111 protein-coding genes and 1 riboswitch (1 of these 112 cut by a window edge) are annotated in these 109,096 nt (G+C 71.4%); of the genes, 51 read left to right on the top strand and 60 right to left on the bottom strand.

From position 1 onward, the window contains the following. The 3 genes from ACIBQ1_RS00555 to ACIBQ1_RS00545 form a co-directional block, all read right to left on the bottom strand. Positions 1–675, bottom strand: the 5' portion of a protein-coding gene (locus ACIBQ1_RS00555; RefSeq protein WP_397273794.1) for a LytR/AlgR family response regulator transcription factor. 66 nt of this gene lie to the left of the window's left edge; only the first 675 of its 741 coding nucleotides appear in the window; the start codon lies at positions 673–675; its stop codon lies off the left edge, out of view. Between the two features lie 66 nt (positions 676–741). Continuing rightward, entirely contained in the window at positions 742–1,899 is a 1,158-nt protein-coding gene (locus ACIBQ1_RS00550; RefSeq protein ID WP_397273793.1) for a sensor histidine kinase, read from the bottom strand. Positions 1,900–1,953: 54 nt separating this feature from the next. Next, on the bottom strand, positions 1,954–2,550 hold the full coding sequence (locus ACIBQ1_RS00545; RefSeq protein WP_397273792.1) for a molybdopterin-dependent oxidoreductase: 597 nt from the start codon (positions 2,548–2,550) through the stop codon (positions 1,954–1,956). 252 nt (positions 2,551–2,802) lie between these two features. Here ACIBQ1_RS00545 and aroF point away from each other — a divergent pair, with 252 nt between their 5' ends. Together aroF and ACIBQ1_RS00535 are read left to right on the top strand one after the other, a co-directional pair. Beyond that, on the top strand, positions 2,803–3,834 hold the full coding sequence (gene aroF / locus ACIBQ1_RS00540; RefSeq protein WP_397273791.1) for a 3-deoxy-7-phosphoheptulonate synthase: 1,032 nt from the start codon (positions 2,803–2,805) through the stop codon (positions 3,832–3,834). A gap of 152 nt (positions 3,835–3,986) precedes the next feature. After that, complete coding sequence (locus ACIBQ1_RS00535) at positions 3,987–4,274, top strand: YiaA/YiaB family inner membrane protein (protein WP_397273790.1); 288 nt, start codon at positions 3,987–3,989, stop codon at positions 4,272–4,274. A gap of 33 nt (positions 4,275–4,307) precedes the next feature. Here the strand turns inward: ACIBQ1_RS00535 and thiI are convergent, their stop codons facing one another. From thiI to macS, 3 genes are all read right to left on the bottom strand, one after another. Further along, on the bottom strand, positions 4,308–5,507 hold the full coding sequence (thiI, locus tag ACIBQ1_RS00530) for a tRNA uracil 4-sulfurtransferase ThiI (RefSeq protein WP_397273789.1): 1,200 nt from the start codon (positions 5,505–5,507) through the stop codon (positions 4,308–4,310). A 63-nt stretch (positions 5,508–5,570) separates the two neighbouring features. After that, positions 5,571–6,212: a response regulator gene (locus ACIBQ1_RS00525; protein WP_397273788.1), complete on the bottom strand. Its 642-nt coding sequence runs from the start codon at positions 6,210–6,212 to the stop codon at positions 5,571–5,573. Positions 6,213–6,221: 9 nt separating this feature from the next. Further along, on the bottom strand, positions 6,222–7,403 hold the full coding sequence (gene macS, locus ACIBQ1_RS00520; protein ID WP_397273787.1) for a MacS family sensor histidine kinase: 1,182 nt from the start codon (positions 7,401–7,403) through the stop codon (positions 6,222–6,224). Positions 7,404–7,515: 112 nt separating this feature from the next. Between macS and ACIBQ1_RS00515 the strand changes: the two genes are divergently transcribed. Next, a complete protein-coding gene (locus tag ACIBQ1_RS00515) occupies positions 7,516–8,382 on the top strand; it encodes an MHYT domain-containing protein (protein WP_397273786.1) in 867 nt (288 codons plus the stop codon). Positions 8,383–8,504: 122 nt separating this feature from the next. Next, positions 8,505–9,266 carry an MHYT domain-containing protein gene (locus ACIBQ1_RS00510; protein WP_397273785.1) on the top strand — a complete coding sequence of 254 codons (762 nt, stop codon included), beginning with the start codon at positions 8,505–8,507 and terminating at the stop codon, positions 9,264–9,266. Positions 9,267–9,399: 133 nt separating this feature from the next. On the opposite strand, the gene ACIBQ1_RS00505 is transcribed toward ACIBQ1_RS00510, so the two are convergent. After that, a complete protein-coding gene (locus tag ACIBQ1_RS00505; protein WP_397273784.1) occupies positions 9,400–10,425 on the bottom strand; it encodes a 6-phosphofructokinase in 1,026 nt (341 codons plus the stop codon). 111 nt (positions 10,426–10,536) lie between these two features. Here ACIBQ1_RS00505 and ACIBQ1_RS00500 point away from each other — a divergent pair, with 111 nt between their 5' ends. Next, complete coding sequence (locus ACIBQ1_RS00500) at positions 10,537–12,021, top strand: FGGY family carbohydrate kinase (protein ID WP_397273783.1); 1,485 nt, start codon at positions 10,537–10,539, stop codon at positions 12,019–12,021. Positions 12,022–12,098: 77 nt separating this feature from the next. Here ACIBQ1_RS00500 and ACIBQ1_RS00495 read toward each other — a convergent pair whose 3' ends face one another. Both ACIBQ1_RS00495 and ACIBQ1_RS00490 read right to left on the bottom strand, forming a co-directional pair. Next, positions 12,099–13,448, bottom strand: coding sequence for a N,N-dimethylformamidase beta subunit family domain-containing protein (locus ACIBQ1_RS00495; protein ID WP_397273782.1), 1,350 nt, complete (start codon positions 13,446–13,448; stop codon positions 12,099–12,101). A gap of 52 nt (positions 13,449–13,500) precedes the next feature. Beyond that, a complete protein-coding gene (locus tag ACIBQ1_RS00490; protein ID WP_397273781.1) occupies positions 13,501–14,403 on the bottom strand; it encodes a lactonase family protein in 903 nt (300 codons plus the stop codon). Between the two features lie 94 nt (positions 14,404–14,497). On the opposite strand from ACIBQ1_RS00490, the gene ACIBQ1_RS00485 reads away from it, so the two are divergent. Next, entirely contained in the window at positions 14,498–15,358 is an 861-nt protein-coding gene (locus ACIBQ1_RS00485; protein WP_397273780.1) for a GNAT family N-acetyltransferase, read from the top strand. Here the strand turns inward: ACIBQ1_RS00485 and ACIBQ1_RS00480 are convergent. Continuing rightward, complete coding sequence (locus tag ACIBQ1_RS00480) at positions 15,315–17,516, bottom strand: MMPL family transporter (protein ID WP_397273779.1); 2,202 nt, start codon at positions 17,514–17,516, stop codon at positions 15,315–15,317. The two genes, ACIBQ1_RS00485 and ACIBQ1_RS00480, sit on opposite strands and share 44 nt — an antisense overlap. A 97-nt stretch (positions 17,517–17,613) precedes the next feature. Between ACIBQ1_RS00480 and ACIBQ1_RS00475 the strand changes: the two genes are divergently transcribed. After that, positions 17,614–18,207: a TetR/AcrR family transcriptional regulator gene (locus ACIBQ1_RS00475; protein WP_397273778.1), complete on the top strand. Its 594-nt coding sequence runs from the start codon at positions 17,614–17,616 to the stop codon at positions 18,205–18,207. A gap of 13 nt (positions 18,208–18,220) precedes the next feature. Here ACIBQ1_RS00475 and ACIBQ1_RS00470 read toward each other — a convergent pair whose 3' ends face one another. Then, the gene (locus ACIBQ1_RS00470) at positions 18,221–19,243 is read right to left on the bottom strand and encodes an alkaline phosphatase PhoX (RefSeq protein ID WP_397273777.1); all 1,023 of its coding nucleotides are present in this window, start codon (positions 19,241–19,243) and stop codon (positions 18,221–18,223) included. 240 nt (positions 19,244–19,483) lie between these two features. Then, positions 19,484–19,945 carry a Dps family protein gene (locus ACIBQ1_RS00465; protein ID WP_397273776.1) on the bottom strand — a complete coding sequence of 154 codons (462 nt, stop codon included), beginning with the start codon at positions 19,943–19,945 and terminating at the stop codon, positions 19,484–19,486. Between the two features lie 114 nt (positions 19,946–20,059). Here ACIBQ1_RS00465 and ACIBQ1_RS00460 point away from each other — a divergent pair, with 114 nt between their 5' ends. Further along, positions 20,060–20,779 carry a MerR family transcriptional regulator gene (locus tag ACIBQ1_RS00460; RefSeq protein ID WP_397273775.1) on the top strand — a complete coding sequence of 240 codons (720 nt, stop codon included), beginning with the start codon at positions 20,060–20,062 and terminating at the stop codon, positions 20,777–20,779. Next, positions 20,776–23,157, top strand: coding sequence for a VIT domain-containing protein (locus tag ACIBQ1_RS00455; protein ID WP_397273774.1), 2,382 nt, complete (start codon positions 20,776–20,778; stop codon positions 23,155–23,157). Before ACIBQ1_RS00460 ends, ACIBQ1_RS00455 begins: the two co-directional genes overlap by 4 nt. 44 nt (positions 23,158–23,201) lie before the next feature. On the opposite strand, the gene ACIBQ1_RS00450 is transcribed toward ACIBQ1_RS00455, so the two are convergent. After that, positions 23,202–23,465, bottom strand: coding sequence for a YciI family protein (locus ACIBQ1_RS00450; RefSeq protein WP_355365252.1), 264 nt, complete (start codon positions 23,463–23,465; stop codon positions 23,202–23,204). A 72-nt stretch (positions 23,466–23,537) separates the two neighbouring features. Between ACIBQ1_RS00450 and ACIBQ1_RS00445 the strand changes: the two genes are divergently transcribed. The 3 genes from ACIBQ1_RS00445 to mmuM all read left to right on the top strand — a co-directional run bounded on the left by ACIBQ1_RS00445 (position 23,538) and on the right by mmuM (position 26,083). After that, complete coding sequence (locus ACIBQ1_RS00445) at positions 23,538–24,212, top strand: Crp/Fnr family transcriptional regulator (RefSeq protein ID WP_397273773.1); 675 nt, start codon at positions 23,538–23,540, stop codon at positions 24,210–24,212. An 88-nt stretch (positions 24,213–24,300) separates the two neighbouring features. Continuing rightward, positions 24,301–25,140: a trehalose-phosphatase gene (gene otsB, locus ACIBQ1_RS00440; RefSeq protein WP_397273772.1), complete on the top strand. Its 840-nt coding sequence runs from the start codon at positions 24,301–24,303 to the stop codon at positions 25,138–25,140. Between the two features lie 76 nt (positions 25,141–25,216). Beyond that, positions 25,217–26,083, top strand: a complete 867-nt coding sequence (gene mmuM / locus ACIBQ1_RS00435) for a homocysteine S-methyltransferase (protein ID WP_397273771.1) — start codon at positions 25,217–25,219, stop codon at positions 26,081–26,083. 45 nt (positions 26,084–26,128) lie between these two features. Here mmuM and ACIBQ1_RS00430 read toward each other — a convergent pair whose 3' ends face one another. Beyond that, a complete protein-coding gene (locus tag ACIBQ1_RS00430) occupies positions 26,129–26,554 on the bottom strand; it encodes a DoxX family protein (protein ID WP_397273770.1) in 426 nt (141 codons plus the stop codon). Between the two features lie 82 nt (positions 26,555–26,636). Between ACIBQ1_RS00430 and ACIBQ1_RS00425 the strand changes: the two genes are divergently transcribed. Further along, positions 26,637–27,098 (top strand): MarR family winged helix-turn-helix transcriptional regulator, encoded by a 462-nt coding sequence (locus ACIBQ1_RS00425; RefSeq protein ID WP_397273769.1) that lies wholly within the window; start codon positions 26,637–26,639, stop codon positions 27,096–27,098. A 2-nt stretch (positions 27,099–27,100) separates the two neighbouring features. Here the strand turns inward: ACIBQ1_RS00425 and ACIBQ1_RS00420 are convergent, their stop codons facing one another. Next, complete coding sequence (locus ACIBQ1_RS00420; protein WP_397274536.1) at positions 27,101–27,808, bottom strand: lysophospholipid acyltransferase family protein; 708 nt, start codon at positions 27,806–27,808, stop codon at positions 27,101–27,103. A 173-nt stretch (positions 27,809–27,981) separates the two neighbouring features. On the opposite strand from ACIBQ1_RS00420, the gene ACIBQ1_RS00415 reads away from it, so the two are divergent. Together ACIBQ1_RS00415 and ACIBQ1_RS00410 are read left to right on the top strand one after the other, a co-directional pair. Continuing rightward, positions 27,982–28,740: an alpha/beta hydrolase gene (locus tag ACIBQ1_RS00415; RefSeq protein WP_397273768.1), complete on the top strand. Its 759-nt coding sequence runs from the start codon at positions 27,982–27,984 to the stop codon at positions 28,738–28,740. A gap of 46 nt (positions 28,741–28,786) precedes the next feature. After that, a complete protein-coding gene (locus ACIBQ1_RS00410) occupies positions 28,787–29,260 on the top strand; it encodes a hypothetical protein (protein WP_397273767.1) in 474 nt (157 codons plus the stop codon). Between the two features lie 10 nt (positions 29,261–29,270). Here ACIBQ1_RS00410 and ACIBQ1_RS00405 read toward each other — a convergent pair whose 3' ends face one another. The 7 genes from ACIBQ1_RS00405 to ACIBQ1_RS00375 all read right to left on the bottom strand — a co-directional run bounded on the left by ACIBQ1_RS00405 (position 29,271) and on the right by ACIBQ1_RS00375 (position 34,993). Further along, positions 29,271–30,416, bottom strand: a complete 1,146-nt coding sequence (locus ACIBQ1_RS00405) for a hypothetical protein (protein WP_397273766.1) — start codon at positions 30,414–30,416, stop codon at positions 29,271–29,273. 37 nt (positions 30,417–30,453) lie between these two features. Continuing rightward, complete coding sequence (locus ACIBQ1_RS00400; RefSeq protein ID WP_397273765.1) at positions 30,454–31,113, bottom strand: endonuclease/exonuclease/phosphatase family protein; 660 nt, start codon at positions 31,111–31,113, stop codon at positions 30,454–30,456. Positions 31,114–31,145: 32 nt separating this feature from the next. Beyond that, positions 31,146–32,078, bottom strand: a complete 933-nt coding sequence (locus ACIBQ1_RS00395; protein ID WP_397273764.1) for an ROK family glucokinase — start codon at positions 32,076–32,078, stop codon at positions 31,146–31,148. A gap of 15 nt (positions 32,079–32,093) precedes the next feature. Then, on the bottom strand, positions 32,094–32,519 hold the full coding sequence (locus ACIBQ1_RS00390; protein WP_397273763.1) for a DUF5304 family protein: 426 nt from the start codon (positions 32,517–32,519) through the stop codon (positions 32,094–32,096). A 42-nt stretch (positions 32,520–32,561) separates the two neighbouring features. Further along, entirely contained in the window at positions 32,562–33,722 is a 1,161-nt protein-coding gene (locus ACIBQ1_RS00385) for an ArsA family ATPase (protein ID WP_397273762.1), read from the bottom strand. 1 nt (position 33,723) lies between these two features. Beyond that, on the bottom strand, positions 33,724–34,158 hold the full coding sequence (locus ACIBQ1_RS00380; protein ID WP_397273761.1) for an SRPBCC family protein: 435 nt from the start codon (positions 34,156–34,158) through the stop codon (positions 33,724–33,726). 67 nt (positions 34,159–34,225) lie between these two features. Continuing rightward, positions 34,226–34,993: a metallophosphoesterase gene (locus ACIBQ1_RS00375; RefSeq protein ID WP_397273759.1), complete on the bottom strand. Its 768-nt coding sequence runs from the start codon at positions 34,991–34,993 to the stop codon at positions 34,226–34,228. Positions 34,994–35,147: 154 nt separating this feature from the next. On the opposite strand from ACIBQ1_RS00375, the gene ACIBQ1_RS00370 reads away from it, so the two are divergent. After that, on the top strand, positions 35,148–36,896 hold the full coding sequence (locus ACIBQ1_RS00370; RefSeq protein ID WP_397273758.1) for an AMP-dependent synthetase/ligase: 1,749 nt from the start codon (positions 35,148–35,150) through the stop codon (positions 36,894–36,896). A 44-nt stretch (positions 36,897–36,940) separates the two neighbouring features. Here the strand turns inward: ACIBQ1_RS00370 and ACIBQ1_RS00365 are convergent, their stop codons facing one another. After that, positions 36,941–37,729, bottom strand: coding sequence for a DeoR/GlpR family DNA-binding transcription regulator (locus ACIBQ1_RS00365; RefSeq protein WP_397273757.1), 789 nt, complete (start codon positions 37,727–37,729; stop codon positions 36,941–36,943). Between the two features lie 214 nt (positions 37,730–37,943). On the opposite strand from ACIBQ1_RS00365, the gene ACIBQ1_RS00360 reads away from it, so the two are divergent. The 3 genes from ACIBQ1_RS00360 to ACIBQ1_RS00350 are packed head-to-tail and all read left to right on the top strand — an operon-like array spanning position 37,944 to position 41,028. Beyond that, entirely contained in the window at positions 37,944–39,242 is a 1,299-nt protein-coding gene (locus ACIBQ1_RS00360) for an ABC transporter substrate-binding protein (protein WP_397273756.1), read from the top strand. Next, positions 39,242–40,114, top strand: coding sequence for a carbohydrate ABC transporter permease (locus ACIBQ1_RS00355; protein WP_397273755.1), 873 nt, complete (start codon positions 39,242–39,244; stop codon positions 40,112–40,114). Before ACIBQ1_RS00360 ends, ACIBQ1_RS00355 begins: the two co-directional genes overlap by 1 nt. Further along, the gene (locus tag ACIBQ1_RS00350) at positions 40,111–41,028 is read left to right on the top strand and encodes a carbohydrate ABC transporter permease (protein WP_397273754.1); all 918 of its coding nucleotides are present in this window, start codon (positions 40,111–40,113) and stop codon (positions 41,026–41,028) included. The genes ACIBQ1_RS00355 and ACIBQ1_RS00350 overlap by 4 nt, the downstream gene beginning before the upstream one ends. Here ACIBQ1_RS00350 and ACIBQ1_RS00345 read toward each other — a convergent pair whose 3' ends face one another. The 6 genes from ACIBQ1_RS00345 to ACIBQ1_RS00320 all read right to left on the bottom strand — a co-directional run bounded on the left by ACIBQ1_RS00345 (position 41,029) and on the right by ACIBQ1_RS00320 (position 48,488). Then, positions 41,029–42,114, bottom strand: a complete 1,086-nt coding sequence (locus tag ACIBQ1_RS00345; protein ID WP_397274535.1) for a glycosyltransferase family 4 protein — start codon at positions 42,112–42,114, stop codon at positions 41,029–41,031. It abuts the gene before it with no gap. A 29-nt stretch (positions 42,115–42,143) separates the two neighbouring features. Next, entirely contained in the window at positions 42,144–43,598 is a 1,455-nt protein-coding gene (locus ACIBQ1_RS00340; protein WP_397273753.1) for a M48 family metallopeptidase, read from the bottom strand. 11 nt (positions 43,599–43,609) lie between these two features. After that, positions 43,610–44,395, bottom strand: coding sequence for a hypothetical protein (locus tag ACIBQ1_RS00335; RefSeq protein ID WP_397273752.1), 786 nt, complete (start codon positions 44,393–44,395; stop codon positions 43,610–43,612). Between the two features lie 452 nt (positions 44,396–44,847). Continuing rightward, on the bottom strand, positions 44,848–45,363 hold the full coding sequence (locus ACIBQ1_RS00330; RefSeq protein ID WP_397273751.1) for a C40 family peptidase: 516 nt from the start codon (positions 45,361–45,363) through the stop codon (positions 44,848–44,850). Positions 45,364–45,436: 73 nt separating this feature from the next. Further along, positions 45,437–45,601: riboswitch (cyclic di-AMP (ydaO/yuaA leader) on the bottom strand. 460 nt (positions 45,602–46,061) lie between these two features. Continuing rightward, positions 46,062–47,036: an NlpC/P60 family protein gene (locus tag ACIBQ1_RS00325; RefSeq protein ID WP_397273750.1), complete on the bottom strand. Its 975-nt coding sequence runs from the start codon at positions 47,034–47,036 to the stop codon at positions 46,062–46,064. Positions 47,037–47,165: 129 nt separating this feature from the next. After that, positions 47,166–48,488 carry an NYN domain-containing protein gene (locus ACIBQ1_RS00320; protein ID WP_397273749.1) on the bottom strand — a complete coding sequence of 441 codons (1,323 nt, stop codon included), beginning with the start codon at positions 48,486–48,488 and terminating at the stop codon, positions 47,166–47,168. A gap of 144 nt (positions 48,489–48,632) precedes the next feature. On the opposite strand from ACIBQ1_RS00320, the gene ACIBQ1_RS00315 reads away from it, so the two are divergent. Continuing rightward, the gene (locus tag ACIBQ1_RS00315) at positions 48,633–49,694 is read left to right on the top strand and encodes a phosphotransferase family protein (RefSeq protein ID WP_397273748.1); all 1,062 of its coding nucleotides are present in this window, start codon (positions 48,633–48,635) and stop codon (positions 49,692–49,694) included. Here ACIBQ1_RS00315 and ACIBQ1_RS00310 read toward each other — a convergent pair whose 3' ends face one another. Then, on the bottom strand, positions 49,695–50,342 hold the full coding sequence (locus tag ACIBQ1_RS00310) for a response regulator (protein WP_397273747.1): 648 nt from the start codon (positions 50,340–50,342) through the stop codon (positions 49,695–49,697). Further along, entirely contained in the window at positions 50,339–51,571 is a 1,233-nt protein-coding gene (locus tag ACIBQ1_RS00305; protein ID WP_397273746.1) for a sensor histidine kinase, read from the bottom strand. The genes ACIBQ1_RS00310 and ACIBQ1_RS00305 overlap by 4 nt, the downstream gene beginning before the upstream one ends. Positions 51,572–51,682: 111 nt before the next feature. On the opposite strand from ACIBQ1_RS00305, the gene ACIBQ1_RS00300 reads away from it, so the two are divergent. The 3 genes from ACIBQ1_RS00300 to ACIBQ1_RS00290 all read left to right on the top strand — a co-directional run bounded on the left by ACIBQ1_RS00300 (position 51,683) and on the right by ACIBQ1_RS00290 (position 54,026). Beyond that, positions 51,683–51,910, top strand: coding sequence for a hypothetical protein (locus tag ACIBQ1_RS00300; RefSeq protein WP_397273745.1), 228 nt, complete (start codon positions 51,683–51,685; stop codon positions 51,908–51,910). Further along, entirely contained in the window at positions 51,907–52,407 is a 501-nt protein-coding gene (locus ACIBQ1_RS00295; protein ID WP_397273744.1) for a PH domain-containing protein, read from the top strand. Before ACIBQ1_RS00300 ends, ACIBQ1_RS00295 begins: the two co-directional genes overlap by 4 nt. Before the next feature lie 68 nt (positions 52,408–52,475). Next, positions 52,476–54,026, top strand: a complete 1,551-nt coding sequence (locus ACIBQ1_RS00290) for a PH domain-containing protein (RefSeq protein WP_397273743.1) — start codon at positions 52,476–52,478, stop codon at positions 54,024–54,026. 282 nt (positions 54,027–54,308) lie between these two features. Here the strand turns inward: ACIBQ1_RS00290 and ACIBQ1_RS00285 are convergent, their stop codons facing one another. The 3 genes from ACIBQ1_RS00285 to ACIBQ1_RS00275 all read right to left on the bottom strand — a co-directional run bounded on the left by ACIBQ1_RS00285 (position 54,309) and on the right by ACIBQ1_RS00275 (position 58,957). Then, positions 54,309–55,871 (bottom strand): hypothetical protein, encoded by a 1,563-nt coding sequence (locus ACIBQ1_RS00285; protein ID WP_397273742.1) that lies wholly within the window; start codon positions 55,869–55,871, stop codon positions 54,309–54,311. Between the two features lie 151 nt (positions 55,872–56,022). Next, the gene (locus ACIBQ1_RS00280; RefSeq protein WP_397273741.1) at positions 56,023–57,462 is read right to left on the bottom strand and encodes a serine/threonine-protein kinase; all 1,440 of its coding nucleotides are present in this window, start codon (positions 57,460–57,462) and stop codon (positions 56,023–56,025) included. Further along, the gene (locus ACIBQ1_RS00275; RefSeq protein ID WP_397273740.1) at positions 57,452–58,957 is read right to left on the bottom strand and encodes a serine/threonine-protein kinase; all 1,506 of its coding nucleotides are present in this window, start codon (positions 58,955–58,957) and stop codon (positions 57,452–57,454) included. The genes ACIBQ1_RS00280 and ACIBQ1_RS00275 overlap by 11 nt, the downstream gene beginning before the upstream one ends. 75 nt (positions 58,958–59,032) lie before the next feature. Here ACIBQ1_RS00275 and ACIBQ1_RS00270 point away from each other — a divergent pair, with 75 nt between their 5' ends. Both ACIBQ1_RS00270 and ACIBQ1_RS00265 read left to right on the top strand, forming a co-directional pair. After that, positions 59,033–60,757 (top strand): DEDD exonuclease domain-containing protein, encoded by a 1,725-nt coding sequence (locus ACIBQ1_RS00270; protein WP_397273739.1) that lies wholly within the window; start codon positions 59,033–59,035, stop codon positions 60,755–60,757. 17 nt (positions 60,758–60,774) lie between these two features. Further along, complete coding sequence (locus tag ACIBQ1_RS00265) at positions 60,775–61,062, top strand: Lrp/AsnC ligand binding domain-containing protein (protein ID WP_355390153.1); 288 nt, start codon at positions 60,775–60,777, stop codon at positions 61,060–61,062. Positions 61,063–61,279: 217 nt separating this feature from the next. Here the strand turns inward: ACIBQ1_RS00265 and ACIBQ1_RS00260 are convergent, their stop codons facing one another. The 4 genes from ACIBQ1_RS00260 to ACIBQ1_RS00245 are packed head-to-tail and all read right to left on the bottom strand — an operon-like array spanning position 61,280 to position 65,521. After that, complete coding sequence (locus ACIBQ1_RS00260) at positions 61,280–62,938, bottom strand: cytochrome bc complex cytochrome b subunit (RefSeq protein ID WP_397273738.1); 1,659 nt, start codon at positions 62,936–62,938, stop codon at positions 61,280–61,282. Beyond that, positions 62,935–64,047, bottom strand: coding sequence for a Rieske 2Fe-2S domain-containing protein (locus ACIBQ1_RS00255; protein ID WP_397273737.1), 1,113 nt, complete (start codon positions 64,045–64,047; stop codon positions 62,935–62,937). The genes ACIBQ1_RS00260 and ACIBQ1_RS00255 overlap by 4 nt, the downstream gene beginning before the upstream one ends. Further along, entirely contained in the window at positions 64,044–64,853 is an 810-nt protein-coding gene (locus ACIBQ1_RS00250; RefSeq protein ID WP_397273736.1) for a c-type cytochrome, read from the bottom strand. Before ACIBQ1_RS00250 ends, ACIBQ1_RS00255 begins: the two co-directional genes overlap by 4 nt. A 14-nt stretch (positions 64,854–64,867) precedes the next feature. Then, positions 64,868–65,521: a heme-copper oxidase subunit III gene (locus ACIBQ1_RS00245; protein WP_355390165.1), complete on the bottom strand. Its 654-nt coding sequence runs from the start codon at positions 65,519–65,521 to the stop codon at positions 64,868–64,870. Between the two features lie 210 nt (positions 65,522–65,731). On the opposite strand from ACIBQ1_RS00245, the gene ACIBQ1_RS00240 reads away from it, so the two are divergent. Next, positions 65,732–66,130, top strand: coding sequence for a hypothetical protein (locus ACIBQ1_RS00240; RefSeq protein ID WP_397274534.1), 399 nt, complete (start codon positions 65,732–65,734; stop codon positions 66,128–66,130). Between the two features lie 6 nt (positions 66,131–66,136). Continuing rightward, the gene (trpD, locus tag ACIBQ1_RS00235) at positions 66,137–67,183 is read left to right on the top strand and encodes an anthranilate phosphoribosyltransferase (protein ID WP_397273735.1); all 1,047 of its coding nucleotides are present in this window, start codon (positions 66,137–66,139) and stop codon (positions 67,181–67,183) included. Positions 67,184–67,327: 144 nt separating this feature from the next. Here the strand turns inward: trpD and ACIBQ1_RS00230 are convergent, their stop codons facing one another. The 4 genes from ACIBQ1_RS00230 to ACIBQ1_RS00215 all read right to left on the bottom strand — a co-directional run bounded on the left by ACIBQ1_RS00230 (position 67,328) and on the right by ACIBQ1_RS00215 (position 71,485). Beyond that, positions 67,328–68,530 (bottom strand): Ig-like domain-containing protein, encoded by a 1,203-nt coding sequence (locus ACIBQ1_RS00230; protein WP_397273734.1) that lies wholly within the window; start codon positions 68,528–68,530, stop codon positions 67,328–67,330. A 218-nt stretch (positions 68,531–68,748) separates the two neighbouring features. After that, positions 68,749–69,162: a cytochrome c oxidase subunit 4 gene (locus ACIBQ1_RS00225; RefSeq protein ID WP_355390172.1), complete on the bottom strand. Its 414-nt coding sequence runs from the start codon at positions 69,160–69,162 to the stop codon at positions 68,749–68,751. Next, on the bottom strand, positions 69,162–70,826 hold the full coding sequence (gene ctaD, locus ACIBQ1_RS00220) for a cytochrome c oxidase subunit I (RefSeq protein ID WP_397273733.1): 1,665 nt from the start codon (positions 70,824–70,826) through the stop codon (positions 69,162–69,164). Before ctaD ends, ACIBQ1_RS00225 begins: the two co-directional genes overlap by 1 nt. Then, positions 70,823–71,485, bottom strand: coding sequence for a cytochrome c oxidase subunit II (locus tag ACIBQ1_RS00215; RefSeq protein ID WP_397273732.1), 663 nt, complete (start codon positions 71,483–71,485; stop codon positions 70,823–70,825). Before ACIBQ1_RS00215 ends, ctaD begins: the two co-directional genes overlap by 4 nt. A gap of 311 nt (positions 71,486–71,796) precedes the next feature. On the opposite strand from ACIBQ1_RS00215, the gene ACIBQ1_RS00210 reads away from it, so the two are divergent. The 3 genes from ACIBQ1_RS00210 (at position 71,797) to ACIBQ1_RS00200 (ending at position 73,680) form a co-directional block, all read left to right on the top strand. Beyond that, positions 71,797–72,939 (top strand): cysteine desulfurase family protein, encoded by a 1,143-nt coding sequence (locus tag ACIBQ1_RS00210; RefSeq protein WP_397273731.1) that lies wholly within the window; start codon positions 71,797–71,799, stop codon positions 72,937–72,939. Next, entirely contained in the window at positions 72,936–73,181 is a 246-nt protein-coding gene (locus tag ACIBQ1_RS00205; RefSeq protein ID WP_344985357.1) for a sulfurtransferase TusA family protein, read from the top strand. The genes ACIBQ1_RS00210 and ACIBQ1_RS00205 overlap by 4 nt, the downstream gene beginning before the upstream one ends. A gap of 64 nt (positions 73,182–73,245) precedes the next feature. Continuing rightward, the gene (locus ACIBQ1_RS00200; protein ID WP_397273730.1) at positions 73,246–73,680 is read left to right on the top strand and encodes a CBS domain-containing protein; all 435 of its coding nucleotides are present in this window, start codon (positions 73,246–73,248) and stop codon (positions 73,678–73,680) included. Positions 73,681–73,743: 63 nt separating this feature from the next. On the opposite strand, the gene ACIBQ1_RS00195 is transcribed toward ACIBQ1_RS00200, so the two are convergent. Together ACIBQ1_RS00195 and erpA are read right to left on the bottom strand one after the other, a co-directional pair. Then, positions 73,744–74,730 (bottom strand): carbohydrate kinase family protein, encoded by a 987-nt coding sequence (locus tag ACIBQ1_RS00195; RefSeq protein WP_397273729.1) that lies wholly within the window; start codon positions 74,728–74,730, stop codon positions 73,744–73,746. A gap of 98 nt (positions 74,731–74,828) precedes the next feature. Continuing rightward, positions 74,829–75,182 (bottom strand): iron-sulfur cluster insertion protein ErpA, encoded by a 354-nt coding sequence (gene erpA, locus ACIBQ1_RS00190; protein WP_090930529.1) that lies wholly within the window; start codon positions 75,180–75,182, stop codon positions 74,829–74,831. Positions 75,183–75,347: 165 nt separating this feature from the next. On the opposite strand from erpA, the gene nadA reads away from it, so the two are divergent. Further along, positions 75,348–76,499, top strand: coding sequence for a quinolinate synthase NadA (gene nadA, locus ACIBQ1_RS00185; RefSeq protein WP_397273728.1), 1,152 nt, complete (start codon positions 75,348–75,350; stop codon positions 76,497–76,499). Here nadA and ACIBQ1_RS00180 read toward each other — a convergent pair. Together ACIBQ1_RS00180 and ACIBQ1_RS00175 are read right to left on the bottom strand one after the other, a co-directional pair. Beyond that, on the bottom strand, positions 76,496–77,341 hold the full coding sequence (locus tag ACIBQ1_RS00180; RefSeq protein WP_397273727.1) for an alpha/beta fold hydrolase: 846 nt from the start codon (positions 77,339–77,341) through the stop codon (positions 76,496–76,498). The genes nadA and ACIBQ1_RS00180 overlap by 4 nt on opposite strands. A 27-nt stretch (positions 77,342–77,368) precedes the next feature. Continuing rightward, positions 77,369–78,205, bottom strand: a complete 837-nt coding sequence (locus ACIBQ1_RS00175) for an NAD(P)H-binding protein (protein ID WP_397273726.1) — start codon at positions 78,203–78,205, stop codon at positions 77,369–77,371. Positions 78,206–78,284: 79 nt separating this feature from the next. Between ACIBQ1_RS00175 and ACIBQ1_RS00170 the strand changes: the two genes are divergently transcribed. After that, positions 78,285–78,884, top strand: coding sequence for a TetR/AcrR family transcriptional regulator (locus tag ACIBQ1_RS00170; protein WP_397273725.1), 600 nt, complete (start codon positions 78,285–78,287; stop codon positions 78,882–78,884). Between the two features lie 30 nt (positions 78,885–78,914). Here ACIBQ1_RS00170 and ACIBQ1_RS00165 read toward each other — a convergent pair whose 3' ends face one another. Genes ACIBQ1_RS00165 through ACIBQ1_RS00140 form a run of 6 tightly spaced genes read right to left on the bottom strand, consistent with a single transcriptional unit; the run spans position 78,915 to position 83,581 of the window. Next, the gene (locus tag ACIBQ1_RS00165; RefSeq protein ID WP_397273724.1) at positions 78,915–79,517 is read right to left on the bottom strand and encodes an SIMPL domain-containing protein; all 603 of its coding nucleotides are present in this window, start codon (positions 79,515–79,517) and stop codon (positions 78,915–78,917) included. Between the two features lie 47 nt (positions 79,518–79,564). Beyond that, on the bottom strand, positions 79,565–80,980 hold the full coding sequence (locus ACIBQ1_RS00160) for an alpha/beta fold hydrolase (protein WP_397273723.1): 1,416 nt from the start codon (positions 80,978–80,980) through the stop codon (positions 79,565–79,567). 36 nt (positions 80,981–81,016) lie between these two features. Further along, positions 81,017–81,577, bottom strand: coding sequence for a hypothetical protein (locus tag ACIBQ1_RS00155; protein ID WP_397273722.1), 561 nt, complete (start codon positions 81,575–81,577; stop codon positions 81,017–81,019). A gap of 7 nt (positions 81,578–81,584) precedes the next feature. Further along, positions 81,585–82,484, bottom strand: a complete 900-nt coding sequence (gene htpX, locus ACIBQ1_RS00150) for a zinc metalloprotease HtpX (protein WP_397273721.1) — start codon at positions 82,482–82,484, stop codon at positions 81,585–81,587. 3 nt (positions 82,485–82,487) lie between these two features. After that, complete coding sequence (locus ACIBQ1_RS00145; protein ID WP_355390221.1) at positions 82,488–82,766, bottom strand: hypothetical protein; 279 nt, start codon at positions 82,764–82,766, stop codon at positions 82,488–82,490. Further along, entirely contained in the window at positions 82,763–83,581 is an 819-nt protein-coding gene (locus ACIBQ1_RS00140) for a PspA/IM30 family protein (protein WP_397273720.1), read from the bottom strand. The genes ACIBQ1_RS00145 and ACIBQ1_RS00140 overlap by 4 nt, the downstream gene beginning before the upstream one ends. Before the next feature lie 152 nt (positions 83,582–83,733). On the opposite strand from ACIBQ1_RS00140, the gene ACIBQ1_RS00135 reads away from it, so the two are divergent. After that, positions 83,734–84,315, top strand: a complete 582-nt coding sequence (locus tag ACIBQ1_RS00135) for a DUF3043 domain-containing protein (RefSeq protein WP_397273719.1) — start codon at positions 83,734–83,736, stop codon at positions 84,313–84,315. Positions 84,316–84,342: 27 nt separating this feature from the next. Here ACIBQ1_RS00135 and ACIBQ1_RS00130 read toward each other — a convergent pair whose 3' ends face one another. Next, the gene (locus ACIBQ1_RS00130; RefSeq protein WP_397273718.1) at positions 84,343–85,281 is read right to left on the bottom strand and encodes a hypothetical protein; all 939 of its coding nucleotides are present in this window, start codon (positions 85,279–85,281) and stop codon (positions 84,343–84,345) included. 57 nt (positions 85,282–85,338) lie between these two features. Here ACIBQ1_RS00130 and ACIBQ1_RS00125 point away from each other — a divergent pair, with 57 nt between their 5' ends. Continuing rightward, positions 85,339–86,337 (top strand): aldo/keto reductase family protein, encoded by a 999-nt coding sequence (locus tag ACIBQ1_RS00125; RefSeq protein ID WP_397273717.1) that lies wholly within the window; start codon positions 85,339–85,341, stop codon positions 86,335–86,337. Between the two features lie 74 nt (positions 86,338–86,411). Here the strand turns inward: ACIBQ1_RS00125 and ACIBQ1_RS00120 are convergent, their stop codons facing one another. Continuing rightward, positions 86,412–86,618: a hypothetical protein gene (locus ACIBQ1_RS00120; RefSeq protein ID WP_185072832.1), complete on the bottom strand. Its 207-nt coding sequence runs from the start codon at positions 86,616–86,618 to the stop codon at positions 86,412–86,414. An 82-nt stretch (positions 86,619–86,700) separates the two neighbouring features. Between ACIBQ1_RS00120 and ACIBQ1_RS00115 the strand changes: the two genes are divergently transcribed. Together ACIBQ1_RS00115 and ACIBQ1_RS00110 are read left to right on the top strand one after the other, a co-directional pair. Next, the gene (locus tag ACIBQ1_RS00115) at positions 86,701–87,354 is read left to right on the top strand and encodes an SCO2322 family protein (RefSeq protein ID WP_397273716.1); all 654 of its coding nucleotides are present in this window, start codon (positions 86,701–86,703) and stop codon (positions 87,352–87,354) included. A gap of 61 nt (positions 87,355–87,415) precedes the next feature. Further along, on the top strand, positions 87,416–88,429 hold the full coding sequence (locus ACIBQ1_RS00110) for a bifunctional adenosylcobinamide kinase/adenosylcobinamide-phosphate guanylyltransferase (protein ID WP_397273715.1): 1,014 nt from the start codon (positions 87,416–87,418) through the stop codon (positions 88,427–88,429). 4 nt (positions 88,430–88,433) lie between these two features. On the opposite strand, the gene ACIBQ1_RS00105 is transcribed toward ACIBQ1_RS00110, so the two are convergent. Continuing rightward, positions 88,434–89,234: an ABC transporter ATP-binding protein gene (locus ACIBQ1_RS00105; protein ID WP_397273714.1), complete on the bottom strand. Its 801-nt coding sequence runs from the start codon at positions 89,232–89,234 to the stop codon at positions 88,434–88,436. Between the two features lie 33 nt (positions 89,235–89,267). Here ACIBQ1_RS00105 and ACIBQ1_RS00100 point away from each other — a divergent pair, with 33 nt between their 5' ends. Next, on the top strand, positions 89,268–90,005 hold the full coding sequence (locus ACIBQ1_RS00100; protein ID WP_397273713.1) for an adenosylcobinamide-GDP ribazoletransferase: 738 nt from the start codon (positions 89,268–89,270) through the stop codon (positions 90,003–90,005). A gap of 19 nt (positions 90,006–90,024) precedes the next feature. Here ACIBQ1_RS00100 and ACIBQ1_RS00095 read toward each other — a convergent pair whose 3' ends face one another. Genes ACIBQ1_RS00095 through ACIBQ1_RS00085 form a run of 3 tightly spaced genes read right to left on the bottom strand, consistent with a single transcriptional unit; the run spans position 90,025 to position 92,218 of the window. Beyond that, the gene (locus tag ACIBQ1_RS00095) at positions 90,025–90,912 is read right to left on the bottom strand and encodes a CPBP family intramembrane glutamic endopeptidase (RefSeq protein WP_397273712.1); all 888 of its coding nucleotides are present in this window, start codon (positions 90,910–90,912) and stop codon (positions 90,025–90,027) included. Beyond that, positions 90,909–91,874 (bottom strand): hypothetical protein, encoded by a 966-nt coding sequence (locus ACIBQ1_RS00090; RefSeq protein ID WP_397273711.1) that lies wholly within the window; start codon positions 91,872–91,874, stop codon positions 90,909–90,911. Before ACIBQ1_RS00090 ends, ACIBQ1_RS00095 begins: the two co-directional genes overlap by 4 nt. Continuing rightward, the gene (locus ACIBQ1_RS00085) at positions 91,871–92,218 is read right to left on the bottom strand and encodes a GntR family transcriptional regulator (RefSeq protein ID WP_397273710.1); all 348 of its coding nucleotides are present in this window, start codon (positions 92,216–92,218) and stop codon (positions 91,871–91,873) included. The genes ACIBQ1_RS00090 and ACIBQ1_RS00085 overlap by 4 nt, the downstream gene beginning before the upstream one ends. Before the next feature lie 97 nt (positions 92,219–92,315). Here ACIBQ1_RS00085 and ACIBQ1_RS00080 point away from each other — a divergent pair, with 97 nt between their 5' ends. From ACIBQ1_RS00080 to ACIBQ1_RS00015, 14 genes are all read left to right on the top strand, one after another. Then, positions 92,316–93,785 (top strand): leucyl aminopeptidase, encoded by a 1,470-nt coding sequence (locus ACIBQ1_RS00080; protein WP_397273709.1) that lies wholly within the window; start codon positions 92,316–92,318, stop codon positions 93,783–93,785. Positions 93,786–93,836: 51 nt separating this feature from the next. Beyond that, positions 93,837–95,201: a dihydrolipoyl dehydrogenase gene (gene lpdA, locus ACIBQ1_RS00075; protein ID WP_397273708.1), complete on the top strand. Its 1,365-nt coding sequence runs from the start codon at positions 93,837–93,839 to the stop codon at positions 95,199–95,201. A 39-nt stretch (positions 95,202–95,240) separates the two neighbouring features. Then, entirely contained in the window at positions 95,241–96,692 is a 1,452-nt protein-coding gene (gene sucB, locus ACIBQ1_RS00070) for a 2-oxoglutarate dehydrogenase, E2 component, dihydrolipoamide succinyltransferase (RefSeq protein ID WP_397273707.1), read from the top strand. 146 nt (positions 96,693–96,838) lie between these two features. Further along, a complete protein-coding gene (locus ACIBQ1_RS00065; protein WP_397273706.1) occupies positions 96,839–97,732 on the top strand; it encodes a TIGR01777 family oxidoreductase in 894 nt (297 codons plus the stop codon). A gap of 37 nt (positions 97,733–97,769) precedes the next feature. Further along, positions 97,770–98,507, top strand: coding sequence for a Type 1 glutamine amidotransferase-like domain-containing protein (locus ACIBQ1_RS00060; RefSeq protein ID WP_397273705.1), 738 nt, complete (start codon positions 97,770–97,772; stop codon positions 98,505–98,507). A gap of 37 nt (positions 98,508–98,544) precedes the next feature. Next, entirely contained in the window at positions 98,545–99,237 is a 693-nt protein-coding gene (lipB, locus tag ACIBQ1_RS00055) for a lipoyl(octanoyl) transferase LipB (RefSeq protein WP_397273704.1), read from the top strand. Between the two features lie 22 nt (positions 99,238–99,259). After that, positions 99,260–100,240 carry a M48 family metallopeptidase gene (locus ACIBQ1_RS00050; RefSeq protein ID WP_397273703.1) on the top strand — a complete coding sequence of 327 codons (981 nt, stop codon included), beginning with the start codon at positions 99,260–99,262 and terminating at the stop codon, positions 100,238–100,240. Positions 100,241–100,282: 42 nt separating this feature from the next. Beyond that, a complete protein-coding gene (lipA, locus tag ACIBQ1_RS00045) occupies positions 100,283–101,212 on the top strand; it encodes a lipoyl synthase (RefSeq protein ID WP_350728831.1) in 930 nt (309 codons plus the stop codon). A gap of 126 nt (positions 101,213–101,338) precedes the next feature. Continuing rightward, positions 101,339–102,331 (top strand): helix-turn-helix domain-containing protein, encoded by a 993-nt coding sequence (locus tag ACIBQ1_RS00040; RefSeq protein WP_397273702.1) that lies wholly within the window; start codon positions 101,339–101,341, stop codon positions 102,329–102,331. Between the two features lie 78 nt (positions 102,332–102,409). After that, on the top strand, positions 102,410–102,805 hold the full coding sequence (locus ACIBQ1_RS00035) for a VOC family protein (RefSeq protein WP_397273701.1): 396 nt from the start codon (positions 102,410–102,412) through the stop codon (positions 102,803–102,805). Beyond that, positions 102,781–103,617 (top strand): alpha/beta fold hydrolase, encoded by an 837-nt coding sequence (locus tag ACIBQ1_RS00030; RefSeq protein ID WP_397273700.1) that lies wholly within the window; start codon positions 102,781–102,783, stop codon positions 103,615–103,617. Before ACIBQ1_RS00035 ends, ACIBQ1_RS00030 begins: the two co-directional genes overlap by 25 nt. A gap of 11 nt (positions 103,618–103,628) precedes the next feature. After that, positions 103,629–105,965, top strand: coding sequence for a glycoside hydrolase family 3 protein (locus ACIBQ1_RS00025; protein WP_397273699.1), 2,337 nt, complete (start codon positions 103,629–103,631; stop codon positions 105,963–105,965). A 63-nt stretch (positions 105,966–106,028) separates the two neighbouring features. Next, positions 106,029–106,709 (top strand): DUF4191 domain-containing protein, encoded by a 681-nt coding sequence (locus ACIBQ1_RS00020; protein ID WP_355390292.1) that lies wholly within the window; start codon positions 106,029–106,031, stop codon positions 106,707–106,709. Continuing rightward, entirely contained in the window at positions 106,709–107,473 is a 765-nt protein-coding gene (locus tag ACIBQ1_RS00015) for a class I SAM-dependent methyltransferase (protein WP_397273698.1), read from the top strand. The genes ACIBQ1_RS00020 and ACIBQ1_RS00015 overlap by 1 nt, the downstream gene beginning before the upstream one ends. Here the strand turns inward: ACIBQ1_RS00015 and ACIBQ1_RS00010 are convergent. After that, positions 107,454–108,392: a hypothetical protein gene (locus ACIBQ1_RS00010; RefSeq protein ID WP_397273697.1), complete on the bottom strand. Its 939-nt coding sequence runs from the start codon at positions 108,390–108,392 to the stop codon at positions 107,454–107,456. The genes ACIBQ1_RS00015 and ACIBQ1_RS00010 overlap by 20 nt on opposite strands. Continuing rightward, complete coding sequence (locus tag ACIBQ1_RS00005; protein ID WP_397273696.1) at positions 108,370–109,005, bottom strand: TetR/AcrR family transcriptional regulator; 636 nt, start codon at positions 109,003–109,005, stop codon at positions 108,370–108,372. The genes ACIBQ1_RS00010 and ACIBQ1_RS00005 overlap by 23 nt, the downstream gene beginning before the upstream one ends. Positions 109,006–109,096: the final 91 nt, after the last annotated feature.

Genomic DNA, 109,096 nt, shown 5'->3' with positions numbered 1-109,096 from the left:
GACCTGCAGCGTCTCGGTGCCGACGGTGAGCGTCACCCGCCCGCCCTCGAAGCGCAGCTCGCTGACGTGCCGCCCGGAGACCAGCGTGCTGCGGTGGATGCGGATGAACCCGGCATCCGCCCAGCGCCGCTCCAGCGCGGCCAGCGACATGCGCACGAGGTAGCTGCCGTCCACGGTGTGCAGCCGCACGTAGTCGCCCTTGGCCTCGGCGAACCAGACGGCCTGCTGCGGCACGAACCGGGTGCGCCCGCCCAGCTCGACCGGGATCACCTCGTCCTGCCCCGGCTCGGGCACGGGCAGGGAGGTGGCCTCCAGCCGGCGCACGGCCTCGGCCAGGCGCTCGGCCCTGACCGGCTTGAGCAGGTAGTCGACGGCCTCCAGCTCGAACGCCTGCACCGCGCACTCCTCGTGCGCCGTCACGAACACCAGCCGGGGCGGGCTGGGGAACCCGCCGACCAGCCGGGCCAGGTCGAGCCCGTCGAGCCCGGGCATCCGGATGTCGAGGAACACCCCGTCGAGCCGCTCGCCCCCGCCGATCATCTGGACCATGTCCTGCAGCGCCGTGACGCCGTCGGCGGCGGTCGCGACGTGTTCGATCCTGTCGTCCTGGCGCAGCAGGTAGGCGAGCTCCTCCAGAGCGGGCACCTCGTCGTCGACGGCCAGGACTCTCAGCATGTCCTCCACGCTTCCGTATGAAAGCAAAGGTCACAAGCGACACGCCAGCGTAGTGTAATGAATTGGCTACAATGAGCAAGCCGATCTCTTGGGCACCCGCAGCCGCACCTTGGTGCCGGCGCCCAGCGCGGTCTCCACGACGAGCCCGTAGCCGTCGCCGTAGATCTGGCGCATCCGCAGGTCGACGTTGGCCAGCCCGATGCCGCTGCCCTCGCGGGCCGGGTCCTCGTCGAGCATCCGCCGCGCGCACTCGGGGTCCATGCCCGCGCCGTCGTCCTCGACCGTGATGTGCGCCTCCGGGCCCGCGTCGCGCACCACGACCCGCACCTCGCCCATGCCGCCGCGACCGCGCATGCCGTGCTTGATGGCGTTCTCGACGAGCGGCTGCAGGCACAGGAACGGCACGGGCACGGGCAGCACCTCGGGCGCCACCTGCATGCTGAAGCGCAGCTTGTCGCCGAAGCGGGCGCGTTCGAGCAGCAGGTAGCGGTCGACGCAGGTCAGCTCGTCGGCCAGGGTCGTGAAGTCGTGCGCCCGGCGCAGCGCGTACCGGGAGAAGTCGGCGAAGTCGAGCAGCAGCTCGCGGGCGCGTTTGGGGTTCGTGCGGACGAACGAGGCGATCGTCGTGAGCGCGTTGTAGACGAAGTGCGGTGAGATCTGCGCCCGCAGCGCGCGCATCTCCGCCTCCAGCGCGCGGCGCCGCGAGGCGTCCAGGTCGGCGAGCTCCAACTGGCCGGACACCCAGCGGGCGACCTCCGTGACGGTGCGCACGAGCGCGGCGCTCACCTCGCCGTCGAAGGCCGCCAGCGTGCCCACGACCGTGCCGTCCACCGTCAGCGGCACCACGACCGCGCCGTGCGGCTCGCCCGCGAACACCTGGGCCCGGCCCGCGGCCAGGGCGGCGCGGGCGTGGGTGAGCACGTCGTCGGTGCACGGCCCCTCCCAGGCCAGCGCGGCCTCGGTGGAGGTGATGGCGACGGCCTGCGTGCCGAGCAGCGTGCGCAGGTGCCGTACGGCCTTGCGGGCCGAGTCGCGGTCGAGCCCGCTCCGCAGGGCGGGGGCGGCCATCGCGGCGATGTGCAGCGTGGTGAACGTCGCCTCGTCCGATCTATGACCCTCCGGCAGCGCCTGACGACGCCACCGGGCGCGGGCGAGCCCGTAGCCGGCGACGAAGGCCAAGGAGGCCAGGGAGGAGGACAGCGCCACGCACGCGGTGGTCAGCACGGGGAAAACCGTAGCCAAAACAGAGCGTGTCCGGGGGAAAACCAGGAGTGAAGTCTAGGGGGGTCCCTCGCCGGGTTCTTCCTGGTAGGAGTAGCGCTGCTCGTGCCAGGGGTCGGCGAGGTTGTGGTAGCCGCGCTCCTCCCAGAAGCCCCGGCGATCTTCGGCCAGGTATTCGATGCCGCGCACCCATTTGACGCTCTTCCACGCGTACAGGTGGGGAACGACGATCCGCAGCGGGAAGCCCCGGTCGGGGCTGAGCGGCTTCTCGTCGAGCTCCATGGCGAACAGCGTGTCGGGGGCCGTGAAGTCGGACATGCGCAGGTTGGCGCTGTAGCCGTACTCGGCCCAGATCATCACGTGGCGCACGCCGGGCCCGGGCGGGGCGGCCTCCAGGATCGTGGCCGGGGTGACGCCGGACCACTCGTTGGCCATGAGCGAGAACTTGGTGACGCAGTGGAAGTCCGCGATGCGGGTGGCCCGCGGCAGCTCCTCGAAGTCGCCCCAGGAGAACTGGTGCTGCTCCCCGGAGGCGGTGGCGCCGAAGACGCGGAAGTCCCAGCTCTCCGGTTTGAACGTGGGCACCCTGCCGTAGTGGATCACGGGTCGGCCGCGCGGCACGTACTGGCCTGGAGGCAGGCGCGACTCCTCCACGATCACTCTCCTCACCTGACTCGCCGTCTGGGGCCATCCTGCCATCGGATCGATGCGGCTTCGCGAGCGGGTTCGGTGCGCTATCCTTTGGGCCTATGCGCAACGCGTTCCTGTTTTGGTATGGCGACGGACCCGAGTCCGTTCGCCATCTGACGCTGCGCTAGCAGACAGGCGAACGAAGGCCCCGGGTCCACCAGGACCCGGGGCCTTCTGTCGTTTCGGGCATCTTTTTCGGACAGAGGAGAAGCACAGATGGTGATCGTGATGGGCCCCGAGGCCACCGCGGACGATCTCTCGGCGATCGTGTCGGTCGTCCAGTCGGCCGGGGTCGAGGCTTTCGTCAGCAAGGGCGTGAAACGGACGATCGTCGGCCTGGTCGGCGACGTGACCCAGCTCGACCCGGTCGCGCTGCGCGGCATGGGCGGGGTGCGCGACGTCATGCGCGTGTCGACCCCGTACAAGCTGGTCAGCAGGGAGAACCATCCGGAACGCTCCACGGTCCACGTGGGCGGCGTGCCGATCGGCCCCGACACCGTGACGCTGATCGCGGGGCCGTGCGCGGTGGAGACGCACCAGCAGACGCTGGACGCGGCCAGGATGGCGCAGACGGCCGGGGCGGTGCTGCTGCGGGGCGGGGCCTTCAAGCCGCGCACCTCGCCGTACGCCTTCCAGGGGCTGGGCGAGCAGGGCCTGCGCATCCTGGCCGACGTGCGCGAGGAGACCGGGCTGCCGATCGTGACCGAGGTCGTGAACGCCCAGGACGTGGAACTGGTGGCCTCGTACGCCGACATGCTGCAGGTCGGCACCCGCAACATGCAGAACTTCGCGCTGCTGCAGGCGGTCGGGGCGGCGGGCCGGCCGGTGATGCTCAAGCGCGGCATGAACGCCACGATCGAGGAGTGGCTCATGGCCGCCGAGTACATCGCCCAGCGCGGCAACCTGGACATCGTGCTGTGCGAGCGGGGCATCAGGACGTTCGAGACGGCGACCCGCAACACGCTCGACGTCTCGGCCGTGCCGGTGGCGCAGCGCCTGTCGCACCTGCCGGTGATCATCGACCCGTCCCACTCGGGCGGCCGGCGCGACCTGGTGCTGCCGCTGACCCGCGCGGCCGTCGCGGTGGGCGCGGACGGCGTGATCATCGACGTGCACCCGCAGCCCGAGCAGGCGCTCTGCGACGGCCCGCAGGCCCTCCTCGACACCGACCTGGGCGAGCTGGCCCAGGTCATGAACGACTTCCCGGCGCTGCTCGGCAAGTCCGCCGCGGTCGCGGCCACCGTCTGACCTGCTGATCCGATGCCGTATCACTACCTGCCACGAGCGATCCCGCGCGTACGGCCGGCCGCCGCCACGAGCCGGGCGGCCGGCCGTACTCAGGAGTAACTTGAGTACGTGCCCCCATGCGGCGGCCTGCCGCGCGGCGTGACGATGGCCGCATGACAAAGCCCATCCAGCCCACGCAGACCACCGCGTTCTACGCCCAGGCGATCCTGTCGTTCGCCGTCTCGCTGTCCTCCGTGGTGATCGCCCTGGTCTACCTGCCCGTCGAGGGGTGGGTCAGGGCGTTCCTCGGGCTCGGCCTGCTGTACGTCGTCACCTCGACGGTCACGCTGTGCAAGGTCGTACGGGACCGGCAGGAGCAGTCGGAGGTCACCAAGCGCGTCGACCAGGCGCGGCTGGACAAGCTGCTGACCGAGCACGACCCGTTCAAGGTCGCCACCTGAGCGACGATCCGGGTGCGCCCCCGCGCGGGAGCGCTAGTCGAGGGTGTACTCCTGGATCGAGTCGGCGAGCTGGACGCAGAGCTCCTCGGCGTCGAGCCGCTTCTCGATCTGCTTCAGGTCCTCGATCTTGGCCCGCGTCTCGGCCCGCTTGGGCGCCAGCAGCGAGCAGCAGTCTTCGTCGGGCAGCTCGGAGATCTCCAGCGTGCCGATGCGCCGCGCCTCGGCCATGATCTCGGTCTTGTCCCAGCCCACCAGCGGCCGCAGGATCGGCAGCTCCACCGCGTTGTCCTGGGCGGTGATGTTGGTCAGGGTCTGGGAGGAGACCTGGCCGAGCGCGTCGCCGGTGACCAGCGCGGCGGCGTGGATGCGGTGGGCGACCTCCTCGGCCGTCTTGAGCATGAGCCGCCGCTGCGCGATCACGGCCAGGCGGTCCTGGCCGGAGGTGCGGATCGACTGCTGCGCCTTGCCGAACGGCACCACCCACAGCCGCGACCTGCCCTGGAACCGGTCGAGCTTCTTGACCAGCGCGTACGCCTTGTAGATCGACTCGGAGGTGGTGAACGGGATGCCGGAGAAGTGCAGGAAGTCGACGTGCAGGCCGCGCCGCATCATCCGGTAGGCCGCCACCGGCGAGTCGATGCCGCCCGACATGAGCGCCAGAGCCCGGCCGCTGCTGCCGACCGGCAGGCCGCCCTGGCCCGGGATGCCGCCGGTGAAGACGAACACCTCGTCCCTGTCGACCTCGATGGACACCGTCAGCTCGGGGTTCTTCAGATCGACCGGCAGGCCGTACTCGTCGTTGATCGCGCCGCCCACGAGGCGGTCGAGCTCGTTGGAGCGCAGGGGGAAGCGCTTGTCGCGGCGGCGGGAGCGGACGGCGAAGCGGGCGCCCCGCTTGGCCTCCTCGGTCTCGCCGACCAGCTCGAGACCGGCCTTCAGCACGGCGTCGGGGTCCTTGGCGACCCGCCAGGCCCGGTGGATCCAGACCAGCCCGGGGACGTCGGCGACCCGCTGGGCCACCGCCTCCGCCTGCTCGGCCGTGGCGCCCTCGGGCAGGAAGATCGCGATCACGCCGTGCCGCTTGCGCACGTCGAGCTTGAGGTCGAGCGACTTGAGCGCCTCACGGATGTTGCTGATCAGGCGGCGTTCGAACAGCTCGCGGTTCTTGCCCTTGAGGACGATCTCGCCCAGCTTGAGCAGAACGCACGGCTCGCCCAGGGCGGACATCGTCATGGTGGAACCTCCGGGAAGACGGGGAACGGCACGCGTCGAAGGGAACTTCGCGCCCCATCGAGTTTAGTCCGCGTCCAGCCCGTGCTCGATCGCATATCGCACCAGCTCCACCCGGCTGTGGAGCTGGAGCTTGCGCAGCGCGTTCTGGACGTGGTTCTGCACCGTGCGGTGGGAGAGCACGAGCCGCTCGGCGATCTGCCTGTAGGACAGGCCCTTGGCGACCAGCCTGAGCACCTCGGTCTCGCGCTCGGTCAGCCGCGGCCCCTCGGCGGGCGCCGGCTGCGCGGCCAGCCGCCGGTATTCGCCCAGCACGAGCCCGGCCAGGCCCGGGGTGAACACGGCGTCGCCGTCGGCGGTACGGCGTACCGCGTCGAGGAACTCCTCCCGGCTGGCCGATTTCACCAAATATCCTGACGCGCCTGCCTTGACTGCTTCCAGCACGTCGTCCTGCTCGGCGCTGGCCGACAGCACCAGCACCCTGGGCGGCGGCTCCACCGCGGCCAGCCTGACGGCCACCTCCGCGCCCGACATATCCGGTAACCGCAGGTCGAGCACCACGACGTCCGGCCGCACCGCCCCGGCCACCCGCACCGCCTGCCGCCCCTCCCCCACGGTGGCGACGACCTCGTACCCGGCTTCGGCGAGATCCCTGGCGACGCCGTCACGCCACATCGGATGGTCGTCCACCACCATCACCCGCACCATGTCGCAACTCTAACCGCGCCGCCCGGCCCCGCCCTCCGCCTGCGGCGACGCCGGGGCGGGCCCGGAATCAGGCCCGGAAACAGGCCCGGAAACAGGCACCGCGATCTCGACCTCCGTGCCCTCCCCCGCGCCGGAGGTGAAGGCGACCGTGCCGCCCAGGTCGGCGATCCGGCCGCGGATGGACTGGGCGACCCCCAGGCGGCCGGCCGCGGCGGCCTGGGCCAGGCGGCCCTCGGCGATACCCGGGCCCTCGTCCCGCACCGTCACCGTGATGACGCCGTCCGACGACTCGGCGAAGACCCACGCGCGGGCGCCGGGCCCGCAGTGGTCCCGTACGTTGTCCAGCGCCGCGCGGACGGCGGCGGCCGTCCCCGCGGCCACCGGCGCGGGCAGGATCATCGGCGTGGCGGGCGTGGAGACCGTCACCCCGGGCGAGGAGAGCGGCAGGAGGAGCGCGCGCAGGTCGGCCGAGCCCACGGGGACGGGGGCGGAGCCGGGGGCGACGAGCTGGCGGAGCACGGCCTCCTGCTCGCCGGCCAGCCGTCCCAGCTCCGCCGCCTCGCCGCCGATCTGCCGGCCGCGCCGCTGGACCAGGGCCAGAACTTGGAGCACCGAGTCGTGGATGTCGCGGGCCAGCCGCTCGCGTTCGCGCTGGGCGGCCTCCATCTCGATGGCGCGCTGCATGCGCTCCTCGGCCTGCCTGGCCAGCTGGGCCACGTGGCCGACCACGACACCCGCCAGGAAGAGCAGGACCGCGCCGTTGATCAGGATGGGCGCGTCCTCGGTGCGGACGCGCAGCCACAGATCGCCCGCCGCGACGACGGCCGCCGCGACCGCGCCCAGCCGCCTGCCCCCATGCACGGCCCAGGCCAGCACGGGACCGGCCACCCACGTGGCGGGCACGGGCATGGTGCCCGCCGCGCCTTGACCGGCGCCCTCGACGTATGGAGAGGCCAGCAGGCAGGCCATCGTGACCAGCAGGTCGATCGCCAGCAGCGGCCACCGGCGCAGCGACCGGGCCGAGTAGGCGGACGTCGCCCCCGCCGTCCACAGCGCCATCACCCCGATCACCAGCCAGCCGAGCACCGGCTGCTCGTAGCCGCGGTGCTGGGCCATCAGCGCGGCCGCGTACACCAGCGACGCCACCCGGAAGACCGCGATCGCGCGCCAGAACGGCCCCTCGATACTCATGAGCCCTTCTCATGTTCCGACTGGGAGGTTGACAGATAGTGGTGATATCTATGCGAATGGGACATGCCGGATGGCACAATCCGGGAACCCCTAAATACCAAGGAACCGATAGATGACCTCCGCTGTGAATCATTTCACCTACGGCCTGCTGACCCCCCTGCTCGCCTACGTGATGTCCTGCATCGGGTCCATGCTCGGTCTGCGGCTCACCGCCCAGGCGCACGCCTCGCGTGGCGGTTCCCGGGTGCGCTGGCTGCTGGGCGCGGCCATCTCGATCGGCGGCACCGGCATCTGGGTCATGCACTTCATCGCCATGATGGGCTTCGAGGTCGAAGGCACCCAGATCAAGTACGACGTGTGGCTCACCGTCGCCTCCGCGGTGGTGGCCATCGTGGTGGTGGGCACCGGCCTGCTGCTGGTCTCGTACGGTGGCGGCCGGGTCCCGGCGCTCCTCGGCGGCGGCCTGCTCACGGGCCTCGGCGTGGCCTCCATGCACTACCTGGGCATGTACGCGATGAACATGTCCGCCCACGTCTCCTATGACCGCATCACCGTGGCCGTCTCCGTGGCCATCGCCGTCGTGGCCGCGACCGTGGCGCTGTGGTTCACGCTGCGGGTCAAGAAGCCCGTCTGGATCACCCTCGCCGCCCTGGTCATGGGCGTGGCGGTCTCGGGCATGCACTACACCGGCATGTACGCGATGCACGTCACGATCGACGCCGAGCCCGGCATGGTCGGGGGCGCCGACGCGCTCGACTTCCTCGTGCCCCTCATGACCGTGATCAGCCTGATCACGCTGACCATGCTCCTCATGGTGATCCTCTCGCCCTCGGAGGAGGAGCTGCACGAGGACGCCGAACTGGTCGCCAAGCTGGAGCTGCGCCGGCGTACCACCCAGCAGCAGCAGCTCGTCTACCCCGCTCCGGCGATGCCGGTGCCGCAGCCGCGCCGCCAGGCCATGCAGAGCAGAAGAAGATAGTTGCGCGATCGGCGACTGCCTGTTCATACTCCCTTATCGGTGCGTAAGGGGTTGGGGTGGGGGTTGTGTCGCCGATCGATCATTTTTCCTATGGGCTCTTAACGCCCGTACTTGCTTACGTCATGTCCAGCGTGGGCTCCATGCTGGGCCTGCTGCTGACCTCGAGAGCCCGCCTCGCCGGTCGGCGCGAGGGCAGGTTATGGCTGGTGGGGGCCGCCTTCGCGATCGGCGGCACCGGCATCTGGACGATGCACTTCATCGCCATGCTCGGCTTCTCCGTGACCGGCTCGCCGATCCGCTACGACGTGCCGCTCACCGCCCTGTCCGCGTTCATCGCGGTCGTCGTCGTGGGGATGGGCCTGTTCCTGGTCTCCTACGGCGGCGAGCGGCCGGCCTCCCTGCTCGGCGGCGGCGTCCTGACCGGCCTCGGTGTGGCCGCCATGCACTACCTGGGCATGTACGCGATGAACATGTCCGCCCTCGTCTCCTACGACCCCGCGGTCGTCTCCGTGTCCGTGCTGATCGCGGTGGCGGCGGCGACGGTGGCGCTCTGGTTCACGGTGCGGGTCCGCGGCGCCCTCAAGATCGGCGGCGCGGCCCTCGTCATGGGCGTGGCGGTCTCGGGCATGCACTACACGGGGATGTACTCGATGTCGGTGGCCGTGCACCCCGACATGGCGCCCGTGGCCGGCGTCAAGGCCGTCGACCTGCTGCTGCCGCTGATCGTCGGCATCAGCGTGATCACCGTCGGGCTGCTGCTCGCCGTCATCCTCTCCCCCTCGGAGAAGGAGCTGCGCAGCGAGGCGGAGTACCGCGCGCGGCTGCGCGGGGAACACGACGAGGGCGCGCCGGAAGTGGATCTCTTCGGCACGCCCCGCGGTTGAGCTATCTGACAGGTACGGCTTGCGACGCGTGGTGGGCCGCCGACTCGCCGCGGCGCAAGCCGTACCCTGAGGCGGAGCTCCAGGACCCCGCTGGTTCAGAAGGTACGGCCGCGCGCTTGCAGGCGGCTTTCACTCAGCCGAAGAACACCTCCGCCTCGGAGTAGCGCGAGACGGGCACGGTCTTCAGCTCGGCCGTGGCCTCGTCGAGCCCGACGCGGACGATGTCGGTGCCGCGCAGCGCGACCATCTTGCCGTAGTCGCCCTCGTGGGCGGCGTCGATGGCCTGCAGCCCGAACCTGGTGGCCAGCACCCGGTCGTAGGCCGTCGGGGTGCCGCCGCGCTGGATGTGGCCGAGCACCGTGGTGCGGGCCTCCTTGCCGGTGCGCTTCTCGATCTCCTTGGCCAGCCTCTCGCCGATGCCGCCCAGCCGTACGTGCCCGAACGCGTCGAGCTCGCCCGTCTGCAGCTCCATCTGGCCCTCGACCGGGTGGGCGCCCTCGGCGACCACGATGATCGGCGAGTAGCGGGTGCGGAAGCGGGACTCGACGTACTCGCAGACCCGGTCGATGTCGAACGGCCGCTCCGGGATGAGGATGACGTTCGCGCCGCCCGCCATGCCCGCGTGGAGCGCGATCCAGCCCGCGTGGCGGCCCATGACCTCGCAGATGAGCGCCCGGTGGTGGGACTCGGCGGTGGTGTGGAGGCGGTCGATGGCCTCGGTCGCGATGTTGACGGCGGTGTCGAAGCCGAAGGTGTAGTCGGTGCCCGACAGGTCGTTGTCAATGGTCTTGGGGACGCCCACCACGTTGACGTGGCGGTCGTAGAGCTGCTTGGCGACGCCGAGCGTGTCCTCGCCGCCGATGGCGATCAAGGCGTCGACGCCGGTGGCGGCGAGGTTCTCCTTGATCCGGTCCACGCCGCCCTGGATCTTGATGGGGTTGGTGCGGGAAGAGCCCAGTATGGTTCCGCCGCGCGGCAGGATGCCCCGCACGGCCTGGATGTCGAGCGGCATCGTGTCGCCTTCAAGGGGGCCGCGCCAGCCGTCACGGAATCCGACGAACTCGTGGCCGTAGACGCTCACCCCCTTTCGCACCACTGCCCTGATCACGGCGTTGAGACCGGGGCAGTCGCCGCCCCCGGTCAGCACTCCAATACGCATGGCGGGTTCCTCCCGATGGGGGTCACCTTGATGTCAGACTCGCATTGTGCCCGTCGTCACGGGCAGTGGTCTAGACCAAACGCCAGGCTGCCCAGATTGCGGGGATATTTCGTGAGTGTTTTGGCCATTGACGCCGGGACGACAGGCGTGACCGCCCTCGTAGTCACTGAAAACGGGCAAATCGAGTCCAAAGGCTACGAGGAGTTCGCACAGCACTTTCCTTCCCCCGGATGGGTGGAGCACAATCCCGAAGAAATCTGGCAAGCCACACTCGCCGCGTGCGGCACCGCGCTGAGCGGGGCCTCCGGCTCCCCGTCCTGCGTCGGCATCACGAACCAGCGCGAGACCGCCGTGCTCTGGGACCGGCACACGCTGGCCGCGCCGTGCCGGGCCATCGTGTGGCAGGACCGTCGCACGGCCGGGATCTGCGACCGGCTGCGCGACGCCGGACACGAGCCGCGCGTGTCGGAGCTGACCGGGCTGCGGCTCGACCCGTACTTCACCGCGACGAAGCTCACCTGGCTCGCCGAGCACGACGAGAGCACGTGGGCGGGCGTCCGGTCCGGAAACGTCGCCCTGGGGACGGTGGACTCCTACCTCATCGCCAGGCTCACGGCGGGCGCGCGGCACGTGACCGACCCGTCCAACGCCTCGCGCACCCTCCTGTACGGCCTCGCGTCCGGCGGCTGGGAGCCGGAGCTGTGCGAGCTGTTCGGGGTGCCCATGGAGGCCCTGCCCGAGATCGTGCCCAACTACGGGCCGCTGGGGCACACGGAGCCGTCCGCGTTCCTCGGGCTGGAGCTGCCGATCAGCGGGGTGGCCGGCGACCAGCAGGCGGCGCTGTTCGGGCAGACGTGCTTCGACGTGGGGGACGTCAAATGCACGTACGGCACGGGGTCGTTCGTGCTGGCCAACCTCGGCGGGGAGATCGTCCGTTCGGACACCGGGCTGCTGACCACGGTGGCCTGGCAGAGGCCGTCGGGCGAGCGCACGTTCGCGCTGGAGGGGTCGATCTTCGTGACCGGGGCCGCCGTGCAGTGGCTGCGCGACGGGCTGGGGCTGATCGGCACGGCGCCGGAGTCGGAGGCCGTGGCGCGCACGGTGCCCGACAGCGGGGGCGTGGTGTTCGTACCGGCCCTGACGGGGCTCGGGGCGCCGCACTGGGAGCCGGGCGCGCGCGGGCTGATCACCGGCATCACGCGCGGCACGACGCGGGCGCACCTGGTCAGGGCCACGCTGGAGGCGATCGCGTTCGAGGTGCGGGACGTGGTGGAGGTGATGACCGGGGGCACCGTCCCGGTGCTCAAGGCCGACGGCGGGGCCAGCTCCAACGACCTGCTCATGCAGCTCCAGGCCGACCAGCTCGGCGCGGCGGTGGAGCGCCCGGCGATCCAGGAGACCACGGCGCTCGGAGCGGCCTTCCTGGCCGGTCTGGGCGCGGGCGTGTGGGCCTCGCGGACCGAGCTGCGCCATACGTGGCACCTCGAACGCCGCTTCGAGCCCGGCGCCCGGGACGACGCCTCCTACGAACGCTGGCGCGCGGCCGTCGGCCTGGCCTCCCGAGGGGCGAGCGACCCCCGGCTGTCCCGGGCGTGACCAAGGAGCCCGCCGAGCGCGAGGTCGTCCGGACGCTCGACGAGGTCCTGCGGGAGACCATGGCCTGACCGGCCACGTCAGTGAGCGCCCGCCGGCCCCTGGGCGAAGCGGGTCAGGAGGTTGGTCGTCGCGCGGCGGGTGAAGGCGGCGGCGCGGTCGGTGACGCCGTGGCCGCACCGCCGTCCCCGCATCGCGCACACCCAGCGCATCGTCCCCGACGCGAACACCCCCGCCCCGCTGGGGGCCACGTAGTACGTGCTGTCGGAGTGGGTCGCCCGCCCGCCGCCGCAGGAGTACGGCGACTGCGCCAGCACCCGGACGTTCCCTGGCGATCCCCGCGACACCTTGTCGGACTCCACGCCGACCATCCCCGGGAACCGCCTCCCTTTGGTCCCGGCGAAGATCCAGTGGTGCGGCCGCGTCACCCGGTAGGCGCCCTCCGCGGGGAAGCAGTCGTACATCTGCCCCACCAGCGAGCTCTCCGGCCTGGAGTCGCGCCACAGCCGGCACAGCCGCTCCTTGTCGCAGGCGACCGTCCTGCCGTGCACCGCGATCCGCCAGTAGACGGCGTTGGCGCCGAGGAAGGCCAGGTTCGTGCCGGTGTCCCTGGCCGCGGTGACGACCGCGCGCATGCGGGGCGACCAGTACTCGTCGTGCCCGAGCGACACCACCGCCCGGGCGCGATCGAGCACGCCGGGCTTGAGGTCCAGGTTCGTCAGGTACGCCAGCGGCACGTGGCTCTGCTCGGCCACGGCCAGCGCCTCGTTCTCGAAGTCCAGGAAGAGCCGGGCGCCGAGGTCGTCGTACGGGCGGTCGAAGGTTACTGCGCGGGAGCGGCCGGCGAACCCGCCCGGACCCATGTAGAGGCTGCGGCCGCCCCACCGGTTGTACGCCTGCCAGGTGGTGACCGCGTTCACCATCACCACCCGGCCGGCGGTGGAGGCCGAGCGCACGGTGATCGGGACGTACCGCTGGGCGCCGGTCGAGGCGTCGAGCCTGATCAGGTACGCGCCCTCGGGCCAGCCCGCGGTGTCCACGCTGAGCGAGGGCCGCCAGTGGGCCGCGGTCACCGTGCCGTCCACGAGCCTCATCGGCTCCTGCCGCACGCCACGGACGGCGGGCGACTCCCACACCTTGACCGGGTTCGCGCCCATGCGGAAGGCACGCGCGGAGAAGCGCGGAGCGGTCGTCGAGACGCGCAGCCCGAAGCGCCCGCCCGGCAGGACGCTCACCTGATCCGCGTAGCCCTCGATCTCGTGCTCCGCGCCGCGCCGGGTCATGTGCCATGACTCCTGCACCTCCGCGTCGGGCGGCGGCGTCCTGACCGGCTCGGGGCGCTGGACGGGCTGGGGCGCCGGGGCCGGGGGCGAAGCGCCGCACCCGGCGACGACGACCAGCGACAGCAGCATGACGAGGATCTTTCGCACGCGTCCATGGTCATGACCGAACGACCCGATGAGCCGTGACTTGGCGAACTCCTTACATGATCAGCACACAGCCCGGGCTTTCGGCCTCGTACACCTCTCCCGTGGGCTCGGGCACGCCGTCCTTCAGCTGGAAGGCGGTGACGGTGTCCGAATGCTGGCCGGCCACGTACATCGTGGTCCCGTCGATGGCGAAGTGCCTGGGCCACTCGCCGCCCGCCGGCACCTCGGCCACGTACGACAGGTCGTCAGCGCGCAGCACGGTGATCGTGTCGGGGCCGCGGTTGGCGACGTACACGAGGTCGCCGTCGAGCTGGAGGTGGGACGGGAAGCCGGTGCCCGGCTCGCGCGAGGCGGGGACGACCGTGTGGCGCCCGTCCTCGATGAGGGTGACGGTGCCGGCGAGCTCGCCCGCCACGTAGAGGCGCGATCCGGAGAAGGCGAAGTGGCGCGGGCCCGTGCCGGGCTGGAGCTTGATCGACTCCAGGGCGGTGCCGTCGTAGCGGTAGCGGCGGATCTCGTCGGTGCCGAGGTCGGAGACGTGCAGGATCCCGTCGTGGAAGACGGCCTGGTGGGCGTGCGGGCCCTCCTGGCGCTCCGCGTTCGGGCCGGAGCCCTGGTGGCGCAGCACGATCGGCTCGCCGTCGAACGCGCCGCGGGCGTCGAGGCGGTAGATCACGGCGACGCCGTCGCCGTAGTTGGCCGCCGCGAGCACGCTGCCCGTCGGGTCCACGGCGACGTGGCAGGGCAGCGAGCCCTCGCTCGGCCTCTCGTCCAGCGGGGCGAGGGTCTCGCCGGCCTCCAACGCGGTGAGCCAGCCGCGTTCGAGCTCGCCCGCCGCGTACAGCACCGGCAGGGTGGGATGGGCGGCCAGGAACGACGGCGAGGCCAATCTGGTGAGCCCGCCACCGACCGTGACGATGCCGGGGCCGTATCCGCCTATGTAGACGCGCTTCACAACAGAGTTCCTCTCATGGTTGACTTAGGCAATGAGTTCGTTGACAGAGGCAAGGGTCTCTGAGGTCAGAGCCTTCAACCGGTTCTATACGAAAGTGATCGGCGCGCTGCAGGCGGGCCTGCTCGACTCGCCGTACTCGCTGACCGAGGCGAGGGTGCTGTTCGAGCTGGCGCACACCGCGCCGATGGAGACCGGGGCGCTGCGCACCCTGCTCGACCTGGACGCGGGCTACCTCAGCAGGATCCTGGCGCGCTTCGAGACCGACGGGCTGATCTCGCGCGAGCGCTCCTCCTCTGACGCCCGCAAGCAGCTCGTACGGCTCACCTCCGCCGGCACGGAGACGTTCGGGAGCCTCGACAGGCGTTCGGCCGAGGAGATCGAGCGGCTGCTGTCCGGGCTGCCGGACGAGAGCCAGGGGCGGCTGGTGGCCGCCATGGGCACGATCAGGGGGCTGCTGGGGGACGGGGGCGCCGGGCGGCCGTACGTGATCAGGCCCCCGCGCACCGGCGACCTGGGCTGGGTCGTCTACCGGCACGGCGACCTCTACAGCCGCGAGTACGGCTGGGGCGTCGAGTTCGAGCAGCTCGTCGCCAGGATCGTCGGCGATCTGGACTTCTCCCGGGACGCCGGGTGGATCGCCGAGGTGGGCGGCGAGCGGGCCGGGTGCGTGTTCTGCGTGCGGCAGGACGAGACGACGGCCAAGCTGCGGATGCTGCTGGTGGAGCCGTCCGCCAGAGGGCTGGGGCTCGGGCGGCGGCTCGTGGAGGAGTGTCTGCGGCACGCGCGGGCCGAGGGGTACAAGCGGATCACGCTGTGGACCCGCGACTGCCTGGGGAGCGCGCGGCGGATCTACCAGGGGGCCGGGTTCGAGCTGGACTCGGAGGAGACGGGCATGGAGAACGGGGTCGAGGTCACCGAGCAGATGTGGTCGCGCGACCTCCAGGCCACCAGTTGAGCGGGCCCGCCAGGCGCATCAGGCTCGGCACCAGCACCGCCCTGATCACGGTCGCGTCCACCAGCACGGCCACCGCCATGCCGACGCCCAGCATCTGCACGAACATCACCTGCGCCGTGGCGTAGGCGGCGAACGTGAGCGCCAGGATCCCGCCGGCGGCCGTGATCAGCGGGGCGCCGCGCTGCAGGCCGGTGGCCACGGCCCGCTCGGTGTCGCCGGTCCTGTCGTACTCCTCCTTGATGCGGGAGAGCAGGAACACCTCGTAGTCCATCGACAGGCCGTACGCGACGCACAGCATCAGGATCGGGATGCTGGGGTCGAGCGCGCCCGTCGGGGTGAAGCCGAGCAGGCCGGAGAGGTTGCCGTCCTGGAAGACCCAGACGATGGCGCCGAACATGACGCCCATGCTGAGCAGGTTCAGGAGGGACGCCTTGAGCGGGATGACCAGGCTCCCGGTCATCCCGAGGAGGACCAGGAACGTGACGCCGAGCATGAGGGCCAGCACCAGGGGGAGCCGGTCGACGACGGAGGCGCGGTAGTCGGCCAGCTCGGCCGGGTAGCCGCCGACGAGCACCTCGAAGGGGGGCTCCACGGCGCGTACGGACTCCACCAGCCGCACGGGGTCGCCGGCCAGCGCCTCGGCGGACGGGACCACGGACAGCCAGGTGTCCCGGATCGACCCCCGGCGGAACCTCTCGGGGGCGCCGTCACCCACCCGGCGGCCGTCCGCGAACGAGCCGGCGGCGGAGTCGACCTGGGCGACCCCGGGGAGCCGGGACAGCGCCACCACATACGGCGAAATATCGCCTGACGCCGGATTTTTGGGGATGATCTGGATGGCGTCGGTCTCCTCCGCCGGGAAGGACTGGCGGACGACCTCCTGCGTCTGCCGGGACGACGCCTCCGGGGGCAGGACCCGGTCGTCGGCCACGCCGAACCGCAGCCCCAGGAACGGCGAGGCGAGCAGCAGGAGCACCGCCGTGGCCAGCCCGCCGAAGACCAGCGGCCGCCGCATCACCCGGGTGGCCAGCGCGTGCCAGAACCCCGGGTCCCGCTCCGGCCGGACCCGCCGTGCCGGCCTCGTTCGGGGGAGCACCGTGCCCCCGAACGAGGCCAGCACGGCGGGCAGCACGATCACGGCCGCGAAGAGCCCGCCGGCGACGACGGCGATGCCCGCGTACGCGAAGGATCTCAGGAAGTCGAACGGCAGCGCGAACAGCACCGCGAGGGACGAGGCCACGGTGAGCCCGCTGAACAGCACCGTCCGCCCCGCGTGCTCCACGGCCCCGGCCACCGCGCCCGCCCGGTCCGCGCCCCGCCGCGTCTCCTCCCGGAAGCGCTGGATGACGAACAGGCAGTAGTCGATGCCGAGCCCGAGCCCCATCGCGAGGGTCAGGTTCAGGGCGAACGTGGAGATGCCGGTGAAGGCCAGCGGCACGCGCAGCAGCGCCAGCCCGATCACCATCGCGACCAGCCCGGCCAGGATCGGCACCAGGGCCGCCATCGCGCGCCGCTGGTAGAGCCAGAGCAGCGCGAACGCCAGCGGGAAGATGACCAGCTCGGCCCGGACGAAGTCCTGCCTGGACAGCGGCACGGTCTCCCTGAACACCTCCTCCCCTCCCCCGGCCCGCACCTGGAGCAGATCGGTGCCCTCGGTGATCTCGGGCACGAGCGTGGGCAGCACCTGCCCGCGCACGTGGTCGGCGTCCCCGGGGATGCGCACCACGACCAGCGCGTGCCTGCCGTCCTCGCTGCGCATGGTGACGGGCCTGCCACGGGTCCAGTACGACGCGGACTCGGCGACGCCCCCCTGCCCGCCGATCCGCGCGGTCAGCGCCCTGCCCTCGGCCTCGACCGCGGGGTCGTCCACCGTGCCGCTCTTCGCGGTCACCAGGAAGATCATGTCCGGGCTGCCCGTCCCGAACCGCTTCACCAGCTCGGCCTGCGCCCGGTCGGACTCCGACCCCGGCGCCTCGAACCTGGCCAGTGACAGCCGCGGCACCGCCCCCGCCGCCAGCGCCGCGGCGACGGCGAGCACGACCAGGGCCAGGGCGAGCACGGCCCAGCGGCGCCGGACGAGCAGGAAGCCCAGCCTGCGCAGCGGCGGCCCGCCCGTCTCCGCGTCGTCGATCGGTCGTTGCCGCGTGTTCAGCGCCATGTGGGTGCCCCCGGATCAAAACTCGGTAAACTACTCGTGTTTGCCCTTCCGGATCAGAAGTACAAGTAAATGCTCGCATTTGTCAATGAGGAGACCCATGCCTGAACGCACGGTTCGCCGGCAGGCGCGCGGCCTGAAGCGCATGGCGGAGATCCTCGACGCCGCCGAGTCGGTGATCGCCGAGGCCGGATACCCGGACATGACGACGAACCACGTCGCCGCGCGGGCGGGAATGTCGCCGGGGTCGCTCTACCAGTTCTTCCGCAACAAGGAGGAGATCCTGGACGGGCTGGTGGCCCGCTACACCGACGACCGGCAGGAGTTCTGGGCCGCCCGGCTGGCCGCCGTCACCCCCGAGGTGCCGCTGGAGGCGCTGGTGGAACAGGTCGTGGACGAGAGCGTCAGGTTCAAGGGCGCGTCACCGGCGTACTGGTCGCTCCTGTACGGGTCGGCGACGGGCGATCAGCTGGCCGCGGCCTCGCGGCGGCTGCACGCCGACATCGCCCGGCAGGTCGCGACCATGCTCCGCCGCCGCTCCCCCGACCTGGCGGAGGAGCGCGCCGAGCTCATGGGGACGATGGCGGTGGCCATGGTGAAGGCGGTGATGCCGCTGGCCACCACGGCGCCGCCGGAGCGCGGCGCGGAACTGGTGGCGGAGCTGAAGCTCGCCCTGGTCCGCTACCTGCGGTGACGGCGCTCCGCGGTCAGCTCCGGAAGGGGCCCGCCACCTCGAAGGTGTGGCCCTCGGTGCGACCGCGCCGGGCCGAGAAGTAGAGCCGCTCGCCCACCGGCGAGAACGCCAGCCCGGTCAGCTCCGCCCCGCCGTGCCCCTCCAGTCTGAGGAACGGCGTGACCGCGCGGTCGGGGGTGATGACGTCGATCTCCGTCGTCTCCCTGGCCACGTAGAGGTCGCCGGAGGGGGCGGCGGTGATGGCGCGCACGCCCGCGCACAGCCGGTCGAGCGTGGAGGTCTGCGCGTCGTAGGCCCACAGGGCCGTGTCGCCCTTGGTCGTGAAGTAGCACACCCCGCCCGCGTAGTGGCAGCCGTCGCCGCCGTCGAAGTGGCGGGCGTCCTCGACCTGGTGGCGGGCCTCCGTGAGCAGGGCCGCCGGCGAGGGCACCGCCCGCCAGTGACCCGAGGAGCACAGCACCTCCAGCGTGCCCTCCGTCAGATCGCCCCAGTCGCTCGGCCTGAACCGGTAGAAGCAGCCGTCGGGCTCGTCCTCGGTCATGTAGACGACGCGCCGCTCGGGGTCGCAGGCGGCGGCCTCGTGCTTGAAGCGGCCCATGGCCAGGCGGGGCCGGGCGGCACGGGCGCCGTACGGGTCGCACTCGAACACGCGGCCACGGTGGCCCAGCTCGCACGACAGCCAGGTGTGCCACGGCGTGGCGCCGCCCGCACAGTTGAGGTCGGTGCCGGACAGGATGCGGTACGCGTCACCGACCGAGCCGTCGGCGCGGAAGCGCAGCGCCGACGCGCCGCCGAGCAGGGGCAGCTCGGAGTTGGACACGTAGATCCAGCCGGCGCCGTCGGGGAAGCAGGCGCCGCCGTCGGGGGCCGCGTGCCAGGTCAGCCCGGCGACCTTGTGGCCCGAGCGGGCCACCACCCTGCCGGTGAAGCCCGAGGGCAGCGCGAGACCGTCGGCGCCCGGCAGGCCGAGCGGTCCGTACGGGCTGATGCCGCCCGGCACGAGCGGGCCCGTGCGGAGGAGAGTCTTGTGGGACATCGTGGGGCCTCCCTCTAGGTGCCACGCTAGTCGACCGCACCGACATGAATGACAGGGACTCGCGACATCAAACTCTGCGCAAACCCCGGGCTCCCACTGTGCGATCATCCGGCCAACTCACGCCCGCGAACCGCTGACCTGCGCTTCTCCGGCCCACTTATCCGGCCGGGCCCGGGTCTCCCTCGCGACATGCCGAAGCCCGGGCTCCCGTCCGTGCGGGCTCCCGGGCTCGCCGGCGGGTCAGGCCTGGGCCTGGAACATCCAGTGCTGCTTGTCGATGTCCTGCGCCACCGCGATGAGCAGGTCCTGGGTGACCGGATCGGGCTCGTCGGTCGTCCGGACGCGCTCGTGCATCCGCTTGCTGATGCCCTGCAGCACATCGGTGATCGTCGCCACGACCTTGCCGTCCTCGATCCAGCCGGACTCCGGCTGCTGAAGCTTCGTGGACCTGGCGACCGTGGCGGAACGTCCGTCGGGGTTGACCCCGAGGGCGACGGCGCGTTCGGCGATGGCGTCCATGTGGGTCCGGGCGAGATCGGTGAGTTCGTCGAGCTGGAGGTGGATCGGGCGGAAGTGCGGGCCGACCAGGTTCCAGTGCGCCTGCTTGGCGACCAGCGAGAGGTCGATGAGATCGACCAGGGCGCCCTGGAGGGCTTCCGCGACGATGTTCTTGGCATCACCCGAGAGTGGGCCAGTGATCATGGCCATGTCCTGTTCCTCCCCGTCGGTCGGACTTTTCCCTATTTAGAACGACATGGCGGCGGCCATTCTTCCGCATCATTGACAGTGTAATAATGACAGTGTCATTGTGGAGGTATGAGCGACACCTGGAGCATCGGCGAGCTGGCCGAGCGCGCGGCGCTGGCGCTGCGCGCGAGCCCGGACGGCGCGCCGCCCGTCAACGGCCGGGTCCGCGATGTGCCCGGCGAGCGGCTGATCAGGTGGTATACGACGATCGGGCTGGTGGACCCGCCGCTGACCAGGCGCGGCCGCATCGCCCGGTACGGTCGGCGGCACCTGCTGCAACTCGTGGCCGTGAAACGGCTGCAGGCGGCCGGGCGCTCGATCGCCGAGATCCAGGCGGCCCTGGCGGGCGCCACGGACCGCATGCTGGAGACCGCCGCGAGCCTGGAGCCGGCGGCCGCAGTGGCCGCGAACCCGGCCTCCGGGACGACCCCGCAGACGGCGGCCCGCCCCGAGGCCACGCCGCTCGAAGCGCCCGACGACGCGCACCCAGTGACCGACGCCGCCGGCGATCGGCAGGGTGGTGCGCGGGCCGACGGGGAGCCGGGGCGGGGGCGGTTCTGGGCTGAGCGGCCGGGCAAGGGCCTACCGAGAGGCGCGCACCGAGACACGCACGGAGACGCGCACGGAGACGCCGCGGACGGTGGGGCGGTCGTCGTGGGGGTCAGGTTGGGGGACGGGGTGCGGCTGGTGTTGGACGCGGGCCGGGTCCCGTCCGAGGAGGATGTTCAGGCGGTGCTGGCGGCCGCAGGGCCGTTGCTCGCGGTGCTCGAAGAGAGGGAACTGGTATGAAGATCACTTCGCTGGAGCCCGCACGGTGCCTGCCGGTGCCCGATGCCGGGTTCGGCGCGCTGCGGACCGAGCGCGGCAACCTGCCGCTCGAGAGCGTGGACGTGACCGCCGGCATCTCCGGGCTCGTCGCCGGGGTCGAGGTCACGCAGGGGTTCAGGAACCCGTTCGACGTCACCCTGGAGGCCACCTACGTCTTCCCGCTGCCCGACCGGGCGGCCGTCACCGGGTTCAGGATGGAGGCCGACGACCGGGTGATCGAGGGCGTGCTGAAGGAGCGCGCCCAGGCCAGGGCCGACTACGACCAGGCGCTGCGCGAGGGCAGGCGGGCGGCGATCGCCGAGGAGGACCGGCCCGACGTGTTCACGATCCGGGTGGGCAACATCCTGCCCGGCGAGCGCGTCTCGGTCCGGCTGACCATGAGCCAGCCCCTGCCGTACGAGGACGGCGCGGCCACGTTCCGCTTCCCGCTGGTCGTGGCCCCGCGCTACATCCCGGGCGGTCCCGTCGACGGCCCGCCCGCGGGCGACGGCGTCGCGCCCGACACCGACGCGGTGCCGGACGCGTCCCGGATCAGCCCGCCCGTCCTGCTGCCCGGCTTCCCCCACCCGGTGCGCCTCTCGCTGAGCGCGAGCGTGGACGCGGCCGGGCTGGAGCTGCGCGAGCTGGCCTCCAGCCTGCACGTGGTGGAGGAGCAGGGCCACACGGTACGCCTGCGCCCCGGCGAGCGGCTGGACCGCGACTTCATCCTGCGGCTGTCGTTCGACGCGTCCACGTCGCTGCAGCTCGACGGCCCGCCCGGGCAAGGGGGGACGTTCGCGCTCACCGTCGTGCCGCCGCCGCTCCCGTCCACGCGCACGCCGCGCGACCTGGTGCTGGTGCTCGACCGTTCCGGCAGCATGGGCGGCTGGAAGATGGTCGCCGCGAGGAGGGCCGCCGCCCGCATCGTCGACACGCTGACGGCCGCGGACAGGTTCGCGGTGCTGACGTTCGACTCGGTGGTGGAGGAGGCGTTCGAGGGCCTGGTGGAGGCGTCCGACCGCAACCGCTACCGCGCCGTCGAGCACCTCGCGCGGGTGGACGCCCGCGGCGGCACCGAGCTGCTGGAGCCGCTGCGCCGGGCCATCGCCCTGCTGGGCGGCCGCAACGAGCGGGAGCGGGTCGTGGTGCTGGTCACCGACGGCCAGGTCGGCAACGAGGATCAGATCCTGGAGCAGGTGGGCGGCGCCCTGTCGGCGATGCGCGTGCACACGGTCGGCATCGACCGCGCCGTGAACGCCGGCTTCCTCGGCCGCCTGGCCGGGCTCGGCGCGGGCCGGTGCGAGCTGGTCGAGTCGGAGGACCGGCTGGACGCGGCCATGGAGCAGATCCACCGCAGGATCGGCGCTCCCCTGGTGACCGACCTCTCGATCAAGGGGCTCGAGGTCGAGCCGGACACCGTCACCCATCTCGGGTCGATCTTCCCGGGCGTGCCGCTGCGCGTGTACGGGCGCCACCGCGCGGGCTCCTCGCTGACCGTGCGCGGGCTGGCGGCCGGCGGGCCGTGGGAGGAGCAGGTCACGGGCGTGGCGGTGGACAATCCGGCCATCCGGGCCGTGTGGGCGCGCGCGCACCTGCGGGAGCTGGAGGACCGGTACGCCATGGGCGAGCACGACCTGGAGCAGCGGATCGTGCGGACCTCGCTGGAATACGGCGTGCTGTGCCGCTTCACCGCGTACGTGGCGATCGACACCAGGCAGGTGGCCGAGGGCGGGCCGGAGCACCGGGTCATCCAGCCGGTCGAGCCGCCGAGCGGGTGGGAGCTGCCGCAGAACCCGCCCATGATGGGCTTCGCGGCGCACGCGGCGGTGATGGCCGCCCCACCGCCCGCGGTCCATCGGATGCGGCTGCCGGATCCCGGCCTCGGTCCCGCCGACGCGCAGCCGGACTTCCTGGCCGGCGGGCCTGCCGGAGGGTTCGGCGGGCCGCCGATGCCGGCTCCCGCCGCGCCGAGCGTCCCCGGCGGCAGTGGCAGGCCCGGCGATGGCAGGCCCGGCGGTGGCGGACGCGGGTGGGCGCCGAAGTTCGCGCCGGGACCCGCTCACCCGCTGGACTCGGTCAGGCCGCAGCTGGTGGCCGAGCTCGACCGGCTGAAGGCGCTGCCCATGGCCGATCTGCTCTACCTGGCGGACCTGGGCTCGCGGCTGGCGGCGCTGGCGGCGTGCCTCGGGGGGAGCGCGGAGCTGGAGTCGCTGGCCGGCGAGCTGGAGGCGGCCGAGCGGCCGGGCGCCGACGCCCAAGCCCTGCACGACCGGGCGGTGGAGGTCCTCACGGCCCTCGTGGGCGGCCCCGCGCCGGACCAGCACGGCTCTCGCCGCGGGCCCTTCTGGAAGCGCTCGTAGGCCACGGCGTTCTCCGGGGCCCGGCCGGGCCCCGGAGAACGCGGCTACAGGATCGGGGTCCACCGCTTCATGAGGACGATCTCGTAGCCGTTCACCGCCGTGTACGGGTCCTCGCGGAGGATGTCGCGCAGCTCGGCCTCGTCCGCCACCTCGTACACGTGCAGCGCCCCCGAGTCGTCCGCCCACGGCCCGGCGGTCACCAGCCGTCCCTGGTCCTTGAGCCGCCGCAGGTGTTCGCGGTGCGCGGGGCGCGCCGCGAGGCGGCCGGGGGTGCCGTCGAAGGCCAGTTGGAGTACGTATCTCGCCATGCCCGCACGCTAGGGGCCGCCGGTGCCGGCGCTCAGCATCACCGGGCACCGGGGTGGTGTATATCGGGATACATGACGTTCACGCTGGCCGACCTGCCGATGTTCGGCGGGCTCGGCGACGGGCGGCTGCGCAGGCTCGCGGCGCTGTCGCGGCGGCGGCGCTACCCGGCCGGGCAGGTGCTGTGCACCGAGGGCGACCCGGCCGAGCACCTGATCGTGCTGCTCGACGGGCGGGTCAAGGCCGGGCGGGTGAGCGCCGAGGGCAAGGAGGTGGTGCTCGCCGTGGAGGAGGCGCCCGTCGCGTTCGACAAGACGGCGCTGCTCGTGGACGGCCCGCACCGGGCGACCCGGACGGCGATGACGGCCGTGGAGGTGGCGTACGTGCCGCGCTCCGCGGTGCTGGAGCTGGTCGCCGCCGAGCCGTCCGTCGCGGCGCGGCTGCTGCGCACGCTGGCCGCCACCGTCAGGGACCTCGACGAGCGGCTCACCGACGCGGCGGTGCGCGACGTGCCGTCCCGCGTGGCCGGCTGGCTGGTACGGCGCTGCGCCGGCGGCCGGGTGCCGCTGCACGGGGGCCAGGCGGGTCTGGGGGCCGAGATCGGCGCGACCAGAGTGAGCGTCAACCGGGCCCTGCGCGGGTTCGAGCGGCGGGGGATGATCGAGATCCGGACCGGCGAGGTGGTCGTGCTCGACCCGCGCGCCCTCTCCCGCCTGGCGGCCCTTCCGGCCCCGGACAGGGCATCGTGATCATGAACGGCGGGTGGCGGGCAAGGGCCGGGAAATTCACGGGGAGGCGTCTATCGGAGCCGGTCACGCTGTTCTATCGTCACTGAGCATGGCGACCTCTCGCGCCCCGCTCCGCTTCGCCGAAGCAGTGTCCGCCACCGTCTCGGAGAGCGCCAGATCCGGCTTCTTCTTCGACTACGACGGGACTCTCGCCCCGATCATGCGCGACCCCGGCGCGGTGCTCCCCGTGGCCGGCGCGGTGGCGCGGCTGCACGTGCTGGCCAGGCTGGTGAGCAAGGTCGCGATCGTGTCCGCCCGCCCCGCCGCGTACCTGCGCGACCGCTTCTCGGGCGCTCCCCAGGTGCGGCTGTTCGGCCTGTACGGCATGCAGACCGTCGTCGACGGCCGGGTGCGCACCGACGCCGGGGCCGAGCCGTGGGCCCCGGTCATGCGGCGCGTGGCCGAGGAGGCCGCCCGCGACCTGCCGCGCGAGATCCTGGTCGAGGACAAGGCGCTGATCGTGGCGCTGCACTACCGGTCGGCCCCGGCGCTGCGTGGAGCGGTCGAGCGGTGGTCGTCCCGCAAGGCGGCCGAGCTGGGGCTGCGGGAGCAGTACGGGCGCATGGTCGTCGAGCTGAGGCCGCCCGTCGAACACGACAAGGGCACGGTCGTCGCCCGCGAGATCGAGACGCTGACCCGCGCCTGGTACTTCGGCGACGACCTGTCCGACGCCCGGGCCTTCGACGCGCTGCGCGGCGGGGAAGAGCGCGACCCGGCCTTCATGGGCGTCCGGGTCGCGGTGGCCAACGCCGAGACGGGCGACGAGCTGGCCCGCGGGGCGGACTTCACGGTGGACTCTCCCGAGGACACCCCGGCCCTGCTCGACCACGTGATCAGCGCCTTCCCGGGACGGCCGCCGGTGGTGGGGGCGGGCTCGCGCCCCAGGTAGGCGGCCCCAGTAGACGGCCCCGGTAGACGGCTCGGTAGATGGCTCGGCCCCGCCCGCGGGCTCGTACTCTGGTGGGGTGACTGCACTTGTCCTGGACGGCGGCCTGTCCACCCAGCTCGAACGGCTCGGCGCCGACCTCGGCGACGAGCTCTGGTCGGCGCGGCTGCTGCTGGAGCGGCCCGAGCTGATCCGGCGTGCCCACGCCGACTACTTCGCGGCGGGCGCCGACGTGGCCACGACCGCCAGCTATCAGGCCACGATCGCCGGGTTCGTCCGGCGCGGCCTGGACGTGGCGGCGGCCGAGCGGCTGATCAGGCTGTCGGTCGAGCTGGCCGAGCAGGCCCGCGACGAGGCCGGTCGCGGGCTGGTGGCGGCCTCGGTCGGCCCGTACGGCGCCTATCTGGCCAACGGCGCCGAATACACCGGCGACTACGACCTCGACGAGGACGGCCTGTTCGACTGGCATCTGCCGCGCTGGGAGATCCTCGCCTCGACCGGGGCCGACCTGCTGGCCTGCGAGACGATCCCGTCCTACCCCGAGGCCCGGGTGCTGGCCAGGCTGCTGGCCCGCACGCCCGGGGTAAAGGCGTGGGTGAGCTTCTCGTGCCGCGACGGCGAGCGGCTCAACGACGGCACGCCGATCACCGAGGCGGCCGCGCTGTTCAGCGGAAACCCGCAGGTGGTGGCCGTCGGGGCCAACTGCACCGCGCCGCGTCACATCCCCGGGCTGATCTCGTGCCTCGCGGGCGGGCTGCCCGTGGTGGTCTACCCGAACTCGGGCGAGACGTGGGACGCCGGGCACCGCCGCTGGCTGGGACTGGCCGACCCGGTGGAGTTCGGGCAGGCGGCCAAGGAGTGGCAGCAGGCGGGCGCGTCGCTGATCGGCGGGTGCTGCCGTACCACTCCTGAGCACATCGCGCAGATCCGCGCCCACCTGTCCTGAGACGGCGGGACCCCGCGCGGGCGCGGGGTCCCGGAGGAGCAGGCGTCAGGCGAGCGCCGACTCGGGGCGGCGGCGGCCCAGGACGTTGTCGAGCGCCAGCGCGCCCCCGCCCGTGAAGCCGATGGCCAGGCTGGCCGCGGCCAGCGCCAGGACGAACTCGTAGCCGCCCTCGCCGGCGCTGAACCCGCTCCCGCCGTGCACGAACACGATGGCGCCCACCATGTCGAGGGCCAGCAACGTGCCCACGATCGGCAGGGCGGCGCCCAGGATCAGCGCCAGGCCGCCGGCCACCTCCAGCGCCGCGACGGCGGGAGCGGCCACCGAGGCCAGCGGGATGCCCACGGACTCGAAGAACTTGGTCGTGCCCGCGATCCCCATGGTCGCGAACTTCTGGTAGCCGTGCACGAGGAAGATCACGCCGATGGCGATCCTCGCGAGCAGCAGGACGATGGGGCGCGCCTGGCCGATCATGCGATCTCCTTAAGGTCGTTCAGATTTGAACAACAACCCTAGCATCGAAAGTTAAAATCTGAACGACAAGTACACTGGGTCGGTGACGAACCCCCGATGGCTGGACACGACGGAGATGGCGGCGTGGCGCGCCTTCCTGTCCACTTCCCACCTGCTCGAACGGCGCATCGAGGAGCAGCTCAAGGCCGCGGCCGGGTTGACCCATCCCCAGTACGAGATCCTGGTGCGGCTGTCGGACGCCCCCGGGCGTCAGATGCGCATGACCGAGCTGGCCAAGGGCGTCGTGGTGTCGAAGAGCGCGCTGACGTACCAGATCACCCAGCTCGAGAAGGCGGGCCTGGTGGAACGCGCCACCTGCCCCGGCGACGAGCGCGGGGTGCTGGCGGTGCTCACGGAAGCGGGCGCGCGCTGCCTGGAACGGGTGGCGCCGGGCCACCTGGAGGTCGTGCGGGCCTATCTGATCGACCGGCTCAGCCGCGAGGAGCTGCACACGATGACCACGGCCATGAAGAAGACCGAGGAGGTCTTACGCTCCGCCGGGTGAACTCACCCCTTGGCGGCGGCGGCGCGGGCGGCGCGCTCCAGCTCGACCTTGGCGCTGGCGGCGTACTTGTCGACGTATTCCTGCCCGGACAGCTCCATCAGGGCGTACATGATCTCGTCGGTCACCGCGCGCAGCACCAGCCGGTCGTCCTCCATCCCGTAGTAGCGGGAGAAGTCGAGCGGCTTGCCGAACTTGACGCCCGGCCGGATCCCCATCTTCGGCAGCGGCCGCCCGGGCGGCATCATCTCGTAGGTGTTGATCACGGCCCACGGGATCACCGGCACCCGCGACTCCAGGGCGAGCCGCGCCACACCGGTCTTGCCCTTGTAGAGGCGGCCGTCGGGTGAGCGGGTGCCCTCGGGGTAGATGCCGAGGATGTGACCCTCGCGCAGGATGCGCAGGCCGGTGCGCAGCGCCGCCTCGCTCGCCTTGCCCCCGGAGCGGTCGATCGGCACGGTGCCGACGCCGCTGAAGAACAGCCGGGTGAAGAAGCCCTTGACGCCGCGCCCGGTGAAGTAGTCGGCCTTGCCGAGCGAGATGACCTTCCGGCGGATCTGCAGCGGGCCGAAGAAGTGGTCGGCGAACGACAGGTGGTTGCCGGCCAGGATCGCGGGCCCCTGTTTGGGCACGTTGTCCGCGCCCTCCGTCCACGGCCGGAAGACGGTGAGGAGGATCGGACCCAAGATGGCCTTGACCACCCAGTAGAACACCCCGGCACCTCTTCTCCAGCGCGTACGTGTGACCAGAGTCATCTTCCCACCTTGAACACGATGCTCCTACACCAGCTCTCGCACAAACACCCCGGAACGTGCGACGATCGGGCCGTTCCCGGAGGATTTCCCGGGAGGGATATCCCGGAATGAAACTGCATGGAGGAGCTGTTATGCCGCTCATGCCAGGCGCGGAGCCCTACCACCATCAAGCAGGCCAGGTCGGCGTGCTGCTCTGTCACGGGTTCACCGGCACGCCGCAGTCGTTGCGGCCGTGGGCGGAGTACCTGTCCGGGCACGGGGTGAGCGTCTCGCTGCCCCGCCAGCCGGGGCACGGGACCACGTGGCAGGAGATGAACAGGACGCGCTGGGAGGACTGGTACGCCGAGGTGGAGAAGGCGTTCGCGGACCTCCAGGGGCGCTGCCCGGACGTGTTCGTGGCGGGGCTGTCGCTGGGCGGCTGCCTGGCGCTGCGGCTCGCCGAGGTGCACGGCTCGGCCATCGCCGGCGTGATCGCGGTCAACCCGTCGATCGCGAACGACGTGCCGCTCCTCAAGCTCGCTCCGCTGCTCAAATGGTTCGTGCCGTCGGTGCCCGGCGTCGCCAACGACGTCAAGAAACCCGGCGTGACCGAGCTGGCCTACGCCCGCACCCCGGTGAAGGCGGCCGCCTCGCTGCCCGCGTTGTGGTCGCTTGTGCAGGCCGACCTGGCTAAGGTGACGCAACCACTGCTGGTCTTCCACAGCACGGAGGACCACGTGGTGAAGCCGACGAGTGTGGCGATCATCCGTGAGAGGGTCCCACAGGCCACGATCGAGGAGCTAAGCGATAGCTACCATGTTGCGACGCTTGACAACGATGCCGACAGGATCTTTGCCGGGAGCCTCGACTTCATCCGGACACATGCCTCGGTACCCTTGCAGAGGGACTGATCGCACCCAGGGGGAAGTCGCGATCGCTGTGGAGAGGTCCATCTAGGTGACGCCCCAGAGTGACGAGGACGAGGTCTGGCGGCAGATCGTCGCGTCCTTCAACGACACCGTCGAGCATGACCCGGCCGACCAGCCATGGCCGGACAGCGAGAACGTCCCCGCCGAGCCCACCCGCCGAGTGGTGAAACCCTCGGAGGAGCCCGAGCCCGGCGAGGACCCCTACAAGGACCCGTACCAGGATTCAGCGGACGACGAGAACGAGGAGGAGGAGGAGGGCCACTTCGAGCCGCCCCCTCCGCCTCCGCTGCCCAAGCTCGACCTGCCCACCAAGCTGGCGTGGGTGGCGCTGTTCGGCGGCCCCGCCTATCTCCTGGTGGCCGCGATGGCGAGCTGGCACATGGAGGGCTGGGCGCTGTTCACGGCGGTGGCGGCGTTCATCGGCGGGTTCGTGGCGCTGGTGGTGCGCATGGGCGACGGCCCGCCCAACGACTCGGGCTGGGACGACGGGGCCGTGCTGTAGGGGCCGGCCGCTAGGACTTCGCGGTGGTGGTCTTGGGCGCGAACGACTCGACCACGTCGGTGTAGCGGTCGCGGGTGTCGACCGCGTGCCCGACCGCCCACACCGTGCCCTTGCCGGGCAGGTAGGCCACGGCCTGGAGGCGTACGCTGCTCCTGCCCTGCTTGGCCCCGCCGCGGATGGTCGCGCACTCGCCCTTCTCGCAGCGCAGCATGAACGGCTCGGCGGCCCGCGCCGGGTCGTAGCCGGTGATCCAGTAGCGGCCCTTGCCGTCGCCGGTGACGCCGTACAGCCGGGCGTCGGAGATCGGCACCGGCTGCTCGCTCCAGCGCTTGCCGTTCCAGGTGAGCACGAGCGGCGAGACGTCGCCGGGCCCGCGGTAGACGCCGCCGACGGCCACCGCCCGCTTGGCGTTGTCGACCTGCAGGTCGCGCAGGTAGCCGCCGGGGATCGAGGGCACCGGCATGGACTTCCACGAGCCGCCCGAGTTGTGCACGATCAGCGGTGCGGAGCCGGTGTCGCCGACGGCGAACCCGCCGGCCACGGCGTAGAGCGCGCCCTTCTCCTCGGTCTGCTGCACGGTCCAGGAGTTGCCCTGGCCGGTGAGGATGAGGCCCTGCTGGTCGCGGCTGCCGACCGCCACGACCCGCCCCGGCTTGGCGTCCACGCCGCCCAGCCAGTCTCCCGCCCGCAGGATCGGGGTGTAGGGGCGGTCGTCGTCGGGGGTGCCCTGCGGCCTGACCCGGTCGAACCCGCTGACGTCGCCGTGGGCCAGATAGGGCAGCCCGTCGTGCCCGTCGCCCACCGCCCACACGTCGGACGGCCCGGCCACGGCCAGCGAGCGCAGGCTTCCCGCGGCCGTGGCGTCGCGGATGGAGATCTCGGACCAGCCGCTGCCGTTCCAGTGGCGGATGGTGCCCCGGTTTTTCCAGACGTCCCAGATCTCCTGCTGGCCGACCGCCCACACGTCGTTGGAGGTGACGGCCAGCACGTCGGACAGTGAACCGTCGGCCTGCAGGCGCACGCTTGTCGACTGCTGCCACGCCTCCATGGTGGAGGGGCGGCGGGGTTCGGCATGCGCGGCGGGCGTGACCTGCGTCAAGGCCACGGACGTCGCCAAGATGAAGGAGAGCGCACGCCGCTGATCGCGACGGGTCATGAGCAAATGCTACGGGCTGGGGGGCCGGTCTTGCCCGTTAGTGCCCAACTCTCAACTCTGCGACAACAGGCAAATGGTCGCTGGCCCCGGCGAGATCGGCGATCGGCGCGTCCACTCCCCCGCACGACACGACACGCGCGTCGCGGGCGGCGAACACGCCGTCGATGCGTACGGACGGCCGGGCGGCGGTGAACGTCAGGCCGTCGCCCTTGGGCGCCACGGCGTGGCAGTCGGCCAGCCGTCCGGCGAGGTAGCGCCAGGCCGGCTGGTGCGCCTGCTCGTTGATGTCGCCGCCGAGCACGATCGTCGCCCCGAACCGGGCGGCCGCGCGCTCCATCAGCGCCACGGCCTCGGCGGCGTGGTGCACCCTGGCCGGGCCGTTGAGGTCGAGATGCAGCGAGCCGACGGCCAGGCGGGCCCCGTCGACCTCCACGACGGCGAGCGCGAGCGCGCGCCGTTCCAGCCCGAGGAAGGCTCGCAGCCGGTGGCTCTCGGTGTGCAGCACGGCGGCGCGCGGGCCGGTGAGCACGGCCACGCCGCCGATCCGGCCGGGGGTGGCCACGCGCAGGCCCGCCGCGGCGGCCAGGGCCCCGCGCCTGGCCCGCCACCGGACGAGCCTGGGCGCCTCCTGGACGCACAGCACGTCGGCGCGCATGGCGGCGACGACCCTGGCCAACGCGGGCACGCTGTCACGCATCCCGCGTACGTTGTACGTGCCGATCCTGACCGTCAGCGCAGCCTGGCCAGATCGGCGGCGCCCACCACCCCGGCGGAGGCACCCAGCTCGGCCAGCCTGATCTCGGCGAGCGGCCGGTGGCCGCGACCGGTGAGCTTGTCGGCGAAGACCTGGCGGGCCCGGTCGATGAACAGGTCCGCGGCCCGGGAGACGCCGCCGCCCACGATGAAGCAGCCGGGGTCGAGGACGGAGGCCAGGTCGGCCATGCCCTGGCCCAGCCAGTCGGCCAGGCTGGCGAACGCGGCCAGCGAGGCCTCGTCGCCCAGCCGGGCCGCGTCGGTGATCTCCTCGCCCTCGATCTTGCCGCCGGCCAGGCCGAGAAGGATCTTCGCCTGCTCCGGATGGGCCTCGGCGATCTCCCTGGCGTCCTTGACGAGGGCCTGGCCGCTGGCGTACTGCTCCCAGCAGCCGATGTTGCCGCAGCCGCACTGGCGCCCGCCGGGGAGCACCTGCATGTGGCCGAACTCGGCGCCCATGCCCCAGCGGCCGCGGTAGAGGGAGCCGTCGACGACCAGGCCGCCGCCGATGCCGGTGCCGAGCGTGATGCAGACCACGAAGGACTGGCCCCGCCCGGCGCCGAACCTGCTCTCGCCCCACGCCATGGCGTTGGCGTCGTTCTCGATCACGACCGGCAGGCCGACGAGGCCGCTGATCTTCTTCTGCAGCGGCTCCTCGCGCCAGGCGAGGTTCGGGGCGAAGCGCACCATCGAACGGGTCTCGTCGACGAACCCCGCCGCGCCGACCCCGACGGCCTCGATCCGCCTGCCCGCGCTCAGCTCGCGGACGACGTCGGCCACCGTCTCGGCCACCAGGTCGGGGCGGTCGGCGGCGGTGGGCCTGAGTGTGTGTTCGACGATCACGCCTTTGTCGTCGACCACACCGGCGGCCACCTTGGTCCCGCCGATATCGACACCGATCGTGAGCATTGGCCCCTTATCTCCCTATCCCAGATCTATGTGTTCCACGTTGCCACCGCGGTCCGGCTGGGTGCCACGGCGCTCCGACGAGTCCTCGCGCGACCCGCGGGAGGCGGGCCTGCTCAGCGTGTCGAGCGCGCCGCGGAACGCGGCGAACAACTCGCCGCCCGCGGCCATCAGGTGCCCCGTGACGTCGGCGCCCGACTCGCGCTGCGCCGCGATGGCCCGGCACCACGGGCAGGCCCGGCAGATGTACTCGTCGTGGGGCTCGGACACCGCCTCTTCCCACACGTCGCGCTCCCTGCGGCCGCCTCCGCCGGTGAAGGAGTTGAGCACGCTCTTGCCGACCTGGCGGGTGGCCCGGCCCTGGATCGACTCGAACAGCTTGCGCGCCTCGTCGGCCACGGTCCCGATGGGGTCTCTGTCGTTGCTGGTGTTGCTCTCGGTCATCTCGCCCTCCCTGCGTATGGGTCGCTCATCCTCCTCAACTCATCAGGACGCGGATTCGCTCCCCGGGCTGAAACCTACCCGCAGCACGCCGTCGCGGAGCGCGGCCCCGGTGATCTTCCTGCGCGCCAGGGCCGCGGGCAGCGCCAGGATCCGCCGGTACGGCCCGGCCGTGATGATCAGCTCGTCGCCCTTGCGGGCCAGGTCGACGTCGCCGCGGTCGGCGCCGGGCAGGGCGAGGACCAGCTCGTCGGCGTTCATCCGCAGCGGCGGCTCGACGGTGTGGGCGGCGAACGGGTCGGACTCGCCGTACATCGCCTCGCCCACCCCGGCCAGCGCGTCCTTGCCGACGGGCTCGGCGGGCAGGTAGGGGATGACGTGGATGGGCAGCGGCGCGAACGACTGCTCCGCCTCGGCCAGCAGCCTGGACTGCGCCGCCGCCCACTGGGCGCGCCACTCGTCGGCGCCGCCGGAGGGGAAGACGCGGTTGGCGATGACGGCGTCGACGCGGTAGCCGTACAGGTTGAGCGAGGTGAGGGTGCGCCTGGCCTCGGCGAGCACGACGGACTCGGGCGTGAGCACGAGCCGCACGGAGGCGTGGTCACCGGTGAGCAGCTCGCGCACCTCCATGAGGCCGCGGTGCAGGCGCTCGCCCGCGCTCATGACGTCGTCGCCGGGCGCGCTGACGTGGGCGACGCTGCGCACGAACGGCGAGACGAGCCGGACGAGCCTGCGGCCGACCGGCATGAGCTTGCTGACGTGCCAGTCGAGCGCCTCGGGCAGGGCCAGCAGCCGCAGCGTCTCGGCGGTGGGCGCGCAGTCGACGACGATCACGTCCCAGCGGCCCTCGCGGGCGTGCTCGCGCAGCTCCAGCAGGGCGATGACCTCCTCGGCGCCCGGCAGCACGGTGATCTCCTCGGAGGTGATCTCGTCGAGCCCCAGCTCGCTGAGCACCCCCCTGGCGTACTGCTGCAGCTCGCCCCAGTGGCGCTCCAGCGACTTCTGCGTGTCGACCTGGTGGAGATGCAGACCCGGCGCGACCTCGCCGGGCTCGACGTCGAGCGCGTCGGCCAGCGAGTGGGCGGTGTCGGTCGAGACGATCAGCGTCTTGAGCCCGCGACTGGCGGCGAGCGTGGCCGTGGCGGCGGCGGCCGTCGTCTTGCCGACGCCGCCTTTCCCTGTGAAGAGCAGGACCCTCGGGCTCAACTCAGTTGCCTTCGACGCGCTTCTTGAGGCCCTTGAGCGCGGTGTCCACGATCACCTTCTCGGCCTTGCGCTTGATCATGCCGATCATGGGCACGCTCAGATCGACCGTGAGCTCGTACGTCACGTCGGTGCCCCTGCCCGTGTCGGCGAGCCGGTAACTCCCGCGGAGGTCGGAGACCATCTTCCCCGGCTCCACCACCTGCCAGCTCACGTGGTCGTCCTGCCAGGTGTAGCCGAGGGTGTAGGTGTCACTGATCATCCCGGCGTCGAGGACGAAGCGCACCGTCTCCGGCATGCCCTGCCCGTCGGTGGTGAGGACCTCGGCGCTCTTGACCTGTCCGGCCCAGTCGGGATACGAGGAGAAGTCGGCGATGACCGCCATGACCTCGGGCCGGCCGGCGCTGATGGTGGTGCTCGAAGTGGTGCGATCAGCCATGCGACCACCGTAATGCAGAACCACCTCGTTGCGGTGGATCGCCCGGCGTGGCCCACCGCAGGCCGGGTCACCATTCGAGGACGAATGGCACGCCCTTTCCCCGGAAGTGGCCGACGTTCACGCATTCGGTGCGCCCGATGCGGGTGCGCGCGTAGAGCGGTTGGTGCACGTGGCCGAAGAGCGCGTAGCGCGGCTGGGTGCGCTTGATCGCCTCTAAGGTGGCCTCGCTGCCGCGCTCGAACCGCCTGGCCACCACGTCATAGAGGAGCTCGGGCACGGCCGGCGGGATGTGGCAGCACAGCACGTCCACCTCGCCGACCGCCTCGACCTTGGCCGCGAACTCCTCGTCGCTGATCTCGTACGGGGTGCGGTAGGGGGTCCTGAGCCCGCCCCCGACGAACCCGAACCGCAGGCCGCCGATCTCCGCCACCTGCCCGTCGAGCACCTGGAGGCCGGGCCTGAGGTAGTCGGCCCACAGGCGCGGCAGGTCGACGTTGCCGTAGGTGAGGTAGGCCGGGGTGGGCATGGCGGCGAAGAGGGTCTCGTACTGGGAGCGCACGTGGCGTTCGATGTGCTCGCGCGGGTCGCCGTCGAGCGTCGCCCACAGGCGCGCGGACATGGCCCTGGCCTCGTCGAACCGCTTGGCCGTGCGCAGCGCGATGAACTCGGCGGCCCGCTCGGCGCCGAACAGGTCGGCGAAGATGCCCTGCGCGTGGTCGTCGTAGTCGACGAAGAGGATCAGGTCGCCCAGGCAGACCAGCGCGTCCGCCCCGTCGCCCGCCCTGGCCAGCGCGTCGGCCCTGCCATGGACATCACTGACGACATGGACCCTCATGGGGCAAATCTTAGGCGCACACCTCGCTGCCTGTGGCGGAGCGCTGGACGCGCTCCACCATACGAGTCCGGCTGCTAGCGTGGGCCATAAGACCTACCCGAGCGTAACTTTACGCGGTAACGTCCAGGCGGTCCCCGAAGAGGAGTTTGATCCGTTGCGCGAGTACAGCGTTCCCGTCCTGGTCGATGTGCCTGCCTCCGCGAGCCTGCCCGACACCGTGTTCAAACGGGCCGAGCAGGAGCCGGGCACCGTGATCATGCGCCGCAAGACCGACGGCGGGTGGCCCGTGGTCACCGCGTCCGAGTTCCGCGACCAGGTGGTCGAGGTGGCCAAGGGGCTGATCGCGGCGGGGATCTCGCACGGCGACCGCGTCGCGCTGATGTCGCGCACCCGCTACGAGTGGACGCTGGTCGACTACGCCATCTGGACGGTCGGGGCGGTCACCGTGCCGATCTACGAGACGTCCTCGGTCGAGCAGGTCAGGTGGATCCTCACCGACAGCGAGGCGAAGGCGGTGTTCGTCGAGCTGGACGAGCACGAGCGGACCGTCGGCGAGGCCGCGCCCGAGCTGAAGCCGGTCTGGCGGGTCGACGCCGCCCCGGACCCGGGCGACGTCTCCGACGCCGACGTGGACGAGCGGCGCGGCCAGGTGAGCGGCGCCGACCTGGCCACGGTCGTCTACACCTCGGGCACCACCGGCCGCCCCAAGGGCTGCCGCGTCACCCACGACAACCTGATCTTCACCGCCCTCAACGTGCTGCGCGGGCCGCTGGAGCCGCTGTTCCGCACCAAGGACCCGGCGGCCCTGCTGTTCCTGCCGCTGGCGCACATCCTCGCCCGGATCATCCAGGTGGTGCTGATCGAGGCGGGCGCGGTCATCGCGCACACCCCCAACATGAAGAACGTCGCCCCCGACCTGCAGGACTTCAAGCCCACGTTCCTGCTGGGCGTGCCCCGCGTGTTCGAGAAGGTCTACAACGGCGCCGAGCAGAAGGCCATCTCGGGCGGCAAGGGCAAGATCTTCGCCCGCGCCGTGGACGTGGCGATGGCCTCCAGCCGCGCCTCCGCCGCCGGCGCGCCGCTCGGGCTCCGGCTGCAGCACGCGCTGTTCGACCGGCTGGTCTACGCCAAGCTCCGCGCGGCCACGGGCGGCCGCCTCTCGGCCGCGGTCTCCGGCGGCGGCGCGCTGGGCGAGCGGCTCGGCCACTTCTTCAAGGGCGTCGGCATCGAGGTCTTCGAGGGGTACGGCCTGACGGAGACCACCGGGCCGTGCACGGTCAACATGCCGTTCGCCAACAAGATCGGCACCGTCGGCAAGCCGCTGCCCGGCGTGAGCCTGCGCATCGCCGACGACGGCGAGGTCCTGGCCAGGGGCCGCAACGTCTTCCCCGGCTACTGGAAGAACGACGAGGCCACCGCCGAGGTCATCGACGCCGAGGGCTGGTTCCACACCGGCGACATCGGCGAGCTGGACGCCGACGGCTACCTGCGGCTCACGGGGCGCAAGAAGGAGATCCTGGTGACGGCGGCGGGCAAGAACGTCGCCCCGGGACCGCTGGAGGACGCGTTGCGCGCCCACCCGCTGATCTCCCAGGCCATGATCGTCGGCGACGGCCGCCCCTTCGTCTCCGCCCTGATCACCCTCGACCCGGAGGCGCTGCCCGGCGGGGCCTCCCCGGCCGAGCTGCGGACGGACCCGGCGGTGCTGGCACAGGTCCAGGAGGCGGTGGACCGGGCGAACCTGCTGGTGTCGAAGGCCGAGCAGGTCAAGAAGTTCCTGATCCTGGAGCGGGACATCACCGAGGAGAGCGGGCACCTGACGCCCACGCTCAAGGTCAAGCGCAACCTCGTCATGCGCGACTTCGCCAAGCAGATCGACGAGCTCTACGACGGCAGGCACTGAGGGCTCGGGTCCCGCCGGAGGGGCCGTGTCCCCGCACCGAGGGCTCAGGCCCCGCCGAAGGGGCCGCGTCCCTCGGCGATGACGAGCTCGCCCACGTGCCCGGCCAGCGCCTCCCTGGCCGGCTGCGGCAGCCCGGAGTCGCTGACGAGCACGTCCGCCTCGCGTAGTTCCGCGATGGTGCTGATGCCGACCGTGCCCCACTTGGTGTGGTCGGCGGGCACGACGAGCCGGCTCGCGGCCTCCACCAGGGCGCGGTCGGTCTCCGCCTCCATCATGTTCGGGGTGGTGAAGCCGGCCCTGACGGTCATGCCGTGCACGCCGAGGAACAGCAGGTCCACGTTGAGCCGGCGGATCGCGGCCACCGCCACCGGGCCGACCAGGGCGTCCGACGGGGTGCGCACGCCGCCGGTGAGCACGACCGTCTGGTCGCCCCTGCCGGAATGGCGGAAGACCTCGGCGACGCGCACCGAGTTCGTCACGACGGTCAGGGCCGGGACGGCGGCCAGGCGGTGGGCGAGGGTCCAAGTGGTGGTGCCCGCCGAGAGCGCCACGGTGGTGCCGGGCCGTACGAGGGCGGCGGCGCGGCGGGCGATGGCCTGCTTCTCCCCCTCCTGACGCACCGACTTGACCGCGAAACCCGGCTCGTCCGTGGAGCCGACGCTGGTCGCGCCGCCGTGCACCTTGGCCAGCAGGCCGCGCTCGGCCAGCAACTCCAGGTCGCGGCGGATGGTGATGTCGGAGACGCCGAACGCGCGCACCAGCTCGGTCACACGGACGCCGCCGTACTGCCTGACGAGCTCCAGAATCGCCTGCTGACGCTGCTGGGCGAGCATCGCATCACCAGATCTCAACACGTTCCGACACGGCCGGTCGTGTGCGGCGGCCCGCCGCAGACGGTGGAGTGTGCACCAACCGCATCATGACACGGCGCGGGCGCGGAGCAAGGCCACATAAATGTGCGTTGACAGTCGGAAATGTTGGGTTTTCCCTGAATGAAAGTGAGTGAAGTCGGGGGAATCTGAAGGGTCCGGCTAGGAGGAACCCATCATGGACCAACGTCTGCCGATCTCCCGCCGCAATCTTCTGCTCGGAGCCGCCGCGCTCGGCGTGCCCGCCGCCCTCGTCGGATGCGGCTCCGGCGACACCCCGGCCCCTGCCGGGGGCACGGCCGGTGGCGCGTCCGCGAGCGGGCTGGGGACGGTCACCATCGGCTCCAACGCCTCAGACGAGATCCCGAAGAAGTCCCTGGAGACCCAGATCAAGGCCTTCACGCAGGCCACGGTCAAGGTCAACACGGTGGACCACAACACGTTCCAGGAGAACATCAACCGCTACCTGCGCGGCACTCCCGACGACGTGTTCACCTGGTTCGCGGGCTACCGCATGCAGTTCTTCGCCGAGCAGGGGCTGGCGACCGACGTCTCGGACGTGTGGCGGGAGATCGGCGGCGACTACACGCAGGCGTTCAAGGACCAGTCGACCGGGACCGACGGCAAGCAGTACTTCGTGCCGGCCACGTACTACCCGTGGGCGGTCTTCTATCGCAAGAGCGTCTGGCAGGAGAAGGGATACCAGCCGCCGGCCACGCTGGACGAGTTCACCGCGCTGGCCAAGAAGATGAAGGCGGACGGGCTCATCCCGATCGCGTTCGCCGACAAGGACGGCTGGCCGGCGATGGGCACGTTCGACATCCTCAACATGCGGATCAACGGCTACGACTTCCACGTCTCGCTCATGGCCGGCAAGGAGTCGTGGACCGACCCGAAGGTCAAGCAGGTCTTCGACACCTGGCGCGGGCTGATGGAGTACCACCAGCCGGCCGCGCTCGGCCGCACCTGGCAGGAGGCCGGGCAGTCGCTGGCGCAGAAGAAGACCGGGATGTACCTCCTGGGGATGTTCGTCGCCCAGCAGTTCCCCGAGGCCGACCGCGCGGACATCGACTTCTTCACCTTCCCCGAGATCAATCCGGCGTACGGGACCGACTCGATCGACGCGCCCATCGACGGCTACATGATCTCCGCCAAGGCCAAGAACGTGGACGGCGCCAAGGCGCTGATCAAGCACTTCGCCCAGGCCTCCGCGCAGAACATCGCCACCGGGCTGGACCCCGGCACGCTGGCCGCCAACTCCAAGGCCGACACCTCCGGCTACAGCGCCCTGCAGAAGCGCGGCGCCGAGCTGGTGTCGAAGGCCACCCACATCGCGCAGTTCCTCGACCGCGACACGCGGCCGGACTTCGCCTCCACCGTGATGATCCCGTCGTTGCAGTCGTTCGTGAGCAAACCCGGCGAGATCGACTCCTTGCTGACGAGCATCGAGAAGCAGAAGGCCAACATCTTCCGCTGATGGCAGTCAAGACCCGTCGCTACTCCGCCCGCGACGTGACCATCCTGGTCATCGGGCTGGGGGTGGCCATCGTCGTCAACGTGGGCCTCATCTGGGGGCCCACCCTGGCCTCCGTCGGGCTGTCCGCCACCGACTGGAACGGCATCGGGCCGATCGAGTGGGTGGGCGGGCAGAACTACCACGACCTGGCGGCCGAATATCCGCCGTTCTGGTCGGCCGTCCGCAACAACCTGCTGTGGCTGGGCTTCCTCGGGCTGGTCGCGACGCCGTTCGGGCTGTTCTGCGCGGTGCTGCTGGACCGGCGGCTGCGGCTGTCGCGCGTCTACCAGAACGCGCTCTACATGCCGGTCGTGCTGTCGCTGGCCGTCGTGGGCTTCATCGCGCAGCTCGTCTACTCCTCCGACTACGGCGTGCTGAACGCGGTGACCGGGCTGACCGTGGACTGGCTGGGCGACAGCTCGATCAACATCTGGGTCGTCATGGTCGCGGCCGGGTGGCGGCACGTCGGCTACGTCATGGTCATCTATCTGGCCGGGCTGAAGGCCGTCGATCCGGCGCTGAAGGAGGCGGCGGCCATCGACGGGGCCGACGAGCGGCAGGCGTTCTTCCGCGTGGTGTTCCCGACGCTGCGGCCGGTCAACGTGATCGTGCTGGTCATCACGGTGATCGAGGCGCTGCGGGCCTTCGACATCGTCTACGCCATCAACAAGGGCAGGAACGGGCTGGAGCTGCTGTCCGTGCTGGTCACCGAGAACATCGTGGGCGAGGCCAGCAGGATCGGGTTCGGCTCGGCGATCGCGGTGATCCTGCTGGCGATCTCGCTGGGGTTCATCGTCACGTACCTGTCGCAGATGTTCCGGGAGGAACGATGACGCTCACGGCCCCGGCCGCAGCTCCTCCGGCCCGGGAGCAGCGGGCGCCGTCCCGGCGTCCGGTGCGGCCGCTGCGGATGCTGCTCCACGTCTTCCTGACGCTGGTGGCCCTCGGGTGGCTGCTGCCGCTCGTCCTGGCCGTCTACGCGTCGCTGCGCCCGTACGAGGAGACCGCCCGGCTGGGCTACTTCTCGCTGCCCGAGCACCTCACGCTCGGCTACTACGGGCAGGCGTGGTCGCAGGCCGAGCTGCCCCACTACTACCTCAACACGTTGATCATCGTCGTGCCCGGCGTGCTGATCACGTTGTTCATGGCGTCGTTCACGGCCTTCGCCATCGCGCGGCTGCGCATCCCCGGGCGCAAGGCGCTGCTGATCGTGTTCACCGCCGGGAACCTGCTGCCGCCGCAGGTCCTCATCACCCCGCTCTACACCCTCTACACCCTCGTCCCGCTGCCGGCGTGGCTGTCGGACTCGCAGTCGCTCTACGACTCCTACCTGGGGCTGATCCTCGTCCACGTGGCGTTCCAGTTCGGCTTCTGCGTCTTCGTCATGGCGAACTTCATGCGCACGATCCCCGAGGAGATCACCGAGGCGGCGCTGGTGGACGGGGCCTCGGTGTGGAAGCGGTACTGGCGGCTGACGCTGCCGCTGTGCCGTCCGGTGCTGGCTGCGCTGTCCACGCTGCAGTTCACCTGGATGTACAACGACTTCCTGTGGGCGCTGGTGCTCATGTCGTCGGGCGACAAACTGCCGGTCACCTCCGCGCTGAACAACCTGCGCGGCCAGTTCTTCACCGACTACAACCTGCTGGCCGCCGGGTCGGTGCTGGTGGCGCTGCCCACGCTGATCGTCTTCCAGCTCCTGCACAAGCAGTTCGTCGCCGGTCTGACGCTGGGGGCCACCAAGGGCTAGCTAGAGGAGAGTGTGGAAGCGGGCGGCCACGTGGTCCCACGCCCATTCGCGGGCGATCCAGTCACGCCCGCCCGCGCCCATCTTGCGGGCTTTCGCCGGGTCGGTCAGCAGCTCGACGATCGCCTGGGCCACCTCGCCCGCGTCCTCGCCGTCCACGACCAGCCCCGTCTCGCCGGGCCGCACGGCGTCGGGCGCGCCGCCGGACGCCCCCGCCACCACCGGCAGCCCCGTGGCGGACGCCTCCAGGAACACGATCCCGAGCCCTTCCACGTCCACCCCCCTCCACCGGGTACGGCACGGCATCGCGAACACGTCGGCGGCGGCGTAATAGCCGGGCAGGCTCGCGGCCGGCACCGTGCCGGTGAATCTGATCGACTCCCGCCCCGCCGCCAGGCGTTCCAGCGTCCTGCCGTGGGACCCGCCGCCCACCAGCAGCAGCACCGCCTCCGGCACCGAGCGCAGCACCTGGGGCCAGGCCCTGATGAGCTGGTCCTGGCCCTTCCTCGGCACCAGCCGCGACACGCACACGACCACCGGCCTGCCGTCCAGGCCCAGCTCGGCCTTGGGCGCGTCGGGCCGGAACTGGCCGACGTCCACGCCGGGCGCCAGGCGTACGAGCTTGTCCGGCCGGACGGCGGCGACCAGGCGGCCCCGCGTGTACTCGCCCAGGTAGGTCACCACGTCGGCGTGCCCGCCGATCCTGCGCAGCACGGCGCGGAAGCCCGGAGCGCTCGCCCACGACGCCTCGTGGCCGTGGGTGAGCATCACCACGCGCCGCGCGCCCGCCCGGCGCAGGCGGGGCGCGAGCAGCCCGAGCGGCGCCGCCGCCCCGAACACCACGGTCTCCACGCGGTGCTCGGCCACCAGCCGCGCCGCCCTGCGGGCGACGGCCGGCGTCGGCAACATGAGCCGCGTCGGATGCCGCACGATCGGGAACGGCTGGCGCTCGTCGAACTCCTCGCAGCCCGGCCAGGCGGGCGCGTAGACGACCACGCCCGGCGTGCGCAGCGCGAGACCGTGCACGAACGACTGGATGCCGCCCGGCCTGGGCGGGAAGTCGTTCGTGACGACGAGCACCTTGGGCACGCCGGGCGTCACGCGTGTCACCGCACGTGTCACCGCACGGGGACGCCGTTCAGCTTGGCCCATGCGCGGGCCATCGCGATGCGCTCGGGGCTGGATGGATGGGAGGCATAGAGCACATATTCCACCGCATCCGGCGACAAGTCGGAAATATTGGTGACTGCCAGGCGTTTCTGCATCGCGATGAACGTGGCCGGGTCGTGCGTGAGGTCCAGCGCGTGCAGGTCGGCCCTGGCCTCGATCTGGCGGCTGATCAGGTTCTCGGCGGGGCTCATGATCAGCGAGCCGAAGGTCATCAGGCCCACGACCGCGCCGATCGCGCGCGGGTCGGCGAGGCTTCTGACGCCGGTGCGGCGGCGCAGCAGGTCGAACACCAGGAACAGCAGGATCGCGCCCAGCGCCGCGCCCAGAGCGCCGATGAACGTGCCGTAGAGCACGTCGTCGGCCTTGGCGTGGCCCAGCTCGTGCGCCACGACCAGCTCGACCTCGGACTTCGGGGCCTTGAGCAGCGTGTCGTAGACGACGATCCGGCGCGTGGCGCCGAACCCCGACACGTACGCGTTGAGCGCCGTCGTCCTGCGCGAGGCGTCGGCGACCAGCACGTCCTCGACCGGCACGCCGTCGCGCTGGGCCATGGCCAGCAGGTCGGTGCGGAGCTGACCCTGCTCCATGGTCGTGAAGTCGTTGAACAGCGGCTCGAACACCACCGGGTAGACGAACGACGCGATCACCGTCAGCGCGAACGCGCCCACGGCGGCCGGGATCCACCAGCGCCTGAACCTGCGGGCCAGCGCCACGAGCACCAGCAGCATCAGGCAGAGCATGAACGCGTCGACGCCTATGTTCTTGAGCCGGTCGCCGGACCAGGATCCCCAGGACTGGATGGACAGGCCGTAGTCGCGCAGCAGCGTCTCGACCCAGATGGAGATGGGCAGCTTGATCAGCTGGGAGAAGAGCGTGATGACCAGGACGCCCAGCACCACCCGCAGCCACCAGGGGCCTCTGAGCCATCCCACCAGCTTCGCGCCGAGCGGGGTGGCGACGAACAGCCCGGCGATGATGAGCGTGAGGGCCAGCGAGGCATAGCTGGGCAGGGTGACGGCCGCGTCGAACGCCTGGGACTTGGCGATCTGCGCGGCGGTGAAGTCACGGGCCGGGTCGGGCGGTCCCGAGGTCAGCAGGTGCCAGGGGGTGCTGAAGGCGGCCACGGCCGCTATCACCAGGCCGAGCAGCAGGGCCGCCAGCGCCGCCTGCCGCCGCAACCGGCGCTCGTCGCCGGGCTCCCGCGGTCCTCCCCCACTCACGGACACCTCCTCACCAGGCCCCCGCCTTTCCCTCTTCACGGACACCCTGCCCCCGCCGCCACCGGCCACCAGGCCGACACTCTCCCCTTTCTCGGCCTCCGGGGCCGCCACCGCGCTCTCGGCCTCCTCGCCCTCCTTCGACGCCCCTTGCGACGCGTCGTCCACGTCTCTCCGTTCGCCCATCTGCCTCCCCCTCACGCGAGCTGGTCCCGCACGTAGTCGCGCCACCGTTCCGTCAGCGTGGCCGCGGAGAGTCCGAGCGCGGCGAGTGCTCGATCCACGCCGTCCACCCGGGCCTCACGGTAGAGCCTCACAAGCGTCCCCTCACCGAACCGGTCAGCGAGGAAGCGACACGCCAGCCAAGCCTCCTGGTACGCCCGCGCGAGCCGGACGGGGTCCCGGCCGTCAGCCGCGAAAGCCGCAGGTCCCGGCAATTCCCCCGGCAGCCTCCCGGCCCGCACCTCGGCGGCGAGCTCGGCGGCCGCGGTCCGCACGGGCAGCCCGGAGTCGCGGTAACCGACATAGTCGGCGAACCCCTCATAGAGCCATGGGGGCAGGTGGTCGGTGCCGGCCACGACGTGGGTGAGCTCGTGAGCGAGCACGACGTCCTTGCCGGTGGAGTTCAGCCTGGCGAAATACTCGGGGACGATGATCACGCGCCCGCGATCGGCCACCGCCGCCAGCCCGTCGACCCGCCCCACCCCTGCCAGCCCGGCCGCCTCGGAGGCGGAGGCCGGAACGACGACGAGCGGTCGTAGTGGCCCCCCGAGTACGGCCGACACCCGCCACCCCGCCCGATCAGCCCGGCGCGCGATCTCATCGAGCTCGCCACGCGGGGCGCGCTGCCCGACGACGACGGACCGCACCCCGCGCACCACGACCTCACCATCCCCCCACAGGCCACGCACTCCGGAGGGAAGGATGGGGGAATCGGGGGTGGGGGCACTGGCTGGGGCGAGGGCGAGGAGCAGGGTGGACACGATCGCGCTCCGCCGACTCACCTGCCCTGACACGATGCTCGATCGTAGCCGCCCAACGCCCGCAAGCCGGCCCGTCGCGCCAGTGACGCCGAACCGGGGATCGCCCCCAAGGAGCCGCGCACCGTGAGCCCGCTCCCCCATGGGGCGCCAGGCAGGGGCAGGGTCAAGCGCAAGGCCCTCCCACCGCCCTCAGCGCGCAATTCCAAGCCACGAGCCCCCAGCCGCGCCCACAGGGCCGCGGAGGCGCGGGGAACGGAGGCGCGGGGAGCGGACGTAGGGCCGCCGCGGCGCGCAGACCGTGGGGCGTCGTTGCGGTGGGGGCCGTGCCGGGGCGGCAGACCTCGCTCTGAAGGGCCTGCGTGTGGCGGAGTGGCGCCGTGCCGGGTGGAGGGAGCTCAGCCCCGGGAAACGGGAGAGCCCCGCCCGAATACGAGGATCCGGGCGGGGCTTCTTCACATGCCGGGACGGACAGCGCCGACGAACGACGCCCGCCGCCATCCACCCAGCTTGTCGATGCGTACCCGTTCGCCTGTCCTGGGCGAATGGACCATCTTGCCCTTGCCGACGTACATGCCCACATGGCCGAGCCCCCTGAAGAACATCAGGTCACCGGGCTGGAGGTTCCGCCACGAGACCTTGCTCTTGGTGCGCACGAACTGGCTGCTCGCCACGCGCGGGAGCTTCACCCCGGCCTTCTTCCAGGCGTACTGGACGAGGCCGGAGCAGTCGAACGAACCGGGACCTGTGGCTCCGTAACGGTACGGGTCACCGACCTGGTCCTTGGCCACGGCGACGGCCTTGCGGGCCTTCGCCTTCTGACGAGCGACCTTGGCCGCCCTCAGCGCGGAGGCCGAGAGCGTCTTCGAGGTCCGGGCGGTCGTGACCGCCTTGGCCGTCGAAGCCGACTCGGTCGTGGCCGCCTGAGCCGTTGGGGCATGGAGGATCGCACCTCCGGCCGTCACGGTCATCGTGAGCGCTACGCCACTCAGGGCAATTCTGGACAGACGGGGGTTATGCAGGGAGGTAGACAGGATTTCTCCTTGACTCTTCCACGAATGCCTACCGGGTTAGCTGACGGATTCGGGCCTGGAAGTCGCCCTACGGCGCGATCTGCGCGCCGATTCACCCCCTGATCCCTGGGGAACTGGGATCGCTGGGTCCCCGGCTCCGTGCCTCCTGGCTGCACGGACTCGGCAGGCCAACCGCCCGATCAATGTGTTGATATGGGGACATTTGAGCGGTTGACCAGCGGATCTTTATCTGTCTCACATCGGGAGGGACCGATGCGGGTTCGCGGAGGACATGGCTTGTTCACCGCGACGTCGCCAGAAGCTACGCCGAAGGGTCAAGGATCGGCAAAGCGGGACACCGGCTGTAAAGATCAGATAGTGGAGTCAGTAAGGATGAAAATCCCTGCTGGAACACCAGGTTCCGTTACCTAAATGTGACACTGCTCACATTTGTTTTCACGCCCGTTTGTCAGGCCCCAATTGTCGCGTTTGTCACACTTTTAGTGGCTTCCGCGCGGCCCATCGCCCGCATGGAGCGTTCCCGCCCGCCTGCCAGGACCGAACGTGGTTCAGTTGACGACGTCAACGATCCAGCATCGTAGAAGCCCTGAAACGGGGCCGGCGGTGGCCGGAACGAGCGGATCCTGGCACTCCGACTACGGGCGGATGGCGCCCACCAGGCGGCCGCCGTACGACGAGAGCTTGACGACCTTGACCACGTCGCCTGTCTGGGGCGCGTGAACGATTTTCCCGTCACCGGCGTAGATACTGACGTGACCCAAGCTCGAACTGAAGATGAGGTCCCCCGGCTGGAGGGCGTTCAGTGAGACCTTGCGACCGGCGCCCCAGGCCCACTGCTGCCAGGTCGTACGCGGCAGCGACACGCCCGCGGCCCGCCACGACGCCTGGGTCAGGCCCGAGCAGTCCCAGCCGCCCGGCCCCGTCCCGCCGAACACGTACGGCTTGCCCACCTGGGCGAAGGCGAAGCGCAGGACTGCGGCGGCGTTGCCCGACGCGGGGCCGGTGTACTGGATGCCGACGCTGTTGGGGTTGCCGGGGTTGTAGGCGCCCAGCTTCTTCAGGAGCTTCTTCTGCTCGGCGATCAGCTTCATGATCTCCGAGCGCTCCTTCTCCACCCCGTCCCGCTCCCTGTCGGCCGCCTCCAGCGCCTCCTCCGCCTTGTCGCGCTCGGCCTTCAGCCCGCGGTTCTCGCGGTCGAACACGGCCAGCTTCTCCGCCCGCTCCCGCGACATCTGCCCGGCCAGCGCCAGGCCCATCAGGAAGTCGTCGGGGCGGTCCGCGCTCATCAGGCCGGGCAGGGAGGTCACGTCGGTGCCGAGCTTGTAGCTGTCGACGGCCATGCCGATCACCTGGGAACGCAGGTCCGCGACCGTCGCCAGCTTGGTCTTGTAACGCTCGTTCAGCTTCGTGTACGTGGCCTTGGCGGCCTTCAACCGCTCGGCGGCCGTGTTGAAGCGGTCGACGACCTTGTCGGCCTTGTCGTTGAGCTTTTCGAGCTTGGCCTTGGCCTGTCCGAGGGTGGGCTTGGGATCAGCGACGGCGGCTCCCACAGGGGACAGGACCAGCCCGAACGCGAGACCCGCGGCCACCGGCACCCTGCCAAACCTCACTGCGTCGCCTCCCAGGGATGATATCTGGGGCGAAATAGTACAGAAGTGGCAGGGGAGGCATCCCCTAATCTGCTCAATCGTGATGCGACAAATCCGCCCGTAACGGTCCCCACAAGGGGTCCCCGTAATCTAGGCCCGGCCCAGCCTGCGCAGCAGCAAACCAGACGGAACGGGTCTGGCTCCCATCCGCCTGACGGACTCGGCCACCTCGCGGTCCGACGACACCACGGCCATGGCCCGGCCGGGCGGCTCGGCGCGGACGAGCTGGCGGATCAGGTCGTCGGCGATCTCCCCCGGCTGGCTGAACAGCACCCGCACCCCGCGCGGCGCCACCACCTGCACCGGGGAGTTGAGCTCAGCCCCGTCGAACACGACCGTCACCTCGACCCTGGTCTGCGCCACCAGCCCGCCGAGCCCGGTCATGAGCCGGTTGCGCTGGTCGGCGAGGGTGAGCGTGCCGTAGCCGGTCTTGGTCACGTTGTAGCCGTCGATGATCAGGTGGACCTGGGGCAGGGCCAGGAGCTGGTCGAGGAGCTGCGGGTCGTCGTCGGCCAGCGCCCGCGCGGGAACCCCCCGCACGCCGGGCCGCTCACCGGTGATCGCGGCGACCGAATCGGCGGGCCGGCTGATCGTCGTGGGCAGCGCGAGCTCCCTGCGCAGCCCGGCCGAGGCGTCCTGCAGCGCGTCGAGCAGCACCCTGATGCGGGCGTCCTCGATGCTCCTGCCCTCGCGCGCGGCCCGGCGCGAGGCCTCCAGCTGCTTCTCCACGTCGGCCAGCCGCTCGCGCAGCCGCCGCAGCTCGGACTCGCCCGCGGTGCCCGCGGCCGAGGCGGCCGACTTGGCCTCGTCCGCCGCGTGCTCCATCTCCTCGGCCCGCTGCACCGCGCCCTTGGCCCGCTCGCGGGCGTCGTGGAGCTTGCGCCGCAGGTCGGAGTTCTCGGCGCGGGCCGCCCTGATCTGCTCGCGCAGCCGGTCGGACTCCTCCTTGGCGGCGGTCTTCTGCGCGGCGAGCTGCTCGCGCAGCCGGGTGACCGCCTCCTCGCGCTCCGACCCCTCGGCGGCCACCGCGGACTGCTCCAGATCCGTACGGGCGACCTCGATCATCTCCGCCCAGCCGGGCGGACGGGTCAGATAGGCCGCCGCGGCGACGAGCACGGGGTCGGCGGCGGGGGGGATATTTCCTTCGGCCAGGGACGCCACCAATTCGGGCCAGCCGGCCTCCACCGATTCGGCCACCAGCTCGCGGAACTTCTTGTCGTTCTCGAGCTGCGCCGCGATGGGCGCGCTGCCGAGTTTGGCGCGTTTGCGGGGGTCGAACTTGGCGATCCCCCGAAGGGGCGGCGGGATGGAGGCAGCGGGCATCGTCCCGAGGACCTGAGACGCCAGATCGACGACGTTGAGCCGCACCTGCTCGGGAAGCGGGCGAGACAGGCCTTCACCCGCTGAACTCATCCCACTTGTCCCTTCGTGACATGCCCTTTCAGACAAGGGTACGGCTGCCGCGTACCTGACCGTAACGGCCACCTCTGTCTGGACAAGCGCTTGGTTGGGGATGTACGACTGAGCCGGGACAGGCGTTCACCCGGGAGGCCGACCATGGCAGAAGAGATGCGCACCTCCACCCGCGACCTGGTCGAGCTGCGTGACAACCTGGCCGGCTGGCTGCGCGGCCGGGTGGGCGGGAGCGCTTCGGTGTCCGAAGTGTCCAGGCCCTCCGAGAACGGAATGTCGAGCGAGACGCTGTTTTTCACCGCCACCTGGAGTGAGGGGGCGACGCGCTGCGTGGCCAGGCTCGCACCTGCGGCGGAGGCGGTCCCGGTGTTCCCCTCGTACGACCTGCGGGCACAGTTCGAGATCATGCGTCTGGCCAGGGAAAAAGCTGGGATTCCAGCGCCCAGGGCCCTCTGGTTCGAGTCGGACCCGGATCATCTGGGCACGCCGTTCCTGGTCATGGAGCGTGCGGACGGCGACGTGCCGCCGGACGTGATGCCGTACACGTTCGGGAGCTGGCTGCTCGACGCGGCGCCCGCGGACCAGCGCAAGGTGCAGGACGCCGGCGTGGCGGTCCTGGCGGCCCTGCACCGGGCGGAGTTCACGCCGGAGGAGCTGGCCCCGTTCGGGGCCGCCGGGCTGGGCGCGCACGTCGAGGCGCAGCGCGGTTACTACGAGTGGGCGCACGGCCAGCGGCCGATCCCGGTGCTCGAACGGGCCTTCCGGTGGCTTGAGTCGCACTGGCCGGAGGAGCCCGGGCCCGACGTGCTGTGCTGGGGCGACGCCAGGATCGGGAACATGATGTTCAAGGACTTCGCCCCGGTCGCGGTGCTCGACTGGGAGATGGCCGCGGTGGGGCCGCCCGAGCTGGACCTGTCCTGGATGATCTTCCTCCACCGCTTCTTCCAGGACCTCACGGTCGGCGCGGGCCTCCCCGGCATGCCCGATTTCATGGGCCGCGAGGACGTTTGCCAGAAATATCGGGAACTCACCGGGTACGAGCCTCGCGACATGGACTTCTACGAGATGTACGCCGCGCTCCGGCACGGCATCGTCATGGCCCGGGTGTGGCAGCGCCGGATCCACTTCGGCGAGCAGCCCCGGCCGGACGACCCCGACGACCTCGTGCTGCACCGGGCCACGATCGAGGAGCTCCTGGCCCGCTGACTACGGTCCGGCGTCGTAGACCAGCAGCGCGACCTGGACCCGGTTGTTGAGGTCGAGCTTGGACAGGATGCGCGAGACGTGCGCCTTGACCGTGGGCACGCTCATGTAGAGCTCCCGCGCGATCTCGGCGTTCGACCTGCCCTGCCCCACGGCCAGCGCCACCTCCCGCTCCCGCTCGCTGAGCCGGTCGAGCAGCTTCTTCGCCCGGGTGGTGCGCTCGCCCGCCGCGCCGTCGGACACGTGCGTGATGAGCTGCCGCGTCACCGCGGGCGACAGGATCGGCTCGCCCGCGGCCACCTTCCTGATGGATCGCACCAGATCGCCGGGCGCGATGTCCTTCAGCAGGAACCCCGCCGCCCCCGCCCGCAGCGCCCGCAGCACCTGCGCGTCGGCGTGGAACGTGGTCAGCACCACCACCTCGGGCGGCGCGGACGTGCGGCGCAGCGCCTCGGTGGCGGTGAGCCCGTCGACGCCGGGCATGCGGATGTCCATCAGCACCACGTCGGGCCGGTGCTCGGCCACCAGCGGGGGCACCTCGGACCCGTCGCCGGCCTCGGCCACGATCTCGATGTCGTCGGCACCGCCCAGGATCATCGACAGCCCCGCCCGCACCATCGCGTCGTCGTCGACGATCAGCAGCCTGATCATGCGTCCTCCCGAGTCGTCTCCATCGGCCAGGGCAGCCACGCGCGCACCACGAACTCGCCGCCCGCCGTCGCGCCGTGCTCCAGCCGCCCGCCCGCCAGCTCGGCGCGTTCGGTCAGCCCGATGAGCCCGGCCCCGGCGCCCGGGATGTACGGGGTGTGGCGTACCCCGACAGGATTGCGCACCTCCGCGGACAGCCCCTCGCCCTGCCCGCCCGAGACGGCGACCGCCACGGACGCCCCGCCGGCGTGCTTGCGGGCGTTGGTGAGCGCCTCCTGGACGATGCGGTAGACGTTGCGGCCGAGCCCTTCCGGCGCCTCGCCGCCGGCCCGCAGGTCGAGCCGTACGTCCATGCCCGCGTGGCGGCACTCCTCGACCAGCGCGGGCAGGTCGGCGAGCGTGGGCTGCGGCCGGTCGGGCACCGGGTCGTCGTCGCCGCCCGGCCGCGCGTGGCGCAGCACGCCGATGACCTCGCGCAGATCCTGCAGTGCCAGGTGGGCGTTGGTCCTGATCGCCCCGGCCGCCTTGGCGACCTCCTCGGCGGGCGCGTCGGGCCGGAACTCCAGCGCGCCGGCGTGCAGGCTGAGCATGGAGATGCGGTGCGCGAGCACGTCGTGCATCTCCCGGGCGATGCGCTCGCGTTCGAGCCGCTTGGCCTCCTCGGCGGCGCTGTCGGCCCGCTGCCTGAGCGACCAGACGAGCTGCCGCCGGGCCCTGACCACGACGCCCCACGCGAACACGGTCAGCAGGATGGCCAGGGCGAACGCCGCCGCCTCGCTCCGCTCCAGATCGGTGTCGGAGCGCAGCAGGATGTAAGGCACGAGCGTGACGAGGGCGAACAGCATGACCGGGCCGGAGACCTTGAACGGCCGGTGCACCGCCACGGTGAACAGCCCGACGACCGAGGCCCCGCCGGACAGCTCCAGATAGGACGAGAACAGGGTGGTCACCAGCGCGAACCCCACCGGCCAGCGCCGCCGCAGCCACACCGCCACGCACGACAGCGCGCCCACCACCTGCTCCAGCAGTTGCAGCGGCTCCGGCTCGTCCTGGAGATCCGGCAGGGTCATGACCGTGATGCCGCACGCGAGCAGGAACATGGCGATGTCGACGATCCAGTCGCGGGTCGAGCGGCGCACCCGGCTGCCCTCGCTGCCGTCGCCGAGCAGCACCGAGGGCAGCAGCCACCGGTATTCGTGGGCGTGAGCGCCGTACCCCCGCAGTCCCGTCACGCTCATCGAGGTTAGGCCCTGCCAAGGGTACGGCGACAGCGACCAAAGTAGCGGCGGGGCGAGACCTACGGCCGACGCGGGCCCCGAGACCCGTGCACGACGCTTGGGACCATGAGAATGGTGCTGAGGCTGCTCGGCTGGCTGCTGCTCCTACAGGGCGTGGGCGGCCTGGTGAACACCCTGCTCGGCTGGTGGCGGTGGGCGCACGACCTGCTCGTGGTCAACCTGCTGCCGTTCCTGGAGGGATACGAGGTGTTCGCGGCGATCGTGATCGGCGTGCTCGGGTTCGCGCTGCTGGCCGTGGCCGACTCGGGCGAGAACGCGGAGAGCAACAGGTGAACGCGGGCACGCCGACAGGGCTGCGACCACCGCGCAACCAGGCCGATCCGCGGGCGGTCGCCTGGTGGACGGTGCAGGGGCTGATCTTCCTGGTGCCGGTCGCCGTGGCCGCGGTGGCGGCGTACTGGATCTTCAGCTCGCGGCCGGTCTGGCTGGGGGCGTGCGTGGGGCTCTTCGCGGCAGGCTGCGTGGCGCTGGCCGTCGTGGGGCCGCGGGCCACGTACCGGGTGGAGCGCTGGGAGGTCACCGACCAGGCGGTCTACACCCGCAAGGGGTGGCTGACCCACACCTGGCGGGTGGCGCCGATGTCGCGGATCCAGCGGGTCGACACCGCGCGGGGGCCGGTGCAGCGGCTGTTCGGGCTGGCGGACGTGACGGTGACCACGGCCTCTTCCGCGGGGGCCGTCAAGATCGAGGCGCTGGACCACGAGGTGGCGGCCGAGCTGGCCGAACGCCTCACCGCCATCACCCAGGCCACGCCGGGGGACGCGACGTGAACGGCCTGCCCGCGCGGAGCAGCGGGCTGGAGGCCCCTCTCCCGCATGACACCGGGGGAGGCCATCGCGTGGGCGGGGCGGAATCCCAGGACGACTGGCGGCGACTGGCCGGGCGGAGCCTTTGGGCCTCCGCGGTCAAGTCGCTGCCGATCGCCGCCGGCGTGGTGTTCGGGGTCGGGCGTTTCGCGATGGGCGACGGCCGGCCGACCGGCGTGGTCGTGGCGGTCTGCGCGGCGGCCGCGATGCTGGTCGTCGCCGCCGTGCTGGCGTACGACGTGGCCAGGCTCCGTACGACGCGCTGGCGGCTCACCCCGGAACGCCTCGAACTGCGCTCGGGCATCACCGTCCGCCAGCACCGCTCGATCCCGCTCGACCGGGTCCGCAGCGTGAACCTGCGGGCCGATCCCGTGTCGCGGGTGTTCGGCCTGACCGTGGTCAAGGTCGGCACGGGCGAGCACGCGGCCGAAGGGACCGAGCTCGCGCTCGACCCGCTGGCCAGGCACGAGGCCGAGTCGCTGCGCCGCACCCTGCTGCGCCAGGACGAGCGGCCCGCTCCCGGCGACGGGCCGCTGGTGGAGCTGCGCTGGTCGTGGATCAGGTACGCGCCGCTGTCGGTGTGGTCCATCACGGGGGCCGCGGTGGTGCTCGGGGCGCTCTACAAGGCGCTGGGCTGGTTCGGGGCCAAGAGGTTCGCCGCGGAGGCGGCCACCGGCCTCTGGGGCTGGGTGACGGCGCGGCCGCTGGTGGCGGTCCCGCTGATCCTCGCCGCGAACCTGGCCGTCGGCGTCCTGGGCGCCACTCTGCTGTTCGCCGAGTCGTGGGGACGCTACCGGCTCGAACGCGAGCCCGGCCGCCTCCGCCTCCACCGTGGCCTGCTGACCACCCGGTCCCTGACCCTGGAGGAGCGCAGGCTGCGCGGGGTGGAGATCAGCGAGCCGCTGCTGCTGAGGCTGGGCGGCGGGGCCCGCGTCAAGACCATCGCGACGGGGCTCGGGAAGGCGGACGAGCACGAGACCGACGACGCCGCCGCCCTCACCCCGCCCCTCCCCCGCGCCCTGGCCTGGGACCTCGCCACCAAGATCGCCGACACCGGCCGACCTGAGGCGGGCGCGACCGGGCCGGGGACGGGCGCGGCCGGGATGGGGGCCGGCGCGCTCGTCCCCCATCCGGTGGCGGCCAGGCGGAAGCGGATCGTGCGGGCGCTGGTGACGGTGGCCGTGCTGGCCGCGTGCGCCGGCCTGGGGTCCTGGCTGCTGCCGTGGGAGTGGTCGCGGACCGCCGTCTGGGCGATCCCCGCGGTGGCGCTGCCGTTCGGGATCTGGGCGGCCGTGGAGAGCGCCGGGAACCTCGGCCACGCGCTCGGCCGCCGCCATCTCGTCACGAGGCAGGGCGCGGTGGTGCGCAGCACGATCGCGCTCGACCGCCGGGGCGTCTCCGGCTGGACGATCACCGAGTCGTACTTCCAGCGCCGCAACGGCCTGCTGACCGTCTCCGCCGCCACCGCCGCGGGCAAGGGCCACTACGACGTGGTGGACGTGGACCGCGGCGACGGCCTGGAGCTGGCGGCGCGGGCGGTTCCCGGCCTGCTGGAGCCGTTCCTGGTCCGGGAAAAGAAATGAGCCGCGTGATCCCCCTCGGCTTGCCCATGCCCCTGTACTGGACAAACGTGATCGCGCGGCTCAGGTCTTGCAAGACATAACCGTATTTGTCGCGCTTGCAAGTGAGTTGCAGCCCCATTAACCATTGACCGGATGATCCGCCGGGAGGATGATCCCCGCGCGCGACCCGCCGCCGAGGGCCGGCGGCGCAGGTCGGCGCGTGGCAGGGCACGACTCGGACAGGGCACGACTCGGACAGGGCGGGCGGGAGCCGGCTCCCGCGGCCCCTGCCCGCCGGACCGTCTAGCTGCCGGGCTGTTTGGCCAGTTGGGCCATGAACGCCTCGGCCAGGGTGGCCGCCCCGTCCATCGCTTCCTTCTCCGGCATGAACTCGACCTCGGGCGAGTTGGTCGGCTCCTTCTCGGGCCGCTGGTGGCCGGAGAAGTCGATCCTGACGACCACCGTGCCCTTGCGCACCAGCACCGTGCCGGTGGACGCGGAGACCTCGCTGTGCCGGTTCCGGATGAACTGCTGGTACGCCTGGTCGCCCATCCCCTTGAGATCGATGACCTTGCCCCAGGAGATCCTGCCGATGGAGGACTTCTCGAAGTTCTTGTCGCCCCCGCGCTCGCCGGCGTAGTAGCTCTTGGCCGCGGACTCGTCGGCGGCGCCCGCCCGGTTGGTGAACCGGTGCACGGTGATCAGCGCGCTGCGGATCTTCTTGATCCCCTCGCCCGCGCCGGGCACCTCCAGGTTGAGCCAGCGGCACTCGGTCTGCGCGTCGGAGCCGGCCTCGGTGCCGCGCGCCCTGGTGGTGGGCTCGGGCACGAGCCGCGAGGCCACCTCGGTGATCGCCGCGCACTCGCCGGGGAAGGCCGCCAGGACGGTCGGCGAGGGCGTCGCGCTCGCGCTCGGCGAGGACGTCGCGCTCGCGCTCGGCGAGGACGTCGCGCTCTGCGGCTCCTCGGACCGCGACGGCTGGGCCAGCACGTTGGGGTGCTGCGCCTGCCAGGCCGCCATGCCCTTGGCGAAGAACCCGGCCAGGCGGGTCACCTCGCGGATCGCGTTGTCCTCGGTGATCGACTGCGCGGTCTCGTTGCTCAGGATCTCCGCGTCCTTGCGCTGCTGGCCCGCCTGGTACTTGATCTCGATCGTCATGTCGCCGACCCGGGCGTTGGCCTGGCCGTAGGAGTACCACAGCAGCTTGCCGCTGCGGCGCCAGGTGTACTGGGCGTGCGCGGCCTCACCGACGCCCTGGATCTCCTTGATCGGGGAGATGTACTCCTTCTCGTCGGGCTTGTGCGAGGGCTTGGCGGTCGCGGCGTACTTGTCGCCGCTGTAGTCGACCTCGTACGAGTTCTGCGCCATGGCCCTGCCGGTCTTGGCGCCGTCGGCCTTGTGCTGGTCGATCCTGACGTCGATCTCCCTGCTGCGCCAGAACTCGCCGAACGAGATGCGCCGGTTCTCCCATTTGCAGTTGAAGGCGACCGTGTAGTCGCCCTCCCTGGAATCCCTGATGACGGTCGCGTCGGGCACGAGCCGGTCGGCCTCGTCCGCGGGGAGCATGGCGCACGCGTCCAGGCTGACGGGCGCCGAGGAGGCGGCCCCAGACGGCCGCTCGCTCTGCGCCGCGGGCGGCTGGGAAGGGTTGGAGACCTTGCTCACCACGAAGTACGCGCCCACCCCGCCCATCGCGACCAGCACGACGATGGCGGCGGCCAGCGTGGGCAGCAGCCAGGCGGGCCGCCGGGGCGGCGGTGGTGGCGGCATCGGTGGCAGCGTCGGCGGTTGTGTGGGCGGCTCGAAGCGCCTGCCCGGCACCTGGTAAGGGGTGGTGGACGGCTCCCACTCGTTACCGGGGTTCACTGGGACTCCTGGGGTTGCCCTGACTTGCGGGGAAACATGCTAGTCACCCCCCTTGCAAAGTACTTGCAGCACTCGTGCCCATTCTGACAGCGACCCACGTCGGCGGTGCTCACTTCAGCGGGGCCGCTTCGACGGCGCTACTTCGACGGGCTCACTTCGAGAGAGCAGCCGAGACCAGGCGGGCGATGGCGAGGGCCGACTCCTTGTCGGCCGGGGAGCGGGCCGGCACGTTCTCGCGGTGCCAGATCACCTCGCCGAGCACGTTGCTCGTACGGAAGAGCACCGTGCTGTCGGACGAGCCCGTCGCGTCGCTGTTGATGTAGGCCTTGAAGCTGTTCTGGATGATCGCCGACTCCCCGACCCGCGGGACGTCGGTGACCGAGCCGCGGATCTCGCGCATCATGGTGCCCTCCGAGGCGGCGCGGCTGGTCTTCTCGCTGGCGAAGCGGCGCTGCGCCACCTGGGGGCCGCCGAGATCGCCGTTGGGCCGTTCCGCCCAGGCACGGACGACGATGCGGCGGCGGCCGTCCTCCGCGCTGTTGCGCAGGATCCACTGGCACTCGCCCGGCCTGGTGCGCTCGCGCGCCGGCTTGGCCTTCATGATCTCGGCGGCCTGCGCGTCGGTGAGCAGCGTGCAGGGATCGGGCGCCGCGACGAACCTGCCCGTCTCGGGCCCGCCGCCCAGCGCGCCCGCGGCGTACCAGCCGCCCGCGCCCAGCGCCACGGCGGCGGCGAGCACCACGGGCACCAGCCACCGGCGGCGCCTGGGCACGGGAGCGGGCCCGGCCAGGGCACCCAGCGCCTGGCGGACCTGGGCCGCCGTGGGACGGGCCGCCGGGTCCTTGGCGAGCATGGCCATGAGCAGGCCGCCGAAGTCGCGGCCCGCCCTGGCCGGGAACGGCGGCTCGTGCAGCAGCACCGCCGCCGTCACCGCCGCGGGCAGCGCCCGCTCGAACGGCGCGCGCCCCTCCACCGCGGTGTAGAGGCTGGCGCCGAGCGACCACAGGTCGGACGCCGGGCTCGAGGGCTGCTCGTTGAGCCGCTCGGGCGCCATGTAACCGGGCGAGCCCGCGCTGCCGAACCTGCCGCCCTCACCGCCCATCGGCGTCGCGATGCCGAAGTCGGTGAGCATGGCGGAGCCGTCGAAGTCGAGCAGGATGTTCGCGGGCTTGACGTCCTGGTGGAGGATCCCGTGGGCGTGGGCGACGTCCAGCGCCGACAGTACGCGCAGCCCGACCGCGGCCACGAACCCGGGCGCCAGCGGCCCCTGCTCCTTGATCACCTTGTCCAGCGAGCGGCCGGTGACCAGGTCCATGATGATCCACGGCTGCTCGCCCTCCAGGACGACGTCGTGCACCAGCACGATCGCCGGGTCGCGCAGCCGCCCGGCCGACCTGGCCTCGTGGATCGCGACGTCGGCGAACTCGGCCCGCTCGCGCGGGGTGAGCCCCTCCGGCACGCGTACCTGCTTGACCGCGACCTGACGGTCGAGGATCTCGTCGATGGCCCGCCACACCGTGCCGGCACCGCCCTGTCCGAGCCGCTCGATGAGGCGGTAGCGGCCGGCCAGCAGATAGAGGTCATCCGGCATTGCGCAACGCCTGCTCGCTCGTCTGCGCCGCTTTCAGCGCCCGCTGCTTGATCTCCTCGTCGGTGGGCTTGTCCGCGAGGGTGGTGAACTGGACGGTGACCACCAGGTTGGCCAGGCGGTAGAAGATCTGGGAGGTGTGCACGCGGCCCGTGGGGCCCTTCAGCTCGAAGCCGAACGCCTCCTCGCCGAGGCCGGGGATCTCGCGGACCGGGGTACGCGTGGCCCGCTGCGAGGTCTTCGCGCCGATCTCGTCCCAGGTCCAGTCGACCTGGTCGGTCCTCGACCACCAGCGCTTCTGGCCCTGGAAGAGCGCGCCGGCCGTGGCCGGGGTCATCGACCAGGGGTCGACGGTGTCGGAGTCCTTCTGCACCTGCAGGCCCACGCCGGTGCTCGCGAGCGTCCAGCCGCACTTGGGGCCCTCGCCGTCGGCGCTGCGCAGTGCCTTGGGCGGGCTCTGCGTGCGCAGCAGCGCGCCCACCTCCTCCTGGCCGATCAGCGTGCACACGTCCATGGGCACGGTGAACGCGGCCGGCGCCGCGCCCACCCGGTCCCTGAGGACGAGGAAGGCGGCCGCGCCGCCCGCCGCGAGCACGAGGGCCACCGCCGCGGCGATCCAGATCGAGGCCCTGCCGCGCCGCCTGACCCTGGTCGGCGCGGTCACGTCCTGGTGGACCGCCAACTGCGGGGCCTGCCCGCCGGCGGCCACCTGCCTGAGGGCGGGCACGATCGTCCGGGCGTCGGGGCGGGCGGCCGGCTGGTGCGCCATCATGGCCGACAGCAGCGGCCCCAGCGGCCCGGGAGCGTCCGGTACGGGCTCCGTCAGCGTGGCCCGCACCCGCTGGGCCGCCGACCCCTCGTAGGCCGGCGCGCCCGTCAGCGCGACGTAGAGCGTGGCGCCGAGCGACCACACGTCGCTGGCGGGCCCGCCCGGCTCGCCGGACAGCCGCTCGGGCGCGATGAACCCGGGCGAGCCGATCATCAGCCCCTGCTCGGTGAGCGTGGCCTGGCCCTCCTGCCGGGCGATGCCGAAGTCGGTGAGCACCACCCGCCCGCTCTCGGTCAGGAACACGTTGCCCGGCTTGACGTCGCGGTGCTGCATCCCCAGCGCGTGGGCCGCGATCAACGCCTCCAGCACGTCGGCGCCGATCCGCGCGGCATGCACAGCCGGCATGGGCCCGAACTCGCGGACCGTCTCACCCAGCGTGCGGCCCCGCAGCAGCTCCATGACCAGCCAGGGCCGATCCTGCTCGACGACCACGTCGTGCAGGGCCACGATGCCGGGATGGCGCAGCCGCGCCGTGGCCTGCGCCTCGCGCACGGCCCGCTTCACCGAGTCGGAGCGCTCCTTGGGCGACATGCCCTCGGCCAGCGTGAGCTCCTTGACCGCGACCTCGCGGTCAAGCATCTCATCCCTGGCCAGCCAGACCTTCCCCATGCCGCCCGCGCCGAGGGGGCGCAGCAGGGCATAGCGGCCGGCGAGTCTTCCCGAGGACATAAAGGGAAGGGTAACTAAGGATCAAGAGGGATGGTTATTCGTTCCTGTCGGTCCTCCTCTCTATGGTCTTGGAACGTGGACGCGGTTCAAGGCACTCTCGACGAGCTCGGCACTCCGCTGAGCCAGGTCACGTTCGTCGTGTTCGACCTCGAGACGACCGGCGGCGCCCCGTCCGACGACGCCATCACCGAGATCGGCGCGGTCAAGGTGCGGGCGGGCGAGGTGCTCGGCGAGTTCTCGACGCTGGTCGATCCAGGGGGGCCGATCCCGCCGTTCATCTCGGTGCTGACCGGCATCACCGACGCCATGGTCATGGCCGCGCCGCGGATCGAGGCGGTGCTGCCGAGCTTCCTGGAGTTCATCCGCGGGGCCACGCTGGTGGCCCACAACGCCGGCTTCGACACCCGCTTCGTCAAGGCCGCCTGCGCCGCCCACGGCTATCCCCCGCCGGCCAATCCGGTCGTCGACACCGTCGACCTGGCCCGCCGCGTGCTGACCCGCGACGAGGTGCCCAACGCCAAGCTGTCCACGCTGGCCAGGTTCTTCCGCAGCCCCACCGAGCCGTGCCACCGCGCCCTGCAGGACGCCAGAGCCACCGTCGACGTGCTCCATGGGCTGATCGAGCGGGCCGGCTCGTTCCAGGTGCACACGCTGGAGGAGCTCAAGTCGTTCGTCCGGGCCCCCACGCCGGAGCAGCAGCGCAAGCGTCACCTGGCCGAGTCCGTGCCGCACGCCCCCGGGGTCTACTTCTTCGAGGACGAGCGCGGCGAGGTCCTCTACATCGGCAAGAGCACCAACCTGCGCAACCGCGTACGCTCCTACTTCACCGCGAGCGAGACCCGCCCGCGCATCCGCGAGATGATCGGCGTCGCCGAGCGGGTGCGCCACATCGTCTGCTCGACCGCCCTGGAGGCGGAGGTCAGGGAGTTGCGCCTGATCGGCGGCGCCAAGCCGCGCTACAACCGCCGCTCCCGCTTCCCCGAGAAGGTGGTCTGGCTCAAGCTCACCACCGAGGCGTTCCCGCGCCTGTCGATCGTCCGCGAGCTCAAGGACGACGGGGCCACCTATCTCGGCCCGTTCACCAGCGCGCGGCTGGCCGACGAGGCGCGCATCGCCCTGCACGAGGCGGTCCCCCTGCGCCAGTGCACCCAGCCCGTCACGCTGCGCACCCGGCGGGCGGCCTGCGTGCTCCACGAGATGGGCCGCTGCGGCGCGCCCTGCGAGGGCAAGGAGAGCCAGGAGGAATACGCGATCCACGCGGAGAGCGCGCGCCGGGCCATGACGCTCGACGCCTCCCTCGTCTTCAGCGCCGTGTCCGCCCGCATGGAGCGGCTGTCGGTGGAGCAGCGCTACGAGGAGGCCTCGGTCGACCGCGACCGGCTGGCGGCCTTCGTCCGTACGGCGGCCCGCATGCAGCGCCTGAGCGCCATCACGCGCATCCCCCAGGTGGTGGCCGCCAGCCCCGCGTTCGACGGCGGCTGGGACATCCACATCGTCCGGTACGGGCGGCTCGCGGCGGCCGGGGTCATGCAGAAAGGCACCCATCCGACCCCTTTCGTCGCCTCGCTCAAGGCCGCCGCCGAGGCCGTCATCCCGGGCGCCGGCCCGATCCACGCGGCCAGCGCCGAGGAGACCGAGTGCATCCTGCGCTGGCTGGAGTCGCCCGGGGTGCGGCTGGTGGAGGTGGAGGGCGAGTGGAGCCTGCCCGCCTGGGGCGCCGCCCGCCACAAGGCCCGCATCGACCTCGCGTACCGTCACCTTGATCACTCCCGCAATCGGGAGGGGCGACCTTTGAGGTGAAACGATAGAGTTGATGCATGGTCACGGCTATCGTCCACATCAATGCAGAGGTAGACCGGATCCCGGAGGTCGCCGCGACGATCGCCGAGATCCAAGGGGTCAGCGAGGTCTACTCCATCACCGGCGAATACGACCTGCTGGCGATGGTGCGGGTGGCGGCGTACGAGGAGATCGCCGAGGTGGTGCCCGGACGGATCAACAAGGTGGCCGGGGTGCTGCACACGGAGACGCACATCGCCTTCCGCGCCTACTCCAAGCACGACCTGGACGCCGCCTTCTCCATCGGCTTCCCCGAGGCCGACTGACCCGCACGGGGCTGACCCCTCACACAGGCTGGCCGCACGCGCGGAGCCGCACGGGCTGACCGGCGCGCCTTCGAGGCGCGCGTGCGACGCGAGCACCCACGGCGGCACTCCCCTGCCGGGCACACATTGCCCTTCTGGCGTAACCCTTCTGGCCTAAGACGGCGACGGGCCCGGACGAACGTGTCGTCCGGGCCCGTGCCGTGTGTGGCGAAAGGTGTCAGTGCGTGAGGCTGCGGTCGTCGCCACCGGAGCCGATAGCGGCGTGCTCTTCCCCGTGCTCGTGTCCGTGTCCCTCGTCCAGCGGGATCTTCTCCCCGCCGTACGCCTTCGACATGCGGGCGCGCAGCTTGCCGAGCGGACCGCGCATGCCCTTGGGCGGGATGCCCGCGGTGTCCTCGGCCACCGGCAGCATCGCCACCGGCTCCTTGCCGCGCACGTGGGCCTCGATGTCGTCCGCCGGCGGCGTGTGGACCTCGATGAACTCGCCGTGCGGCAGCCGCTTGATGACGCCCGACTCCACGCCGTGCGAGACGACCGCCGCGTCGGAACGCTGCAGGCCGAGGCAGAGGCGGTAGGTGATGATGTACGCCAGCGCCGGCGCGACGAAGATCAGCACCCGGCCGGCGTACGTCGTCCAGTTGAGGCTGATGTGGAAGAACGCCGAGATCTCGTCGTTGGCGCCCAGCAGCCACAGCACGCCGTAGAACGTGATGGCCGACATGCCGATCGAGGTGCGGTGCGGGTTGTTGCGCGGCCGGTCCGCGATGTGGTGCTCGCGGTGGTCGCCCGTCACCCAGCGTTCGAGGAACGGATAGAGCGCCAGGCCCGTCATGATGATGCCCATCGGCACCAGCGCCGGGATGATCACGCTCAGCGGCAGGGTGCCGGCGTGGGCGGTGCCGAAGAGGTTGATCTCCCACGGCACCATGATGCGCAGCGCGCCCTCCAGGAAGCCCATGTAGAAGTCGGGCTGCGAACCCGCGGACACGTCGGCGGGCGTGTAGGGGCCGAACAGCCAGATCGGGTTGATCTGGGTGAACGTCGCCAGGCCCGCCACCGTGGCCAGCGTGAACAGGAAGTACGCGCCCGCCTTCGCCATGAAGGCCGGGTAGAACGGCGCGCCCACCACGTTGTGGTTGTTGCGCGCCTTGCCCGGCATCTGCGTGTGCTTCTGCACCCACATGAGGACCATGTGAGCCGAGATCAGCGCCAGCAGGATGCCCGGGATGAGCAGGATGTGCAGCGAGTAGAACCGGGCGACGACATCCTCACCCGGATATTCCCCGCCGAACAGGAAGAACGTGATGTACGTGCCGACCAGCGGCAGCGAGATCGCCACGCCCTCGGTGATCCGCAGACCGGCGCCGGAGAGCAGGTCGTCGGGGAGCGAGTAGCCGGTCAGGCCCTCGGCCAGCGCCAGCGTCAGCAGCAGCACGCCGATGATCCAGTTGATCTCGCGCGGCTTGCGGTAGGCGCCCGTGAAGAACACCCGCAGCATGTGGACCATCATGCCGGCCACGAACATCAGGGCCGCCCAGTGGTGCATCTGCCGCATCAGCAGACCACCCCGGACGTCGAAGCTGATCTCCAGCGACGACGCGTAGGCCTCCGACATCATGACGCCCTTGAGCGGCGCGTACGAGCCGTCGTAGGCGACCTCCATCATGCTCGGCTTGAACCAGAACGTCAGGAACGTACCGGTCAGCAGCAGGATGACGAACGAGTAGAGCGCGATCTCGCCCAGCAGGAACGACCAGTGGTCCGGGAAGATCTTGCGCAGGTTGCGCTTGAGGAAATTGGCCCCGCCGATGCGGTCGTCGAGGAAGGTCGACGGACCGGCGACGGCCTTGGGCACGGCGTTCAGCTCGGTGCTCATGCCTGGCCTCCCTTCTCCCTGGCCGCGCGCTCGGCGTCACCGCGTTCCCAGTAGCTCGGGCCGACGGGCACCTCGAAGTCGCCCTGGGCGATGAGGTAACCCTCGGCGTCGACCGTGATCGGCAACTGCGGCAGCGGCCGGGCGGCCGGGCCGAAGATGACCTTGGCGCCGTCGGCCGCGTCGAACGTCGACTGGTGGCAGGGGCAGAGGATGTGGTGGGTGTTCTGCTCGTACAGGGCCGCCGGGCAGCCCACGTGGGTGCAGATCTTGGAGTACGCCACGATGCCGTCGTACGTCCAGTTCTGCCTGACGCCGCTCTTGATCTCCTCCGGGCGGAACTTGATCAGGATCAGCGTGGCCTTGGCGAGGGCGTTGAGGTCGTGCTGGAAGCCCTCGGGGACCACCGACAGGATGCCGCCGGGCGAGTTGAAGTCGGCGGCCCGGATCGGCTGACCGGTGCCCTCGACGACGAGCCTGAGCGGCTTGCCCTCCTTGGTCTTCTCGCCCCAGACCGTGTGGCGCAGCACCTTGTTGAACTGCGCGCCCGCCATCTTGCTGTTGTCGAGGTCGCGCAGCAGCACCACCGGCACGAGGCCGAGAGGCGCGGCGGCCAGCAGCAGCGTGCGGCGCAGCAGCTTGCGCTTGACGAAGCCGCTCTCGTTGGCGCCCTGGACGAACGTGTCGGCGACGACCTCGCGGGACTCCTCGTCGGAGGCCATCGGGTGGCGCTCCTGGACCAGGGAGTACTTCGGCATGATCATGCGTACCCAGATCACGATGCCGATCGCCAGTCCCAGGATCGCCACGGTCAGCGAGGTGCCCAGCGCGAAGTTGGACACTCCGGTCGCCTCGGGGCTGCCGACCTGGAAGACCACGTAGGAGATGATGAACGCGATCGAGGCCAGGAAGGTGATCGTGAAGCAGAGCGCCACGATCTTCTCGGCCTTGCGGGCCTTCGACTCGTCAGGCAGCGTGACGCCGGGGACGTCCTTCTCGACGTCCGTCGCCTCCGCGGTGCCCAGCATCGAGGTGCCCGGCGCGGGGGTGCCGATGACGCGCTTGGGAACGCGCTCATCGGGCTGTTCGATCTCGTGCTCGTTGTCTGTCATGACTTCTGTCGCTTCTTCGCGGTGATCCAGATGGCGGCGAGTGCGAGGACGCTGAGGCCCGCGATCCACGCTACGAGACCTTCGGTCACCGGGCCAATGCGCCCGAGGCCGAAACCTCCCGGGTCCTTCTGCGCGCGGACCTGCGTGATGTACGCGATCATGCTGCGCTTCTCTTCAGGCGTGATCGTCGTGTCGTTGAAGACCGGCATCGCCTGCGGGCCGGTGACCATCGCCTCGTAGATCTGGGTGGGGGTCGCCGAGTTGAGGTTGGGGGCGTACTTGCCCTGCGTCAGGGCGCCACCGGCGCCGACCCAGTTGTGACACTGGATGCAGTTGGCGCGGAACAGCTCGCCGCCCTTGCCGGCGTCGCCGAGCTTGGCGTCGACCTGCTCCTGGCCCGGGACCTGCGGGCCGCCGCCGAGCGACTGCACGTAGGCGCCGATCTGCCTGATCGCCGTCTCGTCGACCCACGGCGCCAGCGGCTTGCGCGGCGCCTGCGGACCCGGGTTGGCGGCGGGCATGCGGCCGGTGCCCATCTGGAAGTCGACCGCCGCGGCGCCGACGCCGACGAGCGTGGGCGCCGTCTTGGTGCCCTCCGCGTTCATGCCGTGGCAGCTGGAGCAGTGCTTGACGAACAGGCTCCTGCCCTCGGCCACGTCATCGACCTTGCCTGCCGCCAGTGCCGCGTCGGCAGGCTTACCCGCCTGGACAAAGGCGGCGTATACCATCCCGACCAGCGCCAACGCCAAAATCAGGACGGCATATCTCGCGAGGGGATGCCGCCGCCAAGCGGTGATCCTAGTCACAGAGATCCCGTTCCTTAACGAATGATGTAGATGGTCGCGAAAAGACCAATCCAGACGACATCTACGAAGTGCCAGTAGTAGGACACGACGATCGCGCTGGTGGCCTGCTCATGCGTGAAGCGCTTCGCGGCGTACGTGCGTCCCAGCATGAACAGGAACGCGAATAGGCCACCGGTCACGTGCAGGCCGTGGAAGCCCGTCGTCAGGTAGAACACCGAGGTGTAGGCGTTGGCGGACAAGGTCGCGCCCTCTGAAGCCAGCTCAGCGTACTCGTACAGCTGCCCGGCCACGAAGACCGCGCCCATGAGGAAGCTGACGATGTACCAGAAGCGGAGCTTGCCGACCTGCCCCTTCTCCGCGGCCCACACGCCCAGCTGGCACGTCACACTCGACAGAACCAGGATGATCGTGTTGGCCGTCGCGAACGGGATGTTCAGGTGAGCGCCCTCAGCGGCCTCCAGGCCCACTTTGTGCAGTGCTGGGCCCCATTCGAAGCCGTTGCCCTCGCTCACCGACCGGATGGTGAAGTACATCGCGAACAGCGCCGCGAAGAACATGAGCTCAGAGGACAGCCAGACGATCGTCCCGACACTGACCAGATTGGGTCTGCGGTACGACTGTGCTGTCGTCGTCGAAGTTATTGCGGATGCTGTCGCCACGGGCAGCATTATTGCGGCTTCGGTGGTCGGTCCCGCGCACGACCCCCCGGTTAGCAGGTACAAACCGGGAGGCAACCTGGGATAATCACCTCAAAACCCCCTGTCAGGCATGGTGGCCTGGGAATGCACACCGGCGCACCGGTACGATCCGAGGTGACCATACAGCTACAAGCGATAGCGAGCGCGACAGTGACGTCCACTGGGAGCACCGACGACACGATGAGGGTCCTCGTCTACAGCGACGACGCCGCCACCAGGGCCGAGGTGATCCAGGCCATCGGGAGGCGCCCCGCCGCCGACGTACCTTTCGTGGAGATCGTGGAATGCGCCACGGAGCCCAAGGTCCACCAGTGGCTGGGTTCGGGCGAGATCGACGTGGCCGTCCTCGACGGCGAGACGCAGCCCGCGGGCGGTATGGGCGTCTCCCGCCAGGCCAAGGACGAGGTCTACGACTGCCCGCCCATCTGCCTGATCATCGCCAGGCGCGACGACCGCTGGCTGGCCGACTGGTCCAAGGCCGACGCCGTCGTGCCGCAGCCGCTGGAGCCCCTGGTCCTGGCCGACACCGTGGCCGACCTCATGCGCCGCCGCTCCTCGACCCGACTCAACGCTAAGTAGGTGCCCATGGACTCCCGGACGACCTGGCCCACCCTGCTGTCCGCTCTCCTGTCCGGAGAGCACCTCACCTCTGACGAGTCGGCCTGGGCGATGCGGGAGATCATGTCCGGCGCCGCGACGCCGTCCCAGATCGCCGGCTTCGTGATCGCGCTGCGCGCCAAGGGCGAGACGGTGGCCGAGGTCGTGGGCCTGGCCCGCACGATGCTGGAGCTGGCCACGCCGCTGAGCGTGGAGGGGCCCGTGGTCGACGTCGTCGGCACGGGAGGCGACCGCGCCCACACCGTCAACGTCTCGACGATGGCGGCCATCGTGACCGCCGCCGCGGGCGCCCGGGTCGTCAAGCACGGCAACCGCGCCGCCTCCTCCTCCTGCGGCGCCGCCGACGTCCTGGAGCACCTGGGCATCCGGCTCGACCTCACGCCGGAGCAGACGGCGCGGGTGGCCGTGGAGGCGGGCATCGCGTTCTGCTTCGCCCCGGTTTACCACCCCGCGCTGCGCTTCGCCGGGCCGACGCGCAAGGAGATCGGCGTACCCACGATCTTCAACTTCCTCGGCCCCCTCACCAACCCCGCCCGCCCGTCCGCCCAGGCCATCGGCGTCTTCGACGCCAAGATGCTGCCCGTGCTGGCCGGCGTCTTCGCCGAGCGCGGCGTGCACGCGCTGGTCTTCCGGGGCGACGACGGGCTCGACGAGCTGACCATCGCGGACACCTCGACGGTCTGGGTGGTCAAGGAGGGCACGGCCACGCAGACGACGTTCGACCCGTCCGTGCTCGGCATCCCGCGCGCCGACGTCGGCGCGCTGCGGGGCGGCGACGTCGCGTTCAACGCCCAGGCCGTGCGCGACCTGCTGCAGGGGAAGACGGGGCCGGTGCGCGACGCCGTCCTGCTGAACGCCGCCGCGGCCCTGGTGGCCCTCGACGGGCCGGGCGACGACCTCGACGCCGCCATGACGGGCGGCTACGCCCGCGCGGTCCAGGCCGTCGACTCCGGCGCGGCCGCCGCCACCCTCGACCGCTGGATCGAGGTCAGCGCCTCCGTCAACGGGGCCTGACCGCCTTTCTTCGAGCGCGCCCCCCGGCCGGGGCGCGCTTTTCTCTTTCCGTACGCCCGGCGCCGGGGCCAGGGTGCCGGGCTCGGGCGACGCCGCGGGGCGGGAGGCGGTGGGTGGAGCTGTGGCCGGTGGTGCGAATCGGTATCAGAACGTGATCGTCGGCCCGTCCTTCAGCACGCTCCACTTGAGCCACTCCTTCCAGCTCTCCTGCCAGTGACCCCACCCGTTCGTGGGTTCGAGCTTCCGCGGCGAGCCCGTGATGATGATCGGATCCCCGATCAGCGTGTTCTTGAGGAACCAGATGGCGTTCGCCGGGCTGATGTTCACGCACCCGTGGCTGACGTTCGAGTTCCCCTGCGAGCCCACCGACCAGGGCGCGCTGTGCACGTACTCGCCGCTGTTGGAGATGCGGACGGTGTTGTAGACCATCAGGCTGTAGTAGCCCGACTGGCCGGGCCCGATCCCTGGCGAGGTCATGAGGGTGGCGTCCTCGCGCGACATCGCCAGGTGGATCCCGGAGGTGGTGTAGTACTTCCACACCCCGCCCTGGCCCGCGCTCATCGGCATCTCGCGGATCTTCTTGCCGTCGCGCCGGACGTGCAGGACGTGCTCGTTCGTGCTGCCCTTGGTGATCTGCTCGCGGCCGATCCTGAAGTCGAGCCGTACGTCGCGCTTGCCGTACATGCCGGGGCCCCCGCGCACGCCGGCCAGCTTCGCCTCCAGCCGGACCTTCGTGTGCGCGGGCCAGTACTTCAGCGGCCGGAAGTCCACGTGGCTGTCGTCGAACCAGTGCCAGGCGCCCTCCACGGGCCTGGAACTGCGGACCGTGAGGTTGCGTTCGACGGCCACCCGGTCGGCGATCGGCTTGTCGAAGGCGATCATGATGGGCATCCCGACGCCGACCGTCAGCCCCGTGTCGTCCTTGTTCGGGGTGACGGTCTGGATGTCGAACGTCTTGTTGCCCTTGACCGTCGAGAACGTGCTGGTGGTCTGGGTCTGCTTGCCCGTGGCGTCGGCGAGGACGGCGGTGACCGTGTAGCTCGTGCCGGGGCGGGAGGTGACGGTGCTGCGCCAGTTGGTGCCGTCGGCGCTCAGGACGCCCCTGAGGGCGCCGGACCTGCCCCCGTCCACCCGTACGCTCTTGAGCGTGCCCCCCTGGGCCGAAACGACCACAGGCTGGTCTGTGGAGATGTTCGCGGACTTGTCCTGCGGAGAGAACGTCACAGAGGGCGCCGGGGCCCCGCCGGCCATGGCGACCCCCTCAGGCTTCGGGGCCGCACCCCCCGAGCACGCCGCCAGCAGCGCCAGCGCCAGCAGGCCGGCCGATCCATTCGCTACGCGCCCCACCTATGACTCCCTCGTCCGACATCGAACCGCTTGACCGCCTCCGCCTGCTCCCCGGCCCACCGCCCCGGTGTGTCCGAAAAGGGCTTTAGCGGCGGTCCGCATAGCAGACTTCTCATTACTACCCTCAGTGATCGAATAACCACATCGGATCACCGTTAAAGAACACAAAAAAACGGGCGTCCCCCCTCAAGGGAGACGCCCGTTCGGGCAGCTCAGGCTCAGTGCGAGAAGTTGCCCCGGTAGTACTGGAACACGAAGCCGATCATGGCCATGATGACCAGGAACAGCCCGATCAGGAACATCCAGAAGCCGATCACGAACCCGGCGAAGGCGAAGGCCGCCGCCAGGCACAGGAACAGCGGCCACCAGCTGCTCGGGCTGAAGAACCCGATCTCGCCCGCGCCGTCGCTGATGTCGGCCTGCTTGTTGTCCTCCGGCTGCGCGCCGATGCGCCGCGCGGTGAACATCAGGTAGTAGCCGACCATGAACGCGAACCCGACCGAGATCGCCATGGCCGTCGTGCCGACAGGCTCACCGTGGCCCATGGCCGCCTTGGTCCAGAACCAGTAGGCGACGTCTACGCCGGCGAAGAACAGGCCGCACGCGAGGAACAGCCAACCCTGGACTTTCATCAGGCCTCGACCTCCGTCGCCGACTGCTTGGCGGACACGTGCGGGTAGTGCAGGTCGAACGCGGGGCGCTCGGACCGGATGCGCGGCAGCGAGGTGAAGTTGTGCCGCGGCGGCGGGCAGGAGGTCGCCCATTCGAGCGAGCCGCCGTAGCCCCACGGGTCGTCGACGGTGACCTTCGGCGCGCTGCGCCAGGTCTTCCAGACGTTGTAGAAGAACGGCAGCGTCGAGGCGCCCAGCACGAACGCGCCCACCGACGAGAGCAGGTTGAGGTCGGTGAAGCCGTCGGCCGCGCTGTAGTCGGCGTAACGGCGCGGGAAGCCGAGCATGCCCAGCCAGTGCTGGATGAGGAACGTCGTGTGGAAGCCGATGAACAGCAGCCAGAAGTGCAGCTTGCCGAGCTTGTCGTCGAGCATCTTGCCGGTGAACTTGGGCCACCAGAAGTAGAAGCCCGCGAACATGGCGAACACCACAGTGCCGAAGACCACGTAGTGGAAGTGGGCGACGACGAAATAGGTGTCGCTGAGGGGGAAGTCGAGCGGCGGCGAGGCCAGGATGACGCCCGTCAGGCCGCCCAGAAGGAAGGTGACGAGGAAGCCGACCGAGAACAGCATCGGCGACTCGAAGGACAGATGCCCTCGCCACATCGTTCCGACCCAGTTGAAGAACTTCACGCCTGTCGGCACCGCGATGAGGAACGTCATGAACGAGAAGAACGGCAGCAGCACCTGCCCGGTCGGGAACATGTGGTGCGCCCAGACCGTGATGGACAGGCCGGCGATCGAGATCGTCGCGACCACGAGGCTGATGTAGCCGAAGACCGGCTTGCGGCTGAAGACCGGCAGGATCTCGCTCACGATGCCGAAGAACGGCAGCGCGATGATGTAGACCTCAGGATGGCCGAAGAACCAGAACAGGTGCTGCCAGAGCAGCGCGCCGCCGTTGTCGGAGGCGAAGACGTGCGTGCCGAGCTTGCGGTCCGACTCCAGCACCAGCAGCGCGGCGGCCAGCACCGGGAAGGCCATCAGCACGAGCATGCTGGTCAGCAGGACGTTCCAGACGAAGATCGGCATGCGGAACATGGTCATGCCGGGCGCGCGCATGCAGATGATCGTGGTGATGAAGTTCACCGAGCCGAGGATCGTGCCGAGACCGGACAGGGCCAGGCCCATGATCCACAGGTCGCTGCCGATGCCGGGCGAGTTGATCGCGTTGGACAGCGGCGTGTAGGCGAACCAGCCGAACGAGGCCGCGCCGCCCGGCGTGAAGAAGCCGGACACGGCGATGAGGCTGCCGAACAGGTAGAGCCAGTAGCTGACCATGTTGAGGCGCGGGAACGCCACGTCGGGGGCGCCGATCTGCAGCGGCATCAGCTCGTTGGCGAAGCCGGCGAACAGCGGCGTCGCGAACATCAGCAGCATGATCGTGCCGTGCATGGTGAACAGCTGGTTGAACTGCTCGTTGCTGGTGAACTGCATGCCCGGCTGCGCCAGCTCGGCCCGCATGACCAGCGCCATGACGCCGCCGATCAGGAAGAAGGCGAAGGACGTGATCAGATAGAGGTGCCCGATGATCTTGTGATCAGTGGAGGACAGCCACTTGGCGATCACCTGGCCCTTGGTGACGGGCCTGGCCGGCGCGCGAAGGGGTTCATGAATGGCGGTCACTGGGCACTCCCAGCCTGGTGGGTCGCGATGTACTGGTCGAACTCTGCCTGCGGGACGAGCTTCACCGAGAACAGCATGCGGCTGTGGTCGACACCGCAGAGCTCAGCGCACCGGCCCGCGAAGATGCCCGTGCGATCCAGCGTCGTGATCTGGAACTTGCGGCCCGGGCTGTCCGGCTTGATGCCGGGGATGACGTCCCGCTTGAACAGGAACTCCGGCACCCAGAACGAGTGGATGACGTCGTCGGTCGACAGGTCGAACTCGATCTTCGTCTTCGTCGGCAGGACCAGCTGGGGGCCCTGGTTGTAGTTGCTCACCGGCACGCCGGCCACGGGGGCCAGCGTCTTGCCGTTGACCGTCGTGGTGAAGCGCCAGCTCCACTGGAAGGCCTCGACCTTGACCTTGACGGTCGCGTCGCCGTCCACCTTGGAGAGCGTCTGGCTGTCACGCGCGGTGAAGAAGAAGAACACCGACACCATGACCAGCGGGATCAAGGTGTAAAGCATCTCGATCGGCAGGTTGTAGCGAACCTGCGGAGGGAGATCGGCCTTGGAACCGCGCTTGCGGTGGAAGATGGCCGCCCACACGATCAGGACGATGACGACTGCGCCCGTGGCGAGCGCGGCGATCCAGGCCCCGTTCCACAGACTCTGGACCACATCGCCCTGTTCGGTGACATGGTCGGGAAGAAGGCCGCGAGACCAGTCGGCCTTCGGAACGTCATTAGCACACGCCGTAGCAGTGGCCAGCAGCAACGCCAAAGCGGCGGCGCGCGGCACCCTGCGCCGGGCCAACGAACGCCGCGTCGTACGGCGAGTCGGACTCACGGATCGCCTACCCCACAGATGAAGCCCAAGAGTATTTCTCTTGGGCGCTCGTATTTCCAGATGCACAGCTGATTGCAGACACATTAGCGTGCAGGTGCCTCGCCCTCCCGCGCGACCCCTCGATGGTGCCCGCAAGTGGGACGATGAGTCTCGTGGCGTATTTCGACGCGGCTTCGAGCGAGCCGCTCCACCCTCAGGCACGCGAGGCGCTGCTGGCGGCGATCGACGTCGGCTGGGCCGACCCCGCGAGACTGTACGGCCAGGCCCGCCGCGCGCACCTGCTGCTCGAACAGGCCCGCACGGAGGTGGCCGAGGCGCTCGGCGCCCGCCCGGACGAGGTGTCGTTCACCTCGTCGGGCACGCAGGCCGTGCATCTCGGCGTGCTCGGCACCCTACACGGCAGACGCCGGGCCGGGCGCCACCTGGTCACCAGCGCGGTCGAACACTCCAGCGTGCTGCACGCCGGGGGTGTGCACGAACGCGACGGCGGCACGGCCGAGACGGTGGGAGTGGACCTGACGGGGCGGGTGGATCTCGACCGGTTCACCGAGGCGGTCGCCCGTCCCGGCACCGCGCTGGCCTGCCTGCAGACGGCCAACCACGAGGTCGGCACGGTCCAGCCGGTGGCGGAGGCTGCCGCGGCGTGCCGCTCCCACGGGGTCCCGCTGCTGGTGGACGCGGCGCAGACGGCGGGCAGGATGCCGATCCCGTCCGGCTGGTCGGTGCTGACGGCCAGCGCCCACAAGTGGGGCGGCCCCGCGGGCGTGGGGGTGCTGGTGGTGCGCAAGGGCACGCGGTTCCGCTCGTTCCTGCCCGAGGACGAGCGGGAGCGGCGGCGGGTGCCGGGGTTCGAGAACGTGCCCGGCATCGTCGCGGCGGCGGCGGCGCTGCGCGCGATGGCCGCGGACGCGGCGCAGGAGCAGGCGCGGCTGTCGGAGCTCGTGACCCGGATCAGGGAAACGGTGCCGAAGATCGTGCCGGACGTGGAGGTGATCGGCGACCCGGTCGACCGGGCGCCGCACATCGTGACCTTTTCGTGTCTCTACGTCGACGGCGAGGCTTTGCTGACCGAGCTGGACAAGGCGGGTTTCGCCGTTTCGTCAGGAAGCTCGTGCACCGCTAGTACGCTTCGTCCATCGCACGTTCTTGAAGCGATGGGCGTGCTGACGCATGGCAATGTCCGGGTGTCGCTGCCCAGGGGCGCCTCCGCGGCCGAGGTCGACAGATTCCTCGCCGTGCTGCCCGATCTGGTGCGCCGCATCCGGCAGGACGCAGGAGTCGCATGACCGAGGTTACCCAGCCGGCTTTGACGATCGACGCGCTCGGGAAGAAGTGCCCGATCCCGATCATCATGCTGGCCGAGCAGATCAACTACGTCCCGCTCAACGCGGTGGTGGCCGTGCTGGCCGACGATCCCGCGGCCTACACGGACGTGCCGGCGTGGTGCAGGCTCAAGTCGCACCGGCACGTCGGCTCGTACGAGTTGCCCGGGGGCGGCTGGGCCATCCACGTTCGGCGCAACTACTGACATTCCCCCCGAAAGTGGGGTAGGGGGCTTCCCGTACGAAGTCACCGACTTTCGGGGGGAAGCCATGAGCAGAGGACATCCGCACGAGACCGCCCGTGACGTGATGCATCCGGGGGCCGAGTGCATCGGCGCGCACGAGACGCTCGACCGGGCGGCCCAGCTGATGCGCAACATGAACGTGGGGGCGCTGCCCGTGTGCGGCCCCGACGAGCGCGTGAAGGGGATCATCACCGACCGCGACATCGTGACCAAGTGCATCGCGTCGGGGCACGACCCGTCGAGGACGACGGCGGGCGAGCTGGCCGGGGGCCTCGTCTTCGTCACTCCGGAGACGTCCGTGGACGAGACGCTCACGCTGATGGAGCAGCACCAGATCAAGCGGCTCCCCGTGCTGTCGGACAACCGCGTCGTCGGCATGATCACCGAGGCCGACCTGGCCAAGCACCTGCCGGACGACAAGCTCGCCGAGTTCCTGCACCACGTCTACGCGCGGGGCTGAGCCGTACGGGACGGCCCGAGGCCGCCCCGGCCGCACACGCGGGCCGGGGCGGCCGAGCGGCGCTTACGGGTGGTAGCAGCGCACGTGTTCGGCGATCTCGGCGGTGGCCTCGCCGCCGTACGCGGCACCGAAGCGCTCAAGGAAGCCCTGCTGCCCGAGCTCGTACTCCTGGCCGCCGACGCGCTCCAGGACGTGGGTGGCGGTCAGGTTGCCGAGCTGGCCGCAGCGATCCAGCGGCAGCCCCCAGGCCAGCCCGGAAAGGAACCCGGCGCGGAAGGCGTCGCCGACTCCCGTGGGGTCGGCCTTGCCCCGCTCGGGAGCGGGTGCGACGTGGATGGACGGCTCGCCCTTGCGGTCGATGACGGCGCCCTTGGGGCCGAGCGTGGTGACGCGCACGCCGACCCGGTGCAGGATCTCCTCGTCGGACCAGCCGGTCTTCTGCTCGATGAGCCCCTTCTCGTAGTCGTTGGAGAAGAGGTAGGCGGCGCCGTCGACGAGCTGGCGGATCTGCTCGTCCTCCATGCGCGCGAGCTGCTGGGAGATGTCGGCGGCGAACGGGATGCCGCGCTGGCGGCACTCGTCGGTGTGGCGCAGCATCGCGTCGGGGTCGTTGGGGCTGATCAGCACCAGGTCGAGGCCGCCCAGACGGTCGGCTACGGGCCGCAGCTCGATGAGCCGCGCCTCGGCCATGGCCCCGGTGTAGAACGAGGCGATCTGGTTGTGATGCTCGTCGGTGGTGCACAGGAAGCGCGCGGTGTGCTGGGTCTCCGAGATGTGCACGGAGTCGCAGTCGACCCCGTGGCGCTCCAGCCACGAGCGGTAGTCGGCGAAGTCGTTGCCGACGGCGCCCACGAGGATCGGCTTGAGGCCCAGGCAGGCCATGCCGAACGCGATGTTCGCGGCGCAGCCACCACGACGGATCTGAAGGTCATCGACCAGGAACGAGAGTGACACCCGATCGAGCTGCTCGGCGATGAGCTGTTCGCCGAAGCTTCCTGGGAAGGTCATCAGGTGGTCTGTCGCGATTGAGCCGGTAACGGCGATGCGCACGGGATTCTTCTTCCTCGTTGTCAGCAGGCCTATGAGCCCCACGAGAATACGCGAAGGTCCCGCACGCACAAAGGCGAGCGGGACCCGGCGGCCACCGACTAGTTGAACGAGTCACCACAGGCACAGGAGCCCGTGGCGTTGGGGTTGTCGATGGTGAAGCCCTGCTTCTCGATGGTGTCCACGAAGTCGATCGAGGCCCCCATCAGGTAAGGAGCGCTCATGCGGTCGGTGACCACGCTGACTCCCCCGAAGTCCGACACCACGTCGCCGTCCATCGAACGGTCGTCGAAGAAGAGCTGGTAGCGCAGGCCGGAGCAACCGCCCGGCTGCACGGCCACCCGCAGCTGCAGACCTTCTTCGCCCTGCTGCTCCAGCAGGCTCTTGACCTTGGCGGCGGCCGCGTCAGTCAGGATCAGGCCCTGCGTCGTGGTCTCGCTGCTCTCAACCGTCATCTGCTGACTCCCTAACCCGGCTGTCTGTTTCCGACGTCCTACTGATGACGCTACCAACACCTGGCCCATGCCACACATTCCCCGTGCCGCCGACCCCCGAAATCACCAGGTATCCCCCATATGTCATGATGAGTATCGTCACTTCGACGATAAGGGGGTTTGGCCATGGCCACCCAGACTGGGCTGCCGCTCTTCGTCCTCGGCCAGGGCGCCGATCCGCACAGCGAGAAGGGGGTCGAGTGCCCGGGCGAGCTGCCGCCCGCCTCCGACCCCGACCTGGTGGAACGGGCCCGCAAGGCGAAGGAGGCGCTCGGCGACCGGCTGTTCGTGCTCGGGCACCACTACCAGCGCGACGAGGTCATCCAGTTCGCCGACGTCACGGGCGACTCCTTCAAGCTCGCCCGGCTCGCGGCGGCCAGGCCGGAGGCGGAGTTCATCGTCTTCTGCGGCGTGCACTTCATGGCCGAGTCGGCCGACATCCTGACCGGCGACCATCAGCGGGTCGTGCTGCCGGACCTGGCTGCCGGGTGCTCGATGGCGGACATGGCCACGTTCGACCAGGTCGAGGAGTGCTGGGAGGCCCTGGAGGACGCCGGCCTCGCCGATCAGGTGATCCCGGTCACGTACATGAACTCCAGCGCCGACATCAAGGCCTTCTGCGGCAGGAACGGCGGCGCGGTCTGCACCTCCTCCAACGCCCGCCGCGCCCTGGACTGGGCGTTCTCGCGCGGCGAGAAGGTCCTGTTCCTGCCCGACCAGCACCTGGGCCGCAACACGGCGGTGCTGGAGATGGGCATGTCCCTGGAGGACTGCGTCGTCTGGAACCCGCACCGCCCCAACGGCGGCCTCACCCAGGAACAGCTGGAGCGGGCCCGGATGATCCTCTGGCGCGGCCACTGCTCGGTGCACGGCCGCTTCACCGCGGAGTCGGTCGACGACGTGCGCTCGCGCATCCCCGGCGTGAACGTCCTGGTGCACCCGGAGTGCCGCCACGAGGTCGTGCTCAAGGCGGACCACGTGGGCTCGACCGAGCACATCATCCAGACCCTGGAGTCGGCCCCCGCGGGCTCCAGCTGGGCGATCGGCACCGAGCTGAACCTGGTCAAGCGGCTGGCGCAGGCGTTCCCCGACAAGAGCATCTCGTTCCTGGACAAGACGGTGTGCTACTGCTCGACCATGAACCGGATCGACCTCCCGCACCTGGTGTGGGCCCTGGAGTCCCTGGTGCTCGGGGAGGTCGTGAACCAGATCACGGTGGACGCGGACACCGCCCACTGGGCCAGGGCGGCCCTGGACCGCATGCTCGCCCTCCCCTAACCCACGCGGGTCACGAACGCGCTCACCGCGGCCCGGAAACCCTCCGGGTCCTCGACCCAGGGCAGGTGCCCGGCGCCCGCCAGGGTCACCCGCGAGACGTGCGGCAGCGCCCGCTCCAGCGAGTCCACCGACCGGCGGGGCCGGATGTCCTCGGCCCCGTCGACGATCAGCGCCGGCACCGCCAGCTCCACGCAGGCCGCCCGCAGCGCCGGCGTGCCCCACGCGCGCTTGTTCTCGGCGTTCAGGGTGGCGTTGCACTCGAAGTTGACGCCGAGCCAGGGGGTCGCCATGCGTTCGGCGTGCTCCATGGCCCGGTCGCGGTCGGCGAAGTCCGCCGACCACTGCAGCACCGCGAACTCACGGTCCTCGGCGGCCGTGCGTTCGCGGCTCTCCAGCGCCGCCCAGCGCTCCACGTCCCCGCTCACCGCGCCGCGCAGGCGGAGCCTGTACTCCTCGCGCCAGGTGTGGCCGGGGTCGATGCCCGTGCCGGAGACGTAGACCAGCCCGCGCACGCGATCGGGGTGGTCCAGGGCGTACCGCAGGGCCAGCTGGGCGCCCCAGGAGTGGCCGAGCAGCACCATCGTCTCCAGGCCGAAGTGGCGGCGGACGGCGTCGAGGTCCGCCACCGTCCGGGCCGTCGAGTACGGCCCGAGCCGCTGCGAGCGGCCGCAGCCCCGCTGGTCCCACCGATGGACGGCCGCGACGCCGGACAGCAGCCCGGCCACGTCCTCCAAGGTGTCCCACAGTCCCGGGCCGCCGTGGCAGAAGACCACCGGGCGGCCCTGGCCGCTGCGCACCGCCCAGAGCCGTACGCCGTCGTCCGTCACGACCGTCTCGTCCATCCGGTCATGATCCACCCCGTATGGGGCTCAGCGGAAGGCGGCGGCGTTGCGCCGGGCCCAGGCGGCGAACGGCTGGGGCGCCCGGCCGAGCACGCGCTCGACGTCCGGGCTGATCCGCCGCTCGGCCTCGGTCGGCTCGCCGAGGATGTCCAGCGTGGTGTCCGCCACCGGAGCGGGCATGAACGCCAGCATCTGCGCCCGCGCCTCCTCGCGGGTCTGCTCGACGAACGCGACCGGCTCGCCGATCGCCTGGGCGATGGCCTCGGCGTTCTGTCGCGGGGTCACCGGCTCAGGCCCGGTGAGCTCGTAGATCCGGCCCTCGTGGCCCGGCTCGCGCAGCACGGCGGCGGCGACCGCGGCGATGTCGTCGGGGTCGATGATCGGCAGCCCGACGTCGCCGAACGGGGCCGCGACCGTGCGGTTCGAGCGGATCGACCCGGCCCAGGCGTACCGGTTGGAGGCGAACCCGCCGGGCCGCAGGATCGTCCACCGCGCGCCCGAGTTCGTGACCGCGCGCTCCACCTCCGCTCCGAAGCGGCCGTGGGACGCGCTGTCCGGGCGGGTCACCACGCCCTGCGAGGAGAGCAGGACGAGCCTGCCCGGCCCGCTCACCGCGGCGACGATCTCCTTGGGCTCCGCGGCGAACAGGTCGCCGCCCGTGAGGAGGAACACCGCGTCGGCGCCCTCCAGGGCCGCGCTCATGCTGCCCGGATCGGCCAGGTCGGCGGCGACCGCGCGCATGCCCTGGGGCACGTCGGCGGCGGTGATGCGGCGGGACACGGCGGTGACCTGCTCGCCCGCCTCGGCCAGCAGCCGGACCAGCGTGCGCCCGACGTTCCCCGTGGCGCCCGTGACAACGATCATGATGACTCCCATAGTTAGTTAGTCGGCTGACTCACTTGAGAGCGACCATAGCACGACTGTGCCGCATATAGTTAGTCAGGTGACTGACTCAACGGGTTCGCGGGCGAGGACCGCGGCCGCCAAGCGCCAGCGGCTGATGACCGCCGCCGCCCAGGTCGTGCACCGGCAGGGGGCGGAGCGCACCACGATCGCCGACATCGCCCACGCCGCCGACGTCCCGGTGGGCAACGTGTACTACTACTTCAAGACCAAGGACGACCTGGTCGCCGCCGCCCTCTCCGAGCACGCGCGGCAACTGGACACCCTCACCGGCGGCCTGGACCGGCTCGCCGGCCCGAGAGAGCGGCTGAAGGCCCTCGTGGAGGGGTGGGCCACCCAGCGCGACCTCGCGGCCCGCTACGGCTGCCCGATGGGGACCCTGGCCATGGAGCTGGACAAACGCCCCGAGGGCGGCCTGGACGCGGAGGCCGGCCGCGTCATCCGGCTGCTGCTGGACTGGGTCGAGCGCCAGTTCCGCGAGCTCGGCCTGCCCGACCCCGGAGGTCTCGCCCTGACGCTGGTGGGCGCCTATCAGGGCATGTCCCTGCTGGCCAGCGCCCTGCGCGACCCCGACGTCATGACCCGCGAGTGCACTCGCCTGCTCGGCTGGCTCGACTCCCTGGCCGCACCCGCGCATTGAGGAACTCGCCGGCAGGGTGCCGCCCCGGAGTCAGGCGAAGTCGTAGACCAGCCGGACGGTCACCGTGAGGGCCTGGCGGCCGGGGCTGATGGAGGCGCCGGTCTCCGCCACCGCGGCGGCCATGGCAAGGGGCTGGGGGCCGCCGCCCCTGACGTCCTCGCTCACCGAGACCACCCGGCCCAGCGGGCGCCCGGCCAGCTCGGCGTAGTGGGCGGCCTTGGCGGCGGCGTCGCGAAAGGCCCTCGTACGCGCCTCCCTCAGGAAGCCCGGCGGGTCCGACACCTCGAACGCCAGGCCGTTCAGCCTGGCCTCCTCCCCCACGCCGGCGACCGTGTCGATGACGTGGTCGGCCCGGGACAGGTCGCGGACGATCACCTCCACCCCCTGGGCCGCCCGGTACGCGGCCACCTTCGGGTAGACCTCGTACTCCGGGCCCAGCGACAGCTCCACCGTGCGCACGTCCTCCGCGGCGACGCCCTCCCGGGCCAGGGCCTCGGCCAGCCGGGCGGCGGCGGCCCGGACGGCGGTGAAGGCGTCGGCGGCGGAGGCCCGGCGGACCTCGACGCCCGCGTGCAGCCGGAGGATGTCGGGTGCGGCCAGGACGGCGCCCTCGCCGACGACGGTGATGTCCACGCCTTCTCCCTCGAACGGGTCCCGCATCGATCCTAGAACGCACGGCGTCATCCGGCCGGACCGGTTCGCGGCGCGTCTAAGACGGCGTCCGCGACCGCTCCTGGATCCTCGATCTGGACCTGGTGCCCGGCCCCGGGCAGGCGTACGAGCTTGGCGGACAGGGCGCCGGCCAGCCGCTCGTGGTCCGCGTTCCGCTCGCCGGCGCTGATCACGGTGACCGGCACGTCGGGGAACGGCGATTCCGCCCGCACCACCAGCAGGTCGGCGACCATGTCGCGGCGGGCCAGCCACTCCCCCGCCACCGCGGCGGGCACCTTGCCCATGCGGTAGACGCCGTACGGGTCGGGCACGCCGACGATCAGCCGGTGCGCGGCGGGCCCCACGAGGCGGGCCACGGCGGTCGCGCCCCACGTTCCGCCCAGGGTGGGCAGCCACCGGCCGATGCTCGCGGCCAGTGCGGACGGTCCGCGCTCCACGACCGGGGCCGGATCCACCAGGACGAGCTTGGCCACGCGCAGCGGGTGCAGCCTGGCGAACGCCTCCGCGTGCCAGCAGGCCGCGCCGTGGGCGACGACGGTCACCTGCTCCGGGTGGGACGGCGCCAGCGCGGCCAGGCGGGCCACCTCGGTGTAGAGGGTGGGCGGGACGGGCGCGTGCGGGCTCAGGCCCAGGCCGCAGCGGTCGAAGCGGATGACGCGATGGCTCCCGGCCAGCCGCCCGGCCACCGCGCCCCAGTGGAACCAGGCGCCACCGAGCCCGGCCGTGATCAGCACGACGGGTCCGGCGCCCTGCTCGACCACGTGCGGCACGGCGTGCCCGCCGTCCGGATCGGCCGCCCCCGCCATGACCGGCGGCACCGGCGGCTCGTCGGTGATGAGCAGGTGGACGGCCACGTACACCAGCCAGACCGCGAACAGCGTGAGCTGCGCCCGGTGGGCCAGCCCCACCCCGTGCCGGTCGGCGAGCGCGGCGGCGGTGAGCAGCGTGGCCGCCAGCCCCAGCCACGTGAACAGCCACGACACCCACGACCGCCAGCGCAGGCTGAGCAGCACCATCGAGGCCAGCAGGGCGGCCGTGGCCAGCGCGCCGGCCAGTTGGTGCACGTGATGCCCGGTCGACACCACCTGCCGCCCGCAGTAGGGGTCGCTCAGCGTGGCGCAGTCCAGCGGGAACAGCCCGGCCGCGAACGTGAACAGCCCGAACACCGCCAGGGCCAGCCAGGCCTGCCACTCGCGCGCCACCCTCGGCACCAGCGCGACCCCGGCCGCGCAGGCCAGCCCCGCCAGCGCGTCGCTGGTCCGGAAGAGCCGCGTCCACGGCTGGTCACGGGCGGCCAGCTCGCTGACGTACCCGTCGGTCCTGTCGACCTCGGGCGTGGTGAACTGGCCGGTGATCCACGCGCTGCCCAGCACCGCCGCCACGATGAACGCGGAGGCCGCGAGGACGTACAACCTTCGCTCCACGTGATCATTAGATCACTCAACGTGTCCGGCGCGTGGTCAGAGGCCGGGCGCGCCCCACACCGGAAACCACCGGGCGAGGTCCTTCTCCAGCGGCAGCTCGCCCTCCAGGACGCCGCGCACCTGGAGTTCGAGCGCGTTGTCGCGCCGCCGGCCGGGAAGCGGGGCGAAAGGGTAGAAGGTCCCGCGCTTGTACAGGTACACGACCGCCAGCCTCCGTCCGCCGGTCTCGGACCGGAACGACGCCAGCGAGCACAGCAGCGACGGCCCGAACCCGGCCGACTCCAGCGACGAGTTGACGGCGTGCAGCTCGGTGACCAGGTCGCCGAGCGCGTCGAGCGAGCGGCGCACCAGGAGCCAGGTGTAGCCGTAGGAGTCGCGCGACTCCTCCACGCGCTCGCCGAGCAGCGCCTTGACGTCACGCTCCAGCGTGGCGAACGCGCCGCCCTCCGCGGCCCTGAAGGCCACCGAGCCGAGACCCGTGGGCACGAGCCCGGTCGCGGCCTGCAGCGTCACCGCCGCCGAAGGCAGCGCGAACAGCGCGTCGAGGTTGGGCTTGACCGGTTTCGACCGGCCGAGCAGGGCGTCGAGCCAGCCCACGCCGCCTTCAGCCCCTTCCGAGCTGCCGCGAGATGTCCGCCAGCTGCGCCAGCCGCCGTTCGAGCGGCGGGTGGGTGGAGAACAGGTTCGCCAGCGTCTGGCCCGGCGCCGCCGCCGGGGCGAAGTAGAAGGCGTTGAACGGCGCCGCCTCGCGCAGGTCCTGGGTCGGGATCCTGGACATGTCACCGGTGATCTTGACCAGCGCGCTGGCCAGGGCCGAGGGGCGCTGCGTGAGCAGGGCGCCGGCGCGGTCGGCCGACAGCTCGCGGTAACGCGACAGGGCTCGGGTGAGCACGAAGCTGATCGCGTACACGACGACGGAGACGAGCAGGATGATCAGCCCGACAGGCACGCCGCCCTGGTTGCCGTCGCGGCGGCCGCCCAGCCCCGTGTAGAGGGCGACCCTGGTCATGAGGCCCGCCACGACGCCCAGGAACGAGGCGATCGTCATGACGGCGACGTCACGGTGGGCGACGTGCGACAGCTCGTGCGAGAGCACCCCTTCGAGCTCCTGGGGCTCCAGGCGGCGCAGGATGCCGGTCGTCACGCAGACGACGGCGTTGTTCTGGTTGCGGCCGGTGGCGAAGGCGTTGGGGACGTCGGAATCCGCGATCGCCACCCGCGGTTTGGGCATGTCGGCGAGCGCGCACAGCCGGTCGATCAGGCCATGCAGCTCAGGGGCCTCCTGCGGCGAGACCTCCCGCCCGTGCATCGCGAACAGCGCGATGCGGTCGGACAGGAAATACTGCACGAACAGCAGACCCCCGGCCATCACCAGCACGGTCAGCGCCCCTACGCCGAGGGCGATCAGGACGCCGATGAACACGACATAGAGCAGCCCGAGCAAGAACATCGTCACGGCCATGCGGGTGGTCAGCCCGCGGTCGGACGCGAACCGCGTACCCACGGCTCAGCCCGGGATGAGGCCTTGGTCGCCCAGCATCTCCCGGACCTCCTCGATCGAGGCGTCCGCGGGGGGAAGGATCAGCTCTGACGGCTCAAGGCTGTCGTCGGGAAGCGACTTGCCGACTTGGCGCACCTTGTCGAGCAGCGCGTGCAGCTTCGTCCGGAAGATCGGCTCGTCGCCGACCTCGATGGCCGCCTCGAGCTCGGTGTCGAGCTCGTTGAGCACCGCGATGTCGTCGGCGGAGATCTGCACCTGGCCCTCGCCCATGATCCTGACAATCATGCGGGCTCCCCGGGCTGACGAAGCTGCTGGGTCTGGCCGTGCTGCTGCGGCTGCTGCTGCGGCTGGGCCTGCTGCTGCGGCTGGCCCTGCTCGATGGCGCTCTTGGGCGCGGGGCCCTGGCCCAGCTCGGCCTTCATCCTGGCCAGCTCCAGCTCGACGTCCATGCCGCCGCCCATGCGGTCGAGCTCGGCCTGGATGTCGTCGCCGCGGGTGCCGGTGAAGTCGTCGAGCGCGCCGCTGGCCAGCAGCTCGTCGATCGCGCCGGCGCGGGCCTGCATCTGCGCCGTCTTGTCCTCGGCGCGCTGGATCGCCAGGCCGACGTCGCCCATCTCCTCGGAGATGCCGGAGAACGCCTCGTTGATCCGGGTCTGCGCCTCGGCGGCGGTGTAGGTGGCCTTGATCGTCTCCTTCTTCGTGCGGAAGGCGTCGACCTTGGCCTGCAGCCGCTGGGAAGCCGTGGTGAGCTTCTCCTCCTCGGCCTGCAGGTTGTCGTGCTGCAGCTTCAGGTCGGCCATCTGCGTCTGCAGATTGGAGCGACGCTGCAGCGCCTCGCGGGCGAGGTCCTCGCGCCCGACGGACAGCGCCTTGCGGCCCTGCTCCTCGTAGCGCCGAGCCTGGTTCTCGAGGCCGGTTATCTGGAGCTCGACCCGCTTACGCGACGTGGCGACGTCGGCCACACCCCGGCGCACCTTCTGCAGCAGCTCAAGCTGCCGCTGATAGGAGTAGTCAAGGGTCTCGCGCGGATCCTCCATCTTGTCCAAGGCCTTGTTGGCCTTGGACTTGAAGATCATAGAAAGTCTCTTCATCACGCTCATGCGCGTCGGCCGTCCCCTTCTAGGTCGTGCTGGTGTTCACCCAATGCAGCGCAGCCGCCTTGGGATTACCCTACGCATAACGCACGAGGGCGTCACTAAGTTGCAGTCCAGGTAGGGTTGACGTCGTGTTGCGACGCCGTTCCCAAACTTCCGTGGACGACACCCCCGTCCCCGATGACGATCCTAAGCCCCAGGGTAAAGGTCGTCCCACACCCAAGCGCCGTGATCAGGAGATCAAACGGCGCCAGCCCGTCCATGCGCCGAAGGACCGTAAAGAGGCCTATCGGCAGATGCGGGCCAAGCAGGCCTCCGAACGCGACCGGGCCCGCCAGGGCATGCTCGCAGGTGACGAACGGTATTTTCCCGCTCGTGACAAGGGCCCAGCGCGCAAGTTCGCGCGCGAATGGGTCGATTCCCGGCGGTTGCCCAGCCAGTATTTCCTGCCGTTCTCGCTAGCCATCCTGCTGGCGACGTGGATCCCGTGGCCCATGTCGATCCGCGCCGCGGTGCTGGGATACACGGTCACCATCGGCTGGCCGATCATGATGATCGGCGTGCTGTTCACCTCCGTCTACGTGGCGTGGAAGGTGAAGCGGCTGGTCGCGGAGAAGCTGCCCCAGGAGAGCACCAGAGGCGTGGGCTTCTACGCGGCGATGCGGGCGCTGCAGATCCGCAAGCTGCGCTTCCCGCCGCCCGCGGTGCTGCCGGGCGGCAAGCCGGTCCCCAAGAAGTAGCCGTCCCCGGCTCCGGGGACGGCTCGCTCATAGGTCGCCGGACCAGCGGAGCAGGCCGTCCTCGACCGTGGGCCGCGCCCCGAGCACGGGGCGGCCCTTCTCCAGCGCGTCCGCCACGTCGCGGAGCATCCCGTGGTAGGAGGGCCAGATCGGCTCCGGCCCCACCGCCGGCGCCACCACCTGGCCGGTGTCGGCGTCGACCTCGGTCAGGGTGCCGACGCGGAGCACGCGGCCGATCGGGTCGCCCCTGCCGGCCCGGGCGGCGCAGTCCTCCCGCCACCGGTCGCGGATCTCGCGCACGCCCCGCATCTGCTCCCCGCCGAAGCCGAAGCGGGCCGCGGGCGGGCCGGACACGCCGTTGTGGCGCAGCAGCGAGGCCCGCAGGTCGTCGGGGAACTCCAGGCCCGTCTGGGCCTCGGCGAGCGCGACGGTGCCGGCCCTGCCGGGGGCGCCCAGCGAGGCGTACGTCCGGGGCGCGTACGCCCGCAGCCATCTCTCGATGCGCCGCCACTGCCGGTTCACCGCCGCCCGCACGCGCGGGCTGATCGGGCGTGCGGTCGCCTGCCCGCTCAGCATGCACGCGGCCGGGATGCCCGGGGACGGCGTCGCCGCGACGGGCCGGGGCGTGACAGGCGTGAGCGTGACAGGTGTCGGCGTGGGCGTGACGGGCGCCGGGGTCTCCCCCCGGTCTCCCATCGCCACGCTCATGGCCGACTGCTGGGCCTGGTAGACGGCCATCTGTGCCTCGGACACCACCTGCGGCCCCGTGGGGATGAGAGCGGCGGCCAGCGTCAGCGCCACCGCCCCCGCGATGACGGCCCACGCCAGGCCCGTCCGCCTGCTCGCGACCGCCTTCGGAGCCGGGGGCGCGGGCGGCTTGCCGGGCGTCCGGGAGCGGCGGCGCAGCCGTACCGCGATCGCGGTCAGGATGGCCGCCGTCAGCGCCAGCCGTACGAGCTTCAGCACGTCGCGCACCCTATCCCGAAACCAATCACCCCATGGACCGGGATTAAGGTCTGATCCATGGAATTCCGACACCTCGGTCGTAGCGGTCTCAAAGTCAGCGAGATCAGCTACGGAAACTGGCTCACCCATGGCTCCCAGGTCGAGGAGGACGCCGCCAAGCAGTGCGTGCAGGCGGCGCTCGACGAGGGCATCACCACGTTCGACACCGCGGACGTCTACGCGGCGACGAAGGCCGAGGAGGTGCTCGGCCGCGCGCTGAAGGGCGTGCGCAGAGAGTCGCTGGAGATCTTCACCAAGGTCTACTGGCCGACCGGCCCCGGCCAGAACGACCGCGGCCTGTCGCGCAAGCACATCACCGAGTCCATCAACGGCTCGCTGCGCCGCCTCCAGACCGACTACGTCGACCTGTACCAGGCGCACCGCTTCGACTACGAGACGCCGCTGGAGGAGACGCTCAAGACCTTCGACGACCTCGTACGCCAGGGCAAGGTCCTCTACGTCGGCGTCAGCGAGTGGAACGCCGACCAGATCGCCCAGGCCCTGAAGATCGCCGACGAGATGGGCTTCGACCGGATCGTCTCGAACCAGCCTCAGTACTCGATGTTGTGGCGGGTCATCGAGCCCGAGATCGTGCCGCTGAGCGAGAAGGAGGGCATCGGCCAGATCGTGTGGTCGCCCATCGGCCAGGGGGTGCTCACGGGCAAGTACGTGCCCGGGCAGCAGCTTCCGGAGGGCTCGCGGGCGACCGACAAGAGCGGCAGCGCCATGATCGCCCGGTTCATGAACGACGACGTGCTGACCCGCGTGCAGGAGCTCAAGCCCGTCGCCGCCGACCTGGGCCTGTCGATGGCGCAGCTGGCCATCGCCTGGGTGCTGCAGAACCAGAACGTCTCCAGCGCCATCGTCGGGGCCAGCCGGCCCGATCAGGTGCGTGACAACGTCAAGGCCGCGGGCGTGAAGCTTGAGGCCGACGTGCTCAAGCGGATCGACGACGTGCTCGGCCCGGTCGTGGAGCGCGACCCGGCCAAGACGCAGAGCCCGAGCACCCGCGCGTAACCCGCCCCACCCGGGAGCCGCGAAAAGCCCCTTGAGCCACAACTGCGCTCAAGGGGCTTTTCATTTGCCCTAGGTCACTCCTGGCGCAATGACAATCCCGTGTATTCCACGCGGTCCTCTTCCAGCAGGGCCACCTGCTCAACTCCCGATTCGAGCAGGTCACGCCAGTTCTCGCCGAGCCAGGACTCCGCGTCCGCCTGGCTCGGAAAAACCTCTCGCGGCAAAGGGCGATCCGTTACCTCACCACCATTTGCATTTTCATAACGCCACCGCCATGTCATGCCATACGCTCCTTTTCCGCGGGTTCGCCGGCGCACCCTCCGCAGGCACTGGAACCCTACTCCCGAGTTCGGAGGTCAATCGATGCTGCGCGCGTATCGTGTTGCGGCCGGGGTCGCCGCAGGGGCGGCCTTCCTCTCGTTCCCCTCCTCCGCCCTCGCCGATCCCGTGCCCCCGCGTACGTGGAGCGCGTGGCAGAGCGACGGGACGGCCTGGCTGGCCGCGACGGCCGACGCCGCCCCGCCGGACGGCTCCGTCATCGGCTGGCGCTTCTCCGTGGCCCCCGACGGGGTGACGGGCGAGTCGCCCGGCGGGGACCTGCCGTCGTTCCAGAGCGTGTGCGGCAAGGACGCGGCCGGGTCCGGGTACAAGCGCGTGGCGGTCGCGGTGGACTTCGGCGACGGGGAGGGCGACGCCTACCCGGGCGAGCGGCCTCCCGGGCAGAGCGCGCCGAAGTGCGTCACGGGCGCCGAGGACGCCACCGCTGCCCAGCTCCTCGCCTCCACCGCCAAGGTCCGCGTGAACGCCCAGGGGGCCGTCGTGGCGGTCGCCGGCTATCCGTCCAGGGAGAAGGGCGGGACCGGGCTGACGGCCGCCGCCCTGCCCGCCGCCCTGCCCGCAACGCGGTCCGCGAGCGGCCTGGCGGTCACGCTGATCGCGACCGGCGCGGGCGCGCTCGCCCTGCTGGCGGGCGGCGCCGTGGTGGCCACCCGCCGCCGCTCCAGGACCAGGGCCTGATCTGGAACGTTCCATCCACCCGGCCGCCCGCGGAGGCGTCGGGATTTGTACGCTCGGGGCGGTGAAGGTCCTTCTCTCCGGTACGGCGGGCGGCTCGGGATGGCCGGAGCCCGGCTGCCGGTGCGTCTCGTGCGCCGGGCTCCCGTCCGGCCATCGGCGCCCGTTCGAGGCGATCGTGGACGGCGTGGCCCGGTTCCCCTTCGACGATCCGCCGAGCGGCTACCGGGCCTGCGCCGGCGGGCTGGGGCTGGCCGGCCCCGACGGCTCGCGGCTGCTCTGCCTCCCGGCGGGGCGGCCGGTGCCCGTCGACGGGCCCACCGGCGGGCCCACCAGGTACGACATGGTGCTGATCGACCTGCTCGACCGGCCCGAGCGGCTCGGGGAACTGCGGCGGGCGGGGCTGGCGGACGACCGGACCCTCGTGGTGGCCGTGGGGCTGGATCACCGGGTCCGCTCGGAGGCGGAGCTGGCCAGGCGCCTGCGGCTGTGGGACGCGCTCGTCGTCCCCGACGGGACGGAGCTGGAGACCGGGCCCGCCGTCCACCCGGCAGGGAGCGCGCCGTGGCGGACGTTGCTGCTGGGCGGGTCGCGGTCCGGGAAGTCGGGCGAGGCCGAGCTGCGGCTGGCGGCCGAGCCGTACGTCACGTATGTGGCCACCGGCCCGAGCGGTGCGGGGGACGGCGAGTGGGCGGCACGCGTGCGGGCCCACCGGGAGCGGCGGCCGGGGCACTGGGCCACGGTCGAGACCGCCGATCTCGTCCCGGCCGTTCTGGAGGCCACCACGCCGCTGCTGATCGACGGGCTCGGGACGTGGCTGACGGCGGTGTTCGACGAGCACGGGGCCTGGGAGGGCGACCGCGCGCCCGTCCGGGAACGCTGCGACGAGCTCGTGGCGGCCTGGCGGCGGGCGCCCGCGCGCCTCGTGGCGGTCTCCGACGAGGTGGGGATGGGAGTGGTGCCCGCCACGTCCAGCGGGCGGGCCTTCCGGGACGCGCTCGGCCGCCTCAACGAACGCCTCGCCGCCGAGTCCGAGTACGTGGCCCTGGTGGTGGCGGGGCGCCTACTGGAGCTGTGACCGGCTAGGAGCGGGCGGCGCGGGCGTACCAGCGGCCGTCGAGGCGGTCCACGTGGAGGGGGCGGCCGAAGCAGTCGGAGAGGTTGGCGGAGGTGAGCACCTCGTCCACCGGGCCCGCGGCCAGCACCCTGGCGTCGCGCATGAGCATCGCGTGCGAGGTCGTGGCCGGCACCTCCTCCAGGTGGTGCGTCACGATCACGGTGGTCAGGACGGGCCGGATCGTGGCCAGGTCCTCGACGGCCGTGATGAGGTCCTCCCTGGCCGGCAGGTCGAGCCCCGCGAACGGCTCGTCGAGCAGCAGCACCGCCGGGTCCGCCATGAGCGCCCTGGCCACCCTGATCCTGGCCCGCTCCCCCTGCGAGCACACGCGGAACGGCCGGTCCGCCAGGTCCTTGCAGCCCAGGTCGGCCAGCAACCGCTGGGCCCGGTCGCGCTCGACGTCGCCGTACTTCTCCCACAGGGGAACGCTCGTCCCCGTGTGCCCGGTGAGCACCACGGTGTGCGCGGTCGCGCCCTCCTGCTCCATCAGCTCCTCGTCGATCAGCCGCTGGCTGACCGCGACCAGGCCGATGTGGCGGCGCAGTTCCCGCACGTCGACCCGGCCGAGCTTGTGGCCGAGCACCTTGACCGTGCCCTCGCTGGGATGCCGGACGGCGCCCGCGAGAGAGAGCAGCGTCGTCTTGCCCGCGCCGTTGGGGCCGAGGATCGCCCAATGGTCGCCGTAGTCCACCTGCCAATCGACGCCGTCCAGCAGCGACTTGCCGACAACCCGGACACCTACGCCTTCGAGTTCAACCACGTGCATCCCGCCACACTAGTGGGCCTACGATCGTCGGATATGCGCCTTCCGCACGGGCTGTCGTTCGCGATCGGCACTCTCAGCGTGTTCCCGGTTCACGTGGAGCGGGTGGATCGGGAGGTCGCGGGGCAGGCGATGACGCTGGCCCCCGCCATCGGGCTCGCGCTCGGCCTCCTCGCCGGGCTGCCGTTGCTCCTGCCCGGCCCGCCGCTGCTGGGAGCGGCGCTGGCGGTCGGGCTGCTGGCCGTGCTGACCCGGGGGCTGCACCTGGACGGGCTCGCCGACCTGGCGGACGGGCTGGGCAGCGGCAAACCGGCCGCCCAGGCGCTAGACATCATGAAAAAGTCGGACATCGGGCCGTTCGGCGTGATGACGCTGCTGCTGACGCTGCTCGTCCAGGTCGCCGCGGCGGCCGGGGCCGGCTACGCGGCGCTGGTGACGGCCTGCGTGGCCGGACGGCTGGCGCTGACCTGGGCCTGTCGGGAGAGCGTCCCCGCCGCCCGGCCGGAAGGGCTCGGCGCGATGGTCGCGGGCACGGTACGCCGCCCCGCCCCCTTGCTCGTCACCCTGGCCGCCCTTCTCGGCACCGCCGCCATCTGCCTGGGCCTCACCGGGGAGGCCGTGCTGCCGCTCGGCCTGGTCGCCGGGCTCGGTGCCGCCCTGCTGCTGCTCGGGCACGCGCGGCGGCGCCTCGGCGGGATCACCGGTGACGTGCTGGGGGCGCTGGTCGAGGCGGCCACGGCCACCACACTGGCCGTGTGCGCGATCCTCGGCTGAGCGCCCCCGGGATCGAAGGTCAGGCGACCGGCTGCGGCACGCGTACCGGATAGAAGCGGAGCAGGGCCGCGCCGATGACCGCCATGAGGACCCAGCCCACCAGGCCGGTCAGGCCGACCAGCACCTCGTTGGGCGGCGCGGCGGCGTCGCCGAACAGCAGGACGGACTGGGCGACGGCGTTGAGCGAGCCGTGGGCCACGACGGACGGCCACACGCTGCCCGTGCGCAGCCGCAGCCACCCGATCAGCACCCCGAACAGGACGCAGAAGCCGACGAAGAACAGCGCCGCCCAGGAGCTGAGCCGCGGGTAGTTGTAGCCCAGGAGGGTGAGCGGGGCGTGCCAGAGGCCCCAGATGACGCCGGTGTAGACCAGTCCGAGGAGCATGCCGTTGGTGGAGACGAGCCGCGGCAGCAGCCAGCCCCGCCAGCCCCACTCCTCCCCCAGCGCGGGGATCGCGTTCAGCACGGGCCCGGCGACCGCGGCGATCACGATCTGCAGCACGATCGCCGTGCTGAGGCTCTCGGGCACGCCCACGCCCTGGGCCCGCAGCACCACCTTGAACAGGCTGAAGTCGTCGAGGTCCACCGCGAACAGCCCGACGGCCGCGCTGAGGCCCCCCGCCAGGAGCAGCAGCAGCGGCATCCCGAGCCAGGCGGTCAGGATGAGGACGCCCGTGCGTCCCTTGCGCTCGCCCAGCGTGAGCCCGGTCTGCCTGGCCCACTCACGGAACGGGGTGCGCGTGACCGCCCACACGCCGAGCACCCCCACCGACGGGGTGAACATCATCAGCGTGGCCAGCGGCCGCAGCAGCGGCGAGCCGATCCCGCCGGCGAACCAGAGGGGCAGCGCGGCCGCCCACGACAGCCCGAAGGCCAGGACGATGAAGATGAGGAGGGGTCTTTTCATTTCTCCACTCGCTCTGCGATGAGGGCGTTGATGAGGGATGCGCCGCGTTCGGCGTCGTCGATGCTGATCGCGAGCCGGCCGCCGGAGCGGTAGCGGAGGACCAGGCACTCGCCGCCACGCAACATGATGGTCGAGCTTCCTGGCAGCCCGCGGATGCCCCAGCCCCCGACCTCGGCCGGATGGCGCGTCTCCGACCAGGCCGACTCGATCCGCGCCAGGGGGATCCTGCGGGCCGGCCAGCCGAGCGGCCCGAGGTGGACGGCGACCCGGCCGTCGCCGACCTGCACCGAGACGGACGAGGTCAGCACTCCGACCACCAGCACGATGACGAGCCCGGGCAGGGCCGACATGGCCCACGCACCGGTCACGAGGCCGGTGAGGTAGAGCGGGCCCAGCACCAGGACGGCGGCCAGGGCGACGGCCGGGAGCAGCGCCAGCCACCGGTTGGCGGCGTGGCCGACCCACACGGTGCGCCGGCCCGCCCTGAGCCGCAGGCGGGGCGGGACCGGGCCGGCGGGATCCTGCCGGTCGGGGTCGCCCCTGCGCAGGTATCCCGTGAGCAGGGCGACGCCGATCCCGGCCGCGACGACCGCGAGGACCTGCCAGACGGGCAGCCGGGCCGCGGTCCAGCCGGGCGCGTCGAGGTTGGCGAGCACGGTCGTGACGTTGACGCCGAGCGCGAGCACGCCCAGCCCGGACAGACCGCCCCACCACACCGTCCGGCTCGGCCTGCGGGCCGTGGCCCGCTCGGACGCGGCCAGAGCGACCAGCCAGAGCACCGCCCAGATCAGGACCGTGACCACGATGTACGCGGTCAAGGGCATCGAGCGGTAGGCCTGGCCGCCCAGGTTCCAGCGCGTGGCCAGCGGGTCGGGCAGCCGGTCCCGCAGAGCCAGCGGCAGCGCGAGCTGCGCGGCGATGACGAACAGCCCCCACATGGCGGTGGTGACTCGGGGATTCACGGCAGCTCCTCCAAAATGGCGATGAGGTCGTCGCGGTCGTAGCCGTGCCTGCGGGCCTCCTCCAGCAACTCGCGCGCACGTTGCGCGAGCAGGGCCCGCCCGTCGGCACGCCCGGCGACGCTGACCCCCCGGCCCCTCCTGAACTCCAGCAGCCCCTCGTCCCGCAGGTCGCGCAGCGCGCGCAGCACGGTGTTGGGGTTGATGCCGAGCACCTGGGCCAGGTCGCGGGCCGGCGGCAGGCGGTCACCGGGCCGGTAAGAGCCCTCGCCGATGGCGCGGCGAATGGCTCCGGCCACCTGCTCGTGCAGGGGCCGGGCGTCGTTGAGATCGAGCGTCAGCAGCATGGTGCTAATGACACTAGCACCATTCCTCATTACGCGCGATTGGTGGGATGAACCCCTGTTTGTGAGTACGCAGAAGACCTGGATAGCATCGGTTTACGTGACCACTGTGCGGCTGAACTCAGCAGATCCAGTCTCCATCGACACCGACGCGTTGATCGTCGGCTTCAGGTCAGGACAGGACGGCCCCCGCGCCGCCACGGGCGCCGAGTCGCTCGAGGCCGCCTTCGGGGGCAAGCTCGCCGACTCGCTCGGCGCCGTCGCCTTCACCGGCAAGGCCGGCGAGGTGGCCAAGCTTCCCACGTTCGGCGCCATCGCCGCCCCGCTGCTGGTCGCGGTGGGTCTGGGCGACTCCCCCGACGCCGAGGGCCTGCGCCGCGCCGCCGGCGCCGCCGTACGGTCGCTCGCCGGCACCTCCAGGGCCGCGCTCGCCCTGCCCGCCGGCACGCCCGAGGAGGCCGAGGCGGTCGCGCTCGGCGGCCTGCTCGGCGCGTACGGCTTCGCCCGCTACCGCACGAACGGCGAGCAGAAGGCGCCGGTCGCCGAGCTCACCGTGGTCTCCGGCCAGCCCGACGGCGTGGCCGAGCGCGCGGGCGTGCTGGCCGACTCGGTGGCACTGGTCCGCGACCTGGTCAACACACCCCCGTCCGACCTGTGGCCGGCCAAGTTCGCCGAGATCGCCGAGCAGGAGGGCGCCAAGTCGGGGCTGAGCGTCGAGGTGCTCGACGACAAGCAGCTCAAGGACGGCGGCTACGGCGGCCTCATCGGCGTCGGCCAGGGCTCCGCCAACCCGCCGCGCCTGGTCCGCCTCTCCTACACCCACCCCGAGGCCGGCAAGCGGCTGGCGTTCGTGGGCAAGGGCATCACCTTCGACTCCGGCGGCCTGTCGCTCAAGCCGTCGGCCTCGATGGACTGGATGAAGTCCGACATGGGCGGCGCGGGCGCGGTGCTCGGCGCCATGATCGGCATCGCCAGGCTCGGCCTTCCGGTCAACGCCGTCGGCTACCTCTGTCTGGCCGAAAACCTGCCGAGCGGCACCGCGCAGCGCCCCTCCGACGTCATCCACAGCTACAGCGGCAAGACCGTCGAGGTGCTCGACACCGACGCCGAGGGCCGCCTGGTGCTCATGGACGGCATCGCCAGGGCCGCCCAGGACGAGCCCGACCTGATCGTCGACGTGGCCACGCTCACCGGCGCGCAGATCGTCGCGCTCGGCTGGCGCACGGCCGGCGTCATGGCCAACGACGACGCCGCCAGGGAGCTGGTCGTCGAGGCCGCGAAGGCGGCGGGCGAGGGCGCGTGGGGCATGCCGCTGCCCGAGGAGCTGCGCAAGGGCCTCGACTCGCCGATCGCCGACATCGCCAACCTCCAGCCGGAGCGATGGGGCAGCATGCTGGCGGCGGGCATCTTCCTGAAGGAGTTCGTGCCCGACGGCGTGCGCTGGGCCCACATCGACATGGCCGGCCCCGCCTTCAACAAGGGCGAGCCGTACGGTTACACCCCGAAGGGCGGCACGGGTGCCATCACCCGGACCCTCATCGGACTCGCAGAGCGGCACGCGAGCATCTGAAACAAATGAAAAGATGACGGCATCACGAACACCCCGACAAGGAGCCTTCCTGTGGCCTATGACATCGTCGTCCTAGGTGGCGGCAGCGGCGGTTACGCCTGCGCGCTTCGGGCGGCTGAGCTGGGCAAGTCGGTCGCGCTGATCGAAAAGGACAAGATCGGCGGCACCTGCCTCCACAGGGGATGCATCCCCACGAAGGCCCTGCTCCACTCCGCCGAGGTCGCCGACGAGACCCGCGAGAGCGAGTCGTACGGCGTCAAGGCGCGCTTCGACGGCATCGACGTGCAGGGCGTGCACGCGTTCAAGGACAAGATCGTGACGCGGGCCTGGAAGGGCGTGCAGGGCCTGCTCAAGGGCGCGGGCGTGACGATCGTCGAGGGCGAGGGCCGCCTGGTCGGCCCCAACCGCGTCCAGGTGGGCTCGCAGGTCGTCGAGGGCCGCAACCTCGTCCTGGCCACCGGCTCGGCGCCCAAGTCGCTGCCGGGCCTGGAGATCGACGGCGAGCGCGTCATCACCAGCGAGCACACCCTGAAGATGGACCGCGTGCCCACGTCGGTCATCGTGCTGGGCGGCGGCGTGATCGGCGTCGAGCTGGCGAGCGTCTACCGCTCGTTCGGGGCCGAGGTGACGATCGTCGAGGCGCTGCCGCACCTGCTGCCCACCGAGGAGGAGTCCAGCTCCAAGCTGCTGGAGCGGGCCTTCCGCCGCCGCGGCATCAAGTACGAGCTGGGCGTCTTCTTCGACGGCGCCAAGACCACCGAGACGGGTGTGGTCGTCACCCTGGCCAACGGCAAGACCCTCGACGCCGAGCTGCTGCTCGTCGCGGTCGGTCGCGGCGCGGTGTCGGCGGGCATGGGCTTCGAGGAGCAGGGCATCGCCATCGAGCGCGGCGCGGTCGTGGTCGACGAGCACTGCCTGACCTCCGTGCCGGGCGTCTACGCCATCGGCGACCTCATCCCGACGCTGCAGCTCGCGCACGCCGGATTCGCGGAGGGGATCATGGTGGCCGAGCACATCGCCGGTCTCAACCCGCCGCCCATCGACTACGCGGGCGTGCCGCGCATCACCTACTCCGATCCCGAGGTGGCCTCGGTCGGGCTCACGTCGGCGCAGGCGGCCGAGCGCGGCATCGAGATCGTCGAGCAGGTCTACGACCTCGCGGGAAACCCCAAGAGCCAGATCCTCGGCACCTCGGGCGCCGTGAAGGTCATCGCCCAGAAGGACGGCCCGGTCGTCGGTGTCCACATGGTGGGCCGGCGCATCGGCGAGCTCGTCACGGAGGGGCAGCTGATCTACAACTGGGAGGCGCTGCCCGCAGAGGTCGCCCAGCTCATCCACGCACACCCGACCCAGTCCGAGGCCATGGGTGAGGCGATGCTGGCCCTGGCCGGCAAGCCGCTGCACGTACACAACTAGTCCAAGCCCTCGAGATCAGAACGCGAGAGAAGAATAACGATGCCGGTCTCCGTACAAATGCCCCAGCTCGGCGAGAGCGTGACCGAGGGCACCGTAACCCGTTGGCTGAAGAAGGAGGGCGAGCGCGTCGAGGCCGACGAGCCGCTCCTCGAAGTGTCCACCGACAAGGTCGACACCGAGATCCCGTCCCCGGCCGCGGGTGTCCTCACGAAGATCGTCGTGGCTGAGGACGAGACGGTCGAGGTCGGGGCCGAGCTCGCCGTCATCGACGAGAAGGGCCAGGCGGCCGCCGCCGCCCCGGCGCCCGAGGCGGCCCCGGTGGTGAGCGCCGCCCCGGCTCCGGCTGCGGCTCCGCAGCCCGAGCCCGCCCCGGCTCCCCCGGTCTCGTCGATCCCGCAGCCGGCTCCCCCGGCCCCCGCCCCGGCGCCCGCCCCGGTCGCGGCCCCCGCCCCGCAGGCCGCTCCCCCGGTCGCGGAGCCCGCGCCGCTGCCGTCGGGTGAGAGCCCGTACGTGACGCCGCTGGTGCGCAAGCTGGCCAACGAGCACGGCGTCGACCTCGACGCGATCAACGGCACCGGCGTCGGCGGCCGCATCCGCAAGCAGGACGTGCTGGAGGCCGCCAAGACCCAGCGCGAGAAGGCCGCCGCGGCCCAGGCCGCCCCGGCCGCGGCTCCGGCTCCGGTCGCCGCCCAGTCGGCGCCCGCCGCCGCTCCCGCCGCGCAGGCGCCGGTCTCCGCGGCTCCGGAGCCCGTGGAGGTCGACACGACGCTGCGGGGCCGCACGGAGAAGATGACGCGGCTGCGGCAGACGATGTCGAAGCGGCTGGTCGAGTCGCTGCAGACGGCGGCGCAGCTCACCACCGTGGTCGAGGTCGACGTCACCAAGATCGCGCGGCTGCGCGACAGGGCGAAGGCCGACTTCCTGCGCCGCGAGGGCGTGAAGCTGTCGTTCATGCCGTTCTTCGAGATGGCCGCCATCGAGGCGCTCAAGCAGCACCCGAAGCTCAACGCGACGATCAACAACGAGACCATGGAGGTCACGTACTTCGACGTCGAGCACCTGGGCATCGCGGTCGACACCGAGCGCGGCCTGATCGCGGCGGTCATCAAGAACGCCGGCGACCTCAACCTCGCCGGGCTGGCCCGCAAGACGGCCGACCTGGCCGAGCGCACGCGCGCCAACAAGGTGACCCCGGACGAGATCACCGGCGGCACGTTCACGCTGACCAACACCGGCAGCCGCGGGGCGCTGTTCGACACGCCGATCCTCAACCAGCCGCAGGTCGGCATGCTGGGCACCGGCTCCGTCGTCAAGCGGCCCGTCGTGATCGACACGGCTGAGGGCGAGGTCATCGCGGTGCGGTCGATGGTCTACCTGGCGCTGACGTACGACCACCGCCTGGTGGACGGCGCGGACGCGGCCCGCTTCCTCACGACGGTCAAGCGCCGTCTGGAGGAGGGCCGCTTCGAGGCCCAGCTCGGCCTGGCGTAACCAGGGCGTTGCGGCCGGGCGGCTCCCTTCCGGGGCCGCCCGGCCGTTCGTCTGCCCGGGGACTGCCATGGGGGTTGCCCGTCGGGGTCTGCGGGCCTGGGCGCGGCTCCCGCCCCGCGACGTGGGGGCGGGCGTACTGTGGGCCTATGGCGATCATCGTGACGGGGGCGTCGGGGTTGCTCGGGTCGGCGCTGGTTCCGGCGTTGCGGGCCGAGGGGTGGGAGGTCGTCAGGCTGGTGCGGCGTCGGCCGCGCGCGGCCGACGAGGCGTTCTGGGACCCGGCCGAGCAGGCGATCGACCGGGCCGCGCTCGAAGGGGCGCAGGCGGTCGTGCACCTGGCGGGGGCGTCGGTCGGCGACCGGCGGTGGACCCCGGCGTACAAGCGGGAGCTCGTCGCCAGCCGGATCCAGAGCACGAGGGTGCTCGTCGACGCGCTCGGCGCGCTGTCCGACAAGCCGGAGGTGCTGCTGTCCGCCTCCGGGGTCGACTTCTACGGCGACACCGGCGACCAGGTGATCGACGAGGGTCAGGGCAAGGGCCGCGGCTTCCTGGCGGACCTGTGCGCGCGCTGGGAGAGCGAGGCCAGGCGGGCGGGTGAGGCCGGGGTCAGGACCGCGCAGATGCGGACCGGGCTGGCGCTCAGCGGCAAGGGCGGGGCGCTGGGGCGGATGTTGCCGATCTTCAGGATCGGGCTGGGGGCGCCGCTCGGGTCGGGGAAGCAGTACTGGTCGTGGATCACGGTGGACGACTGGGTCGGGGCCGCGGTGCATGTCTTGAAAAATCGTGACATGACAGGGCCGGTCAATTTCACCTCGCCCTCGCCCGTGACCAACGCCGAATTCACCCGCGCGCTCGGAAAAGCCCTGCGTAGGGGCACTGTGCCGATCCCGGTGCCCGGCTTCGCGCTGTCTGCGGGGCTCGGCGAGTTCGCCCGCGAGGCGCTGCTGCCCGGCCATCGCGTCGAGCCGAAGAAGCTGCTCGACAGCGGGTATGTCTTCGCCCATACCCGCCTCGACGAGGCGCTGAGCGCCGTACTCTGAGGAGCCGTTCGTCTTCAACAGGTGGGAGAATCTTGACATGAGCCGGTCAGGACAGTCACACATCCTCGCCATCGGGGGCGGATCGTTCCGCCCGAGCACGCGCTACAGCTTCGTGGAGGCCAGCCCGCTGCTGCGTTACGGGCTCGACCTGACCGGGCAGGACCGGCCGAAGCTGGGCCTGGTCGCCACCGCGCTGGGCGACTCGGACGACTGGATCCTGAAGATGTACGGCGCCTTCGCCGGGTGGGACGTCGAGTTGAGCCACCTCACCGTGTTCCCGATGCCCAATGTCGACGATCCCCGGGCGTGGCTGCTCGATCAGGACATGATCTATGTCAGCGGCGGCAGTGTGGCCAACCTGATGGCGCTGTGGCGGTTGCACGGCTATGACGAGGCGCTGGAGGAGGCGTGGCGGGCCGGGGTGGTGCTGTCCGGCCAGAGCGCGGGCGCGTTGTGCTGGCACGTCGGCGGCAACACCGACTCCTTCGGGCCCGAGCTGCGCGTGTGGGCCGAGGGCATGGGCTTGCTGCCCTACTCGTGCGGCGTCCACTACGACTCCGACCCGCAGCGCCGACCGCTGCTGCAGCGGTCGGTGGCCGGCGGCGAGCTGCCCTCCGGCTACGCCGCCGACGAGGGCGTGGGGCTCCACTACGTCGGCACCGAGTTCATCCAGGCGGTGACCGTCGAGCCGGGCGGCTACGCCTACCGGGTGGAGAGCGACGGGGCCGGCGGGGTCAAGGAGTTCAGGATCGAGCCACGACTCCTGACCCCCTGATTACCCTTCGCGGGTGCGGGACCGGCACAATAGGCTCATGCGCCCCATCCACGGGGACGATCCCCACGCACTCGCCATCGTCCGCCTCGGCGTCGACGTCCCCTACGAGCAGGCCTGGTCGCTGCAGCGCTGGGTGCACGGCAAGCGGGTCGCCGGAGAGCTGAGCGACACCGTCCTGTTCCTTGAGCACGCGCCCGTCTACACCGCGGGCAGGCGCACCGCCCCGCACGAGCGTCCGGCCGACGGCACGCCGGTCGTCGACGTCGACCGGGGCGGGCGGCTGACCTGGCACGGCCCCGGGCAGCTCGTGGCGTACCCGATCGTCGGCGTCACCGACGTCACCGCGTACGCCTGCCGTCTCGCTGAGGCCATGATCCAGATCTGCGCCGACTTCGGCGTCACGGCGAGACAGGTGCGGGGGCGCGGGGGCGTCTGGGCGGTCGGCGATCCCAGCCTGGGACTGCCCGACCGCCAGCTCGGCGCGGTCGGGTTGCGCGTGGCCCGGGGCGTCACCATGCACGGCTTCGCGCTCAACTGCGCCAACGACCCCCGCTGGTTCAACCGCATCGCGCCGTGCGGCATCCCCGACGTGGGCGTCTCCTCGCTCTCGGCGGAGACCGGCCGCCGCATCGTGGTGGAGGAGGTCATGCCGATCGCCGAGAAACGGCTGGCCGAGGCCCTCGGCATGGAGTCGTACGACCTCCACGAAGAGGACCTTCTCCGCAGATGACCCACGGCTTACGATCAGCCGTGTGAAGCGTGTCCTCGCTCTCCTGCTCGCCCTTCTGGTCCACCTGCTGACGCTCGGCTTCGTCGCGCTCGGCGCATGGCTGATCCTGGGGCACCTGGACTCCGTGCTCGCGTGGCTGTTCGGCGGCGCGAGCCTGGCCATCGGGTGGGCGCTGCGGCCCCGCCTGGGCGGCCTGCCCGCCGACGCCGAGGTGCTCGACCGCTCGTCGGCGTCGGAGCTGTACGGCGCCGCGGAGCGCGTGGCCGACCGGGTCGGCGTCCGGCGGCCGAGGAAGGTCGCCGTCATGGACCTGGCGCCCGGGACGCGCTACGACCGCGTGGGCCCGCTGCGTACCCCCGTCCTGGTGATCGGCCTGCCGCTGTGGCTGGCGCTGCCGCCCAGGCAGCGGGTCGCCCTGCTGGCCACGGCGTACGCGCGGGTGCCGACCGGTGGCGAGCTCGTCGTGAGCGGGGCGCTGTTCACGCTGGAGGCGTGGCGGGACGCGCTGATGGGGGCCGAACCGCTGCGGATCAGGGAGGAGGCCCAGACCAAGATCGCGGCCTCCTCGCTGGGCGCGGTGGACCAGCCGGGGACGACGTACGAGGTGGCGGGGATGTTCGGCCGCCTGCTCGGGCGGGTGCTCGGCGGGCCCGTGCTGCTGATCCGGTACGCGCTGACCCGGCTCGCCCGCGCCGGCGAGAGCCGTACCCTGACCCGGCAGCGGAAGCTGGCCCGGCGGGCCGCCTCCGGACAGGACCTCGCGGAGCTCGACGAGCTGGCGAGCGGCGGCTACCTGGCGCCGATCCAGGCGGCGGCGCTGCGCGGCGAGAGCGTGGTGGCCATCAGGCAGGGCGCGCTGGCCCGCTCCAGGCTCACCGACGACGGCGTGCTCACCACTCCCCCGCACTCGGAGCTGCTCGGCACCCATGAGTCCGAACGCGTCGACGAGGAACTGCTCGCCCATTACAAGCGCGCGATCCGCGGCTTCGGCCTCATCTCCTGACCCACGGCCGGGCCGCATTTCCGGGAGACGTAAGCTGAGAACGTGACCGTTGCCCCTGAAGGCCGAAAGCTCCTCCGCCTGGAGGTGCGTAACGCCGAAACCCCTATCGAGCGCAAGCCCCCGTGGATCAAGACCAAGCTGAAGACGGGCCCCGAATACACCGAGCTGAAATCGCTCGTGCGCCGGGAGGGCCTGCACACGGTCTGTGAAGAGGCGGGCTGTCCCAATATCTACGAGTGCTGGGAAGACCGCGAGGCGACCTTCCTCATCGGCGGCGACCAGTGCACGCGCCGCTGCGACTTCTGCCAGATCGACACGGGCAAGCCGAAGGAGTACGACCGCGACGAGCCGCGCCGCGTGGCCGAGTCCGTGCAGCAGATGGGCTTGAAGTACGCGACCGTGACCGGCGTGGCCCGCGACGACCTGCCCGACGGCGGCGCCTGGCTCTACGCCGAGACGGCGCGCCAGATCCACGGGCTGCTGCCCGGGTGCGGCGTCGAGCTGCTGGTGCCCGACTTCAACGGCAACCGCGACCAGCTGGAGGAGGTCTTCTCCAGCCGGCCCGAGGTGTTCGCGCACAACGTCGAGACGGTGCCGCGGATCTTCAAGCGGATCCGTCCCGCGTTCCGGTACGAGCGCTCGCTCGCGGTGATCACGACGGCCCGCGAGGCCGGGCTGGTCACCAAGTCCAACCTGATCCTGGGCATGGGCGAGACGCGCGAGGAGGTCGTCGAGGCCATGCGCGACCTGCACGCGGCCGGCACCGACCTGCTGACCATCACCCAGTACCTGCGGCCCACGCCCCGCCACCACCCGGTGGAGCGGTGGGTGAAACCCGAGGAGTTCGTGGAGCTGCAGGCGGAGGCCGAGGCCATCGGGTTCGCCGGTGTGCTGTCGGGGCCGCTCGTGCGCTCGTCGTACCGTGCGGGCCGCCTCTACAAGCAGGCCATCGAGGCCCGTCAGACGGCCTGATCCCCACATCCACCAGCCCCGGGCCCGACCGGTTCCGGGGCTGCTTCACACCCACCCCACCGCACGATGACGCGCGATGCCGAAGGGCGTGGCTAGCATGGCAGGGGAGCCGACCCGGGAGCGGACATGGCCGTTCTGATCCGCACGAGTGACCTGCCCGCCAAGCGACGCCACGACGCCTGGCGGAGCATCGTGTGTGACACGCTCGGCCCGCTCGACTGCAGGATCGCCCCCGGCGCCCCGCTGCGGGGCGAGATCGTGACCGGCGGGCTGGGCCCGGTGACGGTCGGCCGGATCCGCACGTCCACGCCCCACAGCGTGCACCGCACCCCCGGCATGATCCAGCGCGACAGCCCCGAGATGTACCGCGTCGTGATGGCTATGGAGGGCAGCCCCCGCCTCTCCCAGGACGGGCGGGACGCGCAGCTCGGCAGGGGCGAGTTCGCGATCTACGACTTCACCAGGCCCTACGAGCTGGCCTACGACTCGGCGGTGCGGCTCGCGCTGTTCAGCTTCCCGCGCGAGATGCTCGCGCTGCCGTCCGGCGCCGTGGACGCGCTCGCCGCCGTCCCCATCGCCGCCGAGACGGGAGCCGCCGCGCTGGCCGTGCCGCTGCTGCGCCGGGTGGCCGAGGATCTCGAGACGTACCGGCCGGGCAGCGCCGCCAGGCTGTCGACCATCGTGATGGACCTGGTCAGCACCGCCGTCGCCGAACGCGTCGAGCTGACGCGGGCGTTGCCGGAGGACTCCCGGCAGCGCGTGCTGCTGATGAAGATCCACACGTTCATCGAGGAGCGGCTGGGCGACGTCGGCCTCGACCCGGCCGCCGTCGCCGTCGCGCACCACGTCTCCGTGCGCTATCTGCACCGGCTGTTCGAGGCGCAGCAGACCACGGTGGCCGCCTGGATCAGGCGGCGGCGGCTGGAACGGTGCCGCGCGGAGCTGGCCGAGGGCGGCACCCGGTCCGTGAGCGAGATCGGGGCCCGGTGGGGGCTGCCGGACTCGTCCCACTTCAGCAGGCTCTTCAAGAGCGCGTACGGGATGCCGCCCGCCGAATACCGGCGCGCGAACGCGGTGACGAACACGATGACGAGCACAGTGACGAACACAGTGCGCTGAACGTCAACCCGCCTGGCACCCAGGTCCAAGACCGGGGTCCCCTTCGATCGGCAGACTGAAGGCGGATCGAAGGAAGGGATGAGGAAGATGCAGCTGTTCGTCAATCTGCCGGTCAAGGACCTGGAGCGGTCGAAGGAGTTCTTCGCCGGGCTCGGCTTCAACCTGTTCGGCATGGCCGAGGGAATGGCGTCGGTGATCATCAGCGAGCAGACCCAGGTCATGCTGCTGACCGAGCCGACGTTCGCCTCGTACGTCACGAAGGAGATCGCCGACGCCGCCAAGACCACGGAGGCGGTCCTGGTGCTGGGCATGGAGAGCCCCGCCCAGGTCGACGAGCTGGTCGACAAGGCGCTGGCGCTCGGGGCCACCCCGGCGGGCGTCGAGCAGGAGGACGGCATCCGCTACCAGCGCGGCTTCGCCGACCTCGACGGCCACCACTGGGAGGCGCTGTGCCTGGCGCAGCCGGCCGGCTGAGCGGCAGGGCGACCTCGTCAGACGGGACCGCCATCGCCTTCGACCGGTACGGCGAGGGGCCCGCGGTCGTCCTGGTCCACGGCGCGTTCGGGGTGCGGGGTCACGTCACGCTGGCCGGCGTGACGGCCGCCCTGACGCCGTGGTTCACGGTGTACGACTACGACCGCAGGGGGCGCGGCGACAGCGGGGACACCCTGCCGTACTCCGTCGAGCGGGAGGTCGAGGATCTGGCGGCGGTCATCGAGGCGGCGGGCGGGTCGGCGATGGTGTTCGGGGGCTCGTCGGGGGCCGCGCTGGCGCTGGAGGCCGCGGCGCGGAACCCGGCGATCTCGAAGCTGGCCCTGTGGGAGCCGCCGTACCACGTGGACGACAGCGCGCCCCCGCTGCCGGACGACTTCGCCGCGCGGCTGGACGCGCTGGTGAGGGCGGGCCGGCGGGGCGAGGCCGTCGAGCGGTTCATGGCGGAGGCGGCCGAGGCGCCGCCGGAGGCGGTGGCCGCGATGCGCGCGCAGCCGTCCTGGCCGCAGGTCGAGGCGCTGGCGCACACCCTCGCCTACGAGGCCGCCGTGCTGGGGCCGGGCAACGCGCTGCCGACCGGGCGGCTGGCGGCCGTCAGGCAGCCGACGCTGGTGCTCAACGGCGAGGACAGCCCCCGGTGGATGTCGAACGCGGGGCTGGCGGTCGCGGCGGCCGTGCCCGGCGCGGAACGGCGCGTCCTGGAGGGCCAGGCGCACAACGTGGCCCCAGGGGCGCTGGCGCCCGAGCTCCTGGAGTTCTTCGCCACCTCCCGGGCCCCCGGCCCGAACTGGTGAAGACTGTGGTCGTGGACTTCGACGAACTCATCGCGCGCCTCGACCTCGGCACCAAGATCCGCCTGCTCACCGGGGCCGACATGTGGTCGCTGCCGCCGCTGCCCGAGATCGGTCTCGACCGGCTCGTCATGAGTGACGGCCCGATCGGCGTACGCGGCGAGCAGTGGAGCGCGGTCGATCCCTCGATCGCGCTGCCCAGCCCGACCGCGCTGGCCGCCACCTGGGACGTGGACCTGGTCCGCCGCGCGGGCGCGCTGCTGGCGCAGGAGGCCCGGCGCAAGGGCGTGCACGTGCTCCTCGCCCCCACGATCAACCTGCACCGCTCGCCGCTCGGCGGCCGGCATTTCGAGTGCTTCTCCGAGGACCCGTATCTGACGGGAGAGATCGGCGCCGCCTACGTCGAGGGCGTCCAGGAGAGCGGGGTGGCCACCACTCCGAAGCACTTCGTGGCCAACGACTTCGAGACCGACCGCTTCACCGTGGACGTCCGGGTGAGCGAGAAGGCGCTGCGCGAGGTCTATCTGCGGCCGTTCGAGCGGGTGGTGGCGGCCGGGGCGTGGGGGCTCATGACCGCCTACAACTCGGTGAACGGCACGACCATGACCGAGCACGCCGACCTGGTGAACGGGGTGCTGAAGGGCGAGTGGGGGTTCGACGGGTTCGTGGTGTCGGACTGGACGGCGGTGCGGACGACCGAGGCCGCGGCGCTGGGCGGCACCGACGTGGCCATGCCGGGCCCGCGCGGGCCGTGGGGCGAGAAGCTGGCGGCCGCCGTGCGGGAGGGGCGGGTGCCCGAGTCCGTCGTGGACGATCGGGTGCGCCGCGTCCTGCGCCTGGCCCACCGCGTGGGCGCCCTGCGTGGCGCGCAGGCGCCGGTCTCCGGGGACCGGCCCGCCGTCGACGGCGCGGCGCTGGCCCGCGAGGTGGCCACGCGCGGATTCACCCTGCTCACCAACACCGGCATCCTGCCGTTCCAGCAGGTCGGGAGGGTCGCCGTGATCGGGGCGGCCGCCGCGGAGGCCCGGGTCATGGGCGGCGGGAGCGCCCAGGTCTTCCCCGATCGGATCGTCTCGCCGCTCCAGGGGATCGCCGAGCGGGCCGAGGTCCGGTACGCGCTCGGCACCGACCCCCGGATCCGCCTGTCCCCGCTCCCCGGTCCGGCCACGGCCGCCTTCCTGGACGCCGGCGGGGCGGTGCTGTCGGAGCAGCCGCTGGCCACGGCCGAGGCGCGGTGGATCGGCCAGTTGCCGCCGGGAGTGGACGGCGACCGGCTGGCGGCGGTGCGGCTGCGTACCACGTACACACCGGACGTTTCGGGCGAGCACCGGCTGTCGGTCGCGGGCGTGGGCGCCTTCACCCTCACCGTGGACGGCCGGACCGTCCTCGACGGGAGCATCGACCTGGACGGCGGCGACCCGGCGGTGGCGTTCCTGTCGCCGCCCGAGCGGCGGGTCGGCCTGCCGATGACGGCCGGGCGGGCGTACGAGGTGATCGTGACGCACCCGGCCGGGATGTTCGGCGGGATGGCGTACGTGTCCTTCACGCTGGGTCACGCGGACCCCGGCCCCGGCGAGGACGAGCTCATGGCCGAGGCCGTGCGGGTGGCGGCGGAGTGCGACGTGGCGGTGGTCGTGGCCGCGACCACGCAGGAGGTGGAGAGCGAGGGCTTCGACCGCGCGGACCTCAGGCTGCCCGGACGGCAGGACGAGCTGATCCGCGCGGTCGCCGCGGCCAACCCCCGCACCGTCGTGGTGGTCAACGCGGGCTCGCCGGTCGAGCTGCCGTGGGCGGAGGAGGCGGCGGCGGTGCTGCTCACCTGGTTCCCGGGGCAGGAGGCGGGCGCGGCGCTGGCGGAGGTGCTGTTCGGGGACGCCGAGCCGGGCGGGCGGCTGCCCACGACGTGGCCACGGCGGCTGGAGGACGCTCCCGTGACCGACGTGACGCCGGTGAACGGTGTGGTGGCCTACGGGGAGGGCACGTCGATCGGCTACCGGGCGTGGGAGCGCTCGGGCCGCGTGCCGGCGTTCTGGTTCGGGCACGGCCTGGGCTACACGACCTGGTCGTACGACTCGATCGCGGCCGAGGGCACGAGCGTGACGGTGGCGGTCACCAACACCGGCGACCGCCCGGGCCGCGAGGTGGTGCAGGTCTACGTCGACAGGGCGCTGGCCGGGTTCGACGTGGTCGAGGCGGCGCCCGGGGAGACGGTGATCACGACCGTGTTCCTGCCCGAGCGGGCCTTCCAGGTCTGGGAGGAGGGCGGCTGGCGGACCGTCGAGGGCGTTCACACGGTCGAGGCGGGCCGCCACGCGGCCGATCCGCGCCTGTCGGCGACCGTGAAGATCTAGCCCGGCGCGAAATAGCGGGTCACGTTTTCCTTACCGCACCAGTTGGTTTGTATCCTTCAGAGCATGGCAAAGTCCGAGGATCCAGAGAAGCCGGGGCGCATCAAGCAGCTCCGCATGATCGCGCAGATCATCAAGCAGGCCAACCCCAAGGGGTTGCCCATCGTCTTCCTCTCGGCGGTGGGCACGCTGGCTGTGGTCGTCGTGATCGGCCTGGTCACGGACTACTTGTGGTATTCGGTGTTCATCGGCGTGCTGGCCGCGCTCACGGTCGGATTGGTGGTCTTCGGGCAGCTCGCCCAGAAGGCCCAATATTCGATCCTGCACGGCCAGACGGGCGCCGCGGCGGCGGTGCTGCAGGGCATGCGTGGCAACTGGCAGGTCACCCCGGCCATCGCGGTCAACCGCGACCAGGACCTCATCCACCTCGTGGTCGGCTATCCGGGCGTCGTGCTGGTGTCCGAGGGGCCGGGCAACCGGGTGGCGAAGATGCTGGCGGCCGAGAAGAAGCGGGTCGCGCGCGTGGTGCTGGGCATCGAGATCTACGACATCCAGTGCGGTGACGGCGAGGGGCAGATCCCGCTCGGCAAGCTGCAGCGCCACCTGATGAAGCTGCCGCGCAACCTGAAGAAGCCCGCGGTCAACGAGGTCAAGGACCGGCTGCGCTCGCTGCCGAAGAACATGCCGCTGCCCAAGGGCCCCATGCCCAAGGGCGCGCGTATGCCGCGCGGCCCCAAGATGCGCTAGTGCTCTCCTCCTCCGCACGGGCCAACCGCCGGTGGTGGGACGGCAACGCCGACGACTACCAGCTCGAACACGGTGAGTTCCTGCGTGACACGGGGTTCGTGTGGTGCCCCGAGGGCGTCGACGAGGCCGACGCGCGCCTGCTCGGCGAGGTGCGCGGGCGGCGCGTGCTGGAGATCGGCTGCGGCGCGGCGCAGTGCGCGCGGTGGCTGGTGACGCAGGGCGCGCAGGTGGCCGCCTTCGACGTCTCCCACCGGCAGTTGCGTCACTCCCAGCGCATCGATCTCGACACGGGGCTGCGCGTGCCCGTGGTGCAGGCCGACGCCGAGTCGCTGCCGTTCGCCTCGGCCGCCTTCGACCTGGCCTGCTCGGCGTTCGGCGCGTTGCCGTTCGTGGCCGACCCGCTCGCCGTCTTCCGCGAGGTGCGGCGGGTGCTCAGGCCGGGCGGCCGGTTCGTGTTCTCGGTGAGCCACCCGATCCGGTGGGCGTTCCCGGACGATCCGGGGCCGCGCGGGCTGACGTCCGACCGGTCCTACTTCGACCGTTCCCCCTATGAGGAGCGGGACGAACGGGGCACGGTCACGTACGTCGAGCACCACCGCACCATGGGTGACTGGGTGACCCTGCTGGCCGCCTCCGGGCTGACCGTCACGGGGCTGCTGGAGCCCGAGTGGCCGGAGGGGCACGAGCGGGTGTGGGGCGGCTGGAGCCCGCTGCGCGGGCGTCACCTCCCCGGCACGGCCATTTTCAGCTGCTCGAATACCTAGCGGCCATGGCGCGGAAGACCTCCTTGGGCTCCCAGCTCCGTTCGTCGAGCATCTTGACCACGCCGTAGGAGCCCAGGTCGGCCTCGCCGGTCCGGTTGAAGGCGGCGAAGGTGAACCACAGCGCCGTCTCCACGCCCTCCTGCTCGAAGAGGTCCATCAGCTCGGTGAAGTAACGCACCTGCTCGCCCTCGTCGCGTACCGCGCCGTCCGGCACCACCCAGGCCGAGCCGCCCTGCTCCCCCGCGCCGCGGTACGCGCAGGTGCCGAACTCCGTCACGGCGACCGGTTTGCCGTGCTTGAAGTGGGCGCGCAGCTCGTCCGCGAAGCCGTGGGCGTTGTAGGCGGCGCGGTAGGCGTCCACGCCCGCCACGTCGAACGGGGCCCAGTCGACCGGCTCCCACGGCGCCGAGGCGTAGCTCAGCCGGCCGCCGAACAGCGGGCGGACGGTCTCGGCCACCTTCGCCAGGTAGCCGTTGAAGCGCGGCATGATCCGCATCAGCGACGTCCACCACTCGACGTCGCCGGCCATCAGGGTGCCGAGCCGGTCGCCGTAGCCCTCGCCCTCGATGAAGCCCTTGCCGAAGGCGGTGATCTCGCAGCCGGTGACCAGCACGACCTCGGCGCCGTCGCGGCGTACCGACTCGGCGCGGCGGGCGGCGTCCGCGAAGACCTCCAGCATCTCGTCCTGCGTGAGGTCCACGGGGAACGGGGCGAACCAGATCTCCAGCCCGGCCGCCGCGGCCTCCCTGGCGGCCGCCTCGACGCGCTCGGGGTCGCGGCCGGAGATCCGCACCGACGCGCAGTGCAGGTCTTCCGCGATCGTGCGCAGGTCGCGCCCGACGTCCTCGATGTGGAACGACTTACGGCTCAGGCTGTCGCCGGGAAGAAACCCGACATCATAGTTGATCCCCTTTTTCATGATTTATCCCCTTTTTTACGTGCGTGAGACCGTACTCCAGGAGGTCGAAGGCCAGCTCCACGTCATCCGCCAGGCGGCGGCCCGCCTCCTCCAGCGGCTCGCCCGTCGCGACGCGATGGAAGAAGGCCTCCTGGACGGTGGTGACGGCGGCCGTGATCTGCCCGGCCATGAGCCGCGCCGTCAGATCGTCGCCCGGGCAGGCCTCCCCGAGGGCCTCGGCCAGCTCGTAGCGCTCGCCCATGTGCATGGCGTGCAGCGCGCCCATCAGGGCCGGGCTCGACGAGATCACCCGGACCCTGGCCAGCAGCGCCTCGACGTCCAGGTCTCCCGCGCCCTGGGCGGCCATCGACCGGTAGTGCTCGCGCAGAGCCTGGAGGGGCGAGCGCCCCTCCCCGCGCCCGGCCACGATCGCGCCCAGGTTCTCCTTGACCCCTTCGGTGACGAGGCAGTCCTTGGTCGGGAAGTAGTTGAACAGCGTCACCTTGGCGACCCCGGCTGCCTCGGCGATCTCGTTGACGGTCACCGCGTCGTAGCCGCGCTCGTCGAACAACCGCAGCGCCACCTCGGCGATCCGCCGCCGCGTCTGCTCCTTCTTCCGCTCCCTCAACCCCATTGGTAGTCAGGGGCGCGGTGCCGTGAAGGCCCGGTTCCCCATCCCCCTTTCAATTCCGTACGTGCGGTTTTCCCGCATACGGCTTACCGAT

This window comes from Nonomuraea sp. NPDC050153, from assembly GCF_044460125.1.
Taxonomy (GTDB): Bacteria; Actinomycetota; Actinomycetes; order Streptosporangiales; family Streptosporangiaceae; genus Nonomuraea.
This window is presented reverse-complemented; position numbering and strand designations above follow the sequence as displayed.

Bases quoted from the DNA above. Each gene is read 5' to 3' on its own strand.
- aroF (WP_397273791.1), top strand. From the start codon at position 2,803: ATGGTGATCGTGATGGGCCCCGAGGCCACCGCGGACGATCTCTCGGCG.
- ACIBQ1_RS00535 (WP_397273790.1), top strand. From the start codon at position 3,987: ATGACAAAGCCCATCCAGCCCACGCAGACCACCGCGTTCTACGCCCAG.
- thiI (WP_397273789.1), bottom strand. From the start codon at position 5,507: ATGACGATGTCCGCCCTGGGCGAGCCGTGCGTTCTGCTCAAGCTGGGC.
- ACIBQ1_RS00525 (WP_397273788.1), bottom strand. From the start codon at position 6,212: ATGGTGCGGGTGATGGTGGTGGACGACCATCCGATGTGGCGTGACGGC.
- macS (WP_397273787.1), bottom strand. From the start codon at position 7,403: ATGAGTATCGAGGGGCCGTTCTGGCGCGCGATCGCGGTCTTCCGGGTG.
- ACIBQ1_RS00515 (WP_397273786.1), top strand. From the start codon at position 7,516: ATGACCTCCGCTGTGAATCATTTCACCTACGGCCTGCTGACCCCCCTG.
- ACIBQ1_RS00510 (WP_397273785.1), top strand. From the start codon at position 8,505: ATGTCCAGCGTGGGCTCCATGCTGGGCCTGCTGCTGACCTCGAGAGCC.
- ACIBQ1_RS00505 (WP_397273784.1), bottom strand. From the start codon at position 10,425: ATGCGTATTGGAGTGCTGACCGGGGGCGGCGACTGCCCCGGTCTCAAC.
- ACIBQ1_RS00480 (WP_397273779.1), bottom strand. From the start codon at position 17,516: ATGGCGCTGAACACGCGGCAACGACCGATCGACGACGCGGAGACGGGC.
- ACIBQ1_RS00475 (WP_397273778.1), top strand. From the start codon at position 17,614: ATGCCTGAACGCACGGTTCGCCGGCAGGCGCGCGGCCTGAAGCGCATG.
- ACIBQ1_RS00470 (WP_397273777.1), bottom strand. From the start codon at position 19,243: ATGTCCCACAAGACTCTCCTCCGCACGGGCCCGCTCGTGCCGGGCGGC.
- ACIBQ1_RS00465 (WP_397273776.1), bottom strand. From the start codon at position 19,945: ATGATCACTGGCCCACTCTCGGGTGATGCCAAGAACATCGTCGCGGAA.
- ACIBQ1_RS00460 (WP_397273775.1), top strand. From the start codon at position 20,060: ATGAGCGACACCTGGAGCATCGGCGAGCTGGCCGAGCGCGCGGCGCTG.
- ACIBQ1_RS00455 (WP_397273774.1), top strand. From the start codon at position 20,776: ATGAAGATCACTTCGCTGGAGCCCGCACGGTGCCTGCCGGTGCCCGAT.
- ACIBQ1_RS00450 (WP_355365252.1), bottom strand. From the start codon at position 23,465: ATGGCGAGATACGTACTCCAACTGGCCTTCGACGGCACCCCCGGCCGC.
- ACIBQ1_RS00445 (WP_397273773.1), top strand. From the start codon at position 23,538: ATGACGTTCACGCTGGCCGACCTGCCGATGTTCGGCGGGCTCGGCGAC.
- otsB (WP_397273772.1), top strand. From the start codon at position 24,301: ATGGCGACCTCTCGCGCCCCGCTCCGCTTCGCCGAAGCAGTGTCCGCC.
- ACIBQ1_RS00430 (WP_397273770.1), bottom strand. From the start codon at position 26,554: ATGATCGGCCAGGCGCGCCCCATCGTCCTGCTGCTCGCGAGGATCGCC.
- ACIBQ1_RS00415 (WP_397273768.1), top strand. From the start codon at position 27,982: ATGCCGCTCATGCCAGGCGCGGAGCCCTACCACCATCAAGCAGGCCAG.
- ACIBQ1_RS00405 (WP_397273766.1), bottom strand. From the start codon at position 30,416: ATGACCCGTCGCGATCAGCGGCGTGCGCTCTCCTTCATCTTGGCGACG.
- ACIBQ1_RS00400 (WP_397273765.1), bottom strand. From the start codon at position 31,113: ATGCGTGACAGCGTGCCCGCGTTGGCCAGGGTCGTCGCCGCCATGCGC.
- ACIBQ1_RS00395 (WP_397273764.1), bottom strand. From the start codon at position 32,078: ATGCTCACGATCGGTGTCGATATCGGCGGGACCAAGGTGGCCGCCGGT.
- ACIBQ1_RS00390 (WP_397273763.1), bottom strand. From the start codon at position 32,519: ATGACCGAGAGCAACACCAGCAACGACAGAGACCCCATCGGGACCGTG.
- ACIBQ1_RS00380 (WP_397273761.1), bottom strand. From the start codon at position 34,158: ATGGCTGATCGCACCACTTCGAGCACCACCATCAGCGCCGGCCGGCCC.
- ACIBQ1_RS00375 (WP_397273759.1), bottom strand. From the start codon at position 34,993: ATGAGGGTCCATGTCGTCAGTGATGTCCATGGCAGGGCCGACGCGCTG.
- ACIBQ1_RS00365 (WP_397273757.1), bottom strand. From the start codon at position 37,729: ATGCTCGCCCAGCAGCGTCAGCAGGCGATTCTGGAGCTCGTCAGGCAG.
- ACIBQ1_RS00360 (WP_397273756.1), top strand. From the start codon at position 37,944: ATGGACCAACGTCTGCCGATCTCCCGCCGCAATCTTCTGCTCGGAGCC.
- ACIBQ1_RS00355 (WP_397273755.1), top strand. From the start codon at position 39,242: ATGGCAGTCAAGACCCGTCGCTACTCCGCCCGCGACGTGACCATCCTG.
- ACIBQ1_RS00350 (WP_397273754.1), top strand. From the start codon at position 40,111: ATGACGCTCACGGCCCCGGCCGCAGCTCCTCCGGCCCGGGAGCAGCGG.
- ACIBQ1_RS00340 (WP_397273753.1), bottom strand. From the start codon at position 43,598: ATGGGCGAACGGAGAGACGTGGACGACGCGTCGCAAGGGGCGTCGAAG.
- ACIBQ1_RS00330 (WP_397273751.1), bottom strand. From the start codon at position 45,363: ATGACCGTGACGGCCGGAGGTGCGATCCTCCATGCCCCAACGGCTCAG.
- ACIBQ1_RS00320 (WP_397273749.1), bottom strand. From the start codon at position 48,488: ATGAGTTCAGCGGGTGAAGGCCTGTCTCGCCCGCTTCCCGAGCAGGTG.
- ACIBQ1_RS00315 (WP_397273748.1), top strand. From the start codon at position 48,633: ATGGCAGAAGAGATGCGCACCTCCACCCGCGACCTGGTCGAGCTGCGT.
- ACIBQ1_RS00310 (WP_397273747.1), bottom strand. From the start codon at position 50,342: ATGATCAGGCTGCTGATCGTCGACGACGACGCGATGGTGCGGGCGGGG.
- ACIBQ1_RS00300 (WP_397273745.1), top strand. From the start codon at position 51,683: ATGAGAATGGTGCTGAGGCTGCTCGGCTGGCTGCTGCTCCTACAGGGC.
- ACIBQ1_RS00280 (WP_397273741.1), bottom strand. From the start codon at position 57,462: ATGCCGGATGACCTCTATCTGCTGGCCGGCCGCTACCGCCTCATCGAG.
- ACIBQ1_RS00275 (WP_397273740.1), bottom strand. From the start codon at position 58,957: ATGTCCTCGGGAAGACTCGCCGGCCGCTATGCCCTGCTGCGCCCCCTC.
- ACIBQ1_RS00265 (WP_355390153.1), top strand. From the start codon at position 60,775: ATGGTCACGGCTATCGTCCACATCAATGCAGAGGTAGACCGGATCCCG.
- ACIBQ1_RS00260 (WP_397273738.1), bottom strand. From the start codon at position 62,938: ATGAGCACCGAGCTGAACGCCGTGCCCAAGGCCGTCGCCGGTCCGTCG.
- ACIBQ1_RS00255 (WP_397273737.1), bottom strand. From the start codon at position 64,047: ATGACAGACAACGAGCACGAGATCGAACAGCCCGATGAGCGCGTTCCC.
- ACIBQ1_RS00245 (WP_355390165.1), bottom strand. From the start codon at position 65,521: ATGCTGCCCGTGGCGACAGCATCCGCAATAACTTCGACGACGACAGCA.
- ACIBQ1_RS00240 (WP_397274534.1), top strand. From the start codon at position 65,732: ATGAGGGTCCTCGTCTACAGCGACGACGCCGCCACCAGGGCCGAGGTG.
- trpD (WP_397273735.1), top strand. From the start codon at position 66,137: ATGGACTCCCGGACGACCTGGCCCACCCTGCTGTCCGCTCTCCTGTCC.
- ACIBQ1_RS00225 (WP_355390172.1), bottom strand. From the start codon at position 69,162: ATGAAAGTCCAGGGTTGGCTGTTCCTCGCGTGCGGCCTGTTCTTCGCC.
- ACIBQ1_RS00210 (WP_397273731.1), top strand. From the start codon at position 71,797: ATGAGTCTCGTGGCGTATTTCGACGCGGCTTCGAGCGAGCCGCTCCAC.
- ACIBQ1_RS00205 (WP_344985357.1), top strand. From the start codon at position 72,936: ATGACCGAGGTTACCCAGCCGGCTTTGACGATCGACGCGCTCGGGAAG.
- ACIBQ1_RS00200 (WP_397273730.1), top strand. From the start codon at position 73,246: ATGAGCAGAGGACATCCGCACGAGACCGCCCGTGACGTGATGCATCCG.
- erpA (WP_090930529.1), bottom strand. From the start codon at position 75,182: ATGACGGTTGAGAGCAGCGAGACCACGACGCAGGGCCTGATCCTGACT.
- nadA (WP_397273728.1), top strand. From the start codon at position 75,348: ATGGCCACCCAGACTGGGCTGCCGCTCTTCGTCCTCGGCCAGGGCGCC.
- ACIBQ1_RS00180 (WP_397273727.1), bottom strand. From the start codon at position 77,341: ATGGACGAGACGGTCGTGACGGACGACGGCGTACGGCTCTGGGCGGTG.
- ACIBQ1_RS00175 (WP_397273726.1), bottom strand. From the start codon at position 78,205: ATGATCGTTGTCACGGGCGCCACGGGGAACGTCGGGCGCACGCTGGTC.
- ACIBQ1_RS00145 (WP_355390221.1), bottom strand. From the start codon at position 82,766: ATGATTGTCAGGATCATGGGCGAGGGCCAGGTGCAGATCTCCGCCGAC.
- ACIBQ1_RS00140 (WP_397273720.1), bottom strand. From the start codon at position 83,581: ATGAGCGTGATGAAGAGACTTTCTATGATCTTCAAGTCCAAGGCCAAC.
- ACIBQ1_RS00125 (WP_397273717.1), top strand. From the start codon at position 85,339: ATGGAATTCCGACACCTCGGTCGTAGCGGTCTCAAAGTCAGCGAGATC.
- ACIBQ1_RS00120 (WP_185072832.1), bottom strand. From the start codon at position 86,618: ATGACATGGCGGTGGCGTTATGAAAATGCAAATGGTGGTGAGGTAACG.
- ACIBQ1_RS00115 (WP_397273716.1), top strand. From the start codon at position 86,701: ATGCTGCGCGCGTATCGTGTTGCGGCCGGGGTCGCCGCAGGGGCGGCC.
- ACIBQ1_RS00105 (WP_397273714.1), bottom strand. From the start codon at position 89,234: ATGCACGTGGTTGAACTCGAAGGCGTAGGTGTCCGGGTTGTCGGCAAG.
- ACIBQ1_RS00100 (WP_397273713.1), top strand. From the start codon at position 89,268: ATGCGCCTTCCGCACGGGCTGTCGTTCGCGATCGGCACTCTCAGCGTG.
- ACIBQ1_RS00095 (WP_397273712.1), bottom strand. From the start codon at position 90,912: ATGAAAAGACCCCTCCTCATCTTCATCGTCCTGGCCTTCGGGCTGTCG.
- ACIBQ1_RS00085 (WP_397273710.1), bottom strand. From the start codon at position 92,218: ATGCTGCTGACGCTCGATCTCAACGACGCCCGGCCCCTGCACGAGCAG.
- sucB (WP_397273707.1), top strand. From the start codon at position 95,241: ATGCCGGTCTCCGTACAAATGCCCCAGCTCGGCGAGAGCGTGACCGAG.
- ACIBQ1_RS00065 (WP_397273706.1), top strand. From the start codon at position 96,839: ATGGCGATCATCGTGACGGGGGCGTCGGGGTTGCTCGGGTCGGCGCTG.
- ACIBQ1_RS00060 (WP_397273705.1), top strand. From the start codon at position 97,770: ATGAGCCGGTCAGGACAGTCACACATCCTCGCCATCGGGGGCGGATCG.
- lipB (WP_397273704.1), top strand. From the start codon at position 98,545: ATGCGCCCCATCCACGGGGACGATCCCCACGCACTCGCCATCGTCCGC.
- ACIBQ1_RS00040 (WP_397273702.1), top strand. From the start codon at position 101,339: ATGGCCGTTCTGATCCGCACGAGTGACCTGCCCGCCAAGCGACGCCAC.
- ACIBQ1_RS00035 (WP_397273701.1), top strand. From the start codon at position 102,410: ATGAGGAAGATGCAGCTGTTCGTCAATCTGCCGGTCAAGGACCTGGAG.
- ACIBQ1_RS00020 (WP_355390292.1), top strand. From the start codon at position 106,029: ATGGCAAAGTCCGAGGATCCAGAGAAGCCGGGGCGCATCAAGCAGCTC.
- ACIBQ1_RS00010 (WP_397273697.1), bottom strand. From the start codon at position 108,392: ATGAAAAAGGGGATCAACTATGATGTCGGGTTTCTTCCCGGCGACAGC.
- ACIBQ1_RS00005 (WP_397273696.1), bottom strand. From the start codon at position 109,005: ATGGGGTTGAGGGAGCGGAAGAAGGAGCAGACGCGGCGGCGGATCGCC.